Source organism: Streptomyces sp. NPDC088915, from assembly GCF_044749825.1.
GTDB lineage: Bacteria > Actinomycetota > Actinomycetes > Streptomycetales > Streptomycetaceae > Streptomyces.
Genome location: NZ_JBIVIR010000012.1, coordinates 1 through 112,022, shown reverse-complemented (window position 1 = coordinate 112,022; position 112,022 = coordinate 1). Strand labels below are relative to the sequence as shown.

The following is a 112,022-nucleotide window of genomic DNA, read 5'->3' as shown; positions in this document are numbered from 1 at the left end:
CCCAGCTCGGCGGTGGCGGCCACCCCGGCCGCCTTGTCGGCGGGGCCCGCCGGGACGCCCCGGGCGTCGTACGAGGTGAGGTCGACCGGTTCGCCCACGGGCACGCGCAGCACGTCACGCAGGACCGGCTCCCGCTCCTCGCGCCGCTTCTTCCCGCCGCTCTTCTTCGGCATCTCGCGCTCCTTCCGCAGTCCCGCCCGCCTTCCCCCGATCCTCCGCCACAACCGGGGCGCCCGCGACTTCCGGGGGCGGGCCGCGCCCCCGGAAAGCCGGCCGGTCAGTGGCGCCAGGGGCCCGTCACCGCGAACGTCGTCCCGGGCGCGTAGCAGTTGACGTACATCGTGCTCCGGTCCGGGGAGAAGGTGACCCCCGCGAACTCGCCCCACTCCGGGGCGTCGGGCGTACCGATGTTCTGCCTCCCCCGGGCGACCGGGTAGACCTCGCCGCGTTCGCTCACCCCGAAGACGTGCTGCACGCCCCCGCCGTCCTCGCAGACCATCAGGCCCCCGGTCGGCGCCAGGCAGATGTTGTCCGGCGACTCGCCCGGCAGCTGGATGTCCGTACTCGGGCCGAAGACGACGACGAGGGTGAGCCGGCGCCGGTGCGGCTCGTACTTCCACACCTGGCCGAAGTGGGCGGCCGCCGAGCCGTCCCCGGTCCGGGCGAACGACGACACGAAGTAGACGGCCCGCCCGCCCCAGTAGCAGCCCTCCAGCTTCTGCGCGTGCGTGATGCCCTTCGGCCCGAAATCCTGGAAGCGGATGGGCGTCCCGGCCGCCAGCGGGTCCGGTACGGGGACCCACTCGACGCCCTCGAAGCGCGTCCCGGTCTCCTGGACCGCGGAGAGGTCGGGGACGCCCGGCACCCGCATCGCCTCCAGGGCGCCGCCCGCGCGCAGCGAGCCCGTACCGCCGAGCGGCTTGCGGGGGAGGAAGCGGTAGAAGAGCCCGAAGGGGCGGTCGAAGGCGTCCTCCGTCTCGTACACGACGCCGCTGTGCGGGTCGACGGCGATCGCCTCGTGCTGGAAGCGGCCCATGGCGGTGAGCGGGACGGCTCCGGTGCGGCGCGGGTCGGCGCCGTCGACCTCGAAGATGAAGCCGTGGTCCTTGGTGTAGCCGTTCGTGCCGGCCCGGTCCTCGGTCTCCTCGCAGGTCAGCCAGGTGTTCCAGGGCGTGGGCCCGCCGGCGCAGTTGACGGCCGTGCCGGCGACGGCGACCCGCTCGCCGAGGACATTGTTCCGCCCGTCGAGTTCGAGGACCGTGCAGCCGCCCTTGGCCGCCGGATCGTACGTGAGGCCGGGGACGGTCGGGACGCCGATCTTCCCGGTGGCCTTGTTCTCGTGGTTGCGGACCAGGTGCACCCGGCCCCGGTGACCGGGGAAGGCGCCCATGCCGTCGTGGTTGCTGGGGACGGGCCCCTCGCCGGAGCGGAGGGGGTCGCCCTGCCGGGAGAGGACCTTGTGGCGGAAACCGGCCGGCAGGTCGAGGAGACCGCGGGGGTCGGGGACGAGGGGGCCGTAGCCTCCCCGGGGCGGACGGTCGCCGGGAGCAGCGCCGGCGCTTCCGGCGAAGAGCTCGGAGAGGGCGCCGGTGAAGGCGATCCCGGCGACGGACGCGCCGGTGCGGGACAGGATCTGACGTCGTGTTGCGGACATGGGCAACGGGCTCCCCTGTTGGCGGACAGGTGGTGACACTCCGTCGCGTCACGTGTTGCCTGTGTGACGTGCGACCCGCACGTGTGTATCACGCGCTCCGGTGGCGCGTGAACCATGCGGGCCGCAACTTCCGCGCGTGGCGCAGTTCCTGACCCCGCGTCAGGAGGGGATCAGGCCAGCTCGGCGTCGAGCGTGATGGTCGTGCCCGACAGGGCCTGGCTGACCGGGCAGTTCTTCTTCGCGTCCTCCGCCGCCGCCCGGAAGCCGTCCGCGTCCAGGCCCGGGACCTCGCCCCGCACGGTCAGGTGGATGCCGGTGATGCCCTCGCCCGGCTGGAAGGTGACGTCGGCCTTCGTCTCCAGGCGGGTGGGCGGGTTGCCCGCGCCGGCCAGCCCGTGGGAGAGGGCCATCGAGAAGCAGGAGGAGTGCGCGGCGGCGATCAGCTCCTCGGGGCTGGTCTTCCCGTTCGGCTCCTCCGACCGGGCGGGCCAGGAGACGTCGTAGGAGCCGATGCCGGAGGAGTCGAGGGAGACGGTGCCGGAGCCCTTGAGGAGGTCGCCCTGCCAGACGGTGTGGGCGTGACGCACGGTGGCCATGGTGGATCCCTTTCGATCGATCGGGTACGGCCCCCAAGCTACTGCGCGACGAGCCCCTTCGCGTCGCGGGCGAGCGCGGTGAGCCGCGAGATCGCCCGGAAGTACTTCTTGCGGTATCCGCCGTTCAGCATCTCGTCGCTGAACAGGCGGTCGAAGGGCAGGCCGGAGGCGAGGACGGGTATCTCGCGGTCGTAGAGCCGGTCGGCCAGGACGACGAGCCGCAGCGCGGTCGACTGGTCGGGCACGGGCCGCACGTCGGTGAGGCAGACGGCCGTGAGGTCGTCGGTCAGGGCGCCGTACCGGCTCGGGTGGACCCTGGCCAGGTGGTCGAGCAGGTGCGGGAAGTCGTCCAGGGAGGCGCCCGGCGTGGCGTACGCGGTCGCGGTGACGTCCTGGTCGGAGAAGGGCGCGGGGGCCTCGGGCAGGCCCCGGTGGCGGTAGTCCTCGCCGTCGATCCGCAGCGGCCGGAAGTGGGCGGAGAGGCCCTGGATCTCGCGGAGGAAGTCGGCGGCGGCGAAGCGGCCCTCGCCGAGCTTGCCGGGCAGCGTGTTGGAGGTGGCGGCGAGCGCCACGCCCGACTCGACCAGCTTGCCGAGGAGGCTGGAGACGAGGACGGTGTCGCCCGGGTCGTCGAGCTCGAACTCGTCGATGCACAGGAGCCGGTGCCCGCTCAGGGTCTTCACGGTCTGCTGGAAGCCGAGCGCGCCGACCAGGTTGGTCAGCTCGACGAAGGTGCCGAAGGCCTTCAGGGCGGGCTCGGCGGGGGTCGCGTGCCAGAGCGAGGCGAGGAGGTGGGTCTTGCCGACGCCGTAGCCGCCGTCCAGGTAGACCCCGCGCGGCCCGGTGGGGGCGGCGGGCTTCCGCGCGAACCAGCGGCGCTTCCCGGCGCCGGAGGCGTGCGCCCCGCCCAGGCCCTCGGCGAAGCCGCTCAGGACCTCGACCGCCTGCGTCTGGCTGGGCTGGTTCGGGTCCGGGATGTACGTGTCGAAGCGCACGGAGTCGAAGCGCGGCGGCGGCACCATCTCCGCGACGAGGCGCTCGGCGGGGACGCGGGGCTCTCGGGAGCAGAGCGAGAGCGGGGCCGCGGCGGAGGGGACGGCTTCGGTGAGGGCACGGGTCGACACAGTTCCCCACTGTAAGCGCCATGTCAGACTGCCTGGATGCGACGCCTGTTTCCTGTGACGGACATGACAGCCGGACCGGCCGTGCCGGTCGCACCCGCCGGACCTGCCGGATCTGCCGCACCCGCCGGACCTGCCGCATCCGCCGGACCTGCCGACGGGGCCGGGACGGAAGGCGGGGCTGGGACGGAGGGCGGGGCCGGGACGGAGGGGGAGGGCGGGGACTGGTCCCTCGACGCGCTCGCCGACGCCTACGCCTACCCGGAGGGCGACGCCCCCTGGCTGCGGGCCAACATGGTCTCCTCGCTCGACGGCGCCGGCCAGCACGAGGGGCGCTCCCAGCCGCTCTCCTCCGAGACCGACATGAGGATCTTCGGCACCCTGCGCGGGCTCGCCGACGTGATCGTGGTGGGCGCGGAGACCGTACGCCTGGAGGGCTACCGCCCCGCCCGGGCGCGGGAGGCCTTCGCGGAGCGCCGGGCCGCCGCCGGACAGGGCCCGGCCCCCGTGATCGCCGTGGTCAGCGCCTCACTCGACCTGGACTTCTCGCTTCCGCTCTTCACCGCGCCGCTGGTGCCGACCCTGGTCCTCACCGGGAGCGGGGCGCCCGCCGAGCGGGTCGGGGCGGCCCGGGAGGCGGGGGCCGAGGTGCTGTTCGCGGGCGAGGGGACCAGGGTCGACCCGGCCCGCGCGCTCGCGGCCCTGACGGAGCGCGGACTGCGGCGCCAGCTCACCGAGGGCGGGCCCCGGCTGCTCGGCCAGTTCGTGGCGGCGGGGGTCCTCGACGAACTGTGCCTGACGATCTCGCCGACCATGACGGCCGGAGACGCCCAGCGGATCGCCGGAGGCCCCCCGGTGGCCGTCCCGACACGCTTCCGGGTGGCTTCCGTCCTGGAGCGGGACGGCTTCCTCTTCACCCGCTACCTTCGGTCCTGAAAAAAGCGGAATTCGTCGTTCCGCTTACTGTCCGCCGGGCACACTTACTGTCGCAGACCCCGTGCGAACACGGGGAAGGATGGTTTCCGCAGAAGGGCTCCCGAAGTGTTCACAAGCGTTCTGATGATCGAGAAGCCCCTGACGTCCGTCGACGTGGAATTCGTCACCACGCTGCACGGCGACGAGGGCGTGTCCTTCATCGTCCTGATGCAGCCGCGCGGTGACCAGGCCGATGTACTGCTGCGTGCCATCGACGACGTCGCCATGGGCGAACTGAGGGAAGCCGCCCGCGAGGGCGAGGAACCGGAGGGCAAGGAGGCCCGGCCCCCCGCCGAACAGGCCCTGGAGCACTCGCTCCGGGCCCTGAGGGACGCCGGCTGCGAGGCGGTCGGCCAGGTCGTCGAGGACCACCCGCTCGACAAGATGAAGGCGGTCGTCGAGGAGGCGGGGGCGGACGAGGTCATCGTCCTCACCGCGCCGCACTACGTGGAGGAGTTCTTCCACCGCGACTGGGCCTCCCGGGCCCGCCACAAGGTGGGCGTCCCCGTCCTGAAGCTCTTCGCGCACAGCGAGTGACCGGGCGGTGACGGCCGGGCCCGCGCTCCGTGCAGGGGGCGCGGGCCCGGCCGTGCCCTGCCGGGCGCGTCCGGAGGAAGCCACTAGGCTGGGGACTTCCAGCCGACGACGCGCGACGACGCGCAACGAAACACCTCGGGGAGAGATCCGCATGGCACCCGCCATTCCCGCCGCCATGGACCGGCCGCACTTCATCGGCATCGGCGGTGCCGGGATGTCGGGCATCGCGAAGATCCTCGCCCAGCGCGGCGCCAAGGTCGCCGGCAGCGACGCCAAGGACTCCGCGACCGCCGAGGCCCTGCGCGCCCTCGGCGTCACCGTGCACATCGGCCACGCCGCCGAGCACCTGGCCGACGACGCCTCCGCCGTCGTCGTCTCCAGCGCCATCCGCGCCGACAACCCCGAGCTGGCCCGCGCCGCCGAGCTCGGCATCCCGGTCGTGCACCGCTCCGACGCGCTCGCCTCCCTCATGGACGGCCTGCGCGCGATCGCGGTCGCCGGCACGCACGGCAAGACCACGACCACCTCCATGCTGGCCGTCGCCCTCGGCCACCTCGGCCTCGACCCCTCGTACGCCATCGGCGGCGACCTGGCGGGTCCCGGCACCAACGCCCGGCACGGCGACGGCGAGGTCTTCGTCGCCGAGGCCGACGAGAGCGACCGCAGCTTCCAGAAGTACGACCCCGAGGTCGCGATCGTCCTCAACGTCGAGCTGGACCACCACGCGAACTACGCCTCCCTGGACGAGATCTACGAGTCCTTCGAGGCCTTCACCGCCAAGATCCGCCCCGGCGGCACCCTCGTTGTCGGCGAGCACGCCGGCGCCCGCGAGCTGGCCCGCCGGGTCGCGGACCGCGAGGGCCTGGAGATCGTCACGGTCGGCGAGTCCGAGGACTCCGACGCCCGGATCCTGAAGATCGTCCCGAACGGCATGAAGAGCGAGGTGACCGTCGAGCTCGACGGCACCGAGCACACCTTCACCGTCTCGGTCCCCGGCCGCCACTACGCCCACAACGCCGCCGCCGCGCTCGCCGCCGGCGCCCGCGTCGGCATCGACCCGGCCGAGCTCGCCCAGGCCCTCACCGCCTACACCGGCGTCGGCCGCCGCCTCCAGCTCAAGGGCGAGGCGAAGGGCGTGCAGGTCATCGACTCGTACGCGCACCACCCCACCGAGATGACCGCCGACCTGGAGGCCATGCGCGGCGCCGCCGGGGACGCCCGCCTGCTCGTCGTCTTCCAGCCGCACCTGTTCTCCCGGACCCAGGAGCTGGGCGAGGAGATGGGCGAGGCGCTGGCCCTCGCGGACGCCTCCGTCGTCCTCGACGTCTACCCGGCCCGCGAGGACCCGATCCCGGGCGTCACCAGCGAGCTGATCGTCGAGGCGGCCCGGAAGGCCGGCGCCGACGTGACGCCCGTCCACAACAAGGGTGCCGTGCCCGAGATCGTCGAGGGAATGGCCGGCCCCGGCGATCTCGTTCTCACCATGGGGGCGGGCGACGTCACGGACCTCGGCCCGCGCATCCTGGACCACCTGTCGAAGTAGTGCGGAGCAGAGGGAGCGAGCCCATGGCGTACGACGTCGAGAAGCCGGACGAGCAGTGGCGTGCGGAGCTGAGCCCGGCGGAGTACCAGGTGCTGCGTCAAGCGGGCACCGAGCCCGCCTTCCGCGGCGAGTACACCGACACCACCACCAAGGGCGTCTACTCCTGCCGGGCGTGCGGCGCGGAGCTGTTCACCTCGAACGAGAAGTTCCCGTCGCACTGCGGCTGGCCGTCCTTCTACGACCCGAAGGACTCCGACGCGGTCGAACTGATCGAGGACCGCACCCACGGCATGGTCCGCACGGAGGTCCGCTGCTCCCGCTGCGGCTCCCACCTGGGCCACGTCTTCGAGGGCGAGGGCTACCCGACCCCGACGGACCAGCGGTACTGCATCAACTCGATCTCGCTGCGGCTGGAGCCGACGGAGGGCTGAGCGGACGACGGGGCCCTCCCGCGCCGCCCGCCCGGAGTGGGCGGAGGACGGGAGTGCCCCTCGGCCGTCCCCGTGCCGTGTGCGCGCCGACGGCACCCGCCGCCCGGGCGGGAGTGCGCACAGAAGCTTTGCCCACGGGTATCCCCCGGCCATGTCGAATCGGTCGGTGGCGGCGGGAGTCGGTCTCGCCGGTGTGATGGCGCACTGCGGCGGAAGCCCGGTGGGCGCGGTGAAGCTTCCGGTGGGGGCGATGGCCTCCGCACCGGCGGCTCCTGAGCGCTGTGTCGGCGCGGGCGTACTTCTTCTTCCTCGAAGGGAACATGGACGACGCGGTGACGGCCCTCGGTTCGGTCACCGGTGTGCGGCCCGACGTGGCGTGGGGCGCCGCCCCCTGGTTCGGCGACGCGCGTTTCCTCGGCGCGGTGGGCGCCGAGGCACTGGCCGAGGCGTGGCTGCGGACGTTGGACTACGGCCACGACCTGGACGGCGACGAGATGCGGGAGCGTTTCGCGCCCTGGTTCCACGCCCTCGACGTGGTGACCGGACGGAGGGAGGCTCAGCTCGGGGAGGGTTCCGGGGTGAGTTCGTTCCGGCCGATCCGGGAGCCCGACTTGTAGATGCTGACGGTGTCGCCGCTGATGACGTAGCGGTAGGGGCGGTTGTTCGCCTCGTACCCGTCGCTCGTCTTCTTCGCCGGCATGGCGATGCCCGCCTCGCGCCCGTCCCTGAACTCGCCGTAGTAGTAGAGCTTCCCGGCTTTCGTGCGGCAGAGGGTGATCCGGTGATCGTCCGTGCGGAACGCGTCGACCAGCGTGGCTCCCTCGCCGCTCGGCAGCGCGGACGCGATCCGGGACGGGCACGCGGCGCCGGTCCCGGTCGGCTTCGCCGTCGGTTCCGCGTCGTCCGGGCCGCCGGAGTCGAGGGCTCCGACGACGAAACTCTGCACGCCCCCCAGCAGCAGGAGCCCGACCACCACGCCGAGGCAGCTGAACAGGCAGCCGCGCGACTTCTTCGCCGGCTTCCGGTACGGCGGCGGGGTGTACGGGGGCGGGGTGTACGGCGGCGGGGCCGTCGTGCGCGGCGGCGTCGGGGTGTAGCCGGTGCCACCCGGCGGCGGATAGAAGACGCCCGTCGGCCGGCCGCCCGTCCCGCTCCCGGTGCGCGGCGGTGCCGTCTTCCGGGGAGCCGCCTTCTTCGCGGAGCCCGGCCTCGACGCCGTCCCGGACGACGTCGGCTTCGGCGCCGTGGCCTTCGAGGCGGTCGGCTTCTTCGGGGCGGCGGGTCCGGACGTCGTCTTCTTCGCGGCCGTCTTCTTCCCGGGCACGGGGCCGCCGCTCGTCTTCCAGCTCTTGCCGCAGCCGACGCAGCTGAGGTTCCGCGCGCCGTTGGTGGCCCGGCAGACGGTGCACCGCCAGTCGCCGGACGGGCGCTCGGGCGACGGGCGCCTGGCCGCGGGGCGCGGCGGGGCGGCGGGCCGCGGCATCGGGGCCCGCCGGGTCGACCCGCAGATGCCGCAGGCCGGGTCCTTCGGTCCGTTGTTGCTGTCGCAGTCCGCGCACTTCCAGTTGGCCGAGCCCGCCACCCCTGTCGTCCCTCCTAGCGGTCGCCGTGCGCCGGGCGTGTCATCACGTCCCGGAAGAGTTCTTCCGATCCCGGTCCGGCGGGGCTGACGATCCAGCCGGGAGCGTCGGGAACCCGCTCCAGTTCGGCCTCGCCCGCCGGGACCGCCTCCGCCCCCACTTCCGCCTCCGCCTCCGGCTCCGGTTCCGGTTCCGGTTCCGGGCCCTCCCCGCCTCCGTGCCCGGGCTCCGTCTCCTCCCGGTTCGGCACCGAGTACTCCCTCCAGAGCAGGTCCACGAAGCGCTGGACCGCACCCACCATGCCGGGAGGCACATCGGCGCGGACCACGGCGGACTCGGCCCCCGCGGCGGCGCCGGGGAACCGGAACCGGAAGACGAGCCGGTGCCGCCCGTCCGCGTCCCCCGGAGGGAGGACGGCGGCCGAGACGCACTTCGTCACCCCGGCGTTCATGTACCCGCCCGACCAGGCGAAGACCAGCCCTTCACGGTCCAGGGAGAGGTGGAAGCCGTCCCACTCCAGACTCACAGGCTGTTCGCGATCGTCTCGATGATCTCGTCCATCTCGAACTCCTCCAGCCCCTCGCCCGCCTTGGAGGCGAAGTGGAGGGTGAGGTCCCACTCCTCGGCGATCGGGTCGGACCAGGGGGCCTCCTCCGGCGCGAAGAGCACGAGCCGCTTGGCGGACTGCTCCATGACCGAGGTCTGGCTGCGGGCGTAGCCCCACTGCTCGAAGAGGTCGTCCATGCTGCGGGGGATGTGCGCCGGGTACGTGGACGCGTCCGCGCCGACCGTCCCGAGGGCGTGCGCGGGGGCGTCCGTGAACATCACGATGACATGGCGCCTGCGGTCGAGCCCTGTCTCCCAGGGGGAGTTGATCGCGAGCGCCAGCGCCTCCAGGCCGGACTCGGGGATGTCGCCGCCGCCGCCCGCGTCGATCCCGCTGACGAACCGCTCGAACTCCTTCGCCTGGGCGGGGAGGTGGAGGAAGTCGGTCTCCTCGATGGCGTCCGAGGGGTCGTCGCCGAAGTCGCGGAAGGCGATGACCTTCAGCCGCAGCTGGCTGATGGACTTGCCCTTCTTGGCCATCACGTCGTCGAGGCGCTGGTGGAACTGGAGGGCGCTCGACTTCACCGTGTCGAGGACGGGGTGCATGCTGCCGGTGGCGTCGATGCACAGGGCGATGTCGACGGCGTACTGCAGATTTCCCTGGTACTGCCCGCGGGCGTCGGTCATGGGTGTCTCTCCTTGTCAGGGGGTGCGGCGGTCGCCGCGGCGGCCGCCGAGGTTGATGCGGACGCGGGACGCGCCCGGAGCCGGGGCCGGTTCCTCGGCCGCCGGGGCCGCGGGAGTCTCCGGGGGCGGCGGCGCGGGCGCGGGGACGGTCGGGGCCACCGGGGCGGCGGCCGGGGGCGCGTCGGCCTCCCTGCGGCGTCCGAAAGTGGACCGGACACGGCTCGTGCGGCGCCCCTCCGCCTCCGCCGGAGGAGCGGGAGCCGGCGCGGGGGCCGGCGCGGAGGCGGGGGCGGTCGTCTTCGCGCCCGGCGCCGTCGTGCCCGGCCTGCGGTGCTGGAGGACGCACACTCCGGGGTCGGAGAGCGCCGTGAGGAAGGCGGCGACGTCCGGGCGCGCCCGCGGGTCGGCGGAGGTCATCCGGCGCAGCAGGTCGAGCAGTTCGTCGGAGAGGCGCGTGTCGAGCCGGAGCTCCTCCCCGGCGTTCACGGCGTCCGCCGGGGAGCCGAACCCCGCGTCGTACGAGGGCAGGTCCCCCGCCACGTACAGATGGGTCATGAGCCCGAGCGCGAAGACGTCGACGGCACAGGTGAGGTCCTTCGGACCGGCCGCCCCGTCGCCCCGGAGGTAGCGCCGCCACTCCGGGGCGCCGTACACGGAGTCGCCCGAGATGTCCTCGGGGTTCGGGGGGTTCCCGGAGTCGTAGGAGTCGTCGAAGTCGATCAGCTTCGCCGAGTGGAAGGCGGCGTCCTCGCGCTTCTGGACCAGCACGTTCAGCGGCTTGAGGTCCCCGTGCACGGTGCCGGTGTCGTGGAGCTGCTTGAGGCTCGACCCGAGGGTCTTGAGCAGCACCGTCTTCTGGCGCGGTTCGAGGCTCTGCGGCCGTTCCAGGCTGGAGGTGTCGATCCGCTCCGTGACCTTGTAGTAGGTGCTGCCCTCGTGGAAGAAGTCGGTGGCGAGGACCAGGTTGCCGCCGCCGAGCGTGTCCGGGCGCAGCCGCTTCATGATCCTGCGGTGGCGCTGCTCGAACTCCCGGGCGACCTCGCGGCGGATCCGCACGCTCTTCGAGTCGGCGGCGTCGTCGCGCGGGCGCTTGGGTTCGAGGAACTGCTTGATGAAGTACTGTCCCCCGTCCTTCTCCGCGAAGGCCCAGATGCACTTGCCGCCGTTGGCGTTGGTGGGATCGGTGACGATGCGGTAGCCCGCGATCGTGTCGCCCTTCTTCATCGGTACTCCTCGGCCGCGGGCGGCAGGTAGGTCTCGTATCCGGCGCGGTAGGACCGCCAGCTCTGGTCCTGCCAGGCACGGACGCGGGCGTGGTCCTCGCGCTCCTCCTCCGGGCTTCCCGGCCCCCCGCCCCCGGCGCGGTCGAGGATTCCGGGACGGCTCCGCACGTACCGGTCGGCGAGGTCGGCGAAGCGCCGCTCGTAGACGTTCCGCACGTGGGCGAAGTCCTTGTGACCCAGGGCCAGCAGGGCGAGCGAGGCGTCGTCCCCGGTGTACGCCTGCACCTCGCGGCGCAGCAGATCCGCCCACTCGTACTCGTTGCCGGCCTCGCGCAAGGTGCTCAGGAGCAGGTACTCGAAGTCGGCGGGGGTGTGCACGTAGCCGAAGTAGCCGTCCGTGGCGGCCACCAGGACACAGGGCAGCGCGAACGAGGCGATGTGCTGCGTGTCGACCGTGAACTCGCGGTCCGCGCACACCACGTTGGTCATCGGCGGATCGGTGCGCAGCAGTTCGAGGGCGTCGCTCTCCCGGGTGTGGTCCCGGGTGAGGACGTGCAGCCCGCTCGTGGGGGAGAGCACGTACGCCCGGGAGTCACCGGCCCACAGCGGACGCAGTTCGACCGCGGAACCTTCCTCGCGGAGGCGGTAGTGCACGCCCGCGAGGGTGGTGGGCAGCCGGCGGCGCATGGTGCCGCCGATCTTGCTGTGCCGCTGGGGAGCCTTGGCCAGGAACCAGGTCAGGTACTCGTGCAGGCTCTCCGGAGTGGCCTGTTCGGTGCCCAGCGCCACCTCGTGGAACCAGCAGTCGGCGGCCAGGCGCGCGACCCGGGACCCGACCCAGGCCCCGGTGTGCCAGACGCCGTCAGGACCCTGCCAGGTGGGGGTGGCGCCCGCGCCGCCCGAGCCGTCGAACACGGCGATCATGCCCTGCTGGGTGTCCCAGTGGTGGACGACGAACGGTTCGGCGTCCTCGCCGAGACCGGACACCTGCTCGGTCCACACCGAGAGGGCCTGGAGGCCCTTGGACCTCTGCGACGGCGTCCAGACCGTCTGGCGCGGCAGCACCCGGCCCGCCGGTCCCTTCGAGGCCATGGGGCCCGGCCCGACCTCCGGCACGGCCCCCGCCCCGGCCTTCGGGGGCGGTCCCGGGGGCGCCGGCGGAGGCGGCGGCCGGTGACCGGGGGGATGCGGGGGCGGGGCGGAGTGCCCCGTCCTGTGTTCCTGGTCCGTCATCCGCGCTCCCTGTCAGGTCCGGGTCGGGGGGTGTCCCGCTTGACGGTGCCCCGCACCCTGCTCACCCGGGGCGCCGGCCGGTCCGCGGGCGGTGTGCCGGACGGCCCCTCGGCCGCCGTGGGAGCCTCTGCCCCCGGTCCTGCCTCTGTCCCCGGCTCCGCCGCCGTGCCCGGCCCCGGGCGCGCGCCCGTACCGGCGCCCGGCAGCGGCTCGTCCTCGGGAGGCCCGGAGCGCTCGGCGCCGCGCGGCGCAGGTCCGGGGCGCCCGCCGTCCCGTTCGCGCCCGCCGTCGCGGCCCGGCCGGGGATCGGAGCCGTACGCCCCCGGGCCCCGCCCGCCGGAGCGGACCCGGCCCGTAGGCGTACTCCCGGAGGCCTCGCCCCGCAGCGGTTCGCGGCGCTCCTCGTCGTCCGGTGCCGATCCGAGGGCCGGAAGGGAGTCCGCGGCGCGGGCCAGCGAGCCGCGCAGGCGCCCGCGCCGGGTCGCGCCGTCGAAGAGCCCGCCGTCGCCCCCGCGCAGCACCTCCTCCAGGACGGTGCGCTCCAGCTCGGCCTGCTCGAAGGGCTCCCGGTCCGCGTCGCCGCGCTCCAGGACCAGGCGCATGATCTCGCGCCGGACCGCGTTCTTCTCGGCCTCGTTCTTCTCGATCCAGGTGAGCGCGGCCCGGGGCCCCTCCCTCTCCATGATCTCGGCGATCAGGCCGTCGACGCCCTCCTCGCGGATCATGTCGAGGTGGCGTCCGCGCCGCATGCCGGAGAGCCGGGTCTCCCGTACGACGTCGCGGAACTCGCGTCCACTGGCGCGGATCTCGTCCTCGTCGACGAGGAGTTCGACCTGGATGTTCCGCAGGCGGACCGCGTCGTCGCCGGTGAACCCGGCCACCGTCGCGTTCAGGGCCCGTTCCGCCTCGTGGAACGCGGCGATGTCGTAGTCCCGGGCCGTTTCGCGGAGCGTCTTGCGCAGGTAGCCGAAGAGCGCCCCGCTCATGTCCCGGATCCCGCGCGCCACGACCTGGGCCGGGTCGGCGACCCGGCACACCAGGTCGACCCGGCTGCGGAAGGAGAACGTGGGGTCGCGGCTGAGCAGCGGGATGTCGAGGACGAGCCGGTGCTCGGTCATGTCGACGGTGAACACCCCGGTGTACGCGCCGAAGCGGGGGGACGGGATCTCCTCCCCGTTCCGGACGGTGAGGGACGGACCGCCGTCCCGGACCAGGACGAGCGCGCGGCCCGGATCGGGCGGCCGCACCGGTTTGGTGAGCCGCCACTTGGGCAGTGTCTCGCTGGACAGCACCGGGTCGTAGGTCTGCTGTTCCACGGGCTCCTCCTCCTTCCTCGGATGTCTCGACGTCCCGGATCTCCCGGACGTCCTGGTGGTGCGCGGGGCCGTGAGGACGCGTATCAGGTCGTACGGGCGGTCAGGTACCGGTGCAGCCGGGCCGCGTTGCGGGACGGCCGCTCGCGGTCGTGCGCCCACTTGTCCAGCCACCACACCAGCCGTTCGTGGTGCGAGCCGGGTCTGCGGGCGACGTCCCGGAGCAGGCCGCCGAGGGCGTCGAGCGTGCCGGGACCGCCCCAGTCGGTGTATACGTCGATCCAGTCGCGCAGCGCGAGGAGCGCGGTGTCCTGCATCGGGCGGCGGGCGAGGGCCCGCGCCCACAGCTCCCCGACGGCCTTGCGGTGCGCGGGCAGGCCGCTGAGCAGCAGCGGCACCCCCGGGACGCCGTCCGCCGGGCCGCCGGCCGTCGTCTCGTACGGCCGGGAGGCCGCGAAGAGGAAGGCGGAGAGGGACTTCACGACCATGGGGGAGAGGTCCTGCGGTGCGGACCACTCCAGGTAGGCGTCGAGGAGCGGACCGCCCTGCCCCTGGTGGAGGAGGTGGACGCCGCCCCAGGCCACGGAGGGCAGGGTGCCCCAGTCGTCGTCCCGGTCCAGGGCGTCGCGCAGCACGGCCACGGCCCGTTCGGGGGCCGCCCGCCCGAGGAGCCCGCCCGCCGTGTTGGCGGCGGTCCCCGCCAGGCGCCGCTGCCGCGCGGAGCTCCCGCCGCGCGCCCAGCCGTGCAGCAGCTCCCACACGGCCTCGGCCGAGTCGGCGCGGCTGCCCGCCACGCCGAGCGCGGTCGCGGCGGCCTGGCGCAGCGGCCAGGACTCCCCGGCGGCCCAGGTGGTGAGGAAGCGGTGCGCCGCGTAGTGGTGGTCGACCCAGACGAGCACCCCGGCGGCGACGGCGGCCCGGGCGCGCACCTCCAGGTCGCCGTGGTCGAGGAGCCGGCGCAGCCAGGCGAGCAGCGGCTCGCGCCAGCCGTCCAGACCGGTCCAGGCGTAGACGAGGACGACCTGCCCGAGCATCGCGTTGCGGAAGCGCACCCGGGGCTGTCCGGGACCGTCGGCGTCGAGCCGGATCCACTGCTGCTCGTCGCCGAGCCGGTCCCTGAACCGCACGTCGGGCGGGGCGGGTTCGGGCGTCGTGAGGGCGGCCCGGAGCTTGACGGCGGCCTCGGCGACGGTGAGGTATCCGCTGTCCTCCAGGACGGCGGCGGCGAGCGCGAACGCCACCGTCTCCGGGTTCCGGTGCCGGTCGAACCAGGTCCGCACCTGTTCGCTGGGGTCGCGCAGCGCGGCCGCGGCGGCCGCCACGTCCCGGCCGGCGGCGATGTCGGCGGCCAGCCGGACCGCGTGCCGGGCGGCGGGCATCTCCCGCAGGGCCGCGACGACCCCGCCGGCGGTGAGCCGGGCGCGGAGTTCGGCGCGGGCCTCCCGGCCGCCGCCGTGGCCGAGCACCCGCCGTTCGAGGACGGCCAGGGGATCGACGGGCGTCAGGGAGTGCGCGGCGACCATCTCGCCGCCGTCGCCCCGCACGGCGACGGCGAGGTCCTGGCCGCCGGTGAGGACGAGGTGGCAGCCCCGGGCGCGCAGGGCGGCGACGACGGCGTGCAGCTGCCGGGGGAGCGCGTCGAAGCCCCGCGCCCCGGTGGGCCCGTCCTCGACGGAGACCAGGTAGCCGCTGTTCTCGACGAGTGGTTCCCAGCCGGGCGTGAGCACCGCCGCGGGGTCGAGGAGCCGGTGGCAGATTCCGCCGCCCTCGGCGCCGCCCAGCACCAGCGCCTCGGCGAGCAGATTGACTCCGGCGGCCTCGCGCCCACTGCCGGAGGGCCCGGTCAGGACGAGGAGGTGCCGCTCGCGGAGGAGGCCGAGTGCGGAGCCGTACCCTTCGGGCTCGACGAACAGCTCGGTGTGGTCGGTCAGTTCGGCGGCGGTGAGCGGCAGCACGGAGCCGCGGCCACCGCCGGACGGGCGTCCGGACGAACGGCCGGACCCGCCGCTGTGGAACCCGCCGCCGAAGCTGACGGTGTCGTTGAAGAGCGCGAGCGTCCCGATCCGGGTGCCGGACGCGTCCGCGTTGAGGCGCTGCGCGATGAGGTCCGCGATGGCGCCGGCCTTCAGCGCCTCGGACCGCTCGGCGTCCTCGGCCGCGGTGACCTCCTGGAGGGAACGCAGCGCGTCGGACTCGCTGACGGGGCCGTCCTGCTCCGGCCCGACCGGCCGCTCACCCTCCGGCGCACCCTTGGGGGCGTCGGAGGACGCGGGCGGGGCGGCGGCCGGGTCGGAGCGGCCGCTCGTGCCGCCGGACGGCGGCTCCGTGGTGGCTTCCACACTCATGGCACACGGTCTTCCGGGATGGGGCGACGAAGGGCGGCACGACGGCGGCCCTTCTCCGTACGGGCGGGAACGAGGCACGACGGACCCCCGGCCCGGAAGGGGCAGGGGCCCACGACGCGAAGGGGCGTCGTTACGAGACGTTCCAGTCGCCCTGGATCTCGACCTTCTCGTTGAAGACCTGGGCGTTCTTGATCAGGGCCGCGCTGACCTGCGGGCCTCCGCGGCCGCCGGCCACGACGGCCTCGTCGACCATCTGCCGGATGTCGCTCTCGAACTGCCGGTCCCGCAGCATGTGCGCCGTGAGCATCCGCTCCAGGTCCCGCTGCCGGTCCTCGTCGTCAGGCGCGTCGGCCACGCGCTCCAGCGCGGTCTCGGCGTCCGCGTCCCCGCGGAACCGCTCCCTGATCCGGGCGACGAGCCGGGCCCCGCCGGTCCAGCCGCTGCGCCCGGCCTCCTGACCGGTGGCCTCCAGCGCGCCCTTGACCACGAGCGCGACGCCCGCCGCCGCGATGGCCGTCAGTGGATCCATGTGCTCCCCCGATTGTTCTCCGCACACACGTGAGGCCATTCAAGTGGTCACAGCGCGTGATGCCAGAGGTTCGGCGAACAATGACCGAAAACCGTCAACACGGTCGGAGGGTACGTGCCTTGTGGCTTGTTCCGTACGGTGACGGAGCACGGGGGCGGCGTCAGTGGACGGAGAACCCGCCGTCCACGAAGAGGGAGTGACCGGTGACGTACGCGGAGGCCGTACTCGCCAGGAAGACGGCCGCGCCCGCGAAGTCCGCCGCGAGCCCGTTGCGGCCGGCCATCGTGCGGGCGGCCAGCGCGGCGACCCTCTCGGGGTCGGAGGAGAGCCGCTCGTTCAGCGGGGTCATCACGAAACCCGGGACCAGGGTGTTGGCCGTGACCCCGTACGGCGACCACGCCTCCGCCTGCGAACGGGCCAGCGACTCCAGAGCGCCCTTGGACACCCCGTACGCCCCGCTCTGCACGAACGCGCGGTGCGCCTGCTGCGAGGTGACGTGGATGATCCGCCCGAAGCCGCGCTCGGCCATCCCGGGCCCGAACCGCTGACCCAGCAGGAACGGCGCCTCCAGGTTCACCGTCATCGTCGCGTCCCAGACGTCCTCGCCCAGTTCGCCCAGCGGCGGGCGGAGGTTGATCCCCGCCGAGTTCACCAGGACGTCCGGCTCCCCGAACACGGCCGCCGCCGCCTCGGCCCCGGCCCTGATCCCCTCCCGGGTGCTCAGGTCCGCGCTCACCCAGGCCGCCCGGCAGCCGTCGGCCGTCAGTTCGTCCACGGTCGCGACGAGGCCGGCCTCCTTGCGGGCGAGCACGACCACCTTCGCCCCGGCGCGGGCCAGGGCCCCCGCGATGGCCCGGCCGATACCGGAACTGCCTCCCGTGACGAGGGCGGTGCGCCCTTCGAGGGAGAAGAGGCCGGAGAGGTAGTCGGCCGGGGTCGTGCTCATGGTGTCGCCCTTCAGCTCAGCCGGGTCAGGAACGAGGTCCAGGCGGCGGGGGAGAGCGCGAGCTGCGGACCGGTGACGTTCTTGGAGTCGCGGACGTGGACGGTGGAGGGGCAGGAGGCGACCTCGACGCAGTCGCCGTCGCCGCCACTGCTGTAGCTCGACTTGTGCCAGGAGAGGGCGACTTCCACGCAGTTGTCGCCGCTGCCGCTGCTGTAGCTGCTCTTGAACCAGGCCAGTTCTGTGGTGCTCATAGTGCTCCTTGGATCTCCCGCAGCAGGCTCACGGAGTCCTCCACGGACAGAGCCTGTGTCCGCATCCTGGCATACCGCTGCTGGAGGATGCTGACCACTTTGGGGTCCGAGATCATGTGGCCGGTTTCCTGACCTTCGGAGTAGGCGTGCCATACGTGCTCGGGGGTCTCCAGGAGGCACAAGGGGCCTCCGAGACCTGCGTGATATCCGCGTGACTGCGGCATGACCTGGATGTCGATGTTGCGCCGTTCGCAGAGTGCGAGGATGTGATCGATCTGCTCGCGCATGGCCTCCGGAGCGCAGATCTGGCGGCGCAGCGCGTGCTCTTCGATGATGAAGCTGAAGATCGTGTGCGGACGCTCTGTGAGGATCTTCGTGCGTTCCATACGGGCCGTCAGGTGGGACTCGATCTGGTCGTCACCCATCGCCGGAATCTGCTCCTCGAAGAGCGTCCGGGCGTACGCGGGCGTCTGGAGCAGGCCGGGGACGAACCGGCTCTCGAAGGTGTACAGCGTCACTGCGAGGGCTTCCAGCTCCGCCCACTTCTCGAACCAACGCGCCAGCCCCGCCTTGCGCGTCAGGTGCTTGGCCGCCGCCCGGACCACCCCAAATGCGTCCAACACCTCCTCCGAGCGGTCCACGAACGTCTTCGACGGCAACCGCCGCCCCTGTTCGATCGAGGCGGCCATCGGCACCGAGTAGCCCACCATCGGCGCGAACTGCTCCTGTGTGAGGCCCGCCCGTTTGCGCAGAACCTTGAGAACTTCCCCGAAAGCCTTCAGACTCTCCGACGCCTCCGGTTCGCTCCCCCTCGGAGCCCTGAGTCCGCCATCCGTCGCGTCATCCGGAAACCCGTCCGTCACCCGGCCACCTCCCGCACCCGTGCACTCGTACTGAACGCACCCATGCTCACGGCTAGTGACCAATACAGTCCAGAGGGTGAACCCGTACGCTGTCGCAGCGTACGGGTTTCTGAGCTGGCAACCCTCCCCGCACAACGCCACATTGGCCCCATGACCTCCCCCGTGACCCGCGAAGTGCCCGTCACCGTACGTGTGTTCGTGCAACGCTTCAGCTCGACGCCGCGCGGCGCCCGGCTCGCCCGGCGGCTCGCCGTGCTCCAGCTCGACCGCTGGGGCGTCCCGTACGACTCCGAGACCTCCGAGACCGCCGCGCTGCTCGTCGCGGAACTCGCCGCGAACGCCGTCACCCACGGCCGGGTGCCCGGACGCGACTGCGAGCTGACGCTCTCGTACACGCCCGGGCGGCTGCTCCGGATCGACGTCTCCGACACCCGGGGCGAGCGGCGGCCCGCCCCCGGCGAGCGGGGGCCGCTCGACGAGGGCGGGCGCGGGCTGCTCCTGGTCGGGGCGCTGGCCTCGCGGTGGGCCGTGCTCGACCGCGTACCGGTCGGGAAGACCGTACGGGCCGAGCTGGACCTCAGCCCCGGGCCGGCTCGTACCCCGCCGGGCGGGTCGTGAAGGTGCCCCGGCCCTGCGTGCGGCCCCGCAGGCGGGACGCGTAGCCGAACAGTTCGGCCAGCGGCACCGTCGCCGCCACCACCGCCGTACCGCCCCGGGCCGTCTGGTCGTTCACCCGGCCCCGGCGGGCCGCGAGGTCGCCGAGGACGGCGCCGACCGACTCCGCCGGGACGGTGACGGTCACCTCGGCCACCGGCTCCAGGAGGGTCATCGCGCTCGCCCGGAGCGCCTCGCGCAGGGCGAAGCGGCCCGCCGTGCGGAACGCCATCTCCGACGAGTCCTTCGGATGCGTGGCGCCGTCCGTGAGCGTGACCCGGACGCCGGTCACCGGGTGGCCGCCGAGGGGGCCCTCCAGGAGGGCGTCCCGGCAGCCGGCCTCGACCGCGCGGACGTACTCCTGCGGGACGCGACCGCCCGTGACGGTGGAGGTGAAGGTGAACTCCTCGTCTCCTTCCAGGGGTTCGAGGTCGATGACGACGTGGGCGAACTGGCCCGCGCCGCCGTCCTGTTTGACGTGGCGGTACAGCAGACCGGTGACGCCCTTCGCCACCGTCTCGCGGTACGCCACCTGGGGGCGCCCGACCGTGACCTCCAGGCCCCGGTCGCGGCGCAGCTTCTCTACCGCGACCTCCAGGTGCAGTTCGCCCAGGCCGGACAGGACGGTCTGGCCCGTCTCCGGGTCGGACCGGACGACGAGCGACGGGTCCTCCTCCGACAGGCGGGCGAGGGCCGTCGCCAGCCGGCCGGTGTCGGTGCTGCGGCGGGCCTCGACGGCGACCGAGACCACCGGGTCCGCTGTCGTGGGCGGTTCGAGGACGACCGGCGCGGCCGGGTCGCACAGGGTCGCCCCGGCGCGGACGGCCTTCGGGCCGACGACGGCGACGATGTCACCGGCGCGCGCCGACTCGACCTCCGTCGCCCGGTCCGCCTGCACGCGCAGGATGCGGGCGATCCGCTCGGTGCGTCCGCCGACGGCGTCCAGCACGGTGTCCCCCTTCCCGATCGTGCCCGCGTAGACGCGGACGTACGTCATGCGGCCGGTGGCCGTGGCGTTCACCTTGAAGGCGAGCGCGGTGAACGGCGCCTCCGGATCCGCCGGGACCTCGCCGCGCACGGGCGGCATGTCCGACGGGGCCGGGAGGTAGGCGACGACGGCGTCGAGCAGGGGCTCGATGCCCCGGTTGCGGTAGGCCGAGCCGCACAGCACGACCACGGCCTCCCCGGCGAGGGTGAGATCGCGGAGCGCGCCCCGCAGGGTCTCCTCGGCCAGCTCCTCGCGGGCGAGGAACTCCTCGAAGGCCCCCGCGTGCAGCTCGGCCACGGCCTCCTCCAGGCGTCGCCGACGCTGCCGGGCCTCGTCCAACAGGCCCTCGGAAAGGTCCTGTTCGGTGTACGTGTCGGCGCCGTCGGCCCACACGTACGCCCGCATCCGGAGCAGGTCCACGACGCCGGTGAAGCCGTCCTCGCGCCCGATGGGAAGCTGCACGGGGAGCGGTACGGCCCCGAGCCGGTCGCGGATCGACTCCACGGCGGCGTCGAGGTCCGCGCCCGCCCGGTCCAGCTTGTTGACGAACGCGAGGCGCGGGACGCCGTGCCGGTCGGCCTGCCGCCACACCGTCTCGCTCTGCGGCTCGACGCCCGCGACGGCGTCGAAGACGGCCACCGCGCCGTCGAGGACGCGCAGCGAGCGCTCGACCTCGTCGGAGAAGTCGACGTGGCCGGGCGTGTCGATCAGGTTGATCCGGTGACCGGCCCAGTCGCAGCTCACGGCCGCCGCGAAGATCGTGATGCCCCGGTCCCGCTCCTGCGGGTCGAAGTCGGTGACGGTGGTGCCGTCGTGGACCTCGCCCCGCTTGTGGACGGCCCCGGTCAGGTACAGGACCCGCTCGGTGACGGTGGTCTTGCCGGCGTCGACGTGGGCCAGGATGCCGAGGTTGCGGACGGTGGTGATGCCGGCGGTGATGTCAGGGGTACGCACGGTCTCGTGCCTTTCGCTGCTGCGGTGGTGGAACGGGCAGCGCGATTCCCGGACGACGCTCAGGTACGGGAGGCGTACGGGGTCGTCACGGGCGGCGATGGCGGGCGCGCAGCCGCCACCGCTCGGCCGAGGAGGCGAGGATCACGTCGTACCGGGCACGGGAGGAGGACACGGCGACGGCGGCGTGGCTGCGCACGGTCTTCTCCCCTCGATCGGACGCGCGGACGGATGCGCGGACGTCTGTCGGCGGCACCGAACGGTGCGCCGGGACGTGAGTGTAGGGAGCCGGGCGCGCGGCGCGACAGCGGTTTTCCGCTCCGGGGCGCGGGCGCGCCCCGGAGAGCAACGGGCGACCCCTTGGCAGGAGTTGCCCGGCTCCTCGCCGCCGGTCCTGGCCGCGTCCGGATCGACGGCCGTCGCGCGTTCCGTACCCGGTCGACTCCCCCAGGGGGCCTACGCGCCCGCGTCCGCCGGCTGGAGCAGGTCCCAGCGGTTGCCGTACAGGTCCTCGAAGACGGCGACGGAGCCGTACGGCTCGTGGCGCGGCTCCTCCAGGAACTTCACGCCGGCCGCCGTCATGCGGGCGTGGTCGCGGGCGAAGTCCTCGGTGTGGAGGAAGAAGCCGACCCGGCCGCCGGTCTGGTTGCCGATCGCGGCCTCCTCGGCCTCGTTCTTGGCACGGGCGAGGAGCAGCCCCGCGTTCCCGAGGCCGCCGACCCCGGCCGCGCCACGCGGCCGGACGACGACCCAGCGGGTGCCGCCACCCCGGTCGGTGTCCTCGACGAGGTCGAACCCGAGGGCGTCGGTGTAGAAGGCGATGGCCTCGTCGTAGTCACGGACGACGAGGGTGACGAGCGCGATGGACGGCATGGAGCCAAAAGTAATACGTATCGATCTACCCGCGTCAATCGCCACGCCCGCTGCGACCATGTCCGACATGGACACGCAACAATTCGAGCGCCTCGCGGCCCGCGCGCGGACCCTGGCGGAGCCCGGACCGGCAGGGGCGCGGCGCCGGATCCTGGGGCTCGCCGGACCGCCGGGCGCCGGAAAGTCCACGCTCGCCGCCCGGCTCGTCGACCGTCTCGGCGGGCTCGCCGTCCTCGTCCCCATGGACGGCTTCCACCTCGCGCGGGCCGAGCTGGTACGCCTCGGCCGGGCGGACAGGAAGGGCGCCCCCGACACCTTCGACGCCGCCGGGTACACCGCGCTCCTCGCCCGGCTGCGCGCCCCGGAGCCCGGCACCACCGTCTACGCCCCCGCCTTCGACCGCTCCCTGGAGGAGCCGGTCGCCGGATCGGTCCCCGTCGGCCCCGACGTCCCGCTCGTCGTCACCGAGGGCAACTACCTCCTGCACGACGAGGGCGCCTGGGCCGGGGTCCTGCCCCTCCTCGACGAGGCCTGGTACCTCGACCTGGACGCCCGGCTCCGCGTCCCCCGCCTGATCGACCGCCACGTCCGCTTCGGCAAGGACCGCACCCGCGCCGAACACTGGGTCCACACCTCCGACGAGTCCAACGCCCGGCTCGTCGCCCGGGGCCGGGACCGCGCCCACCTCGTCGTACCGATGGGTTAGCGGTGCGGCTGCCTGTTGCCCGTCGCCCGGCCGCGCCCGCCCCAGCCATCCCCGCCCGCCCTCCGGCGGAGCCGCGCCGTCCTCTAGGGTGCCGCCATGACCGACGACGCCGCCATGACCGACGACCAGGACTGGGAGCGCCGGATCGCCGCGCTCTGGGAGCGCATCGACGACCACGAGCCCGCCGACTTCCGTGCCCGCGTGGCCGGACTGGCCGCCGAGCGGCCCGCCGACGACGCCGCCGCGCTCTTCGAGCAGGGCGCCGCCCACGACTCCACCGGCCTGCCGGAGGAGGCCGTCGCGCTCTACCGGCGCGCCCTCGACCACGGGCTCACCGGGCTGCGCCGCCGCCGGGCCGTGATCCAGCTCGCCAGCAGCCTGCGCAACCTCGGCCGGCCCGACCGCGCCGTGGAGCTCCTCACCGCCGAACGGGACCTGCCCGCCGACCGGCTCGACGCCGACGAGAAGGCGCTCGCCGGGGCCGTCGACGCCTTCCTCGCGCTCGCCCTGGCCGACACCGGCCGCGACCGCGAGGCCGCCTCCCTGGCCCTGGGCGCCCTCGCCCCCCTGCTGCCCCGCTACAACCGCTCCCTCGCCCACTACGCCCGCGCGCTCCTCACCGCCCCCGACGGCTCCTGAGCGGAAACACGGCGAACCCGACCGGCCCGCGGACGAGTTGACCCGACCGAAAGGGAGCCGACATCCGCAGTCGCTACCCTGGGACCGACGGCGACGGAAGGCGGGCGGGCGTGGGCTGGCTGCGGCGGGGACCCAGGCGGGACGGCGACGACGCGCCGAGGGATCCCGAGTTCGCGTACTTCTCCCGGAACGAGGCCGCGCTCTTCCGGGGCCGGGTCCGGGAGACCTTCGCCGAGCTCGGTCTGGAGGTCACCGTCTACGCCGACCACGTCGTCGACGACCGGGGACGCCGCTTCGGGCTCACCAACCTCGCCGCCGTCTGCCACCAGGACCGGCGCGGACCCCGCGCCTGGCCCGGACTGGTCCGCCGCCACATCGAGCTGGTCGTCCGGGCCATGGACGGCCCCTCCGCGCTCGACACCCTCCCGCCCGAGCAGATCCGTGCCCAGCTCTACCCCCGGGTCGTCAGCGGCGACGGCATCGACGCCGCTTCCTTCGGATACGCCAGGACCGTCGCCCCCGGCCTGTACGAGGTCCTCGCCCTCGACCTGCCCGAGAGCGTCATGATGCTCACCGACGACGCCCTCGCCCGGCTCGGGGACCACGCGCAGCTGCGCGACCGGGCCATGCGCAACCTGCGCGGCCTCCCCGTCGAGGGGCACGAGACCGTCCGCGACGCCGACGGCATGTGCTTCGAGGTCGTCCTCGGCGACTCCTTCTACACCGCGAGCCGCGTCCTCGACCTCGACGGGGTCGCCCGGCGCGTCACCGGTCTCCCGCTCGGCGAGCACGGCGCCCTGGTCGCCCTGCCCTTCCGGCACCAGCTCGCCTTCCACCCCATCCGGGACACCACCATCATCCCGGCCCTCGGCGCGATGGCCTCCTTCGCCGCCACCGGGTACGAGGACACCCCGGGCGCCATCAGCCCGTACGTCTTCTGGTGGCGCGACGGCGCCCTCACCCAGCTCAGCGAGCACGACGAGGAGCGCGGCGACCTGCGGATCGTCGTCGGCGACGACTTCCAGGAGCTCCTGGAACGGCTCATCGCCCAGGGGCCCGACCGCCGCTGACCGGTCGCGGCGGTCCGAGAAGGGGCCACCGCGCCGAGCGCCCCCGTATCCGCCCCCGTCAGCCGTCCGACAGGACCACCGCCGACTCCGCCGGCACCCGCAGGACCCCGTCCTCCGCCGGCGGGTCGACCGGCTCCCAGGACGCCAGGACCCGGTCCCGGCCGTTGGAGCCCAGCGGGATCACCGCCGGCTCCTTGCCCAGGTTCACCGCCACCCGCAGGTCCCCGCGCCGGAAGACCAGCCAGCGGTCCTCCTCGTCGTAGGCGACCTTCACGCCCCCCAGGTCCGGGTCCGTCAGGTCCGGCAGCGTGCGGCGCAGCGCGATCAGCTCCCGGTGCCAGGCGAGCAGCCGCCTGTGCGGGTCCTCCTCGCGCTCGCTCCGGTCCAGGACCGAGCGGTCCCGGGTGGCCCGGTCCTGCGGGTCGGGCACCTCGTTCTCGTCCCAGCCGTGCTCCGCGAACTCCCGCCGCCGCCCCCGCCGCACGGCCTCCGCGAGCTCCGGGTCGGTGTGGTCGGTGAAGTACTGCCAGGGCGTCGTCGCCCCCCACTCCTCGCCCATGAACAGCATCGGCACCGAGGGCCCGGTCAGGACCAGGGCCGCCGCGCAGGCGAGCAGGCCGGGGGAGACCGAGGCCGAGAGGCGGTCCCCGAGGGCCCGGTTGCCGATCTGGTCGTGCGTCTGCGCGTATCCGAGGAAGCGGTGGGCGGGGGTCCGCTCCCGGTCCACCGGCCGCCCGTGGTGGCGGCCCCGGAAGCTGGAGTACGTGCCGTCGTGGAAGAAGACGTGCGTCAGCGTCTTGGCCAGCGCGGCGATCGGCGCCCGCGCGAAGTCGGCGTAGTAGCCCTGAGACTCGCCGGTCAGGGCGGTGTGCAGGGCGTGGTGGAAGTCGTCGTTCCACTGGGCGTGGAGCCCGACCCCGCCCAGCGCGCGCGGGGTGGTCGTGCGCGGGTCGCCCGTGTCGGACTCGGCGATCAGGAAGTGCTGGCGGCCCTGCTCCCGCGCCAGCTCGTCCACGGCCGCCGACAGCTCCTCCAGGAACGTCAGCGCCCGCGTGTCCGCGAGCGCGTGCACCGCGTCGAGCCGCAGCCCGTCGATCCGGTAGTCCCGCAGCCAGGCGAGCGCGCTCCCCAGGAAGTACGCCCGCACCTCGTCCGAACCGGCCGCGTCCAGGTTCACCGCCGAGCCCCACGGGGTGTGGTGGGTGTCCGTGAAGTACGGCCCGAAGGCGGGCAGGTAGTTGCCCGAGGGCCCGAGGTGGTTGTGGACCACGTCCAGGACCACGCCCATGCCGAGCCCGTGGGCCGCGTCCACGAACCGCTTCAGCGCCCCGGGGCCGCCGTACGGCTCGTGCACCGCCCACGGCGCCACCCCGTCGTACCCCCAGCCCCACGTCCCCGGGAACGGGCACAGCGGCATCAGCTCCACATGGGTGATGCCGAGGCCCGCCAGCTCCCCGAGGCGTCCGGCCGCCGCGTCGAGCGTGCCCTCGGGGGTGAAGGTGCCCACGTGCAGCTCGTACAGGACGGCGCCGCGCAGCCGCAGCGTCGGGGACCCGTTCCGCCAGGCGTACGCGGAGTGGTCGACGACCGCGCTCCGCCCGTCGGGCCCGTCGGGCAGCCTGCGGGAGCGCGGGTCGGGCAGCACGGGCCCGTCGTCCACGGCGAAGCCGTACCGGTCGCCGTCCCCGGCGGGCACCACGCCCGTCCACCAGCCGTCCCGCTCGGCGTCCCGCTCCAGGGGGTGGCCGGTGCCTTTCAGCTCCAGCGTCACCCGGTCACGGGCGTTCGGCGCCCACACCTCGAAGAGCACGGGAATCCCCTCGTCGTCGGAACCAGTCGGCCGCGCGGTGGTCACGGCCGGTCACCGCGACCATCCTGGCAGTCAGGACCCCGGCGTGCCCGGCGCGTCCCACACGTAGTTGATCGCGCGCTCGAACGTGTCGTAGCCCGTACGGGCGAAGGAGGCCGCCATCGGCACGTTCCCCAGGTCCGTGGCCGCCCGGATCCGGGGCACGTCGGCGGCGGCCAGGATCCGGGTCCCCTCCGCCAGGACGTCGTCGATGTACCCGTGCCCCCGGTGGGCGGGCAGCACACCGATGTACGCGATCGTGTGGTGGTAGTTGTTCCGGGCGGGCACGACGAAGCCGACCGGTTCGCCGGTCCCCGGCAGCAGCGCCACCCGCCACCACTCACGGGGCGAGGAGTAGTGGGCGAACTCCTCGTCGTAGTGCCGCTCCGCCACCTCCCGCGCCGAGAGCCCGGACGCCAGGTCGGCCCGCCCGTGCGCGTCGAGGGTGCCGTCGAGCACCGGGACCATCAGGGAGACGAGGTCCTCGCGGTCCCGCACCGGACGGAACTCCAGCCGCCCGCTCGGCTCCGGTACGGGGGTGCCGGACCGCCACTCCAGGCGCAGCCGCTCCACGAGGGGGCGGGCGCCGGAGCGCTCCAGGACGGCGAAGAGCGACTCCAGGTGCGCCCGGGTCTCCGGGACCTCGCGCCAGTCGGCGGGGAGGAACCGCCCGTACTCGGGTCGCCGCGCCCCCGCCGGGACGACCGCAGCCGTCGCCGTCTCCAGGAGCCGCAGGCCGACGTCGGCGCGGTCCCCGTCGGACAGTTCCGGGGCCAGGTCGAAGAAGTCGAGCGCCTGCGGTTCGGCGCCCGCCGCGTGGGTCCACCAGGCGATCCGGCCGAGGAGCCGGTCGCCGTCCAGGGCCACCCACATCCACTCCGGGAGGCGGCGGCCGGTGGCCAGGTCGTCGGCGAGCTCGTGGTCGAGCGAGTAGGTGAGACGGAGGAAGAGGTCCAGCTCCTGCGGTCCTGCGAGCGGGCGTATCGCGATCACGTGTGGTGTTCTCCTGGGGAATTCGGTGGTGGGGCCGGGCGACCGTAGCAGTGATCTTGGAAGGGGGGTACGGGATTTTCGGCGGGGCGCCGGAGTCGGGCGGGGGGCCTGGTGGGGCCTTCGCGGGGGCTCCGGGTCCGGTTCCGGGGCCCTTCTGGACACTTCGGGCCCGTCGGACCGACAATCTCGGGTGTGACGACCCCTTTCGAGCTTCCGGCGAACTCCCCCCGGCTGACCGACGCCGAGCGGGACCGCGCGCTGGTGCTGCTCCGTGAGGGCGCCGCTCAGGGCCGCCTTTCCCACGACACCTTCGTCTTCCGGATGGAGCGTGCGCTCCAGGCCCGCCGGCCGGACGAACTCGACCTGCTCGTCGCCGACCTGAGGACCGAGGGGACCTGGACCCGGCGCGTGGTGGGCGCGGTGGAGCGGATGTCCGCCTTCACGGCGAAGCTCGGCCGCGCCTGGCACGCGGAGCGGCTGCCGAAGCTGCTGCTTCCGCACCCCGGCCCGTACCCGCTGCGGATAGGGCGCGACCCGGTCAACGGACTGCGTCTCAGCCACGAGACGGCCTCCCGGCTGCACGCCGAACTCTCGCTCCAGGGCGGGATGTGGGTGCTGCGCGACCTCGGCTCGACGAACGGAACCACCGTCAACGGGCGCCGGGTCGCCGGCGCGGTGGTGGTGCGGCCCGGGGACGTGGTCGGCTTCGGCCAGACGGTGTTCCGCCTCTCCCACCAGTGAGCGCCGTCGAGTACCGCTGAGCGGCCCCGGAAGGTTCACCTGTTCGGCGGTACGTGAGTGGGCGCCGAGGTCCCCCGGATGGTGGGCTTGGTCCGGACGCGCGCCACGTTCTCCGGCCCGCGGCACCCACCGCCGACCGAGCAGGGGGCGTGATGACCGCCGAACCGACCCGAGGCATCCGCGACGACCGGCCGGAAGGCCGGGGCACCCATGACGACCTTCCGGGAGACCGGGGCGTCCGCGACGACCTGCCGGAAGGCCGGGGCGCGCGTGGCGACCGGCCGGAGAGCCGGGGCGCGTACGACGACCGGCCGGAGAGCCGGGGTGTGCGTGGCGACCAGCCGGAGAGGTCCGGCGGGGCCTGGACCCGGCTGCCGGCCATGAACCCGGCCACCCCCTCGGCCGCCACCCCCTCGGCCGCCGCCCCCTCGGAGACGGGGCCGGTCCGGGGTACCTCCTCCGTACGGACCGGACGGGGCGCCGCGTCCCTCCCCGGCCGCGTGCGCACCGCGCCCTCCCCGGCCACCGGCGGGCGGACCGTCGCGCCGAGCCCCCTCGACCCCGGCGCCTCGCAGGACCCGCACGGCATCCACCGCAGGCTCCGCGAGGAGTTCCCGCTGACCTACGACCCGCTGCTGCGGGCCTGGGTCCTCAGCCGGTACGCGGACGTGGCCGCGGCCCTCACCGACAGCCGCTTCACCCACGGGCACCGCCCCGGCGACCCGCCGTGCGCCCGCGCCCACGTCGACGTGGACACGGCCGCGCTGCGGTCCGTCACCGAACGCACCGCGTACGTCCTCGCCCGCCGGATCGCCGAGCGGCCGCAGGCCGACCTGGTCGCCGACTTCTGCCACTGGCTGCCCGCCGGAACCGTCGCCGCCGCCGTCGGCGTCCCCTACCGGGACATGATGCGGCTCGTGCGGGGCCGGGCGGCCGGGGCCCTCGCGGGGGAGTGCGGCGCCCAGATCGCCGTACGGGAGAAGGCGCTCGCCTCCTTCCTCGGCAACGTCCTCTCCGACCCCGACCAGGTCGCCGCCCTCCGCGACGCGCCCGCCGCGCTCGTGGCCCGCGCCTGGACCGAGTCGCTGCGCCGCGACCCGCCCGTGCAGATCGCGGTGCGCCGCACCGCCGCCGAGGTGCCGGTGAGCGGCGGCACCGTCCCGGCGGGCGCGTCCGTCGCGCTGCTCGTCGGCTCGGCCGGCCGGGACCCGGAGCGCTTCCGGGAGCCCGACCGCTTCGACCCGTTCCGCGACGACCCGGGCCAGCTCACCTACGGGTCCGGCTTCTGCCCGGCCGTCCTCCTCGCCGGCATCGAGGCCGAGTACGCCCTGCGGGCCCTCTTCGCCGAGATGCCCCGGCTGCGCCTCGCCGACGGCTTCCGGCCCACCCCGGCGGGTCTCATCACCCGTGCCCCGCGCACCCTGATCGTCCGTCCCGGAGGCTGAACCGGAGGCCGGAAGGACTGTCCCCCGTCACTGTTAGGGTGTCGTGCGCTCGTCAAATGAGCCGTATTTACTACCACTTTCAACGGGGTTTGAAACATGAAGATCCGTCATGTCCGCGCACTCGCCGTCTTCGGCATCGCGCTCGTCGCCCTGACCGGTGCCCGCGGCTCGGGCGGTGGCGGCTGCAGCAGCCACAGCGGCTCCAGCTCCAGCAGCGGCGGCAGTCACCACGACAACGACGACAACGGCAGCACCTCCGGCGGTTCCGCGTCCGGCGGTTCCAGCAGCGCGAACAAGGCCCTGCGCGACATCACCATCGACACGTGCGCCTACGACGCGGCGACCAAGAACCTCACCGCGCGCGTCACCATCAAGAACGACGGCGTGCTCGACTACGACTACGACGTCACGCTGCAGTTCAAGGGCACCTCCGCGGTCTCGGCGACCGCGACCACGACCGACGTCGCGGTCACGGCGGGCGCCTCCAAGAGCGTCGACGTGACCACCGCCTACCCCGGCACCGGCGACGGCTCCGAATACACCAAGTGCGAGGTCACGCGGGCCAACCGCTCCTGACCCGCGCAGGAGGACGGGGGAGGGGCGCGGACCGCGCCCCTCCCCCGTCCGTCATCCCGCCCCGTCCGGGATCCGCGCGAGCAGCGCCACCGGCCGCTCCTCGAAGAGCTCCGCCAGCTTCAGCTCCGTCGCCGGGCCGCCGGTGAACTCCCGCACCCCGTCCAGGACGTCGGCCCAGCGGCCCTCCGGCAGCACCAGCTCCGTGTCCTGCCAGCCGCCCATCTCCGCGAGCCGCAGCGAGAGCCGGGTCACCGCCGTGACGACCTCGCCCCTGCGGGCGAAGGCCAGGCAGTGGCCGGCGGCCGGCCCCTCGGCCGCCAGCGGCACGTACGCCCCGCCGGGTCCGAAGGCCCCCGGGCGCTCGCGCCGCAGCCGCAGCGCCGCCCGGACCAGGGCCGTCCGGTCGTCGTCCGGACCGGCCGCGAACGGGGCCCGGTTGTCCGGGTCGACGAGCGCCCGGTACTCCCGCTCCGTGTTCTGGTACAGCTCCGGCACCCCCGGCATCGTGAGCTGCGCGAGCAGCGCGCCCAGCGCGTGCGCCCGGATGTGCGGCTCCAGGGCGAAGGCCGCCTCCGAGGCCGCCCGGAGCGGGATCCGGCCGGGCCCGGCCGCCGCGAACTCGGCCACCGCCCGCTCGTACTCCTCGTCCGGCTCGGTCCAGCTGGTCCTGAGCCCCGCCTCCCGCACGGACTTGAGGAGCGCGGGCACGAGCCGGTCCGCGTCCGGCGTGCCGAGGCCGAAGGCCGTCTGCCAGGCCGTCCACGCCAGGTGCTGGTCGGGCGCGGGCACCCCCGCCACCTCCCCGAGCAGCTCCGTCCACACCTCCGGGCACTGGGCGAGGACCGCGATCGCGGCCCGCACGTCCGCGCTCCGCTTGGTGTCGTGGGTGGACAGGACCGTGCCCGTGGCCGGCCAGTCCCGGGCGATCCGCAGGCAGTACGCGTGGAACTCCTCCACCGGCACCGCCGGGCGCCCCGCGTCGCCGCCCACCTCGTTCGCCGAGAGCAGCGGCGTGTACCGGTAGAAGGCCGTGTCCTCCACGGACTTGGCCCGCAGCGCCGAGGACGTCTGCGCGAACCGGGCCCGGAACGCCCGGTGCTCGGCCCCGTCGCCCCGCAGGCCGAGCGCCAGCTCCCGTACGAGGTCGACCGCCGTCGCCTCCTCCTCCACCGCGAACGCGGCCTTCGCACCGCGCGCCGCCTCGGGGGTGATCACCTCCTCGCCGCCGGTCCGGTAGGTCCGGTAGACCGGCACCCGGACCAGGAGCTCCCGGACCGCGGTGCGCAGCGCCCAGGGCGCGTGGTCCCGCAGGCCGGGGTCGGCGGCGCAGATCCGCTCCGCGATCCGGGTCAGCGCGGCCGTCTCGGCGGCCAGGTCGTGCCCGACCACCTCGTACGCGGCGCGCCGCTCGGTCGCCTCCCAGCGGCCGCCCCGGTCGGCGGCCTTGCCGACGAACCCCCGGTACAGCTCGGCGAGCGTGTCGGCGCCCACGGGGTCGGTGAACACCCCGTCGAGCCGCCGCAGCGCGTCGTATCCGGTGGTGCCCGCCACCGGCCAGGCCTCGGGGAGCTCCTCCGTACCGGTGAGGATCTTCTCCACCACCGTCCAGCAGCGCCCGCCGGTCGCCTCCGCCAGGTCCTCCAGATAGCCCTGCGGGTCCGCGAGGCCGTCCGGGTGGTCGATGCGCAGTCCCTCGACCACCCCGTCCGCGACCAGCTCCACGATCTTCGCGTGGGTGGCCTCGAACACCCCGGGCTCCTCCACCCGCACCCCGATGAGGTCGGAGACGGTGAAGAAGCGCCGGTAGTTCAGCTCGGTGCGGGCGAGCCGCCACCAGCCGAGCCGGTACCACTGGGCGTCGAGCAGCTCGTCCAGCGGCAGCCCCTCCGTGCCGGGGCGCAGCGGGAACTCCTGCCCGTCCAGGCGCAGCACCCCGCCGGAGACCCGGAACCGGTCCCGTACCTCCGGGAGCCGCGCGGGCAGCACCGGGAGCAGCAGCCGGCCGTCCCCGGCCCGCCAGTCCACGTCGAACCAGCGGGCGTACGGCGAGTCGGGGCCGTCGCGGAGCACGGCGCGCAGCGCGTGGTTGTGGACGGGGGAGGCCGCCATGTGGTTGGGCACCAGGTCCACGACCAGGCCGAGCCCGTGCGCCCGCGCGGTCGCGGCCAGGGACCGCAGCCCCTCCTCGCCGCCCAGCTCGGCCCGTACGGACCGGTGGTCGGTGACGTCGTAGCCGTGGGTCGAGCCGGGCACCGCCTCCAGGACGGGGGAGAGGTGCAGATGGGAGACCCCGAGACCGGCCAGGTGCGGCACGGCGCGCTCGGCGGCCGCGAACGGGAAGTCCGGCTGGAGCTGGAGCCGGTAGGTGGCGGTCGGCGGGGAGGTGAGGCGCGAGAGTGGGGAACGGGCCGGAAAGGAGGTCATGCGAACGTACGTACCCGGCTGGAGGGCTTCTCTGTCATCGCCTCCGCGTCCGTCCGTGCCCATCGCCCCGGATTCCCCCGAAAGGATGACGCCGAACGGCCCCGCCGGTCGCCCGGCGGGGCCGTGGTCCGCAAGTGGTGCTCGGACAGTGCTCGGACGGTGCTCAGGCGGGCCGGCGCAGCACGGTCAGGCTGAGCGGCGCGAGCGTCACCCGCTCGCCGCCCGCCAGCTCCGGCCCCTCGTGTGGCGGCATGCCCTGCGGGTCGGAGGTGTCCACCACCGTGCGCCAGTAGTGGCCGTGGCTGTCCGGCACCGAGAACTCCAGCTCCTTCGACGAGGCGTTGAACATCAGCAGGAAGGAGTCGTCGGCGATCCGCTCGCCCTGCGTGCCCGGCTCCGAGATCGCGTTCCCGTTGAGGAAGACGGTCAGCGCCTTGGCGTGCGCCGCCTGCCAGTCCCGGGAGGTCATCTCCTCGCCCTCGGGCGTGAACCAGGCGATGTCGGTCAGCTCGTCGTGGGTGCCCTCGACCGGCCGCCCGTGGAAGAAGCGGCGGCGCCGGAAGACGGGATGCTCGCGGCGCAGCCGCACCATCGCCCGGGTGAAGCGGAGCAGGGTCGCCTCCACCTCGCTGTTCTCCTTGGGCCACCGCACCCAGGACACCTCGTTGTCCTGGCAGTACGCGTTGTTGTTGCCGCCCTGCGTCCGCCCGAACTCGTCGCCGTGGCTGAGCATCGGCACGCCCTGCGACAACATCAGGGTGGCGAGGAAGTTGCGCATCTGGCGGGCGCGCAGCTCCTTGATCCCGATGTCCTCGGTCTCGCCCTCCTCCCCGCAGTTCCACGAGCGGTTGTGGCCCTCGCCGTCCCGGTTCTCCTCGCCGTTCGCCTCGTTGTGCTTCTCGTTGTACGACACGAGGTCGCGCAGGGTGAAGCCGTCGTGGCAGGTGACGAAGTTGACCGAGGCGAGCGGCCGCCGGCCGTCGTCCTGGTAGAGGTCGGAGGAGCCGGTCAGGCGGGAGGCGAACTCCGCGAGGGTGCGCGGCTCGCCCCGCCACAGGTCCCGCACGCAGTCCCGGTACTTGCCGTTCCACTCGGTCCACAGCGGCGGGAAGTTCCCCACCTGGTAGCCGCCCTCGCCCACGTCCCACGGCTCGGCGATCAGCTTCACCTGGCTCACCACCGGGTCCTGCTGCACCAGGTCGAAGAAGGACGACAGGCGGTCCACCTCGTGGAACTGGCGGGCCAGGGTGGCCGCCAGGTCGAAGCGGAAGCCGTCCACGTGCATCTCGGTCACCCAGTACCGCAGGCTGTCCATGATCATCTGGAGCACGTGCGGGGACCGCATGAGCAGCGAGTTCCCCGTGCCGGTCGTGTCGAAGTAGTGCGCGGGCGCGTCGTCCACGAGCCGGTAGTACGAGGGGTTGTCCAGGCCCTTGAAGGAGAGCGTCGGGCCCAGGTGGTTGCCCTCGGCGGTGTGGTTGTAGACCACGTCGAGGATGACCTCGATGCCCGCCTGGTGCAGCGCCCGGACCGCCGACTTGAACTCCAGGACCTGCTGGCCCCGGTCGCCCCAGGACGCGTACGCGTTGTGCGGGGCGAAGAAGCCGATCGTGTTGTAGCCCCAGTAGTTCGAGAGCCCCGAGTCCGCGAGCCGGTGGTCGTTCACGAACTGGTGGACGGGCATCAGTTCGAGCGCCGTCACCCCCAGCTCCTTCAGGTGCCCGATCACCGACGGGTGCGCCAGGCCCGCGTACGTCCCCCGCAGCTCCTCGGGGAGGTCCGGGTGCAGCATCGTCAGGCCCTTCACGTGGGCCTCGTAGATCACCGTGTGGTGGTACTCGGTGCGCGGACGCCGGTCGTCGCCCCAGTCGAAGTACGGGTTGACCACGACCGAGGTCATCGTGTGCGGGCCCGAGTCGAGGTCGTTGCGCGCGTCCGGCTTCCCGAACGGGTAGCCGTACACCGCCTCGCTCCACTTGACCTGCCCCGACACCGCGCGCGCGTAGGGGTCGAGCAGCAGCTTCGCCGGGTTGCAGCGCAGCCCCTGCTCCGGGGCGTACGGGCCGTACACCCGGAACCCGTACCGCTGTCCGGGCATCACGCCCGGCAGATAGGCGTGCCGCACGAACGCGTCGGTCTCGCGCAGCTCCACCGCCGTCTCCGAGCCGTCGTCGTGGAGCAGACACAGCTCGATCCTGTGGGCGGCCTCCGAGAAGACCGCGAAGTTGGTTCCCGCACCGTCATAGGTGGCGCCCAAGGGGTACGCCTGTCCCGGCCAGACCTGCATGGATACGACTATTCCTCTTCTGTCCGGGTTCTTCTGGATGGTCTTCGGCCAGATCCTGCCCGAAAGAGGCGCGAGCTCCTAGGACTTCGCCCGGTCCTGCCGGGTGACCCCCGACCGTGCGGGGGACGGGGGGCAAATGTGTACGAAAAGACATCCCGCCACCCGGGGGAACGGACAACCCGGGAGACTCCGGACGGACCGCCTCCGGAGTCAACATCGGGTTCCGCCGCACCGCCCCGGGCGGGTGCCGTCGACCGGGGCCGGTCCACCGGCGGGACCCCGTCGGCACCCGGGGGCGCAACCGCTATGAATCCGCTCACTCCACCCGATCTCGCCCCATGGAACAGGCGCTTCCGGGTGGGCAGTTGAGGAAGGAGCCTGCCGATCCTGCTGCACCGCCTCCCGCTCCCGGAGTACCCTTCCTTGATCGTTGCCGGAGTGGTCGAAACGAGTGTCCAGGAGCAGAAGGCGGTGCGCGGGTGAGCTCGGGAGGTCTGGAGCTGCCCCCAGGGGACGCGGATCGGGACGGAGGCCCGGGCGGCCCCGCCGAGGCGCCGTCCGGAGCGGCCGCACCCCCGGGAGCCGGTGCGCCCCCGGGCGCGGGTGCGCCCTCGGGAGCCGGTGCGCCGCCCGGCACGGTCGCCGTCGCCCGGCCGGTCGAGATAGGGGCCGAGCTCGACTGGGACGCCGAGGCCTGGAGCGAGGTCCGCACCCGGGCCCAGCGCGCCGGCCGCGCCTACATCTGGCTGAATCTCGTCGAACAGCGCCTGCGGGCCGTCGTCGCCGCCGTCCTGCGGCCCATCTACGAACCGGTCCACGGCGAGGAGTGGGTGGTCGCCGCCGCCGGACCGGCCGGCCAGGAGTGGGTGCAGCGCGCGGTCGCCGTGCGCGAGGTCTCGCGGCGCAAGGGCTACCTCCTCGACCCGGCCGACGACAACGTGCTGAGCTTCCTCACCCTCCCGCAGCTCCGCGAGCTGATGGTGCAGCACTGGCCCTGCTTCGAGCCCTACTTCGACGACCGGCGCGAGGTCGAGCTCGCCCTCGACGAGCTGGAGGTCACGCGCAACGTGGTCTCCCGCAACCGCGCCCTCTCGCTGACCGTCCTCGCCCAGTCCGAACGCGCCTCCGCCCGCATCCTGGAGATCCTCGGCAGCGGGGCCGGGGTCCCGTCCGCCGACCGGCTGCCCGTGGACGCCGTCGAGGACCTCGTCGGCGACCGGTACGCGGACGTGGTACAGGTCCACCCCGACCGGGTCCGGCTCCAGCGGCAGCTGCCCGCCGAGGACCTCTTCGGCGGCGCCCGCCGCCTCGACGCCACCGGCATAGGCCTGAACCTGCTCGTGCAGAACTTCTCCGGGCGCCGCATGGTGCGCCTCGCCGAGTCCGGCTGCCGGACCCGCCTCCTCTTCCTCAACCCCGCCAGCAGCGCCGTCAAGCGGCGCGAGCGGGAACTCGGCCTCAAGAAGGGCGAGCTGAGCCGCTCGGTCGAGATGAACATCCTGCACATGCGCCGGGTCCGCTCCAAGCTCCGTGACCCGGGCGCCTTCCAGATCCACGTCTTCGACGAGACCCCCCGCTTCACCGCCTACCTGGTGGACGGCGACGGCCCCGACGGCGTCGGCGTCGTCCAGTCCTACCTGCGCCGCGCCCGGGGCATGGAGGCCCCGGTCCTGGTGCTGCGCGGCGGCGGCCGGAACGTGGTCCGCCACGGCCGGCCGGCCGGTGACGGGGACCACGGGCTGTTCGAGACGTACCGCGAGGAATTCGAATCGGTCTGGCTGGACTCCCGGCCCGTCTCCTGAGCCGTCGGCGAGGGGGACCCGAGGCGGTTGTCAGTGTCGCGTGCGAGGGTGGTCGTACCACGGGGGAGATCACGTAAGGAGGACCCGATGGCTTGGCACGGCGAGACGCTGGTCGGCTTCGATCTGGAGACGACCGGCACCGATCCGCTGGAGGCCCGCATCGTGACGGCCTCGATCGTGGAGGTCGACGGCGGGGGACGCGTCGCACGGCGGCGGGACTGGCTCGCCGACCCGGGGGTCGACATCCCGGACCAGGCCGCCGCGATCCACGGCATCACCACCGAGCGCGCCACGGCCGAGGGCCGGCCGGTGCGCGAGGTGGCCGACGAGATCGCGAAGGCCCTCGCGGAGTACTGGGAGGACGGCGTCCCGGTCGTGGCGTACAACGCCTCGTTCGACCTCACCCTCCTCGCCGCCGAGCTGCGCCGCCACGGGCTGCCCCCGATGGAGGAGCGGCTCGGCGGGACCGGGATCGGCCCGGTCGTCGACCCGTACACCATCGACCGCGCCGTCGACCGCTACCGGCGCGGCAAGCGGACCCTGGAGGCGGTCTGCGGCGAGTACGGCGTCGTCCTCGAAGCCGCCCACGAGGCCGCGGCCGACGCGCTCGCCGCCGTCCGGGTCGCCGTCGCGATAGCCGAGCGGCACCGGCGGGTGGCCGACCTCGACCCGGCCGAGCTCCACGCGCGCCAGATCGACTGGTACCGCGCCTGGGCCGAGGACTTCCAGGCCTTCCTGCGCCGCAAGGGGGACGCGGAGGCGGTCGTCGACACGGCGTGGCCCCTGCGCGACGCGGCCGTGTCGACGCGCTGACCTCTCCCGGCGGTCGGTTCTCCTTCAGGAAGGAGAACAGCGGCTCGTTCACCTTCTCCGGCCGGTCGTGGCCGACCAGGCGGAACCGGTCGACGTCCGGCGTGACGTCCGACAGCTCCCCCCCCCGCATCACAACACCCCGTTCCCGGCGCCCGGTTCGACGGGGGCGTGATGAGAGAAGGGGTGGGCGCCGAGGCGGGTACGCGGGGAGAGGGGCCCGTCAGAACGGGTACCAGCGCACCTCGGGATCGCCGTCCCGCAGCGAGGCCACCCGGCGCTCGAACTCGGCCAGGGCCTTCGGGTTCGCCGGCGCGTGCTGGGCCACCCACGCGCAGCTCGCGGTCTCCCGCGCCCCGCGCAGCACCGCGCAGCCCTCCCACTCCCGGACGTCCCAGCCGTACGCCTCGGTGAAGGCGTCGTACGCGGCCGGGTCGAGGCCGTACCGGTCGCGGGAGAGCGCCAGGACGACGAGGTCGTGCTCGCGCAGGTCCGAGGAGAAGGTCTCCAGGTCGACCAGGACCGGGCCGTCGGGGCCGACGTGGACGTTCCGGGGGAGGGCGTCCCCGTGGATCGGGCCCGGCGCCAGGCGCGGGGTCAGGGCGGCCGCCGCCGGGGCGAAGGCGTCGCGCCGCTCGCGCAGGAAGGCCGCGTCCGCCGGGTCGATCGCGTCCCCCGCGAGCCGCAGCCACCGCTCGACGCCGCCGAGCAGCTCGCGGCGGGGGAGCGCGAAGCCCTCCGGTTCCGGCAGGGCGTGGACCCGCCGCAGCAGCGGGGCGAGGTCCCGGGGCTCGGGCGGCCGGACCGCCGCGGGCAGCCGGTGCCAGAGGGTGACCGGGTGGCCCGCCACGAGCCGGGGCTCCTCCTCCGCCGCCCGCACGGCCGGGACACCGGCCTCCGCCAGCCAGGCGGCGAGCGCCAGCTCGCGCTCCGCCCGTCCGAGCAGCTCGGCGTCCCGGCCCACCTTCACCACCAGGTCGCCCACGGCGAAGACCGCGTTCTCGCCGAGCGCGAGGAGCTCGGCCTCCCCGGCCGGCAGCCCCGCCCCGTCCAGGACCTCCCGTGCCCGCGCCTCGTCCATCGACCTCTCCCTCACCTCTGCGTTCGCGTCGAAGTCTCGCATCCGGCCGGCCCGCCCCGGAGATCGCCCCGGCGGCGCGGCGGGGTTCGTTCGGGGTTCCCTCCGGGTTCCCCCGGGGTTCGCGCGGCGGCGGCAGCGGGCAGAGGTAGACGGACGGACCGGAGCGACCGGTCCGGGGGATCCGGGCGAGCCGGGGGAACGGGTGGAAGGGGGAGGGGCCGTGGGTTCGACGACCGTCACGAAGCGACCGGACGGAGCGCGCACACCGCGCGCCGCCTCCGGGACACGGCCGCGCGGGCCCGACTTCGGCGCCTGGTTCCTCGTGCTCCCGGCGCTCCTGCCGATCCTCGTCCTCAGCGTCGGCCCGCTCCTCTACGGCGTCGCCCTCGCCTTCACCGACGCCCAGTCCGGCCGCACGCAGCCCACCCGCTGGGTCGGCACCCTCAACTTCCAGGACCTGCTGCACGACGGCCTCTTCTGGGAGTCGTTCCGCATCGGCCTGGTCTGGGCCGTCGGGGTCACCGTCCCCCAGTTCCTGCTCGCCCTCGGCCTCGCCCTCCTCCTCGACCAGAAGCTCCGGTTCCGCTGGCTCGCCCGGGCGCTCGCCATCGTCCCCTGGGCCATGCCCGAGGTCGTCGTCGGCATCATGTGGCGGCTCGTCTACAACCCGGACGCCGGCATCCTCAACGAGACCCTCCGGGACCTCGGACTCGGCCAGGGCCACGACTGGCTCTCCGGGCTCGCCACCGCCCTCCCGGCCGTCGTCGTCGTCGGCGTCTGGGCCGGCATGCCCCAGACCACCGTCGCCCTGCTCGCCGGACTCCAGAACACCCCGCGCGAACTGCACGAGGCCGCCGCCCTCGACGGCGCCGGGGCCTGGCGCCGCTTCCGCACCGTCACCTGGCCCGCGCTGCGGCCGGTGGCCCTCGCCATCACCGCCCTCAACCTCATCTGGAACTTCAACTCCTTCGCCCTGGTGTACGTGCTGACCAACGGCGGACCGGGCGGCCGGACCCGGCTCCCCATGCTCTTCGCCTACGAAGAGGCCTTCCGCTACGGCCAGTTCGGCTACGCCGCCGCGATGGGCTGCGTGATGGTCGCCGCCGTCTCCGTGCTCGTCGCCCTCTCCCTCGTGCGCCGACTGAAAGGGGACCAGGACCGGTGAGCGCCTTCCGGACCGGCAGGGCGGCCAGGACCGGCCAGTACCTGGCCCTCCTCGCGTACCTGGCCTTCCTCGCCCTCCCCTTCCTCTGGCTGGTCTCCACCGCCTTCAAGCCCGCGCCCGAGCTGGCCTCGCTCCACCCCACCTGGATCCCGCGGGAGCCCACCCTCGACAACTTCCGGCAGGCCTTCGACGAGCAGCCGCTGCTCCGGGCCGCCGCGAACAGCCTGGTCGCCGCGGTCGCCGCCGCCCTGATCGCGGTGGCCCTCGCCACCCCGCTCGCCTATGCGACGGCCCGTCACCGGGGAAGGCTCTCCGGCGCCGCCACCGGCTGGGTGGTGATCAGCCAGGCCTTCCCCTTCGTCCTGGTGATCATCCCGCTCTTCCTGATCCTCAAGAACCTGCGTCTGATCAACAGCGTGTTCGGGCTCGTCCTGGTCTACGTGGTCTGGTCGCTGCCCTTCGCCCTCTGGATGCTGATCGGATACGTCCGGGCGGTCCCGGCCGAACTGGAGGAGGCGGCGGCCGTCGACGGCGCCGGCCGGCTCCGCACCCTCGTCTCGGTCACCGCCCCGCTGCTCGCCCCCGGCGTCGTCGCCACGGCCCTCTTCGCCTTCGTCACCGCCTGGAACGAGTTCTTCTTCGCGCTCGTCCTGCTCAAGACCCCCGAGAAGCAGACCCTGCCGGTGGTCCTCACCCACTTCCTCGGTGCCGAGGGCGTCGCGGACCTGGGGCCCCTCGCCGCCGCGGCCTTCCTCGCGACCCTGCCGTCCCTCGTCGTCTTCGCCGTCCTCCAGAGACGGATCACCGGCGGGACGCTGGCCGGGGCGGTGAAGTCATGAGGCACCTCCCGGTCTTCCTCGGGCGTCTCCCCGTGTCCCTCGGGCGTCTCCCCGTGCTCCTCGCCGTCCTCCTCCTGCTCCTGAGCGGCTGCGCCGCCGGGGACGACGGCCCCGACGACGGGGTGGTGCGGCTCCGGTTCCAGTCCCTCGCCTGGCAGAAGGAGTCCGTCGACGCCAACCGGCGGCTGGTGGAGGAGTGGAACGCCACCCATCCCGGCGTCCAGGTCGAGTACGTGCAGGGAAGCTGGGACTCCGTCCACGACCAGCTCCTCACCTCCTTCGAGGGCGGCGAGGCGCCCGACATCGTCCACGACGCCTCCGACGACCTGGCCGACTTCGCGCACGGCGGCCACCTCGCCGACCTGCGCCCGCTGCTGTCCGCGCGGCTGCGCGCCGACATACCCGCACGGAGCTGGGAGACCACCACCTTCGGCGAGGGGGTCTACGGCGTGCCGTTCCTCCAGGAGCCCCGGGTGATCCTCGCCAACCGGAAGCTCCTGGAGGCGTCCGGCGTCCGGGTGCCCACTCCGGAGAAGCCCTGGACCTGGAGCGAGTTCCGGCAGGTAGCCCGGGACCTCACCCGGAGCATGGGGCCCGGCCGGTACGCCGTCGCCTGGCCGCTCAAGGAGCCGGTCTCCGTCAGCCTCAACCTGGGCCTCTCGGCGGGCGGCCGACTCTTCCACCGGGGCGCGGACGGCCGGGTGACCGTCGACTTCACCGGGGCCGACGCCGTCGTCCCCGCCACCGTCCGCGCCCAGGTCGTCGAGGACCGCACCGCCCCGCGCACCACGCTGGGCAGCGGGGGTTCGGACACCCTGCCCGGCTTCTTCGCCGGCAAGTACGCCATGGTCCCGCTCGGCTTCGCCTACCGGCAGCAGATCGTCCAGCAGGCGCCCGAGGGCTTCGCATGGACCGTGCTGCCCGCCCCCGCCGGGAGCGCCGGGCTCGCCCAGGGCGTCTCCCCGCAGACCCTGTCGATCGCCGAGGACAGCCCGTACAAGAAGGAGGCGGCGGCCTTCCTCGACTTCTTCCTGCGCCCGGAGAACATGGTGCGGCTCGCGCGCGGGGACTGGATGCTGCCGGTCGGCACGACGGCGCTCGCGGACCCCTCCCTGCACACGGCCGAGGACGGCTGGGCGACCGGGGCCGCCGTGGCCGAGCGGCTGCTGCCCGCGCCCGCGCAGTCCGTGCGGGGGTATCCGGAGTGGAAGGACAAGGTGGCGACCCCGGCCTTCCAGGAGTACTACAGCGGCGCCGTCGACGAGGCCGAGCTGCGCAGACGGCTGGTCGAGGACGGCAACCGGGTGCTCGCCCGCTATCAGCGGAAATGAACGGTTCGCGGGGAGCCCGTCATTACGAAACCTTGTTGAAAAAGTCACAGTAGGGTGACGGACCTTCTCCCGCCCCTCTCCATCGGACAGTGTTCGAACCGGCCACCGTGCCGCCCCCCACGAGGCGCGGTGGCCCGCCCGCCTCCGCGTCCTACAGTGGCCCCATGACGCAGACGTACGCGGCCCTGCTGCGCGGCATCAACGTGAGCGGGCACCGCAAGGTCCCCATGGCGGAACTCCGTTCCCTCCTGGAAGGCCTCGGCCACCGGAACGTCCGCACCCACCTCCAGAGCGGGAACGCCGTCTTCACCACCGGCGCGGACGCCTCCGAGGGCGAGCTCACGACCGCGCTCGAGGACGCGATCGAGGACCGGTTCGGGTTCCGCGTGGACTGCCTCGTCCGGGGCGGCGCCTATCTCGCCGCCGTCGCCGACGCCTGCCCGTTCCCCGCCGCGGAGCTGGAGGGCAGGCAGCTCCACGCCCTCTACTTCTCGGGGCCCCCGGACGTCGAGCGGTTCGCCGCGATCGACCGGGAGGCCTACCGCCCGGAGGCCTTCGCCCTCGGCGACCGGGTCCTCTACCTCTACGTCCCCGAGGGCCTCGGCAGGTCCCGGCTGGGGGAGGCCGTCTCCCGGCCGTCCCTCTCCAAGGGGCTCGTGGTCACCGCCCGCAACTGGAACACGGTCCTCAAGCTGGTGGAGATGACCCGGGAAGGCTGACGGGCCGTCCGCCCCGATCCGCCCCCGGATCCGCCCGCCCCGATCCGCCCTCGGTTCCGTCCGCCCCGATTCAGGAACCGGGGCCGGGCCGCAGGGGATCGACGACGGCTCCCGGGTTCAGGATCCCGGCCGGGTCCAGGACCGCCTTGCCGGCCCGCAGGGCGGCCGCGAACAGTTCGGGGCGCTGCCGGTCGTACCAGGGCCGGTGGTCGCGACCCACCGCGTGGTGATGGGTGATGGTGGCGCCGTGGGCGAGGAGCGCCTCGGAGACCGCCCGCTTGATCTCGTCCCACTGCTCCACGGTGCTGCCCCACCGGCCCGAGGCGTAGATCCCGAAGTACGGCGCGGGGCCGTCCGGATAGACGTGGGTGAAGCGGCAGGTCACCACGCCCTCCGCGCCGACCTGGCGCAGGGCGTCCCGGGCCGCGTCGTCGACGGCCGCGCGCAGGGCGTCGAAGCGGTCCCAGGTGCAGGCCGTCTCGAACGTCTCCACGATCATGCCCTGGGCGGCGAGGGCGTCCCGCCGGTAGGGCATGCGCAGGAAGGAGTCGCGCCAGGTGCCGGCCGCTCCGGCGCGCGCGGACCGGTCGGCGGTGTCGGTGTGTGCCGGTCCGTCGGTGGTGTCCGTGTAGCGCGGCGGTTCGGACAAGGTGCCGCCGTGGTCCCGGCACAGTTCCAGCGCGCGTTCCATCCACGCGTGCACGGGATGGTCGGCGGACTCGAAGCCGAGCACCAGGACGGCGGTGGGGGAGGCGGCGTTGATGAAGGCCTCGACGGGGTCCAGGAGTCGGCAGCCGGCCGGATCGAGCCCGGACTGGGACAGGGCGCGCACCGCCCGCACGCCCGCGTCGTGGTCCGCGAACCCCACCGAGGCGCCCGCGCGCCACCGGGGCCGGTCCTGGAGGCGGACCCAGGCCTGGGTGATGACGCCGAGCGACCCCTCCGAGCCGAGGAACATCCGGTCGGGGGAGGGCCCGGCGCCCGAGCCCGGGAGCCGGCGGGACTCCACGACGCCGCCGGGGGTGACGACCCGCAGCGATTCGGTGAGGTCGTCGATGTGGGTCAGGCGCGTCGCGAAGTGGCCTCCCGCCCGGGTGGCCAGCCAGCCGCCGAGGGTGGAGAACTCGAAGGACTGGGGGAAGAAGCGGAGCGTGCAGCCCCACGGGCGCAGCTGGTCCTCCAGGTGCGGGCCGAGGACCCCGGCCTGGACGAGCGCGGCCCGGCTGGTGCGGTCGACCTCCAGGACCCGGTCCATCGCGCCCAGGTCCAGGCTGACCGCCCCGGCGTACGCGTCGCCCACGCGGGGTTCGACGCCGCCCACCACGGACGAGCCGCCGCCGAAGGGGACGACGGCGACGCCCGCGTCCCCGCACCACTCCAGCACGTCGACGACCTGCTCCTCCGAGGTCGGGCGCACCACGAGGTCGGGCACGTGGGGCAACCGCCCGAGCAGCGCCCGTACCACGTCGCGGAAGGCCTGCCCGTGGCTGTGCGCGAGCCGGTCGCGCACGTCCTCGGAGACGATCGGCGCCAGGGCCCGCGGCGTCCGGATCCTGCTCCGGCCGACGCCGAACGACCCGATCGCGGGGGGCTCGTGGACGGTCAGGTCCGCCCCCGGCAGCAACGCGGCGGTGCGGCGGGTGAGTTCCTCGCGTTCCCGGCCCGTCACCGCGTCCTCGACGTTCCCCCATCCCCACCACGAACGCGTTCTGCCCCTCATGACCGCACCACCGATCCTGACGCCGGGTAAGTTACCTGCCGGTCACATTCGCACGGGGCGGGCCCGCGGACAAGACCGGGGACGACCGCGGGCGAGGGGATCCGCCGGGGGAATTCCCGGGGTGTGTCGTCCGGAAAAGGCCTCGGAGGGCTCCGCCGGTTTGAGCCCACGGGAAAGCCCGACCGTCCGTGCCCCGACCGCCGATCCCGACGCCACCCGGCGCCTGGAGTCCGTCGACGCGACGAGCGCCACCCAGAGCGACAGGTCCGTGGAGAGGGTCGGTGACGCGTACCGGTCCCAGGTGAAGGTGTCCGGGACCTTCCGGCAGGAATTCGACCTGAGCGAGTACCCGTTCGACATCACCGTCCTGGGAGCGCGCTTCGGACTCCTGGGCGCGTCCCTCTTCGGCGTGGTCCTCAGCATGCGCGCCGTCAGCCTGACGGGGACGTCCTTCGGGGTGACCCTGGTCGACCAGATCCACCTGGCCACCCTGCTCCACACCCTGGTCGGCGTGGGCTGCACCTCCTGCGTCCTCTACCGGTGGGCCGACCCCGAGGCGCAGACCCCGGTACGGCGGACCAACACGGCCGTCGCCGTGGCGACCACGGCCGCGTACCTGATCGCCAACGCCGTCAGCACCGGCCTCGCGGTCACCTGATCGGCCTCGCGGTCACCCGATCGGTTTCGCCGTCACCCAGGGCCTTACCCCGACGAACGTGTGGGTGATGCCCGTCTGCCAGCCCGGCTGCGGAAGCGCCCGTACGTCCGTGAAGCCCGCGCGGCGCAGCCGGTCGGCGAAGGCGGGCGCGGTGTCGAAGTCGAGGACGCTGCGCCACAGGTGCCGGTAGAGCGCCCCGTCCCCGTGGAGGCGGCCCCACGGCAGGACGACCGCGCCCATCACCGCCGACCACACCGCCCGGTGGGCGGCCCGGCCGCCGAGGGCGTACTCGTGGACGACCAGCCGCCCGCCCGGCCGCAGGACCTCCCGGACCCGGGCGAGGGCTCCGTCGGGATCGGCCACGTTGCGGAAGAGGTAGGCGGCGAAGACCGCGTCGTACGGGCCGCGCACCCCGGCCTCCGCCAGACCCTCCACGGGCGCGTGCACGAAGGAGACCCCGGGCGGCCACGGCTTGTCCCGCGCCCGGTCGAGCATCCCGGCGGACGCGTCGACCCCGGTGACGGACGCCCCGGGCGCGGCCCGCAGCAGCGCCCGCGTCGACGCCCCCGTACCGCAGCCGAGGTCGAGCACCGACCACCCCCGGCCGCCGTCGGGCAGGGCGAGGCGGCGGGCGGAGCGGAGCAGGTGCCGGTGGTAGCCGGGGCTCGCGGAGGTCATCCGGTCGTAGGTCCGCGAGGCGCGGTCGAAGGCGTGGGCGAGGTCGGCGTCGTACAGCAAGGTCATGGACCGCTCCTCCGTGGGGTCTCCCGCATCGGGTCTCGCCCGCAGTGTCGCCCGCCGCGGGGACGGACGGGTGCGGACGGGGGTGGCGCCGGGCGGTGATTGGGCCGGGCGGCCCAAGGAACGGTGCATCCGATGCCGCCGGCGGTACTGAATGACCCGTGAGGACGAAGAGATGCCGCCCGGCGAGCGAGGGGTGAACCGATGCGCGTGCGCGATCCACTTCAGGTAGACGAGGGGGTACCGGCCGCCGTCGAGGAGCACCTCGCCGCCGTCCTCCGGCAGCGGACGGCGGACGCGGCGGACGCCGACCCGGACTTCGCGACCGACGTCGCCGACCGGGTGGCCGCCTTCGCCCTGGGCGGCGGCAGGCGGCTGCGCGCCGAGTTCCTGTGGTGGGCGCTGCGCGGCAGCGGCGGCGGCGCCCCCGAGACGCCGGCGGCCCTGGGGGTCGCGGCCGCCCTCGAACTCGTCCAGACGTGCGCGCTGATCCACGACGACGTGATGGACGGCTCGCCCCTGCGCCGGGGCCGTCCCGCCGTGCACGTGCAGCTGGACGCGCGCTTCGGCACGGGGGAGCGGGCGCTGCCCTGCGGCACCTTCGGCGGCGCCGCCGCCGTCCTCGCCGGCGACCTGGCCCTCGCCTGGGCCGACGACGCCTTCGCCGAGTCCGTCGCGGGGCTGCCGTCGGCGTCCCGGGCGGCCGGGGTCTGGCGGGTGATGCGCACGGAGATGGTCGCGGGCCAGTACCTCGACCTGCGCGCCCAGGTCACGGGCGACGGCTCGGCCGACCGGGCCGCGCGCACGGCCGTCCTGAAGACGGCCCTCTACTCGATGGGACACCCCCTGGCCCTGGGCGCGACCCTCGCCGGAGCGTCCGGGGACACGGTCCGCGCGCTCCGCGAGGCGGGCCGGTCCGCCGGGCTCGCCTTCCAGCTCCACGACGACGTGCGCGGGGCCTTCGGTGATCCGGCGGCCACCGGGAAGCCGGTCGGCGAGGACATCCGCGAGGGGAAGGCGACCTACCTCCTGGCCGTCGCCGGGGAGCGCTGCGCCGAGCTGGGGGACCGGGCCGGGCTCGGACTCCTGGAACGGATCACCGGCGGAGCCCGTACGACCGAGGAGGACGTGGACCGCGTCCTCGACCTGCTCGTCTCCTGCGGCGCCCGGGACCGGGTCGCCCGGCGGGTCGAGGAACTGTGTGCCCGGGGCGCGGAGACGGTGGCGCGCGCCGGACTCGCGCGGGAGGCGGCGGACCGGATCGGGGCGCTCTTCGGAGCGGCCTGCGGACTGGAACCGGGGCGCGCCACCGCACCGCCCCCACCGTCCACACCATCCGTACCGCCCACCCTGCCCGTCCTGATCGGGGAGGCCCGGTGAAGACGATCGCCGGACCGACGGACCACGTCGTCGTGGTGGGCGCGGGGCTCGCCGGGCTCGCCGCCGCCCTCCACCTGCTCGGCGCCGGACGCCGGGTGACCGTCGTCGAGGGCGAACCGCTCCCGGGCGGCCGCGCCGGCCGCCTCGACCTCGGCGGCTACCGGGCGGACACCGGGCCGACCGTCCTCACCATGCCCGACCTCCTCGACGACGCCTTCCGGGCGGTCGGGGACTCCCTGCGCGCCCGGGTCGACCTCGTCCCGCTCCACCCGGCCTACCGGGCCCTGTTCGCCGACGGCACGCGCCTCGACGTGCACACGGACGCCGACGCCATGGAGGCGGAGGTCGCCGCCTTCGCCGGCCCCCGCGAGGCCGCGGGGTACGGCCGGCTGCGCCGCTGGCTGGAGGAGCTGTACGCGGTCCAGATGCGCCGCTTCATCGACGCCAACTTCGACTCCCCCGCCCAGCTCCTCCACCCCGACCTCGCCCGGCTCGCCGCCCTCGGCGGCTTCGGCCGGCTCGACCGGGCCGTGGCCCGCTTCCTGGCGGACGAACGGCTGCGGCGCGTCTTCTCCTTCCAGGCCCTCTACGCGGGCGTGGCGCCCTCCCGGGCCCTGGCCGCCTACGCGGTGATCTCGTACATGGACACGGTCGCCGGGGTCTACTTCCCGCGCGGCGGGATGCACGCCGTACCGGCGGCCATGGCGGACGCGGTGGTACGGGCCGGCGGCACGGTCCGGTACGACGAGCCGGTCACCGCGCTCGAACGCCGGGGCGAGCGCGTCACCGCCGTCCTCACCGAGCACGGCCGGATCCCCTGCGACGCGGTGGTCCTCACCCCCGACCTGCCCGTCACCTACGGCCTCCTCGGGCGCGAACCCCGCCGCCCCGTCCGGCTGCGGCACTCCCCGAGCGCGGTCGTCATCCACGCCGGGACGGACCGCACCTGGCCCGAACTCGCCCACCACACGCTCTCCTTCGGGACGGCGTGGGAGGGCACGTTCCACGAGCTGATCGACCGGGGACACCTGATGAGCGACCCCTCGCTGCTCGTCACCCGGCCCACGGCCACCGACCCCTCCCTCGCCCCGCCCGGCCGTCACCTGCACTACGTCCTCGCCCCCTGCCCGAACACCCGGACCGGGCCGGACGCCGCCCACTGGGGCGACCTCGGCCCGCGCTACCGCGACGCGCTCGTCCGCGAACTCGAACGCCGGGGCCTCGACGGGTTCGGCGACTCGATCGAGGAGGAGGCCCTGGTGACCCCGGCCGACTGGACGGCCCGGGGGCACGCCGCCGGCACCCCCTTCTCCGCCGCCCACACCTTCGCCCAGACCGGCCCCTTCCGGCCCCGGAACCTGGTCCGGGGCACGGCCAACGCCGTCCTCGCCGGCTGCGGCACCACCCCCGGCGTCGGCGTCCCCACGGTGCTGGTCTCCGGCAAGCTCGCGGCGGCCCGGATCACCGGCGGCCCCGCCCGCCCCGGCCGGCGCCCCGCGCCACCGGGGACGGACCGGACCCGGGTGCCCGGAGCGAACGGGGCCGCGCGATGACGGCCCGGGAGCTGGACGCGGCGGGCATCACCGACCCCCGCCTGCGGGCCGCGTACACCGCCTGCCGGCGCCTGAACGCCCGCCACGGCAGGACGTACTTCCTGGCCACCCGCCTCCTGCCCGTCGACCGGCGCTCGGCCGTCCACGCCCTGTACGGCTTCGCGCGGCGCGCCGACGACATCGTCGACGACCTGGGCACCGACGCGACGACGGAGGAGCGCTCCGCCGCCCTGGACGTCCTGGAGAGCCAGTGGCGGCACGCCGTACGGGGCGGGGAGGTCCGCGAACCGGTGGTGATGGCGGCGGCCGACGCCCGCGCCCGCCACCACATCCCGGAGCGCCACTTCACCGACTTCCTGACCTCGATGCGCAGCGACCTGACGGTCGAGCGGTACGCGACCTACGCCGACCTCCACGCCTACATGCACGGCTCGGCGGCCGTCATCGGGCTCCAGATGGTCCCCGTCCTCGGCACCGTCGTCCCCCGTGCGGAGGCCGAGCCGTACGCGGCGGCGCTCGGCCGGGCCTTCCAGCTCACCAACTTCCTCCGGGACGTGGGCGAGGACCTCGACCGGGGCCGCGTCTACCTCCCCCTGGACCTCCTCGCCGCGTACGGGGTCGACCCCGACCTGCTGATGTGGAGCAGGATGACCGGCTGCCGGGACGCCCGGATCACCGCCGCGCTGCGGGCCGCCGCCGCCCTGACCCGGGGCGTCTACCGCGAGGCCGAACCCGGCATCGCCCGGCTCGCCCCCGTGTCGGCGCCCTGCGTCCGCACCGCCTTCGTGCTGTACCGGGACATCCTGACGGCCATCGAGCGGGACGGGTACGCGGCGGTCCACCGCCGGGCGGTCGTCGGCCGCCGCCGCAGGGCGGCCGTGGCGGGGCGCGGCCTGGTGGCCGCCCTCGCCGCCCGCACCCTGCCGGAGCGCACCCGGACCGCCCCCGCCGTCCCGGCGGTTCCGCGCACGGACGTGCGCAGGACGTGGGCGAGGAGCGGGGCCGAACTCGACCGCGCGACGCGTACGACACGTACGACAGGCACGACGGGGACGGCGGGAGGCGGCGAGCGGTGAGCGCGATGCGGAGGCCGGAGATCCCGCTGCGGCTGCGCCGGAACGCCGTCGCCTGGGAGCGGCAGCGGCCCACGTGGCGGGAGGCCAAACCGGCCCTGATCGCCGAGGCCCTCGACCGCGCCGGGGCCCGCCCCTCGGGCAACTGGTTCGTCGTCGGCGCCGGCCGCGACCTCCGCGACGGCCGGCCGCTCGGGCGGACCGTGGCGGGCACGGAACTGGTCCTGTGGCGCGACGCCGAAGGGACGCCCCACGCGGGCCCGGGGGCCTGCCCGCACCTGGGGGCGCCGCTGAAGGACAGCGTCGTGCGGTGCGGGACCCTGATCTGCCACTGGCACGGACTCGCCCTGGACGGCGGCCCCTTCGCGGGCTGGTCGCCGTGGCCCGTCCACGACGACGGGACGCTGCTCTGGGTCAGGCTCGACCGGGCGGGCGGCGAGACCCCGACGGAACGGCCCTCCGTACCCGAACGCCCGCCGGCGGCCGGGGCGGTCGCCGCCGTCTACACGGGCGTGGGGACCTGCGAGCCGGAGGACGTCGTCGCCAACCGGCTCGACCCCTGGCACGGCGCCTGGCTCCACCCGTACTCCTTCGTCGACCTGGAGGTGCTGCGGACCCCGACCGAGGAGGACGACGCGCTGGAGGTGGAGGTGTCGTTCAAGGTGGCCGGGCGGGTCGTGGTGCCCGTCCGAGCCGTGTTCACCGCCCCCGGACCCCGGACGGTCGTCATGCGGATCACGGCGGGCGAGGGGGCGGGATCGGTGGTCGAGACGCACGCCACGCCCCTGACCCCGCCCGGCGCCCGGCGCCCGCGCACCGCCGTCGTGGAGGCCGTCGTCGCCGGTTCGGACCGGCGGGGGTTCGCCGTGGCCCGCCTGGCGGCCCCCCTCCTCCGCCCGGCGATGCGGGCGGCGGCGGGCCGCCTGTGGCGCGACGACCTGGCGTACGCCGAGCGGCGCTGGTCGCTGCGGGCGCGGGGGCTGTTCCCGGGCTGACGCAGGGCGGTGGGGCCCGGGACTTCTCGTACGGGGGCCGGTTCCGTACGCCCGGGCCGCCGGGAAGCGGTCAGTACTCCCCGTACGCCCGGGCCGCCGCCCTCAGCAGGGCCGACCGGCCCCGCCGGGGCACCGTCCACAGCGTCTGGCCCCGCAGGCCCCAGCGCCACAGGTGCGCGTTGGCCGCCAGGAAGCCCGTCGTGGCGGCCCGTTCCATCAGCGCCACCGGCAGGTCGGTGCGGACCAGGTCGCCGGCGACGGTGACGGTGGGGTCGGGGGTGTCGACCGAGGGCCGGTCCGCGTGGCTCCCGACGGCGAAGAGCGGGCAGTCGTCCCGCCACTCGTCGCGCCGGTCGACGATCCGCGCGCCCGCCGTCTCCGGGTACACGCGGTGGAGCTGCTCCACCAGCTCCCGCCCCACCGGGGCCGGTCCCGCCGCCGCGTCCGCCGCGTAGGCGTGCAGCTCGACCACGGAGCCGCCGGTCTTCCCGGCCCAGCGGGCGGCCTCGCCCTCCCACCGGTCGAGGACGCTGATGTTGTCCAGCGGGCCGTAGCCCCCGGTCCCGAGGAAGCCGGGCCGGTCCGGGGCGACGGGGCGGTCCAGCCAGAGCCGGGTGACCAGGAACGGCGGGGCCGTGCGCAGGGCGGCGACCCGGGTGCGCCAGGCCTCGTCGCACAGGGTCGGCGAGGCCGCCGCGACGGCCCGGAGCCCGGCGGTGTCGAGCGCGAGGACGAGCGCGTCGACCCGTTCCGTACCGCTCGGGCCGTGCACCAGGTGGCCGCCGTCCGGCGCGGCCTCGACCCGGTCGACGGGGGCACCCGTACGGACGTCGGCGCCGTGGCCTTCGAGGTAGCGGGCGAGGGGCTCCCACAGGGCCTGCGGATAGGGCTCGTCGGGCACGTCGAAGAGCAGGCCCTCGGAGGAGCCCAGGAAGTAGATGTGGAACATCAGGGCGAGTTCGGCCGCCGACAGCTCCCCGGGGTCGGCGAAGAAGCTGCGGGAGAAGACCTCGAACGCGAGGTGCCGGGCCTTCTCCGGGAAGCGGATCCGGTCGAGCAGCTCCCGCGCGCTGACGTCGTCGTACCGCTCGTGGACGCCGGGCAGGCGCACGTCCAGGAGGGGCAGCGCGGCCCGGGGGTTCATCCGGGCCAGGTCCCGTACGCCGAAGGAGGGGCTGAGCGCGGCGAAGCCCACGGCGCTCCACGGCGGCGTGCGGGGGACGTGCGCGAAGCTGTCGTACAGGCCCGAGCCGTGCAGCAGGGGGTAGTCGGGCAGCGGCCGCAGCCGCTCCAGGCCCGGGTCGACCCGCCGCAGCAGGCCGCGCAGGTTGTAGTACTGGCGGAAGAAGGCGTGGAAGCCGCGGCTCATCGTCGCGGAGGAGCCGTCCGCCAGCTCCACGGGCCACCCGGCGAGCCGGCCGCCGAGCGACGCCTCGCGCTCGTACAGGGTGACGCGGACCCCGCGCTCCGCGAGCAGGGTGGCGGCGGCGAGGCCCGCGATCCCGCCCCCGACGACGGCGCAGCGCGGCCCGTCCCGGTCCGCCCGGGCCCGCCCGGGGTGCGCGGGCAGGACGGCCGCCCGGCGGTCGCGGCCACGGCGCGGCGCCGGGGTCCGGTCCGGGGTCCGTTCCGGAGCTGAGGGGAGTTCACGGCCGGTCATCGGGGGCCTCCTGGTGCGGTCCCGGGCGGGGGCGCCGGGGGAGTAGGGGGACTTCGGCCGCCGTGCGGAGCATGGCGGGGACGGGCGTGCGCAGCCCGATGGCGAACTCCTCGGCCGGGCCGGTGGCACCGTCCAGGAAGCGGAGCAGCCGCTCGCAGGGCACGCGAGCGAAGAGCCGGGTGAAGAAGGCCGGGCCGTCGATCCGACCCGTGTCGAGGCCGCGCAGCAGGACGGAGTCCATCGCGAGCGCCCGGGAGGAGTACGCGGGCGGGGGCACCGGGCGGCGGCCCCCGTGCACGGCGTCCGCGACGGCCCGGGCCTGCCGCTGGATCGCCGCGAAGGCGTACCCGGTGGAGGGCCGGACGGCCCCGCCCGCCGCCCCGACCCGGAAGACGTGCCGGCCGGCCTCGCGGGGGTGGCGGCCGTCACTCATCGGGATGACCCCCTGCTCGGTTTCGAGCACCTGGAGGGGCCCGAGCCCCAGCACGTCCCCCGTGTACCGGGCCAGGGCCCGGTCGTAGGCGGCGGTCGTCAGCGGGGCCCGGCCGAACTCGGTGTACTCGACGAGCGCCTCGCACGGGCCGGTGGGAAGGACGTAGCCGAAGGAGAGGCCGTGCGCCGGCTGGGGCGTGCGGAAGTCCATCAGCTCGACGACGTCCGGTGCGAACGCCGGCCGCCCGGTCCGCACGAACCAGCCCCGGAAGTGCTGGAGCAGGGCGGTGCGGGCGGGCGGCGCGGCGGCGGGCGGCCGGGAGTCGAAGACCCAGCGGGCCGCGAGCCGCGAGACGGTCCCGTCGGCCGCCCGGCAGCTCACGACGGCGCCGTCCGGCCCGTCGGCGACCTCCTCGACGACGGCCTCGACCCGGCGCAGCGCGGAGAGCCGCGGCCGCAGCCCCCGCTCGAACTCCCCGGAGCGCAGCATCTTGTACCGCAGGCCCCCGAGGGAGCGCACGGGACCGGACCCGTCGGGCCCCCGCACCCGGAGCCCGTCCCAGCTCGCGGCCAGGAAGGAGTCGTACGGGCCCGGCCCTGTCTCCCAGAAGCACCAGGTGCGCTCCGGGGGCCGCAGCGGGCCCGGCGGCGCCTCGACGAGGGTGACGCGGGGGGCGGGGACGCCGTGCGGAGGGGCGAGCAGCCGCCACGCGAGGGACAGCCCGGCCGCGCCGCCCCCGACGACGACCACCTCGGTACCGGCGTCCGCCTCGGTGCCGCCGTCCGCCTCGGTACCGGCGTCCATCTCGGTGCCGACGTCCATGGGCGCCCGTCACCCCCCTCACGTCACCTCGGAAGCGGTCCCGGTTGGGTCTACCCGGGAACGGGGGCGATGCGTGGCCCCGTGCTGCATTCGGCCCATCGGGGGGCGGTGGATGCGGCGATGGCGGAGGAGACGGAGGAGTCGCGAAAGTCGGGGCGTCACGGGAATCGGGGTGTCGCGAAAGTTCAAGACCGGGTGGCGGGCCGCTCCGTAGCGTCGGGGCATGAACGACATCCACACCCACCTCACCGTCTGCGCCGCCGAGGCGAGCCGGGTCGCCCGGGGCGTCACCGACGAGCAGCTCGCGGCGCCCTCCGTCTGCGACGGCTGGACCGTCCGCGCACTCGCCAACCACCTGGTCGCCTACTCCGCGCACGGCCTCGAACACCGCGCCCTGCGGACCCCGCTCCCCGAGGAGACCGCCGGGCGGGACTTCGCCGGGGAGCCCGGCTGGGCCGGGGCGTACGCGGCCCAGCTCGACCGGGCGCTGGCCGCCTGGGAGCGGCCCGGGGTCTGGGAGGGCGAGGTCGACCTCGGGTTCACCGCGATGCCCGCCCCCGTGATCGCGTCCCTGGTCGTCAAGGAACTCGCCCTGCACGGCTGGGACCTGGCCCGCTCCACGGGCCAGGAGTTCGAGCTGCCGGAGGGGACGGCGGCCTTCGTCCTCGGCGTCGTCGAGGAGCACGCCGAGGTCTACCGCCAGTACGAGGGCTTCGCCGCGCCGGTCGACGTCCCGGACGACGCCCCGCCGTTCGAGCGCGCGCTGGCGGTCAGCGGCCGGAACCCGAAGGCCTGACCGTCCGGTCGGCCGCGTCGGTTCGGTCGGCCGCGTCGGTTCGGACGGCCGCGCCGGTTCAGACGGCCGCCGCCGTCACCCGCTCGGCCGCCCGCGCCGCCCCGTCGTAGCGGGCGAGCAGCAGCCGGGCCAGCTCGGGCGAGGGGCCGAGCACGTCCGCGAGGACGTCCGCCTCCGCCGCGCCCGCGGCGATCCGGTCCGGCAGGCGCCCCGGCGCGATCACGTACGGGGCGACCGCCACCCGCCGGACGCCCGGCTCGGCGCGCAGCGCCCGTACGGCGTCCTCCGTGGGGGGAAGAGCAGCGGAGGCGAACGCGGGCCGCACGGAGCACCAACCGGTGCGCCGCAGCTCCCGCGCCGTTTCTGCGATCACCGCGATCGCCTCCGGGTCTGTGGAGCCCGCCGAGGCCAGGACGACCCCGGTCGCGCTCTTGTCGCCGGGCGCGAGCCCGGCCTCGTACAGCCGCCGTTCCACCGCCGCGATCAGCAGCGGCGACGGGCCCAGGACCTCCGCCTGGCGGATCCGCAGCGGGGCGGGGGCCTGCCGCAGGACGGCCGGCACGTCCGCCTTCGCGTGGAAGGCCCGGGTGAGGAGCAGCGGCAGCGCCACCACGTCCCGCACCCCCTCGGCGGCGAGCCGGTCGAGGACCCCCGTCACCGACGGCAGGTTGAAGTCCAGGAACGCCGTCTCCACGCGCAGCCCCGGCCGCAGCGCACCGGCCCGGCGCACCAGCGCCTGGACGGTGGCCGCGTGCCGCGGGTCGCGGCTGCCGTGGGCGATCACGAGGAGGACGGGACGGTGGTTCATGGTTCGGAGCTCACTTCACCAGCAGGCCGCGGCTGCGGAGCACCCATCGCTCCAGCGGGCTGAAGATCAGCAGGTCGATCGCGATGCCGACGACCAGGATCAGCAGGATCGCCAGGAACACGCCGGGCAGGTCGATGTTGTTGCGGCCGTTCTCCAGGAGCTGGCCCAGGCCCAGGCCCAGGTCCGGCGAGGAGGCGATGATCTCGGCGGCCATCAGCGAGCGCCAGGAGAACGCCCAGCCCTGCTTCAGGCCCGCCAGGTAGCCGGGCAGCGCGGCCGGGAGGACCACGTGCCAGGTGCCCTTGAGGCCGGTGGCGCCCATGGTGCGGCCGGCCCGCAGGAACAGCGGCGGGACCTGGTCCACGCCGGAGACCAGACCGTTGGCGATGGACGGGACGGCGCCGAGCAGGATGACGGTGAACATCATCGCGTCGTTCAGGCCGAACCAGAGCACGGCCGGCGGCACCCACGCCACCGAGGGCAGCGACTGCAGACCGGACAGGATCGGGCCGATCGCGGCGCGCACGAACTTCACCCGGGCCACCAGCAGGCCCAGCGGGGTGCCGATGGCCAGGGCCAGCAGGAAGCCGGCCAGGCCGCGGGACACGCTGGTCCAGATGACCTCCAGGAGGGTGCCCTGGAGCCACATGTCGACCAGGCCGTCCCACACCGCGGACGGCGCGGGCAGCTTGGTCTCCTCGGTGATCTTCGCCGAGACGAGGACCTGCCAGACGACGAGGACCAGGGCGACGGCGAGGGTGGGCGGGAGGACCTTCTTGACGAGGACCTCGCGGACCGGGGTGCGGCGGATCTCGACCGCGTCCAGGGCGTCGAGCCCGGCCTCCAGACCGGCGAGGTCGTCCGCCTTGGCCTTCGGGGCGGTGTCAGTGCTGGCCATGGCGGCGGATCTCCCCACGCAGGTGTTCAGTGATCTCGACGGACAGCTCGGCCACGTTCGCGTCCTCGATGCGGCGCGGCTGCGGGATGTCCACGGTCCACTCCTTGGCCACCCGGCCGGGCCGGGAGGAGAGCAGGACCACGCGCTGGGCGAGGCGCACGGCCTCGCGCACGTTGTGGGTGACGAAGAGGACGGACAGGTTCGTCTCGTCCCAGATGCGGGTGAGCTCGCCGTGCAGCACGTCACGCGTGATGGCGTCCAGGGCGGCGAACGGCTCGTCCATCAGGAGCAGTTGGCTGTCCTGGGCCAGCGCCCGGGCGAGGGCCACCCGCTGCCGCATGCCGCCGGACAGCTCGTGCACCCGCTTGCCGTACGCGCCGCCGAGCCGGACGAGTTCGAGCAGCCGCTCGGCCTCCGGCCGGCGCTCGGCCCGGGGCACCCCGCGCAGCCGCAGGGCCAGTTCGATGTTCTTGCCCGCGGTCAGCCACGGGAAGAGGGCGTGCTCCTGGAACATCAGGGCCGGCCGGCCGCCCGGGGTCGCGATGGACCCCTGGGTCGGCCGGTCGAGCCCCGCGACCAGGTTGAGCAGGGTGGACTTGCCGCACCCCGAGGCCCCCAGGATGGTGACGAACTCGCCGGGCGCGACGTCGAGGCTGACGTCGTCCAGGACGAGCTGGGTACCGGCCGGGCCGGAGAAGGACTTCGAGACGTGCTCGATCCGGGCGGCGTGCGTCCGCTCCGCCGCCGTGCCCTCGGCCGCCTTGGCGAGCGTCGTGGCCATGGTCGTCACCTCCTGGGGTTCGTGGGTTCGCCGGCGGTTACTTGACGCCGAGACCGGCGTCGGAGACCTCGGGCTTGCCGGCGGCCTTCAGCACCTTGTTGAGGAGCGTCAGGTCGTAGATGCCGGCCAGGTCGGGCTGCTCGATGAGCTGCGCCTTGACCGCCCACTCGGACTGGGTCTTCAGCGTCGCGGCCAGCGGGTCGTCGGTGATCGCGATGCTGGGCCACGCAGGGTCGATGACCTTGGCGTCCAGGGCCTTGCCGCCGAGGCTCTTCAGCGCCGCGTTGGCCGACTCCTTGGCCTTGTCCGGGTTGGCGTTGATCCACTCGTTGGTCTTCACCGTCCCCTTGAGCACGGCCTCGACGACGTCCGGGTGCTCCGTGAGGAACTTCTGCGACACGATGACGTTCGTGATCACGAACTTCTTGTCGGGCCACAGGGTGGTCTCGTCCAGGAGGACGGAGCCGCCCTGGGCGACCAGCTTGGACGCGGTCGGCTCGGGCACCCAGGCGCCGTCGATCGAGCCGGACTTGAAGGCGTCCGGGGTGACCTTGTTGTCCGTGCGGACGACCGAGACGTCGCCCTTGCCGGACTCGGGGTCGACCTTCCAGCCCTTCTCGGCGATCCAGTTGAGGAGCGCGACGTCCTGCGTGTTGCCCTTCTGCGGGGTGGCGATCCTCTTGCCCTTGAGGTCGTCCAGGGTCTTGATCCTGTCCGGGTTCACGACCAGCTTCACGCCGCCGGAGGCGGAGCCGGAGATGATCCGCAGGTTCTTGCCCTTGGACTTGACGTAGGCGTTGATGGAGGGCGAGGGGCCGATGAAGCCGATGTCGAGGGAGCCGCCGTTGAGCGCCTCGATCTCGGACGGGCCGGCGTTGAAGGTCTGGGGCTTGAGCGCGGTGCCGCCCAGCTCCTTCTGGATCAGGCCGTCCTGGACGCCGATCAGCGCGGTGGCGTGCGTCAGGTTCGGGAAGTAGCCGATCCGCACCTCGGAGGCGGAGAGCTTCTTCGCGTCGGCCGCGACCGGAGCCTTCTTGTCGGAGGACTCGTCCTTCTTCGCGTCGGAGCCGTAGCCGCAGGAGGCGAGCGCGCCGATCAGCAGGGGCAGGGCGGCGGCGGCGACGATGCCGCCGCGCAGCGGCTTACGGGTGGTGCGGGAGTTTCCGGTGGCAGACACGCGGGGTTTTCCTCTCGGCACGTGGTCTCATGACGCACGTCTTCGGCGGTGGGGCAGGGGCGGGTACGGCTCGTGGGGGGTGTGGGCGCGCAAGCGGTGCGCGTACGTCATCGCGCACATCGCGCCACCCCTCCCTGGCCGCTGCCGAGGGTGCCGCTGCCGACGCGGCCCCCCTCCTTCGCGAAGGTCGAGTAGACGTCGGGGAGCATGTCTAGAAGTCCCATCCTTCCTCGTCCTCGGTCGCCGCGACCGCCTTGGCGGTGGCGAAGGACTCGCCCGCCATGCCGGCCGCGAGCGTGGTGCCGTCCGCCGGGTCGATCAGCAGGAACGAACCGGTGCGGCGGGAGTCCGCGTACGCGTCGAGCGCGAGCGGCTCGGCGGTGCGGACCACGACCCGGCCGATGTCGTTGGCGACCAGCTGCCCGGGGGCCGGGTGCTGGGAGAGGTCGTCCAGGGTCAGCCGCGAGGGGATGTCCTTGACGATCGCCTTGACCGTACGGGTGGTGTGCTTGAGCAGGACCCGCTGGCCGACCGCGAGCGGCCGGTCCGCCACGTGGCAGACCGTCGCCTCGACGTCCTGGCTGGTGGCCGGGGCGTCACCGGCCGGGGCGAGCAGGTCGCCGCGCGAGATGTCGATGTCGTCCGCGAGCCGGATCGTCACCGACTGCGGCGCCCACGCGATGTCGACGGCCTCGCCGAGCGCGTCGATCGCCGTGATCGTGGAGGTCTTCCCGGACGGCAGTACGGTGACCTCCTCGCCGACCCGGAAGGCACCGGCGGCGATCTGACCGGCGTAGCCCCGGTAGTCGGGGTGCTCGGCGGTCTGCGGGCGGATCACGTACTGCACGGGGAACCGGGCGTGGCAGGCCGTCAGGTCGTGGCTGACCGGGACCGTCTCCAGGTGCTCCAGGACCGTCGGGCCGCCGTACCAGTCCATGTTCGCCGACGGCTCCACGACGTTGTCGCCGGCGAGCGCCGAGATCGGGATCGCCGTGATCTCCGGGACGCCCAGCTCCTTGGCGTACGTGGTGAACTCCTCGGCGATGGCGGCGAAGACGGGCTCGGCGTAGTCGACGAGGTCCATCTTGTTCACGGCCAGGACCACGTGCGGGACGCGGAGCAGGGCGGCGACGGCGGCGTGCCGGCGGGTCTGCTCGACGACGCCGTTGCGCGCGTCGACCAGGACCACGGCCAGCTCGGCGGTGGAGGCGCCGGTGACCATGTTCCGGGTGTACTGCACGTGCCCGGGGGTGTCGGCCAGGATGAACCGGCGCCGGGCGGTGGCGAAGTAGCGGTAGGCCACGTCGATGGTGATGCCCTGCTCGCGCTCGGCCCGCAGGCCGTCGGTGAGCAGTGCCAGGTCGGGCGCCTCCTGGCCGCGGGAGCGCGAGGCGTGCTCCACGGCCTCCAGCTGGTCGGCGAGGACCGACTTGGAGTCGTGCAGGAGCCGGCCCACCAGGGTGGACTTGCCGTCGTCGACGGAACCGGCGGTCGCGAAGCGCAGCAGGGTGGTGGCCGCCGACAGGTCGGCCGGCTGCTCGGTGGACGTGCTCATTAGAAGTACCCTTCGCGCTTGCGGTCTTCCATCGCGGCCTCGGACAGCTTGTCGTCGGCCCGGGTGGCGCCCCGCTCGGTGAGCCGGGAGGCGGCGATCTCGGCGATCACCGCGTCGAGCGTGGTGGCGTCGGAGTCCACGGCACCGGTGCAGGACATGTCCCCGACCGTGCGGTAGCGGATCAGCCGGGACTCGACCGTCTCGGTCTCCTTCGGACCGCCCCACTCGCCCGCCGTCAGCCACATGCCGTTGCGGGCGAACACCTCGCGCTCGTGCGCGAAGTAGATCTCCGGCAGCTCGATCCCCTCGCGCTGGATGTACTGCCACACGTCCAGCTCGGTCCAGTTGGACAGCGGGAAGACGCGCACGTGCTCGCCGGGGGCGTGCCGGCCGTTGTAGAGCTGCCACAGCTCCGGGCGCTGGCGGCGCGGGTCCCACTGCGAGAACTCGTCGCGCAGGGAGAAGACGCGCTCCTTGGCGCGGGCCTTCTCCTCGTCGCGCCGTCCGCCGCCGAAGACGGCGTCGAACCGGTGCTCCTGGATGGCCTCGGTCAGCGGCACGGTCTGGAGCGGGTTGCGGGTGCCGTCGGGGCGCTCGCGGAGCTTTCCGGCGTCGATGTACTCCTGCACGGAGGCCACGTGCAGCCGCAACCCGTGCCGCTCGACCGTGCGGTCGCGGTACTCGATGACCTCGGGGAAGTTGTGCCCGGTGTCGACGTGGAGCAGCGTGAACGGCACCGGCGCGGGCGCGAACGCCTTCAGCGCCAGGTGCAGCATGACGATGGAGTCCTTGCCGCCGGAGAAGAGGATCACCGGCCGCTCGAACTCCCCCGCCACCTCGCGGAAGATGTGCACCGCCTCGGACTCCAGGGAGTCCAGGTGCGACAGCGCGAACGAGCCGTCGGTCGTGTGGACGTGGGCGACAGTGGTCACAGCAGACCCTTCTCGGTGAGCAGCGCGTGGAGCCGCTCCGCGGACTCCCGCACGGTCTGGTCCTGGGACTCGATCCGCAGATCGGGCGCCTCGGGGGCCTCGTAGGGGTCGTCGACCCCGGTGAGCCCGCTGATCTCGCCCGCCGCCTGCTTGGCGTACAGGCCCTTCACGTCACGGACGGAGCAGACCTCGACGGGGGTGGCCACGTGCACCTCGACGAAGGCGGTGCCCTCGGCGTGGTGGCGCTTGCGGACGGCCTCGCGGCTGTCGGCGTACGGGGCGATGACCGGCACCAGGACCTTCACGCCGTGCGAGGCGAGCAGCTCGGCGACGAAGCCGATCCGCTGCACGTTGGTGTGCCGGTCCTCGCGGCTGAAGCCGAGGCCCGCCGAGAGGAACTCGCGGATCTCGTCGCCGTCGAGGACCTCGACGCGGTGGCCCTCGTCGCGCAGCCGTCCGGCCAGCTCGTACGCGATCGTGGTCTTGCCGGCGCTCGGCAGGCCGGTGAGCCAGATGGTGGCACCGGTCACGTGGTTCTCCCGGGAGGTCTCTGAGGGGGGTCGGGGGGTCGTGGTCATCAGCCGTGCAGCCCGCACTCGGTCTTGGCGCGGCCCGCCCAGCGTCCGGCGCGGGCGTCCTCGCCCTCCAGGACGCGGCGGGTGCAGGGGGCGCAGCCGACGGAGGCGTACCCGTCCATGAGGAGAGGGTTGGTGAGGACGCCGTGCTCCGCGACGTACGCGTCGACGTCGTCCTGCGTCCAGCGGGCGATGGGCGAGACCTTGACCTTGCGGCGCTTCTCGTCCCAGCCGACGACCGGGGTGTTCGCCCGGGTCGGGGACTCGTCGCGGCGCAGACCGGTGGCCCACGCGCGGTACGCGGTCAGGCCCTCTTCGAGGGGGGCGACCTTGCGCAGCGCGCAGCACCGGTCGGGGTCGCGGTCGTGCAGCTTCGGACCGTACTCGGCGTCCTGCTCGGCCACGGACTGACGCGGGGTCAGGGTGATGACGCGGACGTCCATGACGGCGTCCACGGCGTCGCGGGTGCCGATGGTCTCCTCGAAGTGGTAGCCCGTGTCGAGGAAGACGACGTCCACGCCGGGGCGGACCCGGGAGGCGAGGTGGGCGACGACCGCGTCCTCCATGGAGGAGGTGACGCAGAAGCGCTCGCCGAAGGTGTCGACGGCCCACCGGAGGATCTCCGTCGCGGAGGCGTCCTCCAGTTCGCGGCCGGCCCGCTCGGCGAGTGCCTTGAGGTCGGCCTCGGTGAGGTCCTGGTCGATCGTCATATGTCGTCCCCTCCAGAAGGCCTGTCCGAAGTCGCCGGGGCGAGCAGCCCCAGGAACTTCAGCTGGAAGGCCCGGCTGCACGCGGCGCATTCCCAGGCGCCGTGACCCTGCTCGTTGGGACGCAGGTCCTCGTCGCCGCAGTAGGGGCAGAAGAAGGGCGCGGCACGCTCGCTCATGACAGCGCCTCCTCGGAGGCCCGGGCCGCCCAGGTCGCGAAGCGCTCGCCGGTCTCGCGCTCCGCCTGGAAGCGCTTGAGGACCCGCTCCACGTAGTCGGGGAGCTCGGCCGCGGTGACCTTGAGGCCGCGGACCTTGCGGCCGAAACCGGCCTCCAGGCCGAGCGCGCCGCCCAGGTGCACCTGGTAGCCCTCGACGCGGTTGCCCTCGTCGTCCAGGACGAGCTGGCCCTTGAGGCCGATGTCCGCGACCTGGATGCGGGCGCAGGCGTTCGGGCAGCCGTTGATGTTGATGGTCAGCGGCTCGTCGAACTCCGGGATCCGGCGCTCCAGTTCGTCGATGAGCGAGGAGCCGCGGCCCTTCGTCTCGACGATCGCCAGCTTGCAGAACTCGATGCCGGTGCAGGCCATCGTGCCGCGCCGGAAGGGTGAGGGGGTGACCCGCAGGTCGAGCGCCTCCAGGCCGGCGACCAGCGAGTCGACCTGCGCCTCCTCGACGTCGAGGACGAGCATCTTCTGCTCGGCGGTGGTGCGGACCCGGCCGGAGCCGTGCGCCTCGGCGACCTCGGCGATCTTCGTCAGAGTGGCGCCGTCGACGCGGCCGACGCGGGGCGCGAAGCCGACGTAGAAGCGGCCGTCCTTCTGCCGGTGCACGCCGACGTGGTCGCGCCAGCGGCCCGCGGGCTGCTCGGGAGCCGGACCGTCCGTCAGCTTCCGCTTCAGGTACTCGTCCTCCAGGACCTGCCGGAACTTCTCCGGGCCCCAGTCGGCGACGAGGAACTTCAGCCGGGCGCGGTTGCGCAGCCGGCGGTAGCCGTAGTCGCGGAAGATCGAGATGACGCCCTCGTACACGTCGGGCACCTCGTCGAGCGAGACCCAGGTGCCGAGGCGGACGCCGAGCTTGGGGTTGGTGGAGAGCCCGCCGCCGACCCACACGTCGAAGCCGGGGCCGTGCTCCGGGTGGCGCACGCCGACGAAGGCGATGTCGTTGATCTCGTGCGCCACGTCCAGCAGCGGCGAGCCGGAGACCGCCGACTTGAACTTGCGGGGCAGGTTGGAGAAGTCCTTGTTGCCGACGATCCGGCGGTAGATCTCGTCGATGGCGGGAGTGCCGTCGATGATCTCGTCGGCGGCGATGCCGGCGACGGGGGAGCCGAGGATGACGCGCGGGGTGTCGCCGCAGGCCTCGGTGGTGGACAGGCCGACCGCCTCCAGGCGGTTCCAGATCTCGGGGACGTCCTCGATGCGGATCCAGTGGTACTGGACGTTCTGCCGGTCCGTGATGTCGGCGGTGCCCCGGGCGAACTCCTCGGAGATCTCGCCGACGACCCGCAGCTGCGCGGTGGTCAGCCGGCCGCCGTCGATGCGGACCCGGAGCATGAAGTACTCGTCGTCCAGCTCCTCCGGCTCCAGGACGCCCGTCTTGGTGCCGTCCAGACCCTGCTTGCGCTGGGTGTAGAGGCCCCACCAGCGCATGCGTCCGCGCAGGTCGTTGGGGTCGATGGAGTGGAATCCGCGCTTCGAGTAGACCGTCTCAATACGTGTCCGCACATTGAGACCGTCGTCGTCCTTCTTGAACTGCTCATTGCCGTTCAGGGGGGTGAAGTGCCCCACGGCCCACTGACCCTCGCCACGGTGACGCCCGGCCTTGCGGCGGGCGGCGGCGGGGGTGGGGTTTTCCGGGGTGGCGGCCATGGCGTTTCGTCCTTCGGGACTGCGAGAGGGCGGCTCTGACCTGCACACGCGCGCTCGGGTCAGAGGGTGGCGCGACAGTGCGCAGCAGGGTGGGGCGGAGTCGGGTGGAAAAGTGATCGCGGCGGTGCTGGTTCTCTCAGCGCGCCGGACAGATGGCGCTGGACATGCGGCCGAGGTCGACGTGCCGCCGACTCACCAAGGCAATTCCAGTTCCAGACATGGCGGAAGCGTGTCACGGGACTTTGGAACCAGTCCAGCATCGTCCAGGATATGGACATTGTCGTCTCGCAGAACGAGATGGTGTGTTCTGGGTCACGCGAAAGGAGCCCGAGAGGACTCCTTTCACGTGACCGCGCTCAGGCGTACGCGCCGGGCCACGGGCCGGGCGTCCCGGTCTCCTCCGCCTGCTCCACCTTGGTGTCGAACAGCCGGAAGCCGCGCCGCTCGTAGTTGGCCATGGCGTGCGGGCCGTCGAGCGAGCAGGTGTGCAGCCAGACGCGCCGCGTGGCCTCCCGTCCGGGCCAGCGCCCGGCCAGGTCCCAGGCGCGGGCCGTCCCGTACGACAGGAGGTGCCCGCCGATCCGGCGGCCCCGGAAGGCCGGGATCAGGCCGAAGTAGACGATCTCCACCACGCCGTCGGGCTGTGCCTCCAGCTCCACGTACCCGGCCGGCGTCCCCCTGTCGTACGCCACCCAGATCTCGGCACCCGGCTTCTCGACGATCTCCTGCCACTGCTTGTACGTCAGGGACAGGCGGTCGGACCAGCGGATGTCGCCGCCGACGGCGGTGTAGAGGAAGCGGCTGAACTCCGCCGAGGGCACCTCGGCGCGCCGGACCACCACGTCGTCGCCCTCCGGCGGGGTGGCGGGACGCAGGTCGGACGGGGAGGTCTGTTCGAGGGACCACGTGGTGAGAGTGATGCTCATGGGGCCATCGCATCATGCGGGGCGCGGGATGCCCAGGGCGGCCCCGGGGGAGGGGGAGGCTCCGGGGAGACGGTTGTCCGCATGGTGGACAGGGGCTGGGTGGCCGGGGCCCACGCCACCGGCTATCCCGCCACCCCGGCCCGTACCGCCGGTGCCGTCGAGTGCGGCAGCAGGTCCGACGGCGACTCCGGGCGCAGGACCTCCACGGTCACCTCCTCGCGGAAGCGGTACGGGCGGTGGGCCAGGACCCCCGCCAGGGTCCGGCGCACCCGGGACATCTCGGCCCGTACGGTCACCGTCCTCGTCCGGTCCCCGAACACGTCTTCCGCCAGCTCCGCCGCCGTCCGCCCGTCCCGGTGCAGCGCCAGGACGTAGAGCAGCTCGGCGTGCCGGGGGCTGAGCTCCTGCTGCCAGCCGCCCGCGGGACCCGACACGGACACCGTCCAGCGGCGCGGCCGGCTCAGGTCGAGCACCACCCGCTGCGCCGCCTCCGCGTCCGGCGCCCCGGCCTCCTCCTCGACCCGCAGCAGCCAGCCGCCCGGCAGCGGCTCCACCGCGCACGCCCCGAGCGAGGGCAGCCGGACCCGGCCGGCGCGGAGGGACTTCGGCAGCGGGACGCGGTCCACCGGCGCGAGCCCGGTCACCGCCGCCGTCCAGCCGTACGGGTCCACCGCGACGGCCCGGCCGCCCACCCGGCACAGGATCGGCGCGGCGACGGCCCGCAGCCGCTCGACCGACCGGCGGTGCCGCTCGCGCATCTCGGCCTCGGCGAGCTGCGCCACCGAGCCGACCAGGGCCAGCATCGCCGGATGGAAGGTGGAGGCCGGGCCGCTCACGTCGAGGATCCCCAGGAGCCGCCGGTCGCGCGGGTCGCGCACGGGCGCGGCGGCGCAGGTCCAGTTGTGCAGGGTGTGGAGGTAGTGCTCGGCGGAGTGGACCTGCACCGCCCGGCCCAGGGCGAGCGCCGTGCCGACCGCGTTGGTCCCGGTCGTGCGCTCGGTCCAGGCCGCGCCCTCCTCCAGACAGATGCCGTTCGCCCGGCGCAGCACCCCGGCGTTCCCCTGCCGCCACAGCACCCGGCCGTGCTCGTCGGTGACCACCATGATCTGGAGGGAGGCGTCGGCGATGCCGGCGAGGCCGCGGGTCAGGGTCTGCATGACCTCGGCGAGGAGCGTGGTCCTGCGCCGCTCCTCCAGCTCGTCGCGGCGGAGCAGCACGCTGCTGGTGCCCCGGTCGGGGTCGAGGCCGAGCCGGGCCATCCGCTGCCAGGACGCGTCGATGACCGGACGGGGCGCGATCGGCGGGGTCCGGCCCGCCAGCGTCTCCTCGCGCACGCGGTGCAGCAGCCTGGCGGCCCGGGCGGTGTCCATGGCGGCCAGCCGCCCCATGTCGAGCTGCGTGTTCTTCATCGGTCCCTCCCAGCCACCCGGGGTGCTGTAACGGTTCTGCACGGGGCAGACGACCGGAGTCCGTCCAGGGGCGGACGTCCGGAGCGTCGGTGCCCATCGTGCCGCCCGGGACCGACCGGCGAGACCCGGTTCGGGTAATCCTGCAACCCTTTGCAACTCTCGCCCTCACCCGCCCTCCTGAGCGAGGCTTGTGCGAGCGGCGGGTGGTGCCGTGTCGGCGCAGCACCACCCCCGCTTCTTCGCGCGCCCGCACGGCGGGCCGACCGCCCGCCCGTGCCGCGTGCTTGAGCCGTGGGCCGACCGCCCGCCCGTGCCGCGTGTTTGAGCCGTGGGCCGACCGCCCGCCCGTGCCGCGTGTTTGAGCCGTGGGTCGACCGCCCGCCCGAGCCGCAGGCTCCCGCCGTCACACCTCCACCCGCGCCCGCTCCACCACCGACCGCAGGTCCAGGGTGTGCGGCAGCGTGCCGAAGGCCGCGCCGCCGTCCCCGCCGAGCCGCGCCGCGCAGAACGCGTCCGCGACCTCCGGCGGGGCCCACCGCACGAGCAGCGCCCCCTGGAGCACCAGGGCCATCCGCTCCACGAGCCGCCGCGCCCGCGCCTCGATGCCGTCCAGGTCCGCCAGTTCGGCGAGCAGCTCCCGCACCGCCCGGTCGAAGCGGTGGTCCGCGCCCCGCGCCGCCCCGACCTCCCGCAGGAACGCGTCGAGCGAGAGCGGCTCGGTCCGCAGCACCCGCACCACGTCCAGGGCCTGCACGTTCCCCGAGCCCTCCCAGACCGAGTTGAGCGGCGACTCCCGCAGCAGCCGGGGCATCCCCGACTCCTCCACGTACCCGTTGCCGCCCAGGCACTCCAGCGCCTCGGTCACCACCGGCGTACACCGCTTGGTCACCCAGTACTTCGCCACCGGCACCGCGATCCGCAGCAGCGCCCGCTCCCTCGCGGCGTCCTCCCCGCCGTCCTCCGCCGCGTCGTACGCCGCCGCGAGCCGCATCCCCAGGGCCGTCGCCGCCTCCGACTCCAGGGCCAGGTCCGCGAGCACGTTCCGCATCAGCGGCTTCTCGGCCAGCGGCCCGCCGAAGGCGCTCCGGTACGAGCAGTGGTGGACGGCCTGCGCCACCGCCTGCCGCATCAGCGCCGCCGAGCCGAGCACGCAGTCGAGCCGGGTCGCCGCCACCATCCCCATGACCGAGCGGATCCCGCGCCCCTCCTCGCCGATCCGGCGCGCCCACGTCGTGCCGTCGAACTCGACCTCGGCCGAGGCGTTCGACCGGTTGCCCAGCTTGTCCTTCAGGCGCTGGATCGCGAAGGCGTTGCGCGAGCCGTCCGCGAGCACCCGGGGCACCAGGAAGCACGTCAGGCCCGCCGGGGCCTGCGCCAGGACCAGGAAGGCGTCCGACATCGGCGCCGAGCAGAACCACTTGTGCCCGGTCAGGACGTACTCGCCCGCCGCCGCCAGCGGGCTCGCCCCCGTCGTGTTCGCCCGGACGTCGCTGCCGCCCTGCTTCTCCGTCATCGCCATCCCGAGCAGGGCGCCCGGCTTCTCCGCGACGGGCAGCAGCGCCCGCTCGTACACGTGCGAGCGGGCCGCCGGCTCCCACACCTCGGCGAGCTCCGGCTCGATCCGCAGCGCGGGCACCGCCGCGTGGGTCATCGACAGCGGGCAGCCGTGCCCCGCCTCCGCCTGCGTCGCCACCAGGAACCCGGCCGCCCGCCGCACGTGCCCGCCGGGAAGGTCCCACGCGTCGGTCAGCCCGGCCGACACGGAACGGCCCAGGATCCGGTGCCAGGCCGGATGGAAGTGGACCTCGTCGACCCGGTGGCCGTAGCGGTCGTGGGTCCGCAGCCGGGGCGGGTTCTCGTTCGCCTGCTCGCCCCACTCCCGCACCTGCTCCGAACCCGTCGCCCGGCCGAGCAGCGCGAGCGACTCCCGGGCCTCGTCGAAGAGTCCCGGAGCGAGGTGCCGTTCCACCGCCTCGACCAGGGCACGGTCGCCGGTGAAGACGTCGTACCCCACCAGGGGAGGGGGCTGATTGGTCACTGTGTGGGTGGTCCGCGCCATGCGGATACGGTAAGCAGGTGCAGGCAGCAAGAGAAACACCCGAACGGCCCGAGCGGCCCGAGCGGCGGCCCGGGAGCAGGCTCCACCGCGCCCGCGTCCTCTACCGCAACGTCTCGAAGCGGAAGATGGTCTGGCTGCTCCTCAAGGACACCGTCAACTCGTGCGTCGAGTACCGGATCCTCGGTCTCGCCGCCGAGGCGGCGTTCTTCACCCTGCTGTCCCTGCCGCCCCTGCTCCTCGGCCTGATCGCCCTCCTGGGCTACGCCGACGACTGGACCAACACCGACACCGTCACCAGCATCCAGGAGAACATCCTCCGCGCCGCCGGGACGGTCCTGTCCGACCGGGGCGTCGAGGAGATCGCCAAACCGGTCCTGGACGACGTCACCCGGGGCAAACGGCCCGACCTGATCTCCCTGGGCTTCGCCATCGCCCTCTGGTCCGGCTCCCGCGCGGTGAACGTCTTCATCGACACCATCACCGTCATGTACGGGCTCGACGGCCACCGCGGCATCGTGAAGACCCGGCTCCTCGCCTTCCTGCTCTACCTCGTGGCCCTGGTCATCGGCGCCGTCGTGCTGCCGCTCGCCGTCGTCGGCCCCGACCGGGTCGTCGAACTCGTCCCCTGGGGGACGGAGGTCGTCTCCGTCCTGTACTGGCCGGCCGTCATCCTCCTCTCCATCGCCTTCCTCACCACGCTCTACCACGTGTCCGTGCCCGTGCGGTCGCCGTGGATCGAGGACATCCCCGGCGCCCTCGTCGCGCTCGCCATGTGGGCCCTCGGCAGCTTCCTGCTGCGGATCTACCTGACCAGCCAGGTCGAGGGCCCCACCATCTACGGCTCCCTCGCCGCGCCCATCGCCGTCCTCCTCTGGATCGGCGTCTCCGCCTTCGCCGTCCTCGTCGGCGCCGCCGTCAACGCCGCCATCGACCGCGTCTGGCCCTCCGTGGCCACCGCCGCCGCCCGCGAGGCCAACGAACGCGCCCGCGCCGTCCAGGCGGCGGAACTCGTCGCCCGCGTCCGGGCCGAGGCGGAGGACGTCGACGAGGACGACCCGGACATGCCCTCCGAGTTCCCCGAACGCTGGTCGAAGTTCCTGCCCCCGGACGACGTGAAGTCCCGTCTGCACTCGAACTGGGAGAAGGACTGAGGGAGGGAGGACCGTTGTACGAGGAACGCCCGGCCCGCCTCACGGGAGCCGTCCTGTGGACCGCCACGACGGACCCGGCGGCGCCCGCCCGCCCGGTCCTCCCCGACGGCTGCATGGACCTCATCTGGGCCGACGGCCGCCTCCTCGTCGCCGGACCCGACACACGCGCGCACGTGCCCACGGACACCGCCGCCCGGTACGCCGGGCTCCGCTTCGCCCCCGGGGACGCGCCCCGCGTCCTCGGCGTCCCGGCCCGCACACTGCGCGACCGCCTGGTCCCCCTGGAAGCCCTGTGGGGCGGCGCCGAGGCGCGCCGGACCGGCGAACGGATCACCGACGCCCCCGACCCGGCCGCCGCCCTGGAGGAGTTCGTACGGCTCCGGGCCGCCGGCGCCCCCGCGCCCGACCCGCTCCTGCGGGCCGTCGTGGCGCGCCTCGCCGCCGGCCGGCCGGTCGCGGAGACGGCCGACGCGGTCGGCCTCGGCGCCCGGCAGCTCCACCGCCGCTCCCTCGACGCCTTCGGCTACGGCCCCAAGACCCTCGCCCGGATCCTCCGCCTCCAGCGGGCGCTCGCCCTGGTCCGGTCCGGCGTGCCGTACGCGGAGGCGGCCGTCCGCGCGGGCTGCGCGGACCAGGCCCACCTGTCCCGCGAGGTCCGGACGCTCACGGGCACGACGCTCGGCGCCTACGCGCTCTCGGCGAACAACGACACCGCACACCCGTCCGGGTCGAGCACCACCGCGTAACGCTGCCCCCAGACCGCGTCCCAGGGCTCCAGGTGCCCCCGGTACCCGGCGGCGACCAGCTCCCCGTACAACGCGTCCACCTCCGCCGGCGACCCGCACCGGAAGGCCGGCTCGATCCGGTGCCCGCCCCCGGGCCGCGTCCACCCCGGATCGAAGGACCGGACCACCTCCTCCGTGTCCCACGCGAACCGCAGCCCCCCGGGCAGCACCACCTCCACGTGCGGCGCCGCCTCGGCCCCTTCCGGGACCTCCAGCCCGAGCCGCCGGTAGAAGGCGAGCGAGGCGGCCATGTCGGAGACGACGAGCCCGATCAGATCGAGCCGGGGGGTGGGAGGGGTACGGGGTGTGGTGTCCATGTGCCGCACGCTAGGGGCACCCGCCACCCGGGTCTTGTACGAATCGGACACGGGCCAGGGCACCCGTGGCACGCCCCCGGAGCCCGGTCTGCCGCCGACCCCGTTTAATCCGGTGGTGCCACCGCCCGGGACGGGGCTATGGTTCTGCTCGACCGTTCACGAGTGAGCCGAGTGAGCCGAGTGAGCGGTGATCAGTTCGTGGAGAAGCAGCCGGAGGTGAGGACATTGATGACTGTCACGGTGACGGGCGCTGCCCGCATTCAGGAGTTCATCGTTCCCACTTCCGTGGCCTCCGGCTGACACCCACTCGAACCGCGCGCTCGGAGCGCGCCGCCGGGGCCGCCCTTCGAAGGGTCCCCCTTGTCTTCCTCGCTTTCCCCCGGTTCATCCTCCCCGCTCGACGCCCACGGCTGGGACTCCGGCTGGGCCGCCGCCTTCGCGCCGTACGCCGCCCGGGGGCTCGTCCCCGGACGGGTCGTCCGGGTCGACCGCGGTCAGTGCGACGTCGCGACCGACGCGGGAACCGTCCGTGCCGACACGGCGTTCGTGACCCCGCACGACCCGCTCCGGGTCGTCTGCACCGGCGACTGGGCCGCCGTCGACCCCGAGGGCGCCAGTGACCCCCGGTACGTACGGGCGTGCCTGCCGCGCCGTACCGCCTTCGCGCGCTCCACCTCCTCCAAGCGGTCCGAGGGGCAGATCCTCGCCGCCAACGTCGACCACGCCGTCATCGCCGTCTCGCTCGCCGTCGAGCTCGACCTCGGGCGGATCGAACGCTTCCTCGCCCTGGCCTGGGAGTCCGGCGCCCAGCCGACCGTCGTCCTCAGCAAGGCCGACCTCGTCCCCGACCCCGTCGGGCTCTCCTACCTCGTCGAGGACGTCGAGACCGTCGCCCCCGGCGTGCAGGTGCTGCCCCTCAGCTCGACCACGGGCGAGGGACTCGACGTGCTCTCCGCGGTGGTCGCGGGCGGCACGACCGTGCTGCTCGGCGTCTCCGGTGCCGGCAAGTCCACCCTCGCCAACGCGCTCGTGGGCGAGGACGTCATGTCCGTCCAGGCCGCCCGTGACGTCGACGGCAAGGGCCGCCACACCACCACCACCCGCAACCTCTTCGTCCTGCCCGGCGGGGGCGTCCTCATCGACACCCCCGGCCTGCGCGGCGTCGGGCTCTGGGACGCCGAGGCCGGCGTCGGCCAGGTCTTCTCGGAGATCGAGGAGCTGGCCCGGGACTGCCGCTTCCACGACTGCGCCCACGAGGCGGAGCCGGGCTGCGCGGTGGTGGCCGCCATCGAGGACGGCACCCTGCCCGTGCGCCGCCTGGAGAGCTTCCGCAAGCTCATGCGCGAGAACCAGCGGCTCGTGGCCAAGACCGACGCCCGGCTGCGCGGCGAGATCCGCAGGGACTGGAAGCGCACGATGGCCGCCGGCCGCGCCGCCGTCGAGTTCAAGCGCAACGGACGCCTGCGGTAGCCCGTACGGGCAGGGGCGTACGGCCCCGGGGAGCGCGGTGTCCGAAAACCGCGAGCCCCGGGCCGGCCGCCGCCGCACACTGGAGGCCGTGAAGGACGACGACACCCGCTACGAGGCGGTCAGCAGCAGGGACGCGCGGTTCGACGGAGAGTTCTTCTTCGCCGTCCGGACCACCGGCATCTACTGCCGTCCCAGCTGCCCCGCCGTCACCCCCAAGCGGCGGAACGTCGCCTTTTTCCCGACGGCCGCCGCCGCCCAGGGCCACGGCTTCCGGGCCTGCCGCCGCTGCCGCCCGGACGCCGTGCCCGGCTCCGCCGAGTGGAACGCGCGGGCCGACGTCGTCGGGCGCGCCGTGCGCATGATCGGGGACGGCGTCGTCGATCGCGAGGGCGTCCCCGGCCTCGCCGGACGCCTCGGCTACAGCACCCGGCAGGTCCAGCGCCAGCTCACCGCCGAACTCGGCGCCGGGCCCGTCGCCCTCGCCCGCGCCCAGCGCGCCCACACCGCCCGGCTGCTGCTCCAGACCACCGGGCTCCCCGTCACCGAGATCGCCTTCGCGGCCGGCTTCGCCAGCGTCCGCCAGTTCAACGACACGATCCGCGCCGTCTACGCCCGCACCCCCACCGCCCTGCGCGCCGAGGCCGGCACCGGTGCGGGAGCCCGGACCGCCCTCGCCGCCGGAGTCCCGCTGCGGCTCGCCCACCGGGGGCCGTACGCGGCCGGCGAGGTCTTCGACCTGCTCGCCGCCGAGGCCGTGCCCCGCGTCGAGGAGGTCGCCGGCGCCCCCGGCGCCCGCACCTACCGGCGCACCCTCCGCCTCCCGTACGGCACCGGGATCGTCTCCGTCGACGAGCGCTCCGCCGGGCGCTGGCTGGACGCCCGCATCCACCTCACCGAGCTGCGCGACCTGACCACCGCCGTGCACCGCCTCCGCCGCCTCTTCGACCTGGACGCCGACCCGTACGCCGTCGCCGAACGCCTCGGGGCCGCCCCCGCGCTCGCCGCCGAGGTGACCGCCCGGCCGGGCGTGCGCTCCCCGGGCACGGCCGACCCCGAGGAGTTCGCGCTGCGGACCCTCCTCGGCGCGGAGGGGTCCGCGCGGGCCGTCGAGGAGCACGGCACCCGCCCGGCCACCGCCTGCGGCGGCCTCACCCACCTCTTTCCCGCGCCCCGGGACCTGACCGGCCACCCCGTCGCCGGTCCGCTGGCCCGCGCGCTCGCCGACGGAGCCGTACGCCTCGACCCCGGCGCCGACCGCGACGAGGCCGAGCGCGCGCTGCTCGCCGTCCCCGGAGTGACCCCCGGGGCCGCCGCCCTCATCCGGATGCGGGCCCTCGGCGACCCCGACGTCGCCCTGCCGGACGGCCCGGAGGCGGGGGAGTGGCGGCCCTGGCGCTCGTACGCCCTCCGCTACCTCACGGCCCCGGCCGCCCCGGGGCCCCGCTCCGGGTGACCCTTCCGGGTGGGTCTCAGGAGCCCGCTCCCCGGGAGTCGTCGAGGCCCCAGCTGTGGATCCGGCGCGGACGGATCCGGACGACCTCCTCGCTGAAGTGCGGCCCCAGGTCGTGCGGGCCCACCAGGAGTTCCGCCTCGCCGCGGATCTCGACGCCCCGGACCCGCCACGGGCGGACGCTCACCACGTCGTCCACGACCAGGGCCACCTTCGGGTTCTCCCGCAGGTTGCGCCACTTCTTCGTACGGCCCATCGCGAACCCGCCGACCAGGACGGTGCCGTCCTCCCTCGGGAAGAACCCCACCGGGTTGGCCTGCGGCTGCCCGGACGGGTCGACGGTCGCCATCCGGCCGAGCCGGGCCCGGTCCTCCGTCAGGTAGGCCCATTCCGTCTCGCTGAAACCCTCGAAATCCCTCATGCGTCCAGGATCGCGCCGATCCCCGCCCGGCGGATCGGCGGTGGGGCGGACGCCGCCTCCGTCTCCGGGACCAGGACCCGCGGCCTCAGCCCCCGAACACCGCCCCCGCCCACGCCCCCACGATCAGCAGACAGGCGAACAGCTCGACGAGCACGCTCGTGCCGGCCGCCCGCATCACCGCCCGGGTCGCCGCCCGCGCCTGCCCGTGGCCGCCGAGCCGGAGCCGCTCCGCGAGGTAGATCCCGCCGACGAAACCGGGGACCGCGCCGACCACCGGAACCAGGACGAAGCCCAGGAGCGCGCCCGCCCCGGCGTACGTCACCATCCGGCGGGTGATGCCGACCCCCCGGAACCGGCGGGCGGGCAACTGCCAGACGACCACCTGGGTGAGGAGCAGCAGACCGGTCGAGGAGGCGAGCAGGATCCAGGCGAGGTCCGTCCGCTCGTGCAGCGCCCACCAGAGCATCGCGGCCCACACCAGCCACGTTCCCGGCACGCCGGGCGTCAGGACCCCGAACAGACCGAGCAGCATCACCGTCGCGACCATCAGGAGCTGCCACACACCCACGCTGCCCAGCGTGCACGACCCCGGGGATTCCCGCAGGCCACGGCGTGCGGACGGGCTACGGACCGGACGAGGGTACGGCGCCCGGACCCCGGATCCCCGAGCCCTCGCCCCCGGTGCCGCACCCGACACCGGGCCCCGACACCGGCCCCGGCCCCGGCTCGCGCCCGCGGTCTCAGCCGCGCGCCACCCATCCCTTCTCGTACGCGTGCCAGCCCAGCTGCAGCCGGGTCGAGACCCCGGACAGCTCCATCAGCCCCTTCACCCGCCGCTGCACCGTCCGCAGCCCCAGGTCCAGATGCTTCGCCACGCTCGCGTCCGTCATCCCCGCGAGCAGCAGGGAGAGGATCTCCAGGTCCACCGCGTCCGGGCCCGGCGCCTCGTCCTCGGTGATCTGCGCGCCCACCCCGAGCCGCAGCGGCAGCGCGTCCCGCCACACCGACTCGAAGAGCCCCATCAGCGATTCGAGGAGCCCGCTCGCGTGCACCACGATCGCCGCCGGCTCCGCACCCCGCCCGGTCAGCGGCACCATCGCCAGGGTCCGGTCGGCGACCACCAGCTTCGTGGGGACCCGGTCCGCGACCCGGATCCGCTCCTCGCGACCGAGCGCCGCCGACAGCTCCAGGAGCCCCGACGGCAGGGAGAGCACCTCGCGTTCGATCACCACCCGGTAGCGCACCCCGCGCCCGGCCGCCTGCTCCTCCGCGTCGTTCTCAAGCCCGGAGACCGCGATCGGCTTGCCCGTCACCAGGGCGCAGACCTCCTCCGTCGCGCCCAGCTGGAGCTGGAGGAAGCGGTGGGTCACCGCGCTCGCCCCGGTCACCACCTCCACCAGGTCGTGCACGGCCGCCTCCGCCGCCTCCGCCCGGTACTCCTCGGCGAGCAGCGCCGCCGCCAGCTCGGCCTGCTCCAGCTCGTGGCGCTGCTGGGTGAGCAGCGCACCGAGCGCCACCCCGGGCGGGGCCGCCACCCACCGCCCGGTGCGGGCCGAGGACTGGGCGGCGAGCCCCTGCGACTCCAGGCGGCGCAGGGCCCGTTCGGTCTCCTGCTCGGGCAGGGCGAGCCGATGGGCGAGATCCGTGACCTCGGCCGCGCCCAGCGAGACCAGAGCGCGGTACGCCGACTCCTGGCGCTCGTCGAGTCCTATCGCTCCCAGCATGGATGCCCCATCCCTCGCCCCACCTCCGCCGGGCGTCCCGCGTCTTCCGGGGACGTGCGCCGGAGGCTTTCGTTCCGTCGGTGACCTGGCGGGAAACAGCCACGGCGTATTCCCGCCGGGCTCATCATCCCTGTACCGCCCTCACCTCTGCCAATGTGGCGCCACCGCAGCACCGACAGCCTCCGGGAACGGGCGACTCGCACCGCCCTGCCCGGAACCAGAGGGGGAGAGCGATGCGTCCGATCTCGCGTACGGCCCTGGGGGCGGCGACCGCCGCCGTCCTGGCCGCCGCCGCGGTCGCGCCGTCCGCGGACCGCCACCGACTTCCTCGACAGCCCCGCCGCCCACCGTCCCCACGGCACCGCCGTCTCCTTCGGCTCCCTCGAATCGGTCCCCGTGCCCGGCACCCGCACCGAGTACTACTCCGCCGGCGACGCCGCCCGGGAGCGGATGACCGGCAGCAAGGTGTGGGCCCGCTCCACTTCCGTCAACTCGGTGTGGGAATTCACCTCCAAGCTTGACGAGAGCGTCTATTCTCAGGGCATCCCGATTCTCTTCCCCCGGTACGACCTTCCGGAGGACGGCCTCAAGGCCCTCGCCGTGACCGACGGCCGGCACATCGGCCGCACCGTGACGGGACACGCGGGCCACACCCCCGCGACGCTCACCTCGGCCAGGCTCTCGTACTCCTACGACGGCGGTACGACCTGGACCGAAGCGCGGGTCTCCCAGCAGGGCGGCCGCTGGACCGCGACCGCGAACCACGCGGGCGCGACCGGCGAGCAGGTCACCCTGGAGACCGAACCGACGGACGCCAGGGGCGACTCCGTCACCCAGACCGTGGTCCGCGCTTACGACGTGCGCTGACCACGCCGGTCCGCCGGGCGTCCTTCCCGTGGGGGGTGGGGCCGCCCGGCGGACCACCCATTCGCCGCAACGCTTTTCCCGATGTGCCGTTTTCGGGCCCCCCGCGCGGTGGACAATAAGGGCATGACGCAGCAGGGGGACAGCTGGTGGGACAAGCTCTACGACGAGTCGGCGCCGGACACTGGCCCGACGGCCTCGGGTGACACGGTCGACGACCGCTTCGACACGGCGGCCCGCGCCACGACGGACCCGCCGCCCGACACGAAGAGCCCGGCCCACCCGACGGGCCCGGACCCCCGGGCCGCGGCTCCGGCACCGGCTCCGGCTCCGAGCAGCACCGCTCCCGACACGGCCCCGGAACCGCCACCCGTACCGACCGCACCACCCGCGCCGACCGCACCACCCGCACCGGTCGCCGCCCCCGTTCCGCCCGTTCCCGGGCGGGCCCCCTGGGAGGCCGCCGAGGCCGGGCCGCGGACCTTCCCCGCCCCGCCGGCCGAGGCGCCCACCGTCCAGGTGCCGGTGCCTCCGGACCCGCCGGATCCGGAACAGGAGCCGGAGAGGGGCCGGGAACCGGCGAAGGATCAGAAGCCGGCGAAGGACCAGGAGCCGGAGAAGGACCAGGAGGCGGAGAAGGAAGAAGAGCGGGAGCAGCCGTCGGCCCGCGCCGACCACGCCCCGACCGTCCAGGTCGCCGTCCCCGTGCCCCGGCCCCGTACCGGATTCGTCGGCGACAGGCCGCCCACCTACGACCCCGAGCCCACCGCCCTGCCCGTCGCCCGCCCCGGCGAACTCGCCGACGTGGTCGCGGACACCGTCCTGGACGGCGCCCGCTACGGCACCTGCACGCTGCGCGCCGCCTCCGTGCGCGGCGACTCGGCCCGCTTCCGGGGCGAGCCCCGCCGCGACGCCCTCCTCACCGCCCGCTTCGGCCACGACGAGGCCGCGCTCGTCCTCGTCGCCGTCGCCGCCGGATCCCGCGCCGCCGAGGACGCCCACCTCGCCGCCGCCGACGCCTGCCGGTGGATCGCGGAGGCCGTCTGCCGCAGCCACACCCGGCTCTCCGAGGACATCAGGTCCGGCCGCCGCGGCGACCTCAAGTCCGGACTGCACCGGCTCACCGACCGCACGTACGGCAAGCTGCGCGCCCGCGCCGCCGAGCGGGGCCTCGCCCCCGACGAGTACACCGCGTCCCTCCGCTGCCTCCTCCTGCCCGCCGACCCCGCGTGCCGCACCCGGGTCTTCTTCGGCGTCGGCGGCGGCGGTCTCTTCCGGCTCCGCGACGGCGCCTGGCAGGACATCGAACCGCTGCTTCCCGAGCGGGCCGCCGTCGGCGCCCCCGTCGTCGGCTTCGGCTCCCCGCCGCCCGCCCCGTCCGTCCCGGAGGCGACCGAGGAGGAGGACCGGCTCACCATGGACCTCGGCATCACGACCGCGCCCGGACCGCTGGTCGAGGAGCCCGTCCCGCCGCCCGCCGAGCCGTTCCGCTTCCGGGCCTCCGTCGCCCGTCCCGGTGACACCCTGCTGCTCGCCTCGCCCGGCCTCGCCGAGCCGATGCGCGGCGAACCGGACCTGGCCCGTGAGCTCGCCGACCGCTGGGACGGGGCGGAGCCGCCCGGCCTCGCCGCCTTCCTCGCCGACACCCAGGTGAGGGTGACCGGTTACGCCGATGACCGTACGGGGGTGGCCGTCTGGGAGGCGTGATCCGGCGGGCCGTGTGTTGATGGAGCCATGGCCAAACAGAACGTCGCTGAACAGTTCGTCGACATCCTCGTGCGCGCGGGCGTGAAACGCCTCTACGGCGTGGTCGGTGACAGTCTGAACCCGGTCGTCGACGCGATCCGCCGCACCAAGGGGATCGACTGGATCCACGTCCGCCACGAGGAGACCGCCGCCTTCGCCGCGGGCGCCGAGGCCCAGATCACGGGTGGCCTCGCCGCCTGCGCGGGCTCCTGCGGGCCGGGCAACCTGCACCTCGTCAACGGCCTGTACGACGCCCACCGCTCCATGGCCCCGGTCCTCGCCCTCGCCTCGCAGATCCCGTCCAGCGAGATCGGCCTCTCCTACTTCCAGGAGACCCACCCCGACCAGCTGTTCCGCGAGTGCAGCCACTACAGCGAGCTCATCTCCAGCCCGAAGCAGATGCCCCGGCTGCTCCACACGGCGATCCAGCACGCCGTCGGCCGCGGCGGCGTCAGCGTCGTCTCGCTGCCCGGCGACATCGCCGGCGAGCCGGCCCCGGAGAAGGCGGTGGAGTCCGCGCTCGTCACCACCCGGCCCACCGTCCGCCCCGGGGACGCCGAGGTCGACGCCCTGGTCCGGATGATCGACGACGCCGACCGGGTGACGCTCTTCTGCGGCAGCGGCACCGCCGGGGCCCACGCCGAGGTGATGCGGTTCGCCGAGCGGGTCAAGGCGCCGGTCGGCCACGCCCTGCGGGGCAAGGAGTGGATCCAGTACGACAACCCGTACGACGTCGGCATGAGCGGTCTGCTCGGGTACGGCGCCGCCTACGAGGCCACCCACGAGTGCGACCTCCTGATCCTGCTCGGCACCGACTTCCCGTACAACGCCTTCCTGCCCGACGACGTGAAGATCGTCCAGGTGGACGTCAGGGCCGAGCACCTCGGGCGCCGCTCCCGGCTCGACCTGGCCGTCTGGGGCGACGTCCGGGAGACCCTGCGCTGCGTGACCCCCCGGGTCCGGGCCAAGAAGGACCGCCGCTTCCTCGACAAGATGCTCAAGAAGCACGCCGACGCCCTCGAAGGGGTCGTCAAGGCCTACACCCGCAAGGTCGAGAAGCACGTCCCCGTCCACCCCGAGTACGTGGCCTCCGTCCTCGACGAACTCGCCGACGACGACGCCGTCTTCACCGTCGACACCGGCATGTGCAACGTCTGGGCGGCCCGCTACCTCACGCCCAACGGGCGGCGCAGGATCATCGGCTCGTTCAGCCACGGCTCGATGGCGAACGCGCTCCCGCAGGCGATCGGCGCCCAGTTCACGGACCCGAACCGCCAGGTCGTCACGCTCTCCGGCGACGGCGGGTTCTCCATGCTCATGGGCGACTTCCTCACCCTGGTCCAGTACGACCTGCCCGTGAAGGTCGTGGTGTTCAACAACTCCTCGCTCGGCATGGTCGAGCTGGAGATGATGGTCGCCGGCCTGCCCTCCTACGGGACGACGAACAAGAACCCGGACTTCGCCGCCATCGCCCGCGCCGCCGGGGCCCACGGCGTCCGGGTCGAGAAGCCCAAGCAGCTCGCGGGCGCCCTCAAGGAGGCCTTCAGGCACAAGGGCCCGGCCCTGGTGGACGTCGTCACCGACCCCAACGCGCTCTCCATCCCGCCGAAGATCAAGGCGGACATGGTGACCGGCTTCGCGCTCTCGGCGAGCAAGATGGTCCTGGACGGGGGCGTGGGCAGGATGCTCCAGATGGCCCGCTCCAACCTGCGGAACGTGCCCAGGCCCTGACCCTCCGCCACGACCCATGTATGCCGACGGTCCTGTGGGGCATGCATCCCCGTGAGCCTGTTCGACGCGACCACGGGTGGGGGGACATGACCGGGGAGGCACGACAGCCGACTCAGCTGCTCAGAAAGGTGGGGGGCGCGGATCTCACCGCGGTGCCGGAGGTGCGGCACGCCCTGCGGGAACTGCTGCGGAAGTGGGGCGATCCGGGCGCCTCCGACGTGGCCGAGCTCCTCACCAGCGAGCTGGTGACCAATGCCCTGGTCCACACCGACCACGGGGCCGTCGTGACCGCGACGGTCGTCCCCGAGCAGTTACGGGTCGAGGTCCGCGACTTCGTCCCCGGCCTGAAGGCGCCGGACGCGCCGCCCGCCGACGAGGGCACGAACGGCCGGGGGCTCGTCCTCGTCCAGGCCCTGGCCGACTCCTGGGGGGTCGAGGACCAGGAGGCGGGCAAGGTGGTGTGGTTCGAACTGAACGGCGGGGCCGCCTGAGGGGGCGACCCCGCCGTTCTCCGTGCTCCCGTGCGGCGTGCTTCCGTACGGAGTGATCCGTTACCGCGCGATCTCCGTACTGCTCAGCCGAACTGCTGCTCCAGGTCCTTGAGCTTGCGCTCCAGGGAGTCGAGGCGGGGCAACGCCTGGGTGTCGTCCTCGGCGGTGAGGTCCACCGTCCGGGAGTCTCCGGTCCCGGAGTCTCCCGGACGGGGCTCATCGCCCTTCACGGCTTGCAGGGACGGCCGGGGGCGAAGCGGCAGTTGTCCGGGGTCCGCTATGGCGGGCTCCACGACGGGCGCCTGGACGGCGCCCGTCGTGGAGCCCGACCCGGAGACCTGGGCGGGCGCCGAGCCCGGGGCGGCCGTGGCGTTCAGCGCCGCCACCTCGACCTGGCGGCCGCCGCCGCGACCGAGCCCGAAGGCGCGGTGCTGACGGTTGATCGCCTTGAGCCGGGCCCGGTCCAGCTTCACCTGGTCCCGCCTGCGGATCCGGTTCTGCTCCTTCTCCCTGCGGTCCTCCCGCACCTCGTCGACCGCCTCGTCCAGGGTCCGCACGCCCTCCAGGAGCATCAGGGACCAGGCCGCGAAGGTCTCCCGGGGCGCCCTCAGCCAGCGGACGATCCGGATCTGCGGCAGCGGACGGGGCACGAGGCCCTGCTCGCGCAGCGCGGCCCGGCGGGTCTGCTTCAGCGCCCGGTCGAAGAGGACCGCCGCCGAGAGGGACATGCCCGCGAAGAAGTGCGGGGCCCCGTCGTGGCCGAAGCCCCTGGGCGCGTGGACCCAGTTGAACCAGGCCGCCGCGCCCGCGAACAGCCAGACGAGCAGGCGCGAGCCGAGGGCCGCGTCGCCGTGACTGGCCTCGCGGACGGCGAGGACCGAGCAGAACATGGCGGCGCCGTCGAGGCCGAAGGGCACGAGGTACTCCCAGCCTCCGGAGAGGCTGAGGTTCTGGCGGCCGAAGCCCACCAGGCCGTGGAAGGAGAGCGCGGCCGCGACGGCCGCGCAGCAGAAGAGCAGGCCGTACGAGGCGAACCCGTAGACGGCCTCCTTGCGCCGGCGGCGCTCCTCGCTGCGTTCCCAGGAGTCGTCGGCCGCGGCCTGGTCACCGGCGCGCTTCCCGCGCGCGAGCACCGCCACCGCCGTCAGGACTCCGGCGACCATCACGCCGCCCGGGAGCAGCCAGTCCAGCGATATGTCGGTCAGTCTCATGCGGTGTCCCTTGCATCGCGGTAGGGCGTTCGGTCGCCCATACTGACCGACCCCGCGCGGCGCTCACGCCGTTTCGGGGCAAGAGCACGCCATCGGGGGGCCGGGCCGTGCGAAGAGGGGCGATTTGGTCGAACGCCCTTGCAGGGAAGGGAGGTTGCGTTCGATTGACGCCACCCTTCCGGGTGGCGTAATCGTCGTGCGGACGACGGCGCCTCAGGCGGCCGCGGTCAGCTTGCGGACCCGGTCGGCGTCACAGGTGCGGGGGCAGGTGACGCAGGTGTCCTCGGGGCGCACCGTGTAGAAGAAGCAGCAGGTGGCCCGGTCGCGGGTGGTGAGCGGGGCGCCGTCCGGCCCCTCGGCGCCGGGCAGCTCCCGGAAGGCCGCGGAGCCCGCGTACGGCTTGGCGGTGCCCGGCATCAGGAGCTCCAGCTCCTCCATGGCCCGCCGCTCCTCGCCGAGCAGGGTGCCGACGTACCAGAGGCCCTCGACGATCTCGTCCGTCGCCATCCCCCACAGGGCCCGGCGGCCGCGCCGCATCCGGGAGCCGAAGCCGTCGAGGAGCGCCTCGAAGTGCTCGGCGAGCGAGGAGCGCACCTCGGCCCGCAGCGCCTCCTCGTCGGCGACGACCCGGGCACCGGGCAGGGCCGCGGCGGGGTCGTCCGGCAGGCAGGCGAACCCCTCGATCCGGACCGCCATGCGGCCGAGGGTGCGCTGGAAGGCGACGTTCCGGGCGGGCAGGCGGGGGACCCGGCGGTGCAGGAACCAGGGGACGGTGACCAGGAGGCAGGCGGGCCAGGCGTAGCGGTGCAGTCCCATACTGGCGACGACGTCGGGGCGGGCCCGGGTGCCGTAGTCGCGCAGCACCTGCTCGTCGTCCCAGACCAGGAAGGCGTCGAGCTCGGCGCCGCCGGCCGCGAGCGCCTCCCCGCCGACCCACCCCTCGCCTCGCGGCAGGAGCTCGCCGGGGGCGTGTTCCTCTATGCGCAGGTACGAGAAGACCTCGGCGAGGCGGGCGTAGGAAGCCGCGACGGGCGAGGCGGGCGGGGCGGGCAACAGGGCGGGGACGGTCATGCGGACCACCGAATCGCGATCGTTGGCAGGTAAGGCTTACCTTACCCGATTCGATCGGGTGTCTCACCACCAGCGCACCGCTCCGACCTGCGGGGCGCCCCTCGCACCCCTGACGCCGGTCCGTTCGCCTATGGTGCACAGAGGACCCGCGCGACGCGAGCCGGGCCCGGCACGAGGCCGCAGGAGGACCCGGGTGGAGCAGGGCGCAGCGCGCGAGCGGACGACGGACGCCCCGTCCGCGCCCCCGCCCTCCGCCGACCCCGCGCACGGGGAACCGGCGGATCCGGCCGGTTCCGGGGGCCCGCGAGCCGCCCGCGTACCGGGCCGGGCCCGGAGCCCGCAGCCCGGCCGGGACGCGGCCCCCGGAATCCCGTACGCGCGGGACGAGCACCCCCACGGCGAGCCGGTCGGGCTCGGGCCCCGGCCCGTGCGGCGGCACTCCGTGCGCGGGCAGGTCCTCGAAGCGCTCCGCACCGCCCTCGTCGGCGGCGAACTCGTCCCCGGCGAGGTGTACTCCGCGCCCGCGCTCGCCGAGCGCTTCGGCGTCTCCGCCACCCCCGTCCGCGAGGCCATGCAGCGACTGGCCGTCGAGGGCGCCGTCGAGGTCGTGCCGAACCGCGGCTTCCGCGTCACCGAGCGCACCCCCCGCGAGCTGGCCGAGCTGGCCGAGATCCGCGCGCTCATCGAGGTCCCCGTCATGCTGCGGCTCGCCCGCACCGTCCCGGCCGCCCGCTGGGCCGAGCTGCGCCCGCTGGCCGAGGCCACCGCCACGGCCGCGGCCCGGGGCGACCGCGCCCACTACGCCGAGGCCGACCGCGCCTTCCACCGGGCCGTCCTCTCCCTCGCCGGGAACCGGCAACTGCTCGCCGTCGCCGACGACCTCCACCGCCGCTCCCAGTGGCCCCTGATCAGCGCCCCCGCCCTCCGCCACGGCGTCCTCGTCGCCGACGCCGCCGAGCACACCGCCCTGCTCGACGCCCTGATCGCCCAGGACCTGACGGTCGTCCAGTCCCTCGTACGGGAGCACTTCACCGGATCGGAGTGCTGAGCGCCCGAGGCGACCGGGTGTGCCTTGCGGATCGGACCGGATCGGGGAGCGGCACCGGACACCGAGAGCCCGGCCCGATCCGCAGGGCACCCCCTAAGGTTGGGGGCGTCAGCCGCTCGCACCGTGCCGTCCGTGAGGTGTCCCCATGCCGTCCGCGACCCCGTCCCCGGCCTGGGACGGACGCCGGCCCGCCACCGGTACGGAGCCCGGGGCCGCGGCCCTGCTCGGCTGGCTCACCGACCCCGACGCGCCCCGGCTCTGCCTGGTCACCGGCGCCCCCGGCAGCGGCAAGACGGCGCTGCTCGGCTGGCTCGCCGCGCACGGCCCGCGCTCCGGCCGCACCCGCCGCCGGCCCGCCCGGGTGCTCGTCCCGCTGGCCGGGCAGTGCGCCCTCGGCGCGGCCTGGACCGTCGCCGACCGCCTCGGCGTGGTGGCCGGCACCCCGGGCGACCTCGTCGACGCCCTCGCCACCAGCGAGGCGAGCCCCACCGGCCGGGCCGTCCTCCTCCTCACGGACCTGCACGCCGCCGCCGAACCCGACGCGCTCGCCCGGCTGGTCACGGAACTCGCGGGGGTGGGCCGGGTCCGGCTCGTGGTCGAGGCCCGCGACGACACCCCCGCCCTCGCCGCCCTGCGCGCCGGCCGCCGGGTCACCGTCGTCGACCTCGACGGCGACCCCGGCCCCCTCGACCCGGCCGAGGAGCCCGCCCGGCCGCTCCCGGACCTCTCCGACCCCGCGGCCGTCTGCGCCGCCGACCCGCTGCTCGTCACCACGGCGTACGTCACCGGCTCCGCCCCGGCCGGCGTGCCCGGCACCCTCGACGGGCCCGAGCCGTCGGGCCGCCCCGGCGAGACCGTCGCCGACGACCACGGCGGCCTGCGCACCGCCTGGATGCGGGCCGGACAGTCGCTCTGCCGCGCCCAGCCCCCGGCGGAACGGGCCCTGGTGCTGCTCGCCGCGCTCGGTGACGGGGCCGACCCCCGGCTGCGCCCCGCCCTCGCCGACCTCGCGGCGGCCGCGCCCTGGCGGCTCCGCTGGGCCCGCCACCGCGGCGACCTGACCCCGCCCTGGCCGGGACCCGTCACCGTCCTCGGCTCGGCGGGCGGCCCGCTGGAGGGCACCCTGCTCGTGGGCGACCGCACCGGCACCGTACGCCTGCTGCACGAGGCCGACGCCGCCTCCGCCGGGCGCCTGGCGCACGCCGTCCCCGGCCGGATCGCGGCCCTCGCGCCCGCCCCGGACGGCACGGTGCTGATCCTGGACGACCGGGGCCGGCTGCACACCGTACGGGGAACGGCCCCCCGGCCCCCGTACCTGGAGCGCCTCACCGAGGCGGTCTCCGCGACCCTCGCCCGTCACCCCGGCACGGCCCTCGCGGCGATCGGCGGCTCGGTGGTGGTGGGGGACCGGCTCGGTTCCGTGCACGCCTTCGGGCTCACCGGCCTCCACCAGGCGGCCTCCCACAGCGGCCGGGTCACGGCGGTCGCGGCGGTGGAGTCCGAGACCCCCTTCGTCTGCTCCGGCGGCGCCGACGGGACCGTACGGCTCTGGACCCCGGGCCGCGACCCGATCCCCGAGCCGCTCGCCGAACGCCGCTCGCCGGTGGTCTCCCTGCACGCCGCGAAGACCCCGAACGGCCCCCTGGTCGCCGCGGCCTGGGCCGACGGGCTCGTCGAACTCCACCGGCCGGAGGGCGGACCGAAGCTCTCCTTCCGCCCGGGTCCTCCGGTCCGCGCCGTCGCCGTCACCGGCTCGGGCTCCCTCCTCGTCGGCACCGACGAGAGCCTCCTCTGCCTCGCGGCGAAGAAGTGACGGGAAGTCAATAGGGCTTGCCTCGAAGGGGTTTCACGTGACCGGGCGGGGGGCGAGCTGGACCGCCAGCCAGGTGGGCACCCCGCCGAGCAGCCGGAACAGGCGCCTCGCCTCCGCCCGCAGCCGCCCGGCCTCCGGCTCCGTCTCCGTGGTGGCCAGGGCGGTGAGGGCCGGAGCCGTACCGACCAGGTAGCCCAACTCCTCGCGGATCCGCAGCGATTCGGCGAATCCGTGCCTCGCCTCTGCCAACTCGCCCTCGCGCAGGGCGAGTCCGGCCAGATGGCGCCAGGTCGAGGAGAGCAGCAGCGAGTCGCCCTGGGCGGCCGCCCCCGCGTGCGCCCTGCGGTACGCGGCGCGGGCCGCCTGCGGGGAGTCGCCGAGGTTCTGGGCGATGAGCCCGCGCCGGAAGTCGAGCAGCGGCCGGCCCCCGGCGGTGGGGGCGATCAGGGCCGCCGCCCGGCCCAGGGCCATCCGGGCCTCGTCGGCCCGGTCGCGGACCCCGAGCAGCGTGGACGCGTAGGCGAGGTAGCCGCGTTCGCAGGCGGCGGCCCCGCGCTCCTCGTCCGTGCGGGCGACCGCCTCGGCCGCCCGCAGGGCCTCCTCGGCGTCGGCCCAGCCCTTCTCGGTGTAGAGGCAGCGTTCGATGAGCAGCGCGGCCCGTTCGAGCGCGGCGCCCGGTTCGGCGGCGCGCGGCGTGAGCAGCGCCGCCGCGTCCGTCCAGCAACCCCGGGAGCGGAGACGCCACACGGCGGTCTCCACGGGGGTCTCCTTGCCGTAGGCGAGGGACGGGTCTCCGCCATCCCGTGATTCGGAACCAGACATGGCGGTGTCCGCCACATTGCCCTCCCCGAGCGCGCCATCGAGCTGTTGAGTAGACCCGCATCTCAGCACGAAGGGCCGCACCCGGCCAAGGGGTCGGGTGAAAGATTTCACAAAGGGACGATCGATGGCGTGACCACCCTTCGGAGGACGCCCGACGGCCCGTCAGATCGCCGCCGGGCCCGGGACCGGGCCCGGCGCGACCCGTCGGCCGCTCCGGCCGACAGGCCCCCACCAGGCCGGACGCCACTCCTTCGGACTCCTCCGAAGGAGTGAATTCCCGGACGGGTCTCCGAGCCTTCGCCGGAGGCGTCCGCGGGGTGCCTCAGCTCATCCGCAGCGCCAGGAAGAAGTCGAGCTTGTCCTCCAGGCGGGACAGGTCGCGGCCGGTGAGCTGTTCGATCCGGCCCACCCGGTACCGCAGCGTGTTCACGTGCAGGTGGAGCCGGGACGCGCAGCGCGTCCAGGAGCCGTCGCAGTCCAGGAACGCCTCCAGGGTCGGGATCAGCTCCGCCCGGTGGCGCCGGTCGTAGTCCCGCAGCGGGTCGAGCAGCCGGGCCGTGAACGCCCGGCGGACGTCGTCCGGCACGAACGGCAGCAGCAGCACGTGCGAGGCCAGCTCGTGGTGGCCGGCCGCGCAGACCCGGCCGGGCCGGGCCGCGGCGACCCGGCGGGCGTGCCGGGCCTCCTCCAGGGCCCCGCGCAGGCCCTCCGCCGAGTGCACGGCCGCGCTGACGCCCAGGGTCAGGCGCCCGTCGTCGGCGAGGCCCGCGGAGAGCGGAGCCCGTACGGCGGCGAGGAGCGCGTCCGCGTGCAGACCGGCGACGGGCGTCCGGCCCTCGTCCTCGCCGTCCGGCAGCGGCCCGGCGGCCAGCGGCACCAGGGCGATGGCCTCGTCCCCGCTGTGCGCGACGGCGATCCGGTCGGCCGACTCGGCGCCGACGGCCGCCGGGTCCACGAGGATCTCCTCCAGGAGCGCCTGCGCGACCGGGCCGCCGTCCACCGGGGAGCCCTGGCCGGCCTCCTGCTCCCAGTCCACCCGGGCCACGACGACCTGCCAGTGCGGGGCCGTCCCGAGCCCGGGCAGCAGCACCGGGGCGGCCACCCGCAGCCGGGCCGCGATCTCGGCGGGCGCCGCGCCCGTCTGCACCAGCTCCAGGACCTCCTGGGCGAGCCGGCGCCGCACCGTACGGGCCGCGTCGCGCCGGTCCCGCTCGACCGCGATCAGCTGGGTCACGCCCTGGAGCAGGTCGAGCCGGGCGGCCGGCCACTCGCCCGCGTCCGCCTCGACGGCGAGCAGCCAGTCCGAGAGGACCGTCTCGCGCACGTCCCGGACGGCGGGGGCGGCGCCCCGGCCGGTGTTGCGGATCGGGAAGAGCGAGTACGTCGTGCCGCCGCCCGACACCCGGTACGGGCCGCGCCGGCCGGTCCGGACGGCGGCCAGGTGCTCACCGGCCAGGGAGGCGGCGAGCCCGCCGTCCAGCGGCTCCCCGGCGCCCGCGATCCGGCGGCCGGTGGGGGAGAGGACCCAGGCCCGCAGGTCCAGGTCGGAGCCGAGCAGGTCGAGCACGACCTCGGGGCCGCCGCCCGCCGGACCGGAGGTCATCAGGCGCCTGTGCCGGTCGACGACGGCCGCCAGGTCCCCGGCCCGCTCGCCGGACACCTGTCGAACAACGTGCTCGGTGATCGTCGCGAACGCAACGGTCTCGTTGACCGCGAAGAGCGGCAGCCGATGGCGCGAACACGCCTGTACGAGATCGTCGGGGATGTCCCCGAGCTCCGCCTCGCCCGCCGCGAGCGCCGCCACCCCGGCCGAGGCCAGGATCCGGACGAAGGGCTCGGCGTCGGCCGGCTCCCGCAGCCAGGCGAGACCGGTGAGGACCAGCTCCCCGCCGGACAGGTAACGGCTGGGATCCTTGAGGTCCGTCGTCATCACGCCCCGGACGGTGCGGTCCAGCTCGTCGTCGCCGCCGAGCAGGCGCAGCCCCAGCGCGTCGTTCTCCAGCAGTGCGCGCAGCCGCATGATGTCGCCGCCGTCCTTCTCGTCAGTGGTCGTGGTTGTCGCGTTGTCGCATTGTCGACGGGTCGGTGGTGCCACCGTTTCCATGGGGAAACGGTGAGGTTTCCGTTCTCCGTCTTTCGTTCGAATCTACAAGACGACAGTGGGCACCAGCCAACTCCTTCATGTTTTCGGTGACTGCACCCGGGCGATCGTGGCCTTGTGTACTAGGCCACACACCGCGTGAACAGCACATGAACAAGTCGAGGGCCGGCCGTCTTCCCGGGCCCATCCGCACCGCACTGATCATCCGATCACCAGAATCACTAGAAGAGAGCCACCATGGACTTCCTTCGCCCCGCCAGCTGGGAGGAGGCGCTCGCCGCCAAGGCCGAGCACCCCACGGCCGTGCCCATCGCGGGCGGTACCGACGTCATGGTCGAGATCAACTTCGACCACCGGCGTCCCGAGTACCTCCTGGACCTGAACCGTATCGAGCTGCTGAGCGAGTGGGAGGTCGGCGAGGAGAACGTCCGGCTCGGCGCCTCCGTCCCGTACACCCGGATCATGGAGAACCTGCGGACCGAGCTGCCCGGCCTGGCGCTCGCCTCGCACACGGTGGCCTCCCCGCAGATCCGCAACCGCGGCGGCATCGGCGGCAACCTCGGCACCGCCTCGCCGGCCGGCGACGCCCACCCGGCCCTGCTCGCCGCGGGCGCCGAGGTCGAGGTCGAGTCGGTGCGCGGCAGCCGCTTCATCCCGATCGACGCGTTCTACACGGGCGTGAAGCGCAACGCGCTGGAGCCCGACGAGCTCATCAAGACCGTCCACATCAAGAAGGCGGACGGCCCCCAGCAGTACTCCAAGGTCGGCACCCGCAACGCGATGGTCATCGCCGTCTGCGCCTTCGGTCTCGCGCTCCACCCGGAGACCCGGACCGTGCGCACCGGCATCGGCTCCGCCGCGCCGACCCCGATCCGCGCCAAGGAGGCCGAGGCCTTCCTGAACGCGGCCCTGGAGGAGGGCGGCTTCTGGGACAACGGCAAGATCATCACCCCGTCGATCGCGAAGCAGTTCGCCGACCTCTGCTCGGGCGCCGCGAACCCGATCGACGACGTCCGGGGCACCGCCAAGTACCGCCGCCACGCCGTCGGAATCATGGCCCGCCGCCAGCTCGGCTGGACCTGGGAGCAGTACCGCGGCACCGGCCGCACGCTTGAGGGAGCTGCATAACATGCGCGTCAATTTCACGGTCAACGGACGTCCGCAGGAGGCCGACGACGTCTGGGAGGGCGAGTCCCTCCTCTACGTCCTGCGCGAGCGGATGGGCCTTCCCGGCTCCAAGAACGCCTGCGAGCAGGGCGAGTGCGGTTCCTGCACGGTCCGCCTCGACGGCGTCCCCGTCTGTTCCTGCCTCGTCGCCGCCGGCCAGGTCGAGGGCCGCGAGGTCGTCACCGTCGAGGGCCTCGCCGAGTTCGCCAAGGAGCGCACGGAGCACGGCTCCTGCGGCACGGGCGCCTGCGGCGGCACCTCGCTCGACGCCGCCAAGAAGTGGGAGGCCAGGCCGGGCCAGGACTCCCAGACCGGCGAGGGCGTCGAACTCTCCCCGATCCAGCAGGCGTTCATCGACGCCGGCGCCGTCCAGTGCGGCTTCTGCACCCCCGGTCTGCTGATCGCCGCCGACGAACTCCTGGAGCGGCAGAGCGACCCGTCCGACCAGGACATCCGTGAGGCCCTCTCCGGCAACCTGTGCCGCTGCACGGGCTACGAGAAGATCCTCGACGCGGTCCGCCTCGCGGCCGCCCGTCAGGGAGAGGCGGTCTGACCATGGCGCAGAACACCCGTACCGCACCCGCCGGTACGCCCACCAACGTCACCCAGAACCACACCAAGGGCGGCATCGGCGAGTCCACGCTCCGCCCCGACGGCACCCTCAAGGTCACCGGCGAGTTCGCCTACTCCTCGGACATGTGGCACGAGGACATGCTGTGGGGCCAGACCCTCCGCTCCACCGTCGCCCACGCCGAGATCGTCTCCATCGACGTCTCCGAGGCCCTGGCGACGTCCGGCGTGTACGCCGTCCTCACCTACGACGACCTGCCGGCCGAGATGAAGAACTACGGCCTGGAGATCCAGGACACCCCCGTCCTCGCCCACGGCCGGGTGCGCCACCACGGCGAGCCGGTCGCCCTGGTCGCCGCCGACCACCCGGAGACGGCCCGCCGCGCCGCCGCCAAGATCAGGATCGAGTACAAGGAGCTGCCGCTCGTCACCGACGAGGCCTCCGCGCTCGCCCCCGACGCGCCCCTCATCCACGAGGGCCGCGACGACCACCACGCCGGACACGTCCCGCACCCCAACGTCGTGCACCGCCAGCCGATCGTCCGCGGCAACGTGGCGGAGGCCCGCAAGCGGGCCGACGTGATCGTCGAGGGCGAGTACGTCTTCGGCATGCAGGACCAGGCCTTCCTCGGCCCCGAGTCCGGCCTCGCCGTGCCCGCCGAGGACGGCGGCGTCGACCTGTACGTCGCCACCCAGTGGCTCCACTCCGACCTGCGCCAGATCGCGCCCGTCCTCGGCCTGCCCGAGGAGAAGGTCCGCATGACGCTCTCCGGCGTCGGCGGCGCCTTCGGCGGCCGCGAGGACCTGTCGATGCAGATCCACGCCTGCCTCCTGGCGCTCCGCACCGGCAAGCCGGTCAAGATCGTCTACAACCGCTTCGAGTCCTTCTTCGGCCACGTGCACCGCCACCCGGCGAAGCTCCACTACGAGCACGGTGCCACCAAGGACGGCAAGCTCACCCACCTCAAGGCCCGGATCGTCCTCGACGGCGGCGCCTACGCCTCGGCCTCCCCGGCCGTCGTCGGCAACGCCTCCTCGCTCGGCGCCGGCCCGTACGTGGTCGACGACGTCGAGATCGAGGCCGTCGCCCTCTACACCAACAACCCCCCCTGCGGCGCGATGCGCGGCTTCGGCGCGGTCCAGGCGTGCTTCGCGTACGAGGCGCAGATGGACAAGCTCGCGGCGAAGCTGGGCATGGACCCGGTCGAGTTCCGGCAGATCAACGCCATGGAACAGGGCACGCTCATGCCCACCGGCCAGGTCGTCGACTCGCCCGCCCCGGTCGCCGAGCTGCTCCGCCGGGTCAAGGCCCGCCCGATGCCGCCCGAGCGCCAGTGGGAGTCGGCCGGCGAGGGCGCGGACGTCCGCGCGCTGCCCGGCGGCCTCTCCAACACCACGCACGGCGAGGGCGTCGTCCGCGGCGTCGGCTACGCCGTCGGCATCAAGAACGTCGGCTTCTCCGAGGGCTTCGACGACTACTCGACCGCCCGCGTGGTCCTCCAGGTCATCAACGGCGAGCCCGTCGCCATGGTCCACACGGCCATGGCGGAGGTCGGCCAGGGCGGCGTCACCGTGCACGCCCAGATCGCCCGCACCGAGCTCGGCGTCACCCAGGTCACCATCCACCCGGCCGACACCCAGGTCGGCTCCGCAGGCTCCACCTCCGCCTCCCGGCAGACGTACATGACCGGCGGCGCGGTGAAGAACACCTGCGAGGCCGTCCGCGAGAAGGTCCTGGAGATCGGCCGCCGCAAGAACGGCTCCTACCACCCCGCCTGGGCGACCGCCGAACTCCTCCTGGAGGGCGGCAAGGTCGTCACCGACGGCGGCGAGGTCCTCGCGACTCTCGCCGACGTCCTGGAGGGCGAGGACCCGATCGACCTGGAGCTGGAGTTCCGGCACCGCCCGACCGTCCCCTTCGACCTGGTCACCGGCCAGGGCGACGGCCACGTCCAGTACACCTTCGCCGCGCACCGCGCGGTCGTCGAGGTGGACACCGAGCTCGGCCTCGTCAAGGTCGTCGAGCTCGCCACCGCCCAGGACGTCGGCAAGGCGCTCAACATGCTCTCCGTCGTCGGCCAGATCCAGGGTGGCACCACCCAGGGCCTGGGCGTCGCGGTGATGGAAGAGATCATCGTGGACCCGAAGACCGCGAAGGTGCGCAACCCCTCCTTCACGGACTACCTGATCCCGACGATCCTCGACACGCCGACCATCCCGGTCGACGTGCTCGAACTGGCCGACCCCAACGCGCCGTACGGCCTGCGGGGACTCGGCGAGGCCCCGACCCTGTCGTCCACCCCGGCCGTCCTCGCGGCGATCCGGAACGCGACGGGCCTGGAGCTCAACAAGACGCCGGTCCGCCCCGAGGCGCTCACCGGCACCCTGTAGGACCCTCCGGGCGGTACGGCCCGTCCCGGGAACGTCACCCTTCCCCGTTCCGTACCGCCCGGAGTCCTCGCGCACCACCCCCGTACCACCCCGTTCGTCTCGGGCCGTCCCCCGGGTCGTGCAGCCACGCAGCATCCCAAATCCCGCGGCTTCAGCCGGACCAGAACCCTTCGAAGTCCGACGCGGGTGCCCCTTTGAACCTTGGGAGTAGGCCCCATGACCCAGTCGTCAGTGGAGCCCAAGACCACCGCAGAGGACGCGGGCTCCGGCTCGCGCACCCCCGCCGGCAGGTCTTGGCTCGACCGGTACTTTCACATCTCGGAGAGAGGATCCACCGTCGCGACGGAGGTCCGCGGCGGCGTCACCACCTTCATGGCGATGGCGTACATCCTCCTGCTCAACCCCCTGATCCTCAGCGGCAAGGACGTCGACGGGCACCTGCTCAGCCAGCCGGCGCTCATCACCGCCACCGCCCTCGCCGCGGCCGCGACGACCCTCCTCATGGGCTTCTGGGGCAAGGTCCCGCTCGCCCTCGCCGCCGGTCTGAGCGTCTCCGGCGTCATGGCCTCGCAGGTCGTCCCCGTCATGACCTGGCCGCAGGCCATGGGCATGTCCGTGGCGTACGGCGCGGTGATCTGTCTCCTGGTGGTCACCGGCCTCCGCGAGATGATCATGAACGCGATCCCGCTCGCCCTGAAGCACGCCATCACCATCGGCATCGGCCTCTTCATCGCGATCATCGGCTTCGTGAAGGCCGGCTTCGTCCACGAGAACCCCGCCCCGGGCGGCGGCCCCGTCTCCCTCGGCCCGGCCGGCGAGCTCCAGGGCTGGCCCGTGCTCATCTTCGCCTTCACCCTGCTCCTGATCTTCGCCCTCCAGGCCCGCAACGTCCCCGGCGCCATCCTCATCGGCATCGTCGCCGGCACGGTCGTCGCGGTCGTCCTCAACGCGGTCGCCGACATACCCGCCAAGGCCTGGTTCTCCGGCCCGCCGGAGCTGGACGGCAGCGCGGTCTCCGCCCCCGACTTCTCCCTCATCGGAGAGGTGTCCTTCAAGGGCTGGGGCGACGTCGGCTACATCACGATCACCATGATCGTCTTCACCCTGGTGCTCGCCGGCTTCTTCGACGCCATGGCCACCATCCTGGGCGTCGGCACCGAGGCCAAGCTCGCCGACGACAAGGGCCGCATGCCCGGCCTCTCCAAGGCCCTCTTCATCGACGGGGCCGGCGGCATCGTCGGCGGCGGCGTCGGCGCCTCGGGCCAGACGGTCTTCGTCGAGTCCGCCACCGGCGTCGGCGAGGGCGCCCGCACCGGCCTGGCCTCCGTGGTCACCGGCGGCTTCTTCGCCCTCTGCCTCTTCTTCACCCCGCTCACCGCGATCGTGCCGCAGGAGGTCGCCGCCGCGGCCCTGGTCGTCATCGGCTCGATGATGATGCAGAACGCCAAGCACGTGGACTGGAGCGACCGCTCCGTGGCGATCCCGGTCTTCCTCACCGTGGTCCTGATGCCGTTCACGTACACCATCACCACGGGCGTCGCCGCCGGTGTCATCTCCTACGCGGTGATCAAGACCGCTCAGGGGAAGGCGCGGGAGGTCGGGGCCTTCATGTGGGGCCTGACCGCGATCTTCGTCGTGTACTTCGCCATCCATCCGATCGAGAGCTGGCTCGGCGTCGGCTGACGCCCCCACCGCCCTCCCCGCACCCCAAGGAGAACCGAGATGCTGGACATCGCCGAAGAGCTGCACCGGTGGGTCGAGCAGGGACGCGCCTTCGCCGTCGCCACCGTGGTGGCGGTCGGCGGCAGCGCGCCCCGGCAGCCGGGCGCCGCACTCGCCGTCGACGGCGAGGGCACGGCGATCGGATCGGTCTCCGGGGGGTGCGTGGAGGGCGCGGTCTACGACCTGTGCGTCCAGGCCCTCGAAGACGGCCGGACCGTCGTCGAGCGCTTCGGCTACAGCGACGAGGACGCCTTCGCCGTCGGTCTGACCTGCGGCGGGATCATCGACATCCTCGTCACCCCGGTCCGCGGCGGGGTCTTCCCCGCCGCGCTCGCCGCCGCCGTCGAGGGCGAGGCGGCGGCCCTCGCCCGGATCGTCTCCGGCCCCGACGACCTGCTCGGCCAGGCCCTCCTGGTCCGCCCCGACGGCTCGTACGAGGGGAAGCTCGGCGGCCACCCCGAGCTGGACCGCACCGCCGCCGGCGAGGCCCGCGCGATGCTCGACGCGGGCCGCACCGGCACCGTGGAGATCGGCGAGGACGGCAGCCGCTGCGGGCAGCCCCTGACCCTCCTGGTCGAGTCCTCCGTCCCCGCCCCGCGCATGATCGTCTTCGGGGCCATCGACTTCGCCGCCGCGCTCGTCCGGGTCGGCAAGTTCCTCGGCTACCACGTCACCGTCTGCGACGCGCGGCCCGTCTTCGCGACCCCGGCCCGCTTCCCCGAGGCCGACGAGATCGTCGTCGAATGGCCCCACCGCTACCTGGAGTCCACCGACGTCGACGGCCGGACCGTCCTGTGCGTCCTCACCCACGACGCCAAGTTCGACGTGCCCCTGCTCCAGGTCGCCCTCCGGCTCCCCGTCGCCTACGTCGGCGCGATGGGCTCCCGCCGCACCCACCTGGACCGCAACGAGCGGCTGCGCGAGGTCGGCGTCACCGAGATCGAACTCGCCCGCCTGCGCTCCCCGATCGGCCTCGACCTCGGCGCCCGCACGCCGGAGGAGACCGCCCTCTCGATCGGCGCCGAGATCGTCGCCCACCGGCGCGGCGGCACCGGCGCCTCCCTCACCGGCGCCCACACCCCGATCCACCACGACGGACCCCGGGGCCCGCTGGGGCGGATCGGGTCCGTGGCCTAGGCTCCCCCCCTTACGGATCCCGGGCGAAGACTTGGGAGACCTTTGAGCAGGTGAAGGGCGTGAGGGCCCGCCCCCGGGCAAGGCGCATCGCGTGATACGCGTGATGATCGTCGTCCTGATCCTCTGTGCCGCGGGCACGGCCGCCGTGGCCGGTGCGGAGACTTCGCCCCTGTGGTGGCTCGCCGCCGTCCCGCTCGCCCTCCTGGGTCTCCTGGGAGCGTGGGACCTGCTGCAGCGCCGGCACTCGGTGCTGCGCGCCTACCCCGTCCTCGGACACGCCCGCTTCCTCCTGGAACGCATACGTCCGGAGCTCCAGCAGTACTTCGTCGAGCGGAACTACGACGGCCGCCCCTTCGACCGCGACGTGCGCAACATCGTCTACGAGCGCGCCAAGGGCACGGAGGCGGAGGAGCCCTACGGCACCGAACGGGACGTCTACGAGGCCGGGTACGAGTTCCTCGTGCCCTCCATGGCACCTTGTGCGGTCCCCGAGGCGCCTCCCCGCGTACGGATCGGGGGGCCCGGCTGCGACCGCCCCTACGACATGGCGCTGCTCAACGTCTCGGCGATGAGCTTCGGCTCCCTGTCGGCCAACGCGGTCCTCGCGCTCAACGGGGGTGCGGCGGCCGGCGGCTTCGCCCAGGACACCGGCGAGGGCGGTCTCTCCGACCACCACCTGCGCCCGGGCGGCGACCTCGTCTGGGAGGTGGGGACCGGGTACTTCGGCTGCCGGACCGACGAGGGCGACTTCGACCCGTCCCAGTTCGCCGACAAGGCCGCCCACGACCACGTCAAGTGCGTGTCCCTGAAGCTCTCGCAAGGAGCGAAGCCCGGCATCGGCGGTGTGCTGCCGGGAGCCAAGGTCAACGCGGAGATCGCCCGGGTCCGGGGGGTGCCCGAGGGGCGCACGGTCGTCTCCCCGCCGTACCACCGGGTCTTCTCGACCCCGCGGGAACTCGTCCGCTTCGTCGCCCGGATGCGGGAGCTGTCCGGAGGCAAGCCCGCCGGGTTCAAGCTCTGCGTCGGCTCGCGCCGGCAGTTCCTCGCCGTGTGCAAGGCCATGCTGGAGGAGGACACCACCCCCGACTTCATCGTGGTGGACGGGGCCGAGGGCGGAACGGGCGCGGCGCCGCTCGAATTCGCCGACCACGTCGGCACCCCGCTCACCGAGGGCCTGCTCACCGTGCACAACGCCCTCGTCGGCGCGGGCCTGCGCGACCGCGTCAGGATCGGGGCGAGCGGGAAGATCGCCACCGGCGCCGATCTGGTCAAGCGCATGGTGCAGGGCGCCGACTACGGCAACGCCGCCCGGGCGATGATGTTCGCCGTCGGCTGCATCCAGGCCCAGCGCTGCCACACGAACACCTGCCCCACCGGTGTCACCACCCAGGACCCCCGCCGGGCCCGCGCGATCCACGTCCCCGACAAGACGCTGCGCGTCCAGCGCTTCCAGGAGGCGACCGTGGCCAGCGCCCTGCAGATCATGGCCTCCATGGGCGTCACCGACCCCGCGCAACTGCGCCCGCACATGCTCCGCCGACGCATCGACCCCGTCACCGAACGCTCCTACGAAGAACTCCACGAGTGGCTCCACCCGGGACAACTGCTCGCCGAGCCGCCCGCCTCCTGGGCGGCCGACTGGAAGTCCGCCGACCCCGACCGCTTCACCGTCTGATCACCGGAGACCGTCCGGCCGCTCGGCGCCCACGGAGGCGACGGCGGCCGACGCGACGGCGGGCCGGACTCGCCCGAAAGGACCGGCCGTCCGGCCCGCGTCCTGAAAGGGACCGGGGCCGCCCCGTGTCCTGGAAGGGGTCGGTCGCCCGCCCCGTGTCTTGCAAGGGACCGGCTCGGCCGCCCCTGCCGCATCCGTGTCCGGGCCGACCGCACGAGCGGCCCGCCCGGACACGGCCCAGGGCCTGTCCGGGCGGGCCGGGAGCGAAGGGGCGACCCCGTCGCTCAGGCCGGATCCACCGGAAGCGCCTCCCACGGGGGAGGCGCCAGCTGGTCCGTCCAGGCGGCCAGGGCCTCGCCGTCCACACAGACGATCCCGCAGGTGGCGGCGTACTCGGCGGCCGGCGCGGTGATCGAACTGGTGGTCACGAGCACGGCCACGTCGGCCTCGTGGACGGTGAAGCAGGTGCCGCCGAACCGCTGGAGGTCCTGGGAACCCACCCGGTGGTCCTCCGCGTACTGCTTGCACTGGAGCACCACGCGCCGCCCGTCCACGGTCGTCGCGATCACGTCGGCGCCCAGGTCGCCCGCGCCGCCGACCACCTCCACCGGCGAGCAGCCGTCCCGCGCGCACAGCGCGGCGACCGTGTGCTCGAAGCCGTCGGGGTCCACCGCCGTGTGGTCCAGCGCCTCCGGCCCGACCGCGGGCACGTCCGGGACCGGCGCGGCGACGGCCGTACGGAGGGTCCGACGGACCCTGACGGGCACCGCGGCCCTCCGGACCAGCGCGAAGCCGACGGCCAGCGCCCCGAGGGCGGCGAACGCCACCAGGAGGGCGGCCGACACCCCCGAGCCGCGGTCCCCGGCCGCCTCGGCCGTCTTGAAGAAGAGGGCCAGACCGCCGACGCACGCCCCCGCGAGCCCTATCACGAGCACCAGATCGCGCCCGATCGTCGCGGGACCGCGCCGGACCGGCCCCCTGTCCTCCCCGATGGATCCCATCCGGGCCCCTCCCTCCCTCGTGTCCCGACCCCTCGTCACGACCCGTCCGGCTCCGCACGCGCCGCGGCCCCGGCCCCAGAGGGGGCCGGGGGCCGCGGCGGTGCCGATACCGGAGGGTCAGCGCTTGAAGGCGTCCTTCGTCTTCTCCTTGGCCTCCCGGGCGTCGCCCTTGGCCCGCTCGGCACGGCCCTCGCCGGCCATCCGCTCGTCGCCGAGCGCACGGCCCGTCGTCTCCTTGATCGCGCCCTTGACCTGCTCGCCCTTGGCCTTCATCTTCTCGTTGCCGGACATCGTGGCTCCTCTCCGAGAACCTGGAAAACCATTGCCTTGGTGACATGCCGCATAACCGCGAACCGGCCCCCGAAACGGTGCCGGGGCCAGGCCCGCGATAATCGGCCCGGGCCGTGCGCGTGGACGTACGGCCCGACCATCCCGAGGACGAAGGGCCGATGATGCTGAAAGAGGGCCGGCGAGTACGGCTTGCGGTGGACCTCAGACTGGCCGGCGAGGTCGTCCCGGCCGGCGGCCCCGCGGCGGAGACGGGCACCGGGGCCGGGTTCCTGGCCCTGGCGGCGGGCGTCGAGGGCACCGTCGAGCGGGTGGTGGACGAGGACCGCCCCCGGAGCCCGGAGGTACGCGAGTACGAACGGCTCAGGTCCCTCCTGGACGACTTCGGCCACCAGATGCCCCCGGCCAGCAGGGGACAGCTCGAAGAGCAGGTCGCCGCCCTGGAACCCGCCTGGACCGCCCATCAGGAACGGAGGCTCCGCACGACCGTCCGCGTCCGCTTCGACAACGGCTTCGTCCTCGACGACGCCCCCGGGGACCTCTTCGTCCCCGCCTGACGGGTGGCCCGGCGACGTCGGCCCGTCCAGCGGCCGGCTGAGCACGATCGCCCACGCCGACCCGAGTGCGCGAGGGGTCGCCCGTCGCGCGCGGTGTGGCGAGGTGTCCCCATGCGTCGACCGCTGTGGCTCCTCGCCCCGCTCCCGTTCGCCGTCGTCTGCGGGGTGGCGCACTTCTCCGAGGACGAGAGGACGACCGCCGCCCGGGAGGCGGCCAGGAAGGCGGCCCGGCTGCCGGAGGGCCAACGCCCCGGACCCGGCGCCCCCGCCGCACTGACCGGGCGACGCGCCGTCCGCGGGCCGGTCTTCACCGAAGGAGACGCGCGGGACGTCAGGCGGCCGGTTCGGCGGGTTCGGCCGGGGCCGCCCTCCGGACCTCCGCGAGGTACGCGGTCATGGCGTCCCGGTTGCGGGTCAGTTGGCCGATCCGCTCCGACATGCGCGCGCACTCCAGCTCAAGCAGCGCGATCGTCTCCGGCGTCGGGTTCGGGATGTCGATGCGTCCGGGCGGTCCGAGGCAGGGCAGGATCCTGCGGATCGTCTGCGTCGAGAGGCCCGCGTCGAGCAGCCCGCGCACCTGCTGGACGCGGTCCACACAGGGCTCGGGGTAGTCGCGGTAGCCGTTGGCGCACCGCCGCGAGGCGATCAGCTCCTGCTCCTCGTAGTACCGCAGCATCCGGCGGGAGACACCGGTGCGTTCCGACAGCTCCCCGATCCGCACGGCCCTCGTCCTCCCCGTGACGCTCCTGCGCCTTTCCGGATCCCGCTTGACCTTCACATCAGTGGAAGGGTTCGAGCATGCTGCCATGTCGCGCACCGATCTGACCAGGGGGCCCTCGCACGGCCCCGCATCCGCTCCCCGACGGACCGAAACCCCTTCACCGTCAGGCAAGTTGCCCCTGGCGGCGCTGCTCGCCCTGGCGACCGCCGTGTTCCTCACGAGCCTCACCGAGACGCTGCCCGCCGGACTGCTGCCCGCGATGGGCGGCGACCTGGGCGTCGGCGAGTCCGCCGCCGGACAGACCGTGACGGTCTACGCCCTCGGCACCGTGCTCACCGCCGTCCCGCTCTCCACCGCGACCGCGGGATGGCGCCGACGCCGGCTCCTGCTGACCGCGATGGCCGGTTTCGCCGCCGCCAACACCGTGACGGCGCTCTCCACCTCCTACCCGCTGACCATGGCGGCCCGGTTCACCGCGGGGGTCGCGGCGGGCCTGGCGTGGGCGCTGCTCGCCGGATACGCCCGGCGGATGGCCCCCGCGCACCTCCGGGGCAGGGCCATCGCGGTGGCCATGGCGGGCATCCCCGTCGCCCTCTCCCTCGGCGTGCCCGCCGGGACGTTCGTCGGCAAGGCCGCCGGCTGGCAGACCGCCTTCCTCGTCATGACCGGCCTGACGCTCGTCCTCCTCGCCTGGATCCCGGCCGCCGTCCCGGACTATCCCGGACACCGCCCGGAGAAGGGCTCCTCGCCGTCGATGCTCGGGGCGCTCAAGGTGCCCGGCGTCGCCCCCGTCCTCGCCGTCACCCTCGTCTTCGTCCTCGCCCACACCCTCCTCTACACCTACATCGCCGCCTTCCTCGACCGGCTCGGGATGGGCGACCGGGCCGACGCCGTCCTCCTGGTCTTCGGCGGCGCCTCGCTGCTGAGCATCTGGGCCGTCGGCGCCCTGATCAACCGCAGGCTGCGCGCCCTGATGATCACCGGCACGCTGCTCGTAGCGGTGGCCGGTGCCGTCCTGGCGCTGTTCGCGCGGTCGCCCGCGCTCGTGTACGGAGCGGTGGTGCTCTGGGGCCTCGGCTGGGGCGGCGCGCCGACCCTGCTGCAGACGGCGGCGGGCGACGCGGGCGGCGAACAGGCCGACGCGGCACAGGCGATGCTGGTCACCCTCTGGAACGTCGCGATGGCGGGCGGCGGGGTGGTCGGCGGCCTCCTCCTCGACGCGTTCGGCACCGGGGCGCTCCCCTGGAGCGTGCCGGTCCTCCTGGTCCCCGTGGCGGCCGTGGTCGTCGCGGCGCGCGCCCACGGCTTCCCCGCCCGCCGGGGGACGCCCTGACGGGCGGGAGCCGGGCCCGATCGGCCCGGGGCGGGACCGCCGCGGGGCCGCCGTCTCAGTGCGCCGTCCGCTCCCGTACGGTCGTCGCCCACGCCGGCTGCTCCTCGACGGTCCCGGTCCCGGTCCCGGCCCGCCGGCCGCCCCGGGCGAAGAAGTCCGCGAGCGGCAGGATCGCCGCGCCGACCGTGACCGCGTCCGGGCCCAGGGTGCCCAGACCGATGGACACGTGGGCCGCCGGGTACTTCAGGGCGTACTCCCGGGCGTACCCCTCGACCGTCTCCAGGAAGGGAGTGCCGAGCTGGAGGCCGGCCCAGCCGCCGACGAGGATGCGCTCGGGCTGGAAGAGGTTGATCAGGTCGGCGAATCCGGCGCCGAGGAACTCGGCGGTCTCCTCCAGGACGGCGAGGGCGGTGGCGTCCGGGGGAGTGCCGGCTCCGGCCGGGTAGGCGGCGGCGAGCATCGCCGTCAGGGCCGTCTCCTCGTCCGCGTCCTCCGGTGGCCGCCCGCCCGCCTCGCGCCAGCGTTCGAGCAGGGCCTCCGCGCCCGCGTACGCCTCCAGGCAGCCCAGGGCGCCGCAGCGGCAGCGGCGACCCCGCACCCGTACCTTCAGATGGCCCCACTCGACCGCCCGCCCCGGCCCCGTCGGGTCGGTGACCACGCAGGCGCCGACGCCGGACCCGAAGAGCACCACGACGGCGCTGCGGGCGCCGCGCCCGGCGCCGAACCACATCTCGGCCTGGCCGAGGGTCTTGGCGCCGTTGTCGATCCGGTACGGCACCGAGGCCGGGAGCTCCACGCTCTCGCGGAGCAGCCGCTCCAGGGGGACGGCGTCCCAGTCGATGGTCTGGCCGTGCACGACCGCGCCGTCCTCGGCGGTGCGGGCCACGATGCCGGGCACGCCGACGCCGACGCCGAGGAGCTGCTCGGCGGGTACGCCGGCGGTCCGCAGCACCTCCGCGATGCCGTCCCGGAGGTGACCGACGACGACCCCGACCTCGTACCGGCCGTGCGGGTGCGGACTGCCCACGGCCAACGGGCGCTCGGTGCGGGCGAGTTCGGTGAGGGCGAGGTCGAACAGCTCGATCCTTATCCGGGTCTCGCCGACGTCGACGCCGATCATGAAGCCGCTGCCGGGGGAGATCCGGAGCAGGGTGCGGGGGCGTCCGCCGGCCGAGTCGACGCTGCCGGCCTCCTCGACCAGGCCCTCCGCGACGAGCTCGGCGACCACGTTGCTGACCGAGCCGGAGCTCAGCCCGGTCGCCGGGCCCAGCGAGAAGCGGCTCATCGGCCCGTCGAAGTACAGGCGCTGGAGGACGGCGGTGCGGTTCTCGCGCCGCAGGTCACGGACGGTGCGTCCGTTCCGCATGGTCACTGGGCCCCCTGGTGGAATAGTCCTGACCGCAACATACCGCCGCGGGGGCACTGGGGGCGACTTTATCTTTAGATTTAAGTCATGACGTGAAATAAGGGGGTGGGCGACTGATCGCCTTCACTTCCTGAACGCGGGGGTCAAGCCTTCCGGAGGCCGCTGAGGAGGAGTTCGGCGAGCTGGTCGTACGCCTCCGCGTCGGCGAGGCCCGTCGCGGCGGCGACCTGGCGCCGCTGGATGCGGACCATGACCGAGGAGATGACGTCGGCGGCGAACGTCACGTGCACCTCGCGGAAGACCCCGGCCCGCACGCCCTCCTCGATGAGCTGCTGGACCCGCCCGGCGGCCGCGCGCGTGTTGCGCTCGTACACCTCGGCCGCCGGTTCGAAGGCGGCCACGTCGTCGAAGAACTGCGGTGAGACCGGGGCGAGTTCGGCCGATACCGCCCGCAGGTAGGCGGCGAGCCGCTCGGCGGGTCCGGTGGCGGCGGCGAGGACGGCCTCGACCCGGGCCGTGGCGCGCCGGAAGAAGTGCACGACCGCCGCCCGGACGAGCTGCTCCTTGCTGCCGGCCAGGCCGTACAGGGTCCGCTTCGAGCAGTGCAGCCGGGCGGCGAGGTCGTCGAGCGTCAGACCGGCGAAGCCCTCGCCGACGAGGAGGGCGACGAGCTCCTCGAAGAGGGCGGAGCGGCGTGCCGCTCCGCGGCCCGTCAGCTGCGGGGCGTCGGCGGCGGAGGTCTCGATCACCCGGCCAGTATTCCAGGCCGCGGTCCGCGGGCGCGGCGCGCCCGGCCCCCGCACCTGCGGCGCCGCCCGCGCGATACGGCTCCAGGGGTTGCGGTCGCCGCCCCCTGCGCTACTCTGACCGGTACTGGAGTACCATCCCCAGTACCACTTTGCGCGCCGCTGGAGTCGCCATGGATGTCGACCGCCTGCTTCCCACCCCCGAAGCCGCGGACCTCATCGCCCTCACCCGGGAGATCGCCGACAAGGAGCTCTCTCCGCGGGTGGACGAGCACGAGGCCGCCGAGACCTATCCCGAGGGGCTCTTCGCGACCCTCGGCGAGGCGGGACTCCTGGGCCTCGCGTACCCCGAGGAGTACGGCGGCGGGGGCCAGCCGTACGAGGTCTACCTCCAGGTCCTGGAGGAACTGGCCGCGCGCTGGGCGGCCGTGGCCGTGGCCACCAGCGTCCACACCCTGGCCTGCCACCCCCTGCACGCCTTCGGCACGCCGGAGCAGAAGGAGCGCTGGCTGCCCGCGATGCTGGAGGGCCGGACCATCGGCGGCTACAGCCTCTCCGAGCCGCAGGCCGGCTCCGACGCGGCCGCCCTCAGCTGCAAGGCGGAGCGGCAGGAGGACGGCGGCGGGTACCGGGTCACCGGCACCAAGGCCTGGATCACCCACGGCGGCCGGGCCGGCTTCTACGCCCTCTTCGCCCGTACGGCCCCGGGCAGCCACGGTGTCTCCTGCTTCCTGGCCCCCGGCGCCACCGAGGGCCTCACCTTCGGCGCGCCCGAGCGCAAGATGGGCCTCCAGGCCGTCCCCACCACCGCCGCCTACTGGGACGGCGCCCTCCTGGAGGAGGACCGCCTCGTCGGCGAGGAGGGCCAGGGACTCCAGATCGCCTTCAGCGCCCTCGACAACGGCCGCCTCGGCATCGCCGCCTGCGCCACGGGCCTCGCCCAGGCCGCCCTGGACACCGCCGTCGCGTACGCCAACGAGCGCACCACCTTCGGCCGCCGGATCGTCGACCACCAGGGCCTCGGCTTCCTGCTCGCCGACATGGCCGCCGCCGTCGACGCGGCCCGCGCCACCTACCTGGACGCGGCCCGCCGCCGCGACCTCGGCCGCCCCTTCGGCCGCCAGGCCAGCGCGGCCAAGCTCATCGCCACCGACACGGCCATGAAGGTCACCACGGACGCGGTCCAGGTCCTCGGCGGCTACGGCTACACCCGGGACTTCCCGGTGGAGCGCTACATGCGCGAGGCCAAGATCATGCAGATCTTCGAGGGCACGAACCAGATCCAGCGGCTGGTGATCAGCCGGGGGCTGGCGCTCGCGGAGAAGTAGCGGGCCGCGCCTCCGGGGAGGCCGGTCGGGAGGCGCCGTCAGGCGGTCGGCCCCGACGCCCGTCGGCGTGACGCGCGCCACTGCCCGGGGAGGCGGGGCCTGTCCGGCGGGCTATGGCCCTGGTGCCGGACGTGGTCGATCATGGCCGGATGGACGCTCGTTTCCTCGGCATCCCCGAGCTGACCGACACCCCATCCGCCGCCGTCGTGGTCGACGTCATGCGCGCCTTCACCGTGGCCGCCTGGGCCTTCGGCGGGGGAGCGGAGCGGATCGTCCTCGCCGGATCCCTGGACGAGGCCCTGGCGCTGAAGGCCCGTCACCCGGACTGGGTGGCGCTCAAGGACGGTCCGCCGGCGCCCGGCTTCGACGCCGTCAACTCGCCCGGCCTGCTGCGCTCCGCCGACCTCTGCGGACGGACCGTCGTGCAGAAGACCACGGCGGGGACGGTCGGCGCCCTCGCGGTCGAGGACGCGTCGCTGGTGCTGTGCGCCGCCTTCGTGGTGGCGGAGGCGACGGCCCGGCTCCTGCGGTCGCGCGGGTGCGACGGCGTCACGTTCGTGGTCACCGGCGAGGACGGGCGCGCCGAGGAGGACCTGGCGTGCGCCCAGTACATCGCGGGGAGGGCCGCCGGGGCCGGGACGGACCCGGCCGGGTTCCTCCGCCGGGCCGCGCGGTCGCGCGCCGCCGCCGAGCTGACGGAGGGCGTGCGCGAAGGCGCCCACCCCGACGACGTCGCGCTCTGCCTCGAACTCGACCGGTTCCCCTTCGCCATGGTCGCGGCCGTGGAGGACGGGCTCATGGTGCTCCGGCCGCACGCCGTGCCCTCGGACTGACCGGAGCCGAGGCGGGGCCCGGCCTCCACTTCCTCCGAGCGGTGCCCCGCGTCGTCGACCGCACGGACGTAGAGCACGTTGGAGCCGGCGAGCGGCGGCTTGGCGCCGGTGGCGGGCGTGACGGTGGTCGTCGAGGCGCCCGCGGTGCGTTCGGCTTTGAAGGGATAGGAGCCCTGGTTGAAGCCGTACTCGAAGTAGTCGACGTCCGTCTGCGCGGCCTCGAAGTCGAAGGTGCCCGCTTCGCCGAACTCCTTCTTGCTCCACGTCGATTCCTCGGCGCTGCTTCCGAAACCGTTGTCGAGGGCGTCGGCGTCCGGGAAGTCCGTCGACGTCACCCTCGGAGGGGTCGGCCGCGAGCTGTCGAAGACGAACCGGCACGGGGTCGTGGACGGCGAACAGCCCGATGCCGCACCGGCCTTGTCGATCGTCTTGGCCCGCCACGAGTACGTCTTGCCGTCGACCAGCTTGAGACCGGTGCAGCCGGTGGCGAACGGATCGGTGTGGGTCGTGCCCGCGCCGTTGCCGACCGGAGCCCTGCCCTTGCCGCCCAGCAGGCTGCCGCTGCCGCCGCCGGGCCACATCTCGAAGTTCACGGACGACAGGTTGCCGTCCTTGCCGACCTCGGTGACGGTCCGCACGCTCAAGGACGACGGGCTCACGTACTCCTCGCAGGTGTCGATCTACGACGGCCTCATGCGGGGCGTCCAGACCCGGCGCGAAGCCCATGGCCCCGGCCGGATCATCATGGACACCAAGTACGACGACCACGGCCGGGTCAGCGAGCAGACCAGTTCCTACCTGGCCCGGGGCGAGCCGACCACGACGCCGTTCCAGCGCGTCAGCGACACCTTGGCGCCGAGTTCGGTCCGCACCGTGACGGACGCCCTCGGGCGCACGGTGCGGATCGACCACTCGACGGACATGGCCCAGTCGAAGTGGCGCTCCACCTCCTGCAGTTTCGACGCGCGCGGCAACCAGACCGAGGTCAAGGACGCCGCGAACAACGTCTGGTCCTACACGTACGGCACCCGAGGACGCCTGGTGGCGTCCGAGGACCCCGACCTCGGCAGCGGCTCGTTCGGATACGACGACCTCGACCGTCAGATCAGCGCCACCGGGCCGAAGGGCACCACGTACACCGAGTACGACGCGCTCAACCGCGTCGTGGCGGTGCGCCAGGGTCCGGCCACCGCCGCTCCGGTGAAGGAGTTCACCTACGACATGCCCGGCGCGCTGGGCAAGCCCGTGCCCTCCATCCGGCACGACGCCACGGGCGACTACGTCTCCCGTGTCACGGGTTACGACGTCGAGTACCGGCCGACCGGCCGTGAAGCCGTCATTCCCGAGAACAGCCTGACCAAGGGAGTCGCCGGCACGTACAGGTACGGCTACACCCGCACCGGTAGCGGAAAGCCGCTCACCACCACCCTCCCGGCGGCCGGGGGACTGGCCGCCGAGAAGATCGTCACCCGGTACGACGAGGACGGTCTCGCCGAGTCCACTTCCGGACAGTCGTGGTACACGTCCGACGTGACCTACTCCGCGTTCGGAGAACCGTTGCGGACCGTGAGCGGATCACAGCCGAACCGCGTGTGGACCACGAACTTCACCGACGAGGGCTCGGGCCGTCTCCAGCGCACTGTCTGGGACCGCGAAACCCCGGACTCCCACCGGATCTCCGGCACCTACCTCTCCTACGACCAGGCCGGCAACCTCACCTCGGCAGCCCGCGAGGAGGTGGACGGAACCACCAAAACCTGGGACAACCAGTGTTTCACCTACGACTACCTGGGTGAGCCGGTCCATGCCTGGACCTCCGGTCTGACGGCCGGCAAGGCGGGTTGCAAGTCCTCCTCGGGTGCCACCCGGGGGTACCGGGCCGATGGCAGGACCACGGGCGGTCCGGTCGCGGACGCGCCGAGCACCCTCACGGCGGCGTGACGAAAGGCACGGAAAATGGCGAAGGAACGAGTCACGGTCTGTCTTCCCCCCTGCGAGCCGGCTGATCTGCAGCGGGAAATCGGACGCGTCATGGCGCCCTACCGGTACGAACGGGACGACGCCCCGCCGGACTGGGAGGGCGAGTGGGACCACTGGTACGTCTCCGGGGCGGGCTGCGAGTTTCCGGTGGTCGCGGGTCACGAAGGCGACCCGCGTCTGGTCCGGGAGGAGTTGGAGCTCTCCTCGGGGCCACGAGTGCTGCCTCCCGGACTGTGCGACGGCGGTCCGCGCAGGCTGCTCGACCTCGACGCGGCCCGGCGACCGGTTGCCGAGCAGGCCGAGCGGAACTGGGCCGACTGGCGGGAACTGACCGCCGGCCACCCCGCCGCGCAGCCTTACAGGGTCTTCCGCGACCGGTGGCCGGCCGATCCGATGAAGGCCTGGGCGGAGCACGATGCCCAGCCCGTGATCGAAGCGCTGCACGAACGGACGGAACTGTGGGACCGCGTGGGCAGCGATCCGTTGGACCTACTGGGGACCGACCACGCCTCCTATGTGGCGCGCGAAGTCGCGGAAGCCCTGCCCACGGCCGCCCTGCTGACCCTGGACGGCGCCTGGATCGGCATCGCCGGTGACGAGCGCCGACAGTGGTTCAACGACTACCTGGACGGCCTGGCCCCCGACACGATGGTCGTGCGGGTGCTGTACCACGGCTGACCGGGCCGCACCGCTCACAAGGCCGGTGCCTTCGTACGGAGTCCGTACGAAGGCACCGGCCTTCCGGCTCTCCGGGCGTTCCCGTCGGACGGCCGCCCGGGTTCACCGGCGTGGAGCGGCGGGCGCCGGAGGGGACGTGTTCCTTCCTGCCGCCGCTCGCGGCACGCGCCCACGACCGACCGCCGTGCCCACCGGGCCCGGCCTCCGCTTCCGGGGGCGCGGCGCGCGGTTCTATGGTGGGCGGCGCAGATCGCGCGGACCGCGCGGTCCTCCGCGGGCACGCGCCCGATCCGGCGGCCACCCCGGCGGCAGGGTCGCCCCCGCACGACACGAACGAGGAGTTCCATGGACATCGCAGGCTCCGCCGCTCTCGTCACCGGCGCCGCCTCCGGCCTCGGTGCCGCCACCGCCGCCGCGCTCGCCGCCCGGGGCGCCACCGTCTACGGCCTGGACCTGGACAAGGCCGTGGCCGCCGCCGGGGCCCTCCCCGAGGGCGTCCGGCTGCTCGCCGCCGACGTCACCGACGAGGAGCAGGTCCGCGCGGCCCTCGCCGAGACCGACGCCGACGGCGCCGAGCTGCGGCTCGCCGTGAACTGCGCCGGCATCGCCCCCTCCGCCCGGATCCTGGGCCGCAAGGGGCCGCACGACCTCGACCTGTTCCGCGCCGTCGTGAACGTCAACCTGATCGGCACGTTCAACGTGATGCGGCTCGCCGCCGAGGCCATCGCCCGGCACGAGCCCGACGCGCACGGACAGCGCGGCCTCGTCGTCAACACCGCCTCCATCGCCGCCTTCGAGGGCCAGGTCGGCCAGATCGCGTACGCCGCCTCCAAGGCGGGCGTCGCCGGCATGACCGTCACCGCCGCCCGCGACCTCGCGCAGTTCGGCATCCGGGTCGTCACCGTCGCCCCCGGCATCGTCGACACCCCGATGATGGCCGGCTTCACCGAGGACGTCCGGGCCGGCCTCGCCGCGAGCGTCACCTTCCCGCAGCGCCTCGCCCGCCCGGAGGAGTACGCCCGGCTCGTCACGATGATCGTCGAGCACGACTACCTCAACGGCGAGACGATCCGCATGGACGGCGCCCTCCGGATGACCGCGCGCTGACCCTCCGTACCCTCCAGAAAGCACTCGGTGCCGGATCCGTCCGGTACCGAGTGCCGCGCGTCCGCATGTCCAATGCTAGTTTCGACGCATGGGAACAGCGTCGACGAACTCCACGAAGCCCGCGATGCGGGACTCCCTCATCGCCGCGGCCTTCCAGCTCTTCCTGGAGCGGGGCTACGAGCAGACCACCGTCGACGACATCGTGACCCTCGCGGGCGTCGGCCGGCGGTCCTTCTTCCGGTACTTCCCGTCGAAGGAGGACGTGGTCTTCCCCGACCACGACCAGTGCCTCGACGACATGACCCGCTTCCTCGCGGCGAGCGCGGACTCCGACGACCCGGTCGCCCGGGTCTGCGGCGCCGCCCGGCTCGTCATGCGGATGTACGCCGAGAACCCCACCTTCTCCGTGCAGCGCTACCGGCTCACCCGCGAGGTGGCCGGGCTGCGCACGTACGAGCTGTCGGTGGTCTGGCGGTACGAGAAGACCCTCGGCGACTACCTGCGCACCCGCTGGGCCGACCGCAGGGACGGCACCCTGCGGGCCAACGTGGTCGCGGCGGCCGTGGTCGCCGCCCACAACCACGCCCTGCGCCACTGGCTGCGCTCGGGCGGCGAGGGCGACCCGCTGGCCGCGGTGGACGAGGCCCTGGAGTTCGTGCGCACCACCTGGGGCGCCGCCCCCGCGGCGGACGTCCCGGCCGAGGAGACGGAGGACGTCGTGGTGGTCATCACCAAGCGGTCCACCCCGATGTGGCGCGTGGTGCGCGAGGTGGAGTCGAGCCTCGGCGAGGGCTGAGGGGCGCCCGGGCGGGGTCCGGGCGGGGTCCAAGTGGGATCCGGAGGCGCTCGGGGATCTCGGTATCTCCAATTGAGGGAACTCAGGTCTTTATTTGATGGCACTCAGTGCCATATCTTTGCTCCTGCACGGTCGAGCCGCCGAGTGCAAGGAGAAGGCATCGTGTTCCACACGGGACTGAGGAGCGGGACCGCCGTCCAGGCCGAGGAGTCGGCCCCCGACTCCGAGCTCTACTTCCAGCGCTGCCGCTGGTGCCACACCACCACGTTCCAGCGACTGCTCTGTCCGACCTGCGGGTCGACCGACCTCGCGCCCGAACTCAGCGGGGGCGAGGGCGTGATCTCCGTACGGCGCGGGGTCGCCGCGGCCGACGCCGACCTCTGGCCGGTGCACATGACGGAGGGCTTCGTGGTCCGCTGCCGGGTCGACGGGCCGCCGCACGCGGTGCGCCCCGGAGCCCGGGTCAGGCTCTCCTCGGGCGTCGGCGTCTCCGGCCGCCGGCCGGTCGTCCGGCTCTGCGAAGAGGTCCCGCTCGACGGGTGGATGTGAGCGGGTCCCGGTCCCCCGTCATGAGGGTCCCACGACATGGGAAAGGGGCGGTGGGGTGGCACAGAGTGCCACCCCACCGCCCCTTTCCGCCACCGGAAGGTCAGCGGGTGCCGATCTCGTCCGTCAGCTGCGGCAGCACCTCGAAGAGGTCGCCGACCACGCCGTAGTCCACGAGGTCGAAGATCGGGGCCTCCGGGTCCTTGTTGACCGCGACGATCGTCTTCGACGTCTGCATGCCGGCCCGGTGCTGGATCGCGCCGGAGATGCCCGCCGCGACGTACAGCTGCGGCGAGACCTGCTTGCCGGTCTGGCCGACCTGGTTGGCGTGCGGGTACCAGCCGGCGTCCACGGCGGCGCGGGAGGCGCCGACGGCCGCGCCGAGCGAGTCGGCCAGCTTCTCGACGACCCCGAAGCCCTCGGCCGCGCCGACGCCGCGGCCGCCGGAGACCACGATCGCGGACTCGGTCAGCTCGGGGCGGCCGGTGGAGACGCGCGGGGTGCGCGAGACGACCTTCGCCGCGTTGCCCGTGAAGGCGACGGAGACGTTCTCGACCGTGCCGGCGGCCGGGGCGGCCTGCGGGGCGGCGGAGTTGGGCTTGACGGTGACGACCGGCACGCCCTTCGAGACCGTCGACCTCACCTGGTACGAGGCGGCGAAGACGGACTGGGTGGCGACCGGGCCGTTCTCGCCGGCCTCCAGCTCCACGGCGTCGGTGATCAGACCGGAGCCGAGGCGGAGCGCGACGCGGGCCGCGATCTCCTTGCCCTCGCCGGAGGAGGTCACCAGGACGGCGGCCGCCCCCTTCTCCTTCGCGAGCTGGGTGAGCGCGTCGACCTTCGGGACGACGAGCTGCTCGGCGAACTCGGCGCCGTCCGCGACGTACACGGTGGCCGCGCCGTACTCGCCGGCGGCCGCGGCGATCGACGCGGCGGCCTCGCCGGCGCCGAGGACGACGGCCGAGGGCTCGCCGATGCGACGGGCGATCGTGAGCAGTTCGAGGGCCGGCTTGCGGACCGCGCCGTCGGCGTGGTCCACGAGAACCAGGATCTCAGCCATGATTCGTTGCTCCTGTGTGGGTGTCTGGCCGGTGGCGGGTCAGATGAACTTCTGGGCGGCGAGGAAGGCGGCGAGCTGCTTGCCGCCGTCGCCCTCGTCCGTGACGATCGTGCCCTGGGTACGGGCCGGACGCGGGGTCGCGGAGTCGACCAGGGTCCAGGCCCCGCCGAGGCCGACCTCGTCGGCGTCGACGTCCAGGTCGTCCAGGTCCAGCTCCTGGACCGGCTTCTTCTTGGCGGCCATGATCCCCTTGAAGGAGGGGTAACGGGCCTCGCCGGACTGGTCGGTGACCGACACGACGGCCGGCAGCGGGGCCTCCAGGAGCTCGGTGGCGGCGTCGCCGTCCCGGCGTCCCTTCACGGTGCCGTCCTCGACGGAGACCTCGGAGAGCAGGGTGACCTGCGGCAGGCCCAGGCGCTCGGCGAGCAGCGCGGGCAGCACGCCCATGGCGCCGTCGGTCGAGGCCATGCCGCAGACGACCAGGTCGAAGCCGGTCTTCTCCAGGGCCTTGGCGAGGATCGCGGAGGTGGCGAACACGTCCGAACCGTGGATGTCCTCGTCGTTGACGTGGACGGCCTTGTCGGCGCCCATCGACAGCGCCTTGCGCAGCGCGTCCTTGGCGTCGTCCGGGCCCACGGTGACGACGGTGACCTCGGCCTCGTCGGCCTCCTCCGCGATCTGCAGGGCCTGCTCGACGGCGTACTCGTCCAGCTCCGAGAGCAGACCGTCGACGGCCTCGCGGTCGGTCGTCAGGTCGTCGGCGAAACCGCGGTCGCCGGTCGCGTCGGGGACGTACTTCACACAGACAGCGATCTTCAGGGTCACGGCCTGTCTCCTTTCAACAGCTCAACGGTCGTGTGGTTACGGGAGGTTGCGGGCCATGACGATGCGCTGGACCTGGTTGGTGCCTTCGTAGATCTGGGTGATCTTGGCGTCGCGCATCATGCGCTCGACGGG

Annotated in this window: 105 protein-coding genes (1 of these 105 running past the window's edge); 49 read left to right on the top strand and 56 right to left on the bottom strand. The window is 74.0% G+C overall.

Annotated features, from left to right (window positions below):
• From ACIP5O_RS22555 to zapE, 4 genes are all read right to left on the bottom strand, one after another.
• A protein-coding gene (locus tag ACIP5O_RS22555) for a polyphosphate kinase 2 family protein (RefSeq protein ID WP_401296044.1) crosses the window boundary here: on the bottom strand, positions 1–173 show its 5' end (the start). It extends 709 nt beyond the left edge of the window; 173 of the gene's 882 nt are visible here — the first part of the coding sequence; it begins with the start codon at positions 171–173; the stop codon falls past the left edge of the window.
• Between the two features lie 104 nt (positions 174–277).
• Positions 278–1,654: an alkaline phosphatase PhoX gene (locus ACIP5O_RS22550; protein WP_401296041.1), complete on the bottom strand. Its 1,377-nt coding sequence runs from the start codon at positions 1,652–1,654 to the stop codon at positions 278–280.
• Positions 1,655–1,824: 170 nt separating this feature from the next.
• A complete protein-coding gene (locus ACIP5O_RS22545; RefSeq protein WP_125667333.1) occupies positions 1,825–2,250 on the bottom strand; it encodes an OsmC family protein in 426 nt (141 codons plus the stop codon).
• A 38-nt stretch (positions 2,251–2,288) separates the two neighbouring features.
• Positions 2,289–3,374, bottom strand: a complete 1,086-nt coding sequence (gene zapE / locus ACIP5O_RS22540) for a cell division protein ZapE (protein ID WP_401296036.1) — start codon at positions 3,372–3,374, stop codon at positions 2,289–2,291.
• 36 nt (positions 3,375–3,410) lie between these two features.
• Between zapE and ACIP5O_RS22535 the strand changes: the two genes are divergently transcribed.
• The 5 genes from ACIP5O_RS22535 to ACIP5O_RS22515 all read left to right on the top strand — a co-directional run bounded on the left by ACIP5O_RS22535 (position 3,411) and on the right by ACIP5O_RS22515 (position 7,474).
• Positions 3,411–4,307 (top strand): pyrimidine reductase family protein, encoded by an 897-nt coding sequence (locus tag ACIP5O_RS22535; RefSeq protein WP_401296033.1) that lies wholly within the window; start codon positions 3,411–3,413, stop codon positions 4,305–4,307.
• A 105-nt stretch (positions 4,308–4,412) separates the two neighbouring features.
• Entirely contained in the window at positions 4,413–4,883 is a 471-nt protein-coding gene (locus ACIP5O_RS22530) for an indole-3-glycerol phosphate synthase (RefSeq protein ID WP_401296030.1), read from the top strand.
• Between the two features lie 151 nt (positions 4,884–5,034).
• Entirely contained in the window at positions 5,035–6,426 is a 1,392-nt protein-coding gene (gene murC / locus ACIP5O_RS22525) for a UDP-N-acetylmuramate--L-alanine ligase (RefSeq protein ID WP_125659481.1), read from the top strand.
• 23 nt (positions 6,427–6,449) lie between these two features.
• Entirely contained in the window at positions 6,450–6,857 is a 408-nt protein-coding gene (msrB, locus tag ACIP5O_RS22520; protein ID WP_401296026.1) for a peptide-methionine (R)-S-oxide reductase MsrB, read from the top strand.
• A gap of 281 nt (positions 6,858–7,138) precedes the next feature.
• Entirely contained in the window at positions 7,139–7,474 is a 336-nt protein-coding gene (locus ACIP5O_RS22515) for a hypothetical protein (RefSeq protein ID WP_401296023.1), read from the top strand.
• On the opposite strand, the gene ACIP5O_RS22510 is transcribed toward ACIP5O_RS22515, so the two are convergent.
• The 11 genes from ACIP5O_RS22510 to ACIP5O_RS22460 all read right to left on the bottom strand — a co-directional run bounded on the left by ACIP5O_RS22510 (position 7,414) and on the right by ACIP5O_RS22460 (position 18,373).
• Positions 7,414–8,439 carry a hypothetical protein gene (locus tag ACIP5O_RS22510; RefSeq protein ID WP_401296020.1) on the bottom strand — a complete coding sequence of 342 codons (1,026 nt, stop codon included), beginning with the start codon at positions 8,437–8,439 and terminating at the stop codon, positions 7,414–7,416. The two genes, ACIP5O_RS22515 and ACIP5O_RS22510, sit on opposite strands and share 61 nt — an antisense overlap.
• Positions 8,440–8,453: 14 nt before the next feature.
• Positions 8,454–8,963, bottom strand: coding sequence for a hypothetical protein (locus ACIP5O_RS22505; protein WP_401296017.1), 510 nt, complete (start codon positions 8,961–8,963; stop codon positions 8,454–8,456).
• Positions 8,960–9,670, bottom strand: a complete 711-nt coding sequence (locus ACIP5O_RS22500) for a vWA domain-containing protein (protein ID WP_401296014.1) — start codon at positions 9,668–9,670, stop codon at positions 8,960–8,962. Before ACIP5O_RS22500 ends, ACIP5O_RS22505 begins: the two co-directional genes overlap by 4 nt.
• Positions 9,671–9,685: 15 nt before the next feature.
• Positions 9,686–10,894 (bottom strand): lipopolysaccharide kinase InaA family protein, encoded by a 1,209-nt coding sequence (locus ACIP5O_RS22495; RefSeq protein ID WP_401296011.1) that lies wholly within the window; start codon positions 10,892–10,894, stop codon positions 9,686–9,688.
• Positions 10,891–11,985: a serine/threonine protein phosphatase gene (locus tag ACIP5O_RS22490; protein WP_401296008.1), complete on the bottom strand. Its 1,095-nt coding sequence runs from the start codon at positions 11,983–11,985 to the stop codon at positions 10,891–10,893. The genes ACIP5O_RS22495 and ACIP5O_RS22490 overlap by 4 nt, the downstream gene beginning before the upstream one ends.
• Before the next feature lie 137 nt (positions 11,986–12,122).
• Complete coding sequence (locus tag ACIP5O_RS22485; protein ID WP_401296005.1) at positions 12,123–13,442, bottom strand: hypothetical protein; 1,320 nt, start codon at positions 13,440–13,442, stop codon at positions 12,123–12,125.
• Positions 13,443–13,525: 83 nt separating this feature from the next.
• Positions 13,526–15,784 (bottom strand): hypothetical protein, encoded by a 2,259-nt coding sequence (locus tag ACIP5O_RS22480; RefSeq protein WP_401296002.1) that lies wholly within the window; start codon positions 15,782–15,784, stop codon positions 13,526–13,528.
• Between the two features lie 130 nt (positions 15,785–15,914).
• Complete coding sequence (locus tag ACIP5O_RS22475; protein ID WP_401296000.1) at positions 15,915–16,313, bottom strand: hypothetical protein; 399 nt, start codon at positions 16,311–16,313, stop codon at positions 15,915–15,917.
• Between the two features lie 160 nt (positions 16,314–16,473).
• Positions 16,474–17,259, bottom strand: a complete 786-nt coding sequence (locus ACIP5O_RS22470; RefSeq protein ID WP_401295996.1) for an SDR family NAD(P)-dependent oxidoreductase — start codon at positions 17,257–17,259, stop codon at positions 16,474–16,476.
• Between the two features lie 11 nt (positions 17,260–17,270).
• The gene (locus tag ACIP5O_RS22465; RefSeq protein WP_401295994.1) at positions 17,271–17,510 is read right to left on the bottom strand and encodes a DUF397 domain-containing protein; all 240 of its coding nucleotides are present in this window, start codon (positions 17,508–17,510) and stop codon (positions 17,271–17,273) included.
• A complete protein-coding gene (locus tag ACIP5O_RS22460; RefSeq protein WP_401295991.1) occupies positions 17,507–18,373 on the bottom strand; it encodes a Scr1 family TA system antitoxin-like transcriptional regulator in 867 nt (288 codons plus the stop codon). Before ACIP5O_RS22460 ends, ACIP5O_RS22465 begins: the two co-directional genes overlap by 4 nt.
• A 150-nt stretch (positions 18,374–18,523) precedes the next feature.
• Between ACIP5O_RS22460 and ACIP5O_RS22455 the strand changes: the two genes are divergently transcribed.
• Complete coding sequence (locus ACIP5O_RS22455) at positions 18,524–18,991, top strand: ATP-binding protein (protein ID WP_401295988.1); 468 nt, start codon at positions 18,524–18,526, stop codon at positions 18,989–18,991.
• Here the strand turns inward: ACIP5O_RS22455 and fusA are convergent.
• On the bottom strand, positions 18,951–20,969 hold the full coding sequence (gene fusA, locus ACIP5O_RS22450) for an elongation factor G (protein WP_401295985.1): 2,019 nt from the start codon (positions 20,967–20,969) through the stop codon (positions 18,951–18,953). The genes ACIP5O_RS22455 and fusA overlap by 41 nt on opposite strands.
• A gap of 453 nt (positions 20,970–21,422) precedes the next feature.
• Positions 21,423–21,839: a VOC family protein gene (locus ACIP5O_RS22445; RefSeq protein ID WP_401295982.1), complete on the bottom strand. Its 417-nt coding sequence runs from the start codon at positions 21,837–21,839 to the stop codon at positions 21,423–21,425.
• Positions 21,840–21,897: 58 nt separating this feature from the next.
• On the opposite strand from ACIP5O_RS22445, the gene ACIP5O_RS22440 reads away from it, so the two are divergent.
• The 3 genes from ACIP5O_RS22440 to ACIP5O_RS22430 all read left to right on the top strand — a co-directional run bounded on the left by ACIP5O_RS22440 (position 21,898) and on the right by ACIP5O_RS22430 (position 24,254).
• Positions 21,898–22,545, top strand: coding sequence for a nucleoside/nucleotide kinase family protein (locus tag ACIP5O_RS22440; RefSeq protein WP_401295980.1), 648 nt, complete (start codon positions 21,898–21,900; stop codon positions 22,543–22,545).
• A gap of 114 nt (positions 22,546–22,659) precedes the next feature.
• On the top strand, positions 22,660–23,184 hold the full coding sequence (locus tag ACIP5O_RS22435) for a tetratricopeptide repeat protein (RefSeq protein WP_401296270.1): 525 nt from the start codon (positions 22,660–22,662) through the stop codon (positions 23,182–23,184).
• Between the two features lie 110 nt (positions 23,185–23,294).
• Positions 23,295–24,254, top strand: coding sequence for a hypothetical protein (locus ACIP5O_RS22430; RefSeq protein WP_401295977.1), 960 nt, complete (start codon positions 23,295–23,297; stop codon positions 24,252–24,254).
• 58 nt (positions 24,255–24,312) lie between these two features.
• Here the strand turns inward: ACIP5O_RS22430 and treZ are convergent, their stop codons facing one another.
• Together treZ and ACIP5O_RS22420 are read right to left on the bottom strand one after the other, a co-directional pair.
• The gene (treZ, locus tag ACIP5O_RS22425; protein ID WP_401296268.1) at positions 24,313–26,064 is read right to left on the bottom strand and encodes a malto-oligosyltrehalose trehalohydrolase; all 1,752 of its coding nucleotides are present in this window, start codon (positions 26,062–26,064) and stop codon (positions 24,313–24,315) included.
• Positions 26,065–26,136: 72 nt separating this feature from the next.
• Positions 26,137–27,093 carry a GNAT family N-acetyltransferase gene (locus ACIP5O_RS22420; protein ID WP_401296266.1) on the bottom strand — a complete coding sequence of 319 codons (957 nt, stop codon included), beginning with the start codon at positions 27,091–27,093 and terminating at the stop codon, positions 26,137–26,139.
• 195 nt (positions 27,094–27,288) lie between these two features.
• On the opposite strand from ACIP5O_RS22420, the gene ACIP5O_RS22415 reads away from it, so the two are divergent.
• The 3 genes from ACIP5O_RS22415 to ACIP5O_RS22405 all read left to right on the top strand — a co-directional run bounded on the left by ACIP5O_RS22415 (position 27,289) and on the right by ACIP5O_RS22405 (position 29,858).
• Positions 27,289–27,837 (top strand): FHA domain-containing protein, encoded by a 549-nt coding sequence (locus ACIP5O_RS22415; RefSeq protein WP_401295975.1) that lies wholly within the window; start codon positions 27,289–27,291, stop codon positions 27,835–27,837.
• Between the two features lie 152 nt (positions 27,838–27,989).
• Positions 27,990–29,282 (top strand): cytochrome P450, encoded by a 1,293-nt coding sequence (locus ACIP5O_RS22410; protein WP_401295972.1) that lies wholly within the window; start codon positions 27,990–27,992, stop codon positions 29,280–29,282.
• Between the two features lie 96 nt (positions 29,283–29,378).
• Positions 29,379–29,858 carry a hypothetical protein gene (locus ACIP5O_RS22405; RefSeq protein WP_401295969.1) on the top strand — a complete coding sequence of 160 codons (480 nt, stop codon included), beginning with the start codon at positions 29,379–29,381 and terminating at the stop codon, positions 29,856–29,858.
• A 51-nt stretch (positions 29,859–29,909) separates the two neighbouring features.
• On the opposite strand, the gene treY is transcribed toward ACIP5O_RS22405, so the two are convergent.
• Together treY and glgX are read right to left on the bottom strand one after the other, a co-directional pair.
• Positions 29,910–32,282, bottom strand: coding sequence for a malto-oligosyltrehalose synthase (treY, locus tag ACIP5O_RS22400; protein ID WP_401295966.1), 2,373 nt, complete (start codon positions 32,280–32,282; stop codon positions 29,910–29,912).
• A gap of 163 nt (positions 32,283–32,445) precedes the next feature.
• Positions 32,446–34,569 (bottom strand): glycogen debranching protein GlgX, encoded by a 2,124-nt coding sequence (gene glgX / locus ACIP5O_RS22395; protein ID WP_401295963.1) that lies wholly within the window; start codon positions 34,567–34,569, stop codon positions 32,446–32,448.
• A 479-nt stretch (positions 34,570–35,048) separates the two neighbouring features.
• Between glgX and ACIP5O_RS22390 the strand changes: the two genes are divergently transcribed.
• Entirely contained in the window at positions 35,049–36,371 is a 1,323-nt protein-coding gene (locus ACIP5O_RS22390) for an SAV2148 family HEPN domain-containing protein (protein ID WP_401295960.1), read from the top strand.
• Positions 36,372–36,458: 87 nt separating this feature from the next.
• Complete coding sequence (locus ACIP5O_RS22385; protein ID WP_401295958.1) at positions 36,459–37,184, top strand: 3'-5' exonuclease; 726 nt, start codon at positions 36,459–36,461, stop codon at positions 37,182–37,184.
• Between the two features lie 220 nt (positions 37,185–37,404).
• On the opposite strand, the gene ACIP5O_RS22380 is transcribed toward ACIP5O_RS22385, so the two are convergent.
• Positions 37,405–38,262, bottom strand: coding sequence for a phosphotransferase (locus tag ACIP5O_RS22380; RefSeq protein WP_401295955.1), 858 nt, complete (start codon positions 38,260–38,262; stop codon positions 37,405–37,407).
• Between the two features lie 220 nt (positions 38,263–38,482).
• Here ACIP5O_RS22380 and ACIP5O_RS22375 point away from each other — a divergent pair, with 220 nt between their 5' ends.
• From ACIP5O_RS22375 to ACIP5O_RS22360, 4 genes are all read left to right on the top strand, one after another.
• Positions 38,483–39,427: a carbohydrate ABC transporter permease gene (locus ACIP5O_RS22375; protein WP_401295952.1), complete on the top strand. Its 945-nt coding sequence runs from the start codon at positions 38,483–38,485 to the stop codon at positions 39,425–39,427.
• Positions 39,424–40,266 (top strand): carbohydrate ABC transporter permease, encoded by an 843-nt coding sequence (locus ACIP5O_RS22370; protein WP_401295950.1) that lies wholly within the window; start codon positions 39,424–39,426, stop codon positions 40,264–40,266. The genes ACIP5O_RS22375 and ACIP5O_RS22370 overlap by 4 nt, the downstream gene beginning before the upstream one ends.
• On the top strand, positions 40,263–41,597 hold the full coding sequence (locus ACIP5O_RS22365) for an ABC transporter substrate-binding protein (protein WP_401295947.1): 1,335 nt from the start codon (positions 40,263–40,265) through the stop codon (positions 41,595–41,597). The genes ACIP5O_RS22370 and ACIP5O_RS22365 overlap by 4 nt, the downstream gene beginning before the upstream one ends.
• Positions 41,598–41,761: 164 nt before the next feature.
• The gene (locus tag ACIP5O_RS22360; RefSeq protein WP_401295944.1) at positions 41,762–42,316 is read left to right on the top strand and encodes a DUF1697 domain-containing protein; all 555 of its coding nucleotides are present in this window, start codon (positions 41,762–41,764) and stop codon (positions 42,314–42,316) included.
• Positions 42,317–42,386: 70 nt separating this feature from the next.
• Here the strand turns inward: ACIP5O_RS22360 and ACIP5O_RS22355 are convergent, their stop codons facing one another.
• The gene (locus ACIP5O_RS22355; protein WP_401295941.1) at positions 42,387–44,036 is read right to left on the bottom strand and encodes an FAD-binding oxidoreductase; all 1,650 of its coding nucleotides are present in this window, start codon (positions 44,034–44,036) and stop codon (positions 42,387–42,389) included.
• Positions 44,037–44,196: 160 nt separating this feature from the next.
• On the opposite strand from ACIP5O_RS22355, the gene ACIP5O_RS22350 reads away from it, so the two are divergent.
• The gene (locus tag ACIP5O_RS22350; RefSeq protein WP_401295939.1) at positions 44,197–44,694 is read left to right on the top strand and encodes a hypothetical protein; all 498 of its coding nucleotides are present in this window, start codon (positions 44,197–44,199) and stop codon (positions 44,692–44,694) included.
• A 12-nt stretch (positions 44,695–44,706) separates the two neighbouring features.
• Here ACIP5O_RS22350 and ACIP5O_RS22345 read toward each other — a convergent pair whose 3' ends face one another.
• Positions 44,707–45,438, bottom strand: coding sequence for a methyltransferase domain-containing protein (locus ACIP5O_RS22345; RefSeq protein WP_401295936.1), 732 nt, complete (start codon positions 45,436–45,438; stop codon positions 44,707–44,709).
• 201 nt (positions 45,439–45,639) lie between these two features.
• Between ACIP5O_RS22345 and ACIP5O_RS22340 the strand changes: the two genes are divergently transcribed.
• Genes ACIP5O_RS22340 through ACIP5O_RS22325 form a run of 4 tightly spaced genes read left to right on the top strand, consistent with a single transcriptional unit; the run spans position 45,640 to position 50,436 of the window.
• Positions 45,640–46,815 (top strand): polyprenyl synthetase family protein, encoded by a 1,176-nt coding sequence (locus ACIP5O_RS22340; protein ID WP_401295934.1) that lies wholly within the window; start codon positions 45,640–45,642, stop codon positions 46,813–46,815.
• On the top strand, positions 46,812–48,368 hold the full coding sequence (gene crtI / locus ACIP5O_RS22335; RefSeq protein ID WP_401295931.1) for a phytoene desaturase family protein: 1,557 nt from the start codon (positions 46,812–46,814) through the stop codon (positions 48,366–48,368). Before ACIP5O_RS22340 ends, crtI begins: the two co-directional genes overlap by 4 nt.
• Positions 48,365–49,444 (top strand): phytoene/squalene synthase family protein, encoded by a 1,080-nt coding sequence (locus tag ACIP5O_RS22330; protein ID WP_401295929.1) that lies wholly within the window; start codon positions 48,365–48,367, stop codon positions 49,442–49,444. Before crtI ends, ACIP5O_RS22330 begins: the two co-directional genes overlap by 4 nt.
• A 5-nt stretch (positions 49,445–49,449) precedes the next feature.
• Complete coding sequence (locus ACIP5O_RS22325) at positions 49,450–50,436, top strand: DUF5914 domain-containing protein (protein WP_401296264.1); 987 nt, start codon at positions 49,450–49,452, stop codon at positions 50,434–50,436.
• A 70-nt stretch (positions 50,437–50,506) separates the two neighbouring features.
• Here the strand turns inward: ACIP5O_RS22325 and ACIP5O_RS22320 are convergent, their stop codons facing one another.
• On the bottom strand, positions 50,507–52,096 hold the full coding sequence (locus ACIP5O_RS22320) for an FAD-dependent oxidoreductase (protein WP_401295926.1): 1,590 nt from the start codon (positions 52,094–52,096) through the stop codon (positions 50,507–50,509).
• Positions 52,083–53,351 carry a lycopene cyclase family protein gene (locus tag ACIP5O_RS22315; protein ID WP_401295924.1) on the bottom strand — a complete coding sequence of 423 codons (1,269 nt, stop codon included), beginning with the start codon at positions 53,349–53,351 and terminating at the stop codon, positions 52,083–52,085. The genes ACIP5O_RS22320 and ACIP5O_RS22315 overlap by 14 nt, the downstream gene beginning before the upstream one ends.
• A 223-nt stretch (positions 53,352–53,574) precedes the next feature.
• Here ACIP5O_RS22315 and ACIP5O_RS22310 point away from each other — a divergent pair, with 223 nt between their 5' ends.
• Positions 53,575–54,147: a TIGR03086 family metal-binding protein gene (locus ACIP5O_RS22310; protein WP_401295921.1), complete on the top strand. Its 573-nt coding sequence runs from the start codon at positions 53,575–53,577 to the stop codon at positions 54,145–54,147.
• A gap of 58 nt (positions 54,148–54,205) precedes the next feature.
• Here ACIP5O_RS22310 and ACIP5O_RS22305 read toward each other — a convergent pair whose 3' ends face one another.
• The 14 genes from ACIP5O_RS22305 to ACIP5O_RS22240 all read right to left on the bottom strand — a co-directional run bounded on the left by ACIP5O_RS22305 (position 54,206) and on the right by ACIP5O_RS22240 (position 67,847).
• Positions 54,206–54,955 (bottom strand): sirohydrochlorin chelatase, encoded by a 750-nt coding sequence (locus ACIP5O_RS22305; protein WP_401295919.1) that lies wholly within the window; start codon positions 54,953–54,955, stop codon positions 54,206–54,208.
• 10 nt (positions 54,956–54,965) lie between these two features.
• A complete protein-coding gene (locus ACIP5O_RS22300) occupies positions 54,966–55,853 on the bottom strand; it encodes an ABC transporter permease (RefSeq protein ID WP_401295917.1) in 888 nt (295 codons plus the stop codon).
• Positions 55,840–56,634, bottom strand: a complete 795-nt coding sequence (locus ACIP5O_RS22295) for an ABC transporter ATP-binding protein (RefSeq protein ID WP_401295914.1) — start codon at positions 56,632–56,634, stop codon at positions 55,840–55,842. The genes ACIP5O_RS22300 and ACIP5O_RS22295 overlap by 14 nt, the downstream gene beginning before the upstream one ends.
• Before the next feature lie 37 nt (positions 56,635–56,671).
• Positions 56,672–57,811 carry an aliphatic sulfonate ABC transporter substrate-binding protein gene (locus ACIP5O_RS22290; protein ID WP_401295912.1) on the bottom strand — a complete coding sequence of 380 codons (1,140 nt, stop codon included), beginning with the start codon at positions 57,809–57,811 and terminating at the stop codon, positions 56,672–56,674.
• A 211-nt stretch (positions 57,812–58,022) separates the two neighbouring features.
• The gene (locus ACIP5O_RS22285; protein ID WP_401295910.1) at positions 58,023–59,366 is read right to left on the bottom strand and encodes a sulfate adenylyltransferase subunit 1; all 1,344 of its coding nucleotides are present in this window, start codon (positions 59,364–59,366) and stop codon (positions 58,023–58,025) included.
• Positions 59,366–60,298, bottom strand: a complete 933-nt coding sequence (gene cysD / locus ACIP5O_RS22280) for a sulfate adenylyltransferase subunit CysD (RefSeq protein WP_356548097.1) — start codon at positions 60,296–60,298, stop codon at positions 59,366–59,368. The genes ACIP5O_RS22285 and cysD overlap by 1 nt, the downstream gene beginning before the upstream one ends.
• Positions 60,295–60,876 carry an adenylyl-sulfate kinase gene (gene cysC, locus ACIP5O_RS22275; protein WP_356548096.1) on the bottom strand — a complete coding sequence of 194 codons (582 nt, stop codon included), beginning with the start codon at positions 60,874–60,876 and terminating at the stop codon, positions 60,295–60,297. The genes cysD and cysC overlap by 4 nt, the downstream gene beginning before the upstream one ends.
• Complete coding sequence (locus ACIP5O_RS22270) at positions 60,876–61,583, bottom strand: phosphoadenylyl-sulfate reductase (RefSeq protein ID WP_401295906.1); 708 nt, start codon at positions 61,581–61,583, stop codon at positions 60,876–60,878. Before ACIP5O_RS22270 ends, cysC begins: the two co-directional genes overlap by 1 nt.
• The gene (locus ACIP5O_RS22265) at positions 61,580–61,759 is read right to left on the bottom strand and encodes a hypothetical protein (protein ID WP_401295904.1); all 180 of its coding nucleotides are present in this window, start codon (positions 61,757–61,759) and stop codon (positions 61,580–61,582) included. The genes ACIP5O_RS22270 and ACIP5O_RS22265 overlap by 4 nt, the downstream gene beginning before the upstream one ends.
• Positions 61,756–63,453 carry a nitrite/sulfite reductase gene (locus ACIP5O_RS22260; RefSeq protein WP_401295901.1) on the bottom strand — a complete coding sequence of 566 codons (1,698 nt, stop codon included), beginning with the start codon at positions 63,451–63,453 and terminating at the stop codon, positions 61,756–61,758. Before ACIP5O_RS22260 ends, ACIP5O_RS22265 begins: the two co-directional genes overlap by 4 nt.
• 136 nt (positions 63,454–63,589) lie before the next feature.
• Positions 63,590–63,673, bottom strand: a complete 84-nt coding sequence (locus ACIP5O_RS22255; protein WP_310591794.1) for a putative leader peptide — start codon at positions 63,671–63,673, stop codon at positions 63,590–63,592.
• Between the two features lie 136 nt (positions 63,674–63,809).
• Positions 63,810–64,379, bottom strand: a complete 570-nt coding sequence (locus ACIP5O_RS22250; protein ID WP_401295898.1) for a GNAT family N-acetyltransferase — start codon at positions 64,377–64,379, stop codon at positions 63,810–63,812.
• 122 nt (positions 64,380–64,501) lie between these two features.
• A complete protein-coding gene (locus tag ACIP5O_RS22245; RefSeq protein WP_401295895.1) occupies positions 64,502–65,788 on the bottom strand; it encodes a GAF domain-containing protein in 1,287 nt (428 codons plus the stop codon).
• Positions 65,789–66,191: 403 nt separating this feature from the next.
• Positions 66,192–67,847, bottom strand: a complete 1,656-nt coding sequence (locus ACIP5O_RS22240) for an acyl-CoA dehydrogenase family protein (RefSeq protein ID WP_401295892.1) — start codon at positions 67,845–67,847, stop codon at positions 66,192–66,194.
• A gap of 17 nt (positions 67,848–67,864) precedes the next feature.
• Here ACIP5O_RS22240 and ACIP5O_RS22235 point away from each other — a divergent pair, with 17 nt between their 5' ends.
• Both ACIP5O_RS22235 and ACIP5O_RS22230 read left to right on the top strand, forming a co-directional pair.
• Entirely contained in the window at positions 67,865–68,998 is a 1,134-nt protein-coding gene (locus ACIP5O_RS22235; RefSeq protein ID WP_401295889.1) for a YihY/virulence factor BrkB family protein, read from the top strand.
• A 14-nt stretch (positions 68,999–69,012) separates the two neighbouring features.
• Positions 69,013–69,744, top strand: a complete 732-nt coding sequence (locus tag ACIP5O_RS22230) for a helix-turn-helix domain-containing protein (RefSeq protein ID WP_401295886.1) — start codon at positions 69,013–69,015, stop codon at positions 69,742–69,744.
• Here the strand turns inward: ACIP5O_RS22230 and ACIP5O_RS22225 are convergent.
• Entirely contained in the window at positions 69,684–70,100 is a 417-nt protein-coding gene (locus ACIP5O_RS22225; protein ID WP_401295883.1) for a VOC family protein, read from the bottom strand. The genes ACIP5O_RS22230 and ACIP5O_RS22225 overlap by 61 nt on opposite strands.
• 360 nt (positions 70,101–70,460) lie before the next feature.
• Here ACIP5O_RS22225 and rsgA point away from each other — a divergent pair, with 360 nt between their 5' ends.
• The gene (gene rsgA / locus ACIP5O_RS22220; protein WP_401295880.1) at positions 70,461–71,570 is read left to right on the top strand and encodes a ribosome small subunit-dependent GTPase A; all 1,110 of its coding nucleotides are present in this window, start codon (positions 70,461–70,463) and stop codon (positions 71,568–71,570) included.
• Between the two features lie 88 nt (positions 71,571–71,658).
• On the top strand, positions 71,659–73,023 hold the full coding sequence (locus ACIP5O_RS22215; protein ID WP_401295877.1) for a bifunctional transcriptional activator/DNA repair enzyme AdaA: 1,365 nt from the start codon (positions 71,659–71,661) through the stop codon (positions 73,021–73,023).
• 16 nt (positions 73,024–73,039) lie between these two features.
• On the opposite strand, the gene ACIP5O_RS22210 is transcribed toward ACIP5O_RS22215, so the two are convergent.
• From ACIP5O_RS22210 to ACIP5O_RS22200, 3 genes are all read right to left on the bottom strand, one after another.
• The gene (locus tag ACIP5O_RS22210; protein WP_125668020.1) at positions 73,040–73,441 is read right to left on the bottom strand and encodes a PPOX class F420-dependent oxidoreductase; all 402 of its coding nucleotides are present in this window, start codon (positions 73,439–73,441) and stop codon (positions 73,040–73,042) included.
• Positions 73,442–73,526: 85 nt separating this feature from the next.
• Positions 73,527–74,009, bottom strand: coding sequence for a DUF456 domain-containing protein (locus tag ACIP5O_RS22205; protein WP_401295874.1), 483 nt, complete (start codon positions 74,007–74,009; stop codon positions 73,527–73,529).
• 172 nt (positions 74,010–74,181) lie between these two features.
• A complete protein-coding gene (locus ACIP5O_RS22200) occupies positions 74,182–75,165 on the bottom strand; it encodes a helix-turn-helix domain-containing protein (protein ID WP_401295871.1) in 984 nt (327 codons plus the stop codon).
• A gap of 396 nt (positions 75,166–75,561) precedes the next feature.
• Between ACIP5O_RS22200 and ACIP5O_RS22195 the strand changes: the two genes are divergently transcribed.
• From ACIP5O_RS22195 to ACIP5O_RS22180, 4 genes are all read left to right on the top strand, one after another.
• The gene (locus tag ACIP5O_RS22195) at positions 75,562–76,032 is read left to right on the top strand and encodes a hypothetical protein (protein ID WP_401295868.1); all 471 of its coding nucleotides are present in this window, start codon (positions 75,562–75,564) and stop codon (positions 76,030–76,032) included.
• A gap of 123 nt (positions 76,033–76,155) precedes the next feature.
• A complete protein-coding gene (locus ACIP5O_RS22190; RefSeq protein WP_401295865.1) occupies positions 76,156–77,736 on the top strand; it encodes a protein phosphatase 2C domain-containing protein in 1,581 nt (526 codons plus the stop codon).
• A 27-nt stretch (positions 77,737–77,763) separates the two neighbouring features.
• Positions 77,764–79,506: a pyruvate dehydrogenase gene (locus ACIP5O_RS22185; RefSeq protein WP_401295862.1), complete on the top strand. Its 1,743-nt coding sequence runs from the start codon at positions 77,764–77,766 to the stop codon at positions 79,504–79,506.
• Between the two features lie 86 nt (positions 79,507–79,592).
• The gene (locus tag ACIP5O_RS22180; protein ID WP_401295859.1) at positions 79,593–79,997 is read left to right on the top strand and encodes an ATP-binding protein; all 405 of its coding nucleotides are present in this window, start codon (positions 79,593–79,595) and stop codon (positions 79,995–79,997) included.
• Positions 79,998–80,080: 83 nt separating this feature from the next.
• On the opposite strand, the gene ACIP5O_RS22175 is transcribed toward ACIP5O_RS22180, so the two are convergent.
• Positions 80,081–81,208, bottom strand: coding sequence for a DUF2637 domain-containing protein (locus tag ACIP5O_RS22175; RefSeq protein ID WP_401295856.1), 1,128 nt, complete (start codon positions 81,206–81,208; stop codon positions 80,081–80,083).
• 213 nt (positions 81,209–81,421) lie between these two features.
• A complete protein-coding gene (locus ACIP5O_RS22170; protein WP_401295853.1) occupies positions 81,422–82,279 on the bottom strand; it encodes a (2Fe-2S)-binding protein in 858 nt (285 codons plus the stop codon).
• Positions 82,280–82,472: 193 nt separating this feature from the next.
• Here ACIP5O_RS22170 and ACIP5O_RS22165 point away from each other — a divergent pair, with 193 nt between their 5' ends.
• On the top strand, positions 82,473–83,327 hold the full coding sequence (locus ACIP5O_RS22165; RefSeq protein ID WP_401295850.1) for a GntR family transcriptional regulator: 855 nt from the start codon (positions 82,473–82,475) through the stop codon (positions 83,325–83,327).
• 145 nt (positions 83,328–83,472) lie between these two features.
• A complete protein-coding gene (locus ACIP5O_RS22160; protein WP_401295848.1) occupies positions 83,473–85,140 on the top strand; it encodes a hypothetical protein in 1,668 nt (555 codons plus the stop codon).
• Positions 85,141–85,173: 33 nt separating this feature from the next.
• On the opposite strand, the gene ACIP5O_RS22155 is transcribed toward ACIP5O_RS22160, so the two are convergent.
• Together ACIP5O_RS22155 and ACIP5O_RS22150 are read right to left on the bottom strand one after the other, a co-directional pair.
• Positions 85,174–85,962, bottom strand: coding sequence for a hypothetical protein (locus tag ACIP5O_RS22155; RefSeq protein ID WP_401295845.1), 789 nt, complete (start codon positions 85,960–85,962; stop codon positions 85,174–85,176).
• Between the two features lie 322 nt (positions 85,963–86,284).
• Positions 86,285–87,982, bottom strand: coding sequence for a PucR family transcriptional regulator (locus ACIP5O_RS22150; protein ID WP_401296262.1), 1,698 nt, complete (start codon positions 87,980–87,982; stop codon positions 86,285–86,287).
• A 318-nt stretch (positions 87,983–88,300) separates the two neighbouring features.
• Between ACIP5O_RS22150 and ACIP5O_RS22145 the strand changes: the two genes are divergently transcribed.
• The 6 genes from ACIP5O_RS22145 (at position 88,301) to ACIP5O_RS22120 (ending at position 96,725) form a co-directional block, all read left to right on the top strand.
• Positions 88,301–89,191: an FAD binding domain-containing protein gene (locus ACIP5O_RS22145; RefSeq protein WP_401295842.1), complete on the top strand. Its 891-nt coding sequence runs from the start codon at positions 88,301–88,303 to the stop codon at positions 89,189–89,191.
• A 1-nt stretch (position 89,192) separates the two neighbouring features.
• Complete coding sequence (locus ACIP5O_RS22140; RefSeq protein WP_356548070.1) at positions 89,193–89,783, top strand: (2Fe-2S)-binding protein; 591 nt, start codon at positions 89,193–89,195, stop codon at positions 89,781–89,783.
• Positions 89,784–89,785: 2 nt separating this feature from the next.
• Positions 89,786–92,191: a xanthine dehydrogenase subunit D gene (gene pucD / locus ACIP5O_RS22135; protein WP_401295839.1), complete on the top strand. Its 2,406-nt coding sequence runs from the start codon at positions 89,786–89,788 to the stop codon at positions 92,189–92,191.
• Positions 92,192–92,407: 216 nt separating this feature from the next.
• Positions 92,408–93,874, top strand: coding sequence for an NCS2 family permease (locus ACIP5O_RS22130; protein ID WP_401295836.1), 1,467 nt, complete (start codon positions 92,408–92,410; stop codon positions 93,872–93,874).
• Between the two features lie 39 nt (positions 93,875–93,913).
• Entirely contained in the window at positions 93,914–95,050 is a 1,137-nt protein-coding gene (locus tag ACIP5O_RS22125; protein ID WP_401295833.1) for an XdhC family protein, read from the top strand.
• A 103-nt stretch (positions 95,051–95,153) separates the two neighbouring features.
• Positions 95,154–96,725: an FMN-binding glutamate synthase family protein gene (locus ACIP5O_RS22120; RefSeq protein ID WP_401296260.1), complete on the top strand. Its 1,572-nt coding sequence runs from the start codon at positions 95,154–95,156 to the stop codon at positions 96,723–96,725.
• Positions 96,726–97,009: 284 nt separating this feature from the next.
• On the opposite strand, the gene ACIP5O_RS22115 is transcribed toward ACIP5O_RS22120, so the two are convergent.
• Both ACIP5O_RS22115 and ACIP5O_RS22110 read right to left on the bottom strand, forming a co-directional pair.
• A complete protein-coding gene (locus tag ACIP5O_RS22115) occupies positions 97,010–97,726 on the bottom strand; it encodes a restriction endonuclease (protein ID WP_401295831.1) in 717 nt (238 codons plus the stop codon).
• A 117-nt stretch (positions 97,727–97,843) separates the two neighbouring features.
• Positions 97,844–98,017: a CsbD family protein gene (locus ACIP5O_RS22110; protein ID WP_356548065.1), complete on the bottom strand. Its 174-nt coding sequence runs from the start codon at positions 98,015–98,017 to the stop codon at positions 97,844–97,846.
• Positions 98,018–98,211: 194 nt separating this feature from the next.
• On the opposite strand from ACIP5O_RS22110, the gene ACIP5O_RS22105 reads away from it, so the two are divergent.
• Complete coding sequence (locus tag ACIP5O_RS22105) at positions 98,212–98,571, top strand: hypothetical protein (protein WP_401295827.1); 360 nt, start codon at positions 98,212–98,214, stop codon at positions 98,569–98,571.
• Between the two features lie 331 nt (positions 98,572–98,902).
• Here ACIP5O_RS22105 and ACIP5O_RS22100 read toward each other — a convergent pair whose 3' ends face one another.
• Positions 98,903–99,292 carry a MerR family transcriptional regulator gene (locus ACIP5O_RS22100; RefSeq protein WP_356548063.1) on the bottom strand — a complete coding sequence of 130 codons (390 nt, stop codon included), beginning with the start codon at positions 99,290–99,292 and terminating at the stop codon, positions 98,903–98,905.
• An 85-nt stretch (positions 99,293–99,377) separates the two neighbouring features.
• On the opposite strand from ACIP5O_RS22100, the gene ACIP5O_RS22095 reads away from it, so the two are divergent.
• Positions 99,378–100,625 (top strand): MFS transporter, encoded by a 1,248-nt coding sequence (locus tag ACIP5O_RS22095; RefSeq protein ID WP_401295823.1) that lies wholly within the window; start codon positions 99,378–99,380, stop codon positions 100,623–100,625.
• A 55-nt stretch (positions 100,626–100,680) separates the two neighbouring features.
• Here ACIP5O_RS22095 and ACIP5O_RS22090 read toward each other — a convergent pair whose 3' ends face one another.
• Both ACIP5O_RS22090 and ACIP5O_RS22085 read right to left on the bottom strand, forming a co-directional pair.
• Entirely contained in the window at positions 100,681–101,997 is a 1,317-nt protein-coding gene (locus tag ACIP5O_RS22090; protein WP_401295820.1) for an ROK family protein, read from the bottom strand.
• Between the two features lie 137 nt (positions 101,998–102,134).
• The gene (locus ACIP5O_RS22085; protein ID WP_401295818.1) at positions 102,135–102,740 is read right to left on the bottom strand and encodes a TetR/AcrR family transcriptional regulator; all 606 of its coding nucleotides are present in this window, start codon (positions 102,738–102,740) and stop codon (positions 102,135–102,137) included.
• A 170-nt stretch (positions 102,741–102,910) separates the two neighbouring features.
• Here ACIP5O_RS22085 and ACIP5O_RS22080 point away from each other — a divergent pair, with 170 nt between their 5' ends.
• The 7 genes from ACIP5O_RS22080 to ACIP5O_RS22050 all read left to right on the top strand — a co-directional run bounded on the left by ACIP5O_RS22080 (position 102,911) and on the right by ACIP5O_RS22050 (position 110,008).
• Entirely contained in the window at positions 102,911–104,065 is a 1,155-nt protein-coding gene (locus ACIP5O_RS22080) for an acyl-CoA dehydrogenase family protein (RefSeq protein WP_401295815.1), read from the top strand.
• Positions 104,066–104,214: 149 nt separating this feature from the next.
• Entirely contained in the window at positions 104,215–104,898 is a 684-nt protein-coding gene (locus ACIP5O_RS22075) for a 2-phosphosulfolactate phosphatase (protein WP_401295812.1), read from the top strand.
• 540 nt (positions 104,899–105,438) lie between these two features.
• Complete coding sequence (locus ACIP5O_RS22070) at positions 105,439–106,839, top strand: hypothetical protein (protein WP_401295810.1); 1,401 nt, start codon at positions 105,439–105,441, stop codon at positions 106,837–106,839.
• A 90-nt stretch (positions 106,840–106,929) separates the two neighbouring features.
• Positions 106,930–107,556, top strand: a complete 627-nt coding sequence (locus ACIP5O_RS22065) for a hypothetical protein (protein WP_401295807.1) — start codon at positions 106,930–106,932, stop codon at positions 107,554–107,556.
• 345 nt (positions 107,557–107,901) lie between these two features.
• Complete coding sequence (locus ACIP5O_RS22060) at positions 107,902–108,663, top strand: SDR family NAD(P)-dependent oxidoreductase (RefSeq protein WP_401295805.1); 762 nt, start codon at positions 107,902–107,904, stop codon at positions 108,661–108,663.
• Between the two features lie 88 nt (positions 108,664–108,751).
• Positions 108,752–109,459 carry a TetR family transcriptional regulator gene (locus ACIP5O_RS22055; RefSeq protein ID WP_356548056.1) on the top strand — a complete coding sequence of 236 codons (708 nt, stop codon included), beginning with the start codon at positions 108,752–108,754 and terminating at the stop codon, positions 109,457–109,459.
• Positions 109,460–109,621: 162 nt separating this feature from the next.
• Positions 109,622–110,008 carry a zinc ribbon domain-containing protein gene (locus ACIP5O_RS22050; RefSeq protein WP_401295801.1) on the top strand — a complete coding sequence of 129 codons (387 nt, stop codon included), beginning with the start codon at positions 109,622–109,624 and terminating at the stop codon, positions 110,006–110,008.
• A 100-nt stretch (positions 110,009–110,108) separates the two neighbouring features.
• Here ACIP5O_RS22050 and ACIP5O_RS22045 read toward each other — a convergent pair whose 3' ends face one another.
• The 3 genes from ACIP5O_RS22045 to ACIP5O_RS22035 all read right to left on the bottom strand — a co-directional run.
• Positions 110,109–111,065, bottom strand: coding sequence for an electron transfer flavoprotein subunit alpha/FixB family protein (locus ACIP5O_RS22045; RefSeq protein ID WP_401295798.1), 957 nt, complete (start codon positions 111,063–111,065; stop codon positions 110,109–110,111).
• Between the two features lie 39 nt (positions 111,066–111,104).
• The gene (locus ACIP5O_RS22040; RefSeq protein WP_356549462.1) at positions 111,105–111,890 is read right to left on the bottom strand and encodes an electron transfer flavoprotein subunit beta/FixA family protein; all 786 of its coding nucleotides are present in this window, start codon (positions 111,888–111,890) and stop codon (positions 111,105–111,107) included.
• Between the two features lie 36 nt (positions 111,891–111,926).
• Positions 111,927–112,022: acyl-CoA dehydrogenase family protein (locus ACIP5O_RS22035; protein WP_157849844.1), on the bottom strand; the 96-nt coding region annotated here is incomplete at its 5' end.

What these genes read in the sequence shown, in the direction of transcription:
- ACIP5O_RS22550 (WP_401296041.1), bottom strand. Translation starts at nt 1,654, where the DNA reads ATGTCCGCAACACGACGTCAGATCCTGTCCCGCACCGGCGCGTCCGTC.
- ACIP5O_RS22545 (WP_125667333.1), bottom strand. Translation starts at nt 2,250, where the DNA reads ATGGCCACCGTGCGTCACGCCCACACCGTCTGGCAGGGCGACCTCCTC.
- ACIP5O_RS22535 (WP_401296033.1), top strand. Translation starts at nt 3,411, where the DNA reads ATGCGACGCCTGTTTCCTGTGACGGACATGACAGCCGGACCGGCCGTG.
- murC (WP_125659481.1), top strand. Translation starts at nt 5,035, where the DNA reads ATGGCACCCGCCATTCCCGCCGCCATGGACCGGCCGCACTTCATCGGC.
- msrB (WP_401296026.1), top strand. Translation starts at nt 6,450, where the DNA reads ATGGCGTACGACGTCGAGAAGCCGGACGAGCAGTGGCGTGCGGAGCTG.
- ACIP5O_RS22500 (WP_401296014.1), bottom strand. Translation starts at nt 9,670, where the DNA reads ATGACCGACGCCCGCGGGCAGTACCAGGGAAATCTGCAGTACGCCGTC.
- ACIP5O_RS22495 (WP_401296011.1), bottom strand. Translation starts at nt 10,894, where the DNA reads ATGAAGAAGGGCGACACGATCGCGGGCTACCGCATCGTCACCGATCCC.
- ACIP5O_RS22490 (WP_401296008.1), bottom strand. Translation starts at nt 11,985, where the DNA reads ATGGCCTCGAAGGGACCGGCGGGCCGGGTGCTGCCGCGCCAGACGGTC.
- ACIP5O_RS22480 (WP_401296002.1), bottom strand. Translation starts at nt 15,784, where the DNA reads ATGAGTGTGGAAGCCACCACGGAGCCGCCGTCCGGCGGCACGAGCGGC.
- ACIP5O_RS22475 (WP_401296000.1), bottom strand. Translation starts at nt 16,313, where the DNA reads ATGGATCCACTGACGGCCATCGCGGCGGCGGGCGTCGCGCTCGTGGTC.
- ACIP5O_RS22470 (WP_401295996.1), bottom strand. Translation starts at nt 17,259, where the DNA reads ATGAGCACGACCCCGGCCGACTACCTCTCCGGCCTCTTCTCCCTCGAA.
- ACIP5O_RS22465 (WP_401295994.1), bottom strand. Translation starts at nt 17,510, where the DNA reads ATGAGCACCACAGAACTGGCCTGGTTCAAGAGCAGCTACAGCAGCGGC.
- ACIP5O_RS22455 (WP_401295988.1), top strand. Translation starts at nt 18,524, where the DNA reads ATGACCTCCCCCGTGACCCGCGAAGTGCCCGTCACCGTACGTGTGTTC.
- ACIP5O_RS22445 (WP_401295982.1), bottom strand. Translation starts at nt 21,839, where the DNA reads ATGCCGTCCATCGCGCTCGTCACCCTCGTCGTCCGTGACTACGACGAG.
- ACIP5O_RS22440 (WP_401295980.1), top strand. Translation starts at nt 21,898, where the DNA reads ATGTCCGACATGGACACGCAACAATTCGAGCGCCTCGCGGCCCGCGCG.
- ACIP5O_RS22435 (WP_401296270.1), top strand. Translation starts at nt 22,660, where the DNA reads ATGACCGACGACCAGGACTGGGAGCGCCGGATCGCCGCGCTCTGGGAG.
- ACIP5O_RS22410 (WP_401295972.1), top strand. Translation starts at nt 27,990, where the DNA reads ATGACCGCCGAACCGACCCGAGGCATCCGCGACGACCGGCCGGAAGGC.
- ACIP5O_RS22405 (WP_401295969.1), top strand. Translation starts at nt 29,379, where the DNA reads ATGAAGATCCGTCATGTCCGCGCACTCGCCGTCTTCGGCATCGCGCTC.
- treY (WP_401295966.1), bottom strand. Translation starts at nt 32,282, where the DNA reads ATGACCTCCTTTCCGGCCCGTTCCCCACTCTCGCGCCTCACCTCCCCG.
- glgX (WP_401295963.1), bottom strand. Translation starts at nt 34,569, where the DNA reads ATGCAGGTCTGGCCGGGACAGGCGTACCCCTTGGGCGCCACCTATGAC.
- ACIP5O_RS22385 (WP_401295958.1), top strand. Translation starts at nt 36,459, where the DNA reads ATGGCTTGGCACGGCGAGACGCTGGTCGGCTTCGATCTGGAGACGACC.
- ACIP5O_RS22380 (WP_401295955.1), bottom strand. Translation starts at nt 38,262, where the DNA reads ATGGACGAGGCGCGGGCACGGGAGGTCCTGGACGGGGCGGGGCTGCCG.
- ACIP5O_RS22365 (WP_401295947.1), top strand. Translation starts at nt 40,263, where the DNA reads ATGAGGCACCTCCCGGTCTTCCTCGGGCGTCTCCCCGTGTCCCTCGGG.
- ACIP5O_RS22360 (WP_401295944.1), top strand. Translation starts at nt 41,762, where the DNA reads ATGACGCAGACGTACGCGGCCCTGCTGCGCGGCATCAACGTGAGCGGG.
- ACIP5O_RS22355 (WP_401295941.1), bottom strand. Translation starts at nt 44,036, where the DNA reads ATGAGGGGCAGAACGCGTTCGTGGTGGGGATGGGGGAACGTCGAGGAC.
- ACIP5O_RS22345 (WP_401295936.1), bottom strand. Translation starts at nt 45,438, where the DNA reads ATGACCTTGCTGTACGACGCCGACCTCGCCCACGCCTTCGACCGCGCC.
- ACIP5O_RS22340 (WP_401295934.1), top strand. Translation starts at nt 45,640, where the DNA reads ATGCGCGTGCGCGATCCACTTCAGGTAGACGAGGGGGTACCGGCCGCC.
- ACIP5O_RS22330 (WP_401295929.1), top strand. Translation starts at nt 48,365, where the DNA reads ATGACGGCCCGGGAGCTGGACGCGGCGGGCATCACCGACCCCCGCCTG.
- ACIP5O_RS22325 (WP_401296264.1), top strand. Translation starts at nt 49,450, where the DNA reads ATGCGGAGGCCGGAGATCCCGCTGCGGCTGCGCCGGAACGCCGTCGCC.
- ACIP5O_RS22320 (WP_401295926.1), bottom strand. Translation starts at nt 52,096, where the DNA reads ATGACCGGCCGTGAACTCCCCTCAGCTCCGGAACGGACCCCGGACCGG.
- ACIP5O_RS22315 (WP_401295924.1), bottom strand. Translation starts at nt 53,351, where the DNA reads ATGGACGTCGGCACCGAGATGGACGCCGGTACCGAGGCGGACGGCGGC.
- ACIP5O_RS22310 (WP_401295921.1), top strand. Translation starts at nt 53,575, where the DNA reads ATGAACGACATCCACACCCACCTCACCGTCTGCGCCGCCGAGGCGAGC.
- ACIP5O_RS22305 (WP_401295919.1), bottom strand. Translation starts at nt 54,955, where the DNA reads ATGAACCACCGTCCCGTCCTCCTCGTGATCGCCCACGGCAGCCGCGAC.
- ACIP5O_RS22300 (WP_401295917.1), bottom strand. Translation starts at nt 55,853, where the DNA reads ATGGCCAGCACTGACACCGCCCCGAAGGCCAAGGCGGACGACCTCGCC.
- ACIP5O_RS22295 (WP_401295914.1), bottom strand. Translation starts at nt 56,634, where the DNA reads ATGGCCACGACGCTCGCCAAGGCGGCCGAGGGCACGGCGGCGGAGCGG.
- ACIP5O_RS22285 (WP_401295910.1), bottom strand. Translation starts at nt 59,366, where the DNA reads ATGAGCACGTCCACCGAGCAGCCGGCCGACCTGTCGGCGGCCACCACC.
- cysC (WP_356548096.1), bottom strand. Translation starts at nt 60,876, where the DNA reads ATGACCACGACCCCCCGACCCCCCTCAGAGACCTCCCGGGAGAACCAC.
- ACIP5O_RS22270 (WP_401295906.1), bottom strand. Translation starts at nt 61,583, where the DNA reads ATGACGATCGACCAGGACCTCACCGAGGCCGACCTCAAGGCACTCGCC.
- ACIP5O_RS22265 (WP_401295904.1), bottom strand. Translation starts at nt 61,759, where the DNA reads ATGAGCGAGCGTGCCGCGCCCTTCTTCTGCCCCTACTGCGGCGACGAG.
- ACIP5O_RS22260 (WP_401295901.1), bottom strand. Translation starts at nt 63,453, where the DNA reads ATGGCCGCCACCCCGGAAAACCCCACCCCCGCCGCCGCCCGCCGCAAG.
- ACIP5O_RS22255 (WP_310591794.1), bottom strand. Translation starts at nt 63,673, where the DNA reads ATGTCTGGAACTGGAATTGCCTTGGTGAGTCGGCGGCACGTCGACCTC.
- ACIP5O_RS22250 (WP_401295898.1), bottom strand. Translation starts at nt 64,379, where the DNA reads ATGAGCATCACTCTCACCACGTGGTCCCTCGAACAGACCTCCCCGTCC.
- ACIP5O_RS22245 (WP_401295895.1), bottom strand. Translation starts at nt 65,788, where the DNA reads ATGAAGAACACGCAGCTCGACATGGGGCGGCTGGCCGCCATGGACACC.
- ACIP5O_RS22240 (WP_401295892.1), bottom strand. Translation starts at nt 67,847, where the DNA reads ATGGCGCGGACCACCCACACAGTGACCAATCAGCCCCCTCCCCTGGTG.
- ACIP5O_RS22225 (WP_401295883.1), bottom strand. Translation starts at nt 70,100, where the DNA reads ATGGACACCACACCCCGTACCCCTCCCACCCCCCGGCTCGATCTGATC.
- ACIP5O_RS22210 (WP_125668020.1), bottom strand. Translation starts at nt 73,441, where the DNA reads ATGAGGGATTTCGAGGGTTTCAGCGAGACGGAATGGGCCTACCTGACG.
- ACIP5O_RS22200 (WP_401295871.1), bottom strand. Translation starts at nt 75,165, where the DNA reads ATGCTGGGAGCGATAGGACTCGACGAGCGCCAGGAGTCGGCGTACCGC.
- ACIP5O_RS22190 (WP_401295865.1), top strand. Translation starts at nt 76,156, where the DNA reads ATGACGCAGCAGGGGGACAGCTGGTGGGACAAGCTCTACGACGAGTCG.
- ACIP5O_RS22185 (WP_401295862.1), top strand. Translation starts at nt 77,764, where the DNA reads ATGGCCAAACAGAACGTCGCTGAACAGTTCGTCGACATCCTCGTGCGC.
- ACIP5O_RS22180 (WP_401295859.1), top strand. Translation starts at nt 79,593, where the DNA reads ATGACCGGGGAGGCACGACAGCCGACTCAGCTGCTCAGAAAGGTGGGG.
- ACIP5O_RS22175 (WP_401295856.1), bottom strand. Translation starts at nt 81,208, where the DNA reads ATGAGACTGACCGACATATCGCTGGACTGGCTGCTCCCGGGCGGCGTG.
- ACIP5O_RS22170 (WP_401295853.1), bottom strand. Translation starts at nt 82,279, where the DNA reads ATGACCGTCCCCGCCCTGTTGCCCGCCCCGCCCGCCTCGCCCGTCGCG.
- ACIP5O_RS22160 (WP_401295848.1), top strand. Translation starts at nt 83,473, where the DNA reads ATGCCGTCCGCGACCCCGTCCCCGGCCTGGGACGGACGCCGGCCCGCC.
- ACIP5O_RS22155 (WP_401295845.1), bottom strand. Translation starts at nt 85,962, where the DNA reads ATGTCTGGTTCCGAATCACGGGATGGCGGAGACCCGTCCCTCGCCTAC.
- ACIP5O_RS22150 (WP_401296262.1), bottom strand. Translation starts at nt 87,982, where the DNA reads ATGCGGCTGCGCGCACTGCTGGAGAACGACGCGCTGGGGCTGCGCCTG.
- ACIP5O_RS22145 (WP_401295842.1), top strand. Translation starts at nt 88,301, where the DNA reads ATGGACTTCCTTCGCCCCGCCAGCTGGGAGGAGGCGCTCGCCGCCAAG.
- ACIP5O_RS22140 (WP_356548070.1), top strand. Translation starts at nt 89,193, where the DNA reads ATGCGCGTCAATTTCACGGTCAACGGACGTCCGCAGGAGGCCGACGAC.
- pucD (WP_401295839.1), top strand. Translation starts at nt 89,786, where the DNA reads ATGGCGCAGAACACCCGTACCGCACCCGCCGGTACGCCCACCAACGTC.
- ACIP5O_RS22130 (WP_401295836.1), top strand. Translation starts at nt 92,408, where the DNA reads ATGACCCAGTCGTCAGTGGAGCCCAAGACCACCGCAGAGGACGCGGGC.
- ACIP5O_RS22125 (WP_401295833.1), top strand. Translation starts at nt 93,914, where the DNA reads ATGCTGGACATCGCCGAAGAGCTGCACCGGTGGGTCGAGCAGGGACGC.
- ACIP5O_RS22120 (WP_401296260.1), top strand. Translation starts at nt 95,154, where the DNA reads ATGATCGTCGTCCTGATCCTCTGTGCCGCGGGCACGGCCGCCGTGGCC.
- ACIP5O_RS22115 (WP_401295831.1), bottom strand. Translation starts at nt 97,726, where the DNA reads ATGGGATCCATCGGGGAGGACAGGGGGCCGGTCCGGCGCGGTCCCGCG.
- ACIP5O_RS22110 (WP_356548065.1), bottom strand. Translation starts at nt 98,017, where the DNA reads ATGTCCGGCAACGAGAAGATGAAGGCCAAGGGCGAGCAGGTCAAGGGC.
- ACIP5O_RS22095 (WP_401295823.1), top strand. Translation starts at nt 99,378, where the DNA reads ATGTCGCGCACCGATCTGACCAGGGGGCCCTCGCACGGCCCCGCATCC.
- ACIP5O_RS22080 (WP_401295815.1), top strand. Translation starts at nt 102,911, where the DNA reads ATGGATGTCGACCGCCTGCTTCCCACCCCCGAAGCCGCGGACCTCATC.
- ACIP5O_RS22075 (WP_401295812.1), top strand. Translation starts at nt 104,215, where the DNA reads ATGGACGCTCGTTTCCTCGGCATCCCCGAGCTGACCGACACCCCATCC.
- ACIP5O_RS22065 (WP_401295807.1), top strand. Translation starts at nt 106,930, where the DNA reads ATGGCGCCCTACCGGTACGAACGGGACGACGCCCCGCCGGACTGGGAG.
- ACIP5O_RS22060 (WP_401295805.1), top strand. Translation starts at nt 107,902, where the DNA reads ATGGACATCGCAGGCTCCGCCGCTCTCGTCACCGGCGCCGCCTCCGGC.
- ACIP5O_RS22055 (WP_356548056.1), top strand. Translation starts at nt 108,752, where the DNA reads ATGGGAACAGCGTCGACGAACTCCACGAAGCCCGCGATGCGGGACTCC.
- ACIP5O_RS22045 (WP_401295798.1), bottom strand. Translation starts at nt 111,065, where the DNA reads ATGGCTGAGATCCTGGTTCTCGTGGACCACGCCGACGGCGCGGTCCGC.